General features: G+C 35.2%; 103 protein-coding genes, 1 tRNA gene, 3 pseudogenes and 2 riboswitches (1 of these 109 cut by a window edge). Of the genes and pseudogenes, 76 read left to right on the forward strand and 31 right to left on the reverse strand.

Features of this window, described 5'->3' with window-relative positions:
• Positions 1 to 205, forward strand: the final stretch of a protein-coding gene (locus BWGOE10_RS06100) for a DUF3908 family protein (protein ID WP_070141329.1). Its footprint begins 206 nt before the window's first position; only the last 205 of its 411 coding nucleotides appear in the window; the start codon falls outside the window, past its left edge; the stop codon is at positions 203 to 205.
• A 31-nt stretch (positions 206 to 236) separates the two neighbouring features.
• Here BWGOE10_RS06100 and BWGOE10_RS06105 read toward each other — a convergent pair.
• The 6 genes and pseudogenes from BWGOE10_RS06105 to odhA all read right to left on the reverse strand — a co-directional run bounded on the left by BWGOE10_RS06105 (position 237) and on the right by odhA (position 10750).
• Positions 237 to 828 (reverse strand): annotated as a pseudogene (locus BWGOE10_RS06105) (class I SAM-dependent methyltransferase).
• 92 nt (positions 829 to 920) lie between these two features.
• A complete protein-coding gene (locus BWGOE10_RS06110; RefSeq protein ID WP_070141330.1) occupies positions 921 to 2483 on the reverse strand; it encodes a SagB family peptide dehydrogenase in 1563 nt (520 codons plus the stop codon).
• 22 nt (positions 2484 to 2505) lie between these two features.
• Complete coding sequence (locus BWGOE10_RS06115) at positions 2506 to 4455, reverse strand: TOMM precursor leader peptide-binding protein (protein ID WP_070141331.1); 1950 nt, start codon at positions 4453 to 4455, stop codon at positions 2506 to 2508.
• Positions 4452 to 6371, reverse strand: a complete 1920-nt coding sequence (locus BWGOE10_RS06120) for a putative thiazole-containing bacteriocin maturation protein (RefSeq protein WP_070141332.1) — start codon at positions 6369 to 6371, stop codon at positions 4452 to 4454. The genes BWGOE10_RS06115 and BWGOE10_RS06120 overlap by 4 nt, the downstream gene beginning before the upstream one ends.
• A gap of 125 nt (positions 6372 to 6496) precedes the next feature.
• The gene (gene odhB, locus BWGOE10_RS06125) at positions 6497 to 7753 is read right to left on the reverse strand and encodes a 2-oxoglutarate dehydrogenase complex dihydrolipoyllysine-residue succinyltransferase (protein WP_070141333.1); all 1257 of its coding nucleotides are present in this window, start codon (positions 7751 to 7753) and stop codon (positions 6497 to 6499) included.
• A gap of 129 nt (positions 7754 to 7882) precedes the next feature.
• Positions 7883 to 10750: a 2-oxoglutarate dehydrogenase E1 component gene (gene odhA / locus BWGOE10_RS06130; protein WP_070141334.1), complete on the reverse strand. Its 2868-nt coding sequence runs from the start codon at positions 10748 to 10750 to the stop codon at positions 7883 to 7885.
• Between the two features lie 825 nt (positions 10751 to 11575).
• Here odhA and BWGOE10_RS06140 point away from each other — a divergent pair.
• The 6 genes from BWGOE10_RS06140 to BWGOE10_RS06165 all read left to right on the forward strand — a co-directional run bounded on the left by BWGOE10_RS06140 (position 11576) and on the right by BWGOE10_RS06165 (position 14363).
• Positions 11576 to 11767: a helix-turn-helix transcriptional regulator gene (locus tag BWGOE10_RS06140; protein WP_070141336.1), complete on the forward strand. Its 192-nt coding sequence runs from the start codon at positions 11576 to 11578 to the stop codon at positions 11765 to 11767.
• A 172-nt stretch (positions 11768 to 11939) separates the two neighbouring features.
• Positions 11940 to 12317: a permease gene (locus BWGOE10_RS06145; RefSeq protein WP_070141337.1), complete on the forward strand. Its 378-nt coding sequence runs from the start codon at positions 11940 to 11942 to the stop codon at positions 12315 to 12317.
• 28 nt (positions 12318 to 12345) lie between these two features.
• Complete coding sequence (locus BWGOE10_RS06150) at positions 12346 to 12528, forward strand: DUF3976 domain-containing protein (protein ID WP_002086895.1); 183 nt, start codon at positions 12346 to 12348, stop codon at positions 12526 to 12528.
• Between the two features lie 132 nt (positions 12529 to 12660).
• Positions 12661 to 13023, forward strand: a complete 363-nt coding sequence (locus tag BWGOE10_RS06155; protein WP_070141338.1) for a hypothetical protein — start codon at positions 12661 to 12663, stop codon at positions 13021 to 13023.
• 40 nt (positions 13024 to 13063) lie between these two features.
• Positions 13064 to 13609: a hypothetical protein gene (locus BWGOE10_RS06160; protein ID WP_070141339.1), complete on the forward strand. Its 546-nt coding sequence runs from the start codon at positions 13064 to 13066 to the stop codon at positions 13607 to 13609.
• Positions 13610 to 13766: 157 nt separating this feature from the next.
• On the forward strand, positions 13767 to 14363 hold the full coding sequence (locus tag BWGOE10_RS06165; protein ID WP_070141340.1) for a DUF4878 domain-containing protein: 597 nt from the start codon (positions 13767 to 13769) through the stop codon (positions 14361 to 14363).
• Between the two features lie 555 nt (positions 14364 to 14918).
• Here BWGOE10_RS06165 and BWGOE10_RS33280 read toward each other — a convergent pair.
• Positions 14919 to 16029 (reverse strand): annotated as a pseudogene (locus BWGOE10_RS33280) (hypothetical protein); the annotation flags it as partial.
• A 488-nt stretch (positions 16030 to 16517) separates the two neighbouring features.
• On the opposite strand from BWGOE10_RS33280, the gene BWGOE10_RS06180 reads away from it, so the two are divergent.
• Both BWGOE10_RS06180 and BWGOE10_RS06185 read left to right on the forward strand, forming a co-directional pair.
• Complete coding sequence (locus BWGOE10_RS06180; RefSeq protein ID WP_070141343.1) at positions 16518 to 17993, forward strand: hypothetical protein; 1476 nt, start codon at positions 16518 to 16520, stop codon at positions 17991 to 17993.
• 264 nt (positions 17994 to 18257) lie between these two features.
• A complete protein-coding gene (locus tag BWGOE10_RS06185) occupies positions 18258 to 19007 on the forward strand; it encodes a hypothetical protein (protein WP_070141344.1) in 750 nt (249 codons plus the stop codon).
• 181 nt (positions 19008 to 19188) lie between these two features.
• Here the strand turns inward: BWGOE10_RS06185 and BWGOE10_RS06190 are convergent, their stop codons facing one another.
• Positions 19189 to 20184: a helix-turn-helix domain-containing protein gene (locus BWGOE10_RS06190; protein WP_070141345.1), complete on the reverse strand. Its 996-nt coding sequence runs from the start codon at positions 20182 to 20184 to the stop codon at positions 19189 to 19191.
• A 357-nt stretch (positions 20185 to 20541) separates the two neighbouring features.
• Positions 20542 to 20804 (reverse strand): annotated as a pseudogene (locus BWGOE10_RS33285) (DDE-type integrase/transposase/recombinase); the annotation flags it as partial.
• A 393-nt stretch (positions 20805 to 21197) separates the two neighbouring features.
• On the opposite strand from BWGOE10_RS33285, the gene BWGOE10_RS06195 reads away from it, so the two are divergent.
• The 5 genes from BWGOE10_RS06195 to BWGOE10_RS06215 all read left to right on the forward strand — a co-directional run bounded on the left by BWGOE10_RS06195 (position 21198) and on the right by BWGOE10_RS06215 (position 25764).
• Positions 21198 to 21740 (forward strand): hypothetical protein, encoded by a 543-nt coding sequence (locus tag BWGOE10_RS06195; RefSeq protein WP_070141346.1) that lies wholly within the window; start codon positions 21198 to 21200, stop codon positions 21738 to 21740.
• A gap of 433 nt (positions 21741 to 22173) precedes the next feature.
• Positions 22174 to 23358, forward strand: coding sequence for a hypothetical protein (locus tag BWGOE10_RS06200; protein WP_070141347.1), 1185 nt, complete (start codon positions 22174 to 22176; stop codon positions 23356 to 23358).
• Position 23359: 1 nt separating this feature from the next.
• Entirely contained in the window at positions 23360 to 24433 is a 1074-nt protein-coding gene (locus tag BWGOE10_RS06205) for a hypothetical protein (RefSeq protein ID WP_070141348.1), read from the forward strand.
• Between the two features lie 466 nt (positions 24434 to 24899).
• Positions 24900 to 25406, forward strand: a complete 507-nt coding sequence (locus BWGOE10_RS06210; RefSeq protein ID WP_070141349.1) for a JAB domain-containing protein — start codon at positions 24900 to 24902, stop codon at positions 25404 to 25406.
• A gap of 52 nt (positions 25407 to 25458) precedes the next feature.
• Positions 25459 to 25764, forward strand: coding sequence for a DUF960 family protein (locus BWGOE10_RS06215; protein WP_070141350.1), 306 nt, complete (start codon positions 25459 to 25461; stop codon positions 25762 to 25764).
• A gap of 334 nt (positions 25765 to 26098) precedes the next feature.
• Here the strand turns inward: BWGOE10_RS06215 and BWGOE10_RS06220 are convergent, their stop codons facing one another.
• Both BWGOE10_RS06220 and BWGOE10_RS06225 read right to left on the reverse strand, forming a co-directional pair.
• A complete protein-coding gene (locus BWGOE10_RS06220; protein ID WP_070141351.1) occupies positions 26099 to 27154 on the reverse strand; it encodes a hypothetical protein in 1056 nt (351 codons plus the stop codon).
• Between the two features lie 366 nt (positions 27155 to 27520).
• Complete coding sequence (locus BWGOE10_RS06225; RefSeq protein ID WP_070141352.1) at positions 27521 to 29473, reverse strand: hypothetical protein; 1953 nt, start codon at positions 29471 to 29473, stop codon at positions 27521 to 27523.
• A gap of 273 nt (positions 29474 to 29746) precedes the next feature.
• Between BWGOE10_RS06225 and BWGOE10_RS33290 the strand changes: the two genes are divergently transcribed.
• The 11 genes from BWGOE10_RS33290 to brxL all read left to right on the forward strand — a co-directional run bounded on the left by BWGOE10_RS33290 (position 29747) and on the right by brxL (position 46039).
• The gene (locus BWGOE10_RS33290; protein WP_236735955.1) at positions 29747 to 29959 is read left to right on the forward strand and encodes a hypothetical protein; all 213 of its coding nucleotides are present in this window, start codon (positions 29747 to 29749) and stop codon (positions 29957 to 29959) included.
• A 149-nt stretch (positions 29960 to 30108) separates the two neighbouring features.
• Positions 30109 to 30567 carry a hypothetical protein gene (locus BWGOE10_RS06235; protein WP_070168295.1) on the forward strand — a complete coding sequence of 153 codons (459 nt, stop codon included), beginning with the start codon at positions 30109 to 30111 and terminating at the stop codon, positions 30565 to 30567.
• A 111-nt stretch (positions 30568 to 30678) separates the two neighbouring features.
• On the forward strand, positions 30679 to 30891 hold the full coding sequence (locus tag BWGOE10_RS06240; protein ID WP_070141354.1) for a helix-turn-helix domain-containing protein: 213 nt from the start codon (positions 30679 to 30681) through the stop codon (positions 30889 to 30891).
• A gap of 63 nt (positions 30892 to 30954) precedes the next feature.
• Complete coding sequence (locus tag BWGOE10_RS06245; RefSeq protein ID WP_070141355.1) at positions 30955 to 32115, forward strand: tyrosine-type recombinase/integrase; 1161 nt, start codon at positions 30955 to 30957, stop codon at positions 32113 to 32115.
• Between the two features lie 713 nt (positions 32116 to 32828).
• Positions 32829 to 33065: a TIGR04540 family protein gene (locus BWGOE10_RS06250; RefSeq protein ID WP_070141356.1), complete on the forward strand. Its 237-nt coding sequence runs from the start codon at positions 32829 to 32831 to the stop codon at positions 33063 to 33065.
• Positions 33066 to 33102: 37 nt separating this feature from the next.
• Positions 33103 to 33693, forward strand: a complete 591-nt coding sequence (locus tag BWGOE10_RS06255; RefSeq protein WP_236735956.1) for a DUF1819 family protein — start codon at positions 33103 to 33105, stop codon at positions 33691 to 33693.
• 11 nt (positions 33694 to 33704) lie between these two features.
• Positions 33705 to 34271 carry a DUF1788 domain-containing protein gene (locus BWGOE10_RS06260; protein ID WP_070141358.1) on the forward strand — a complete coding sequence of 189 codons (567 nt, stop codon included), beginning with the start codon at positions 33705 to 33707 and terminating at the stop codon, positions 34269 to 34271.
• An 18-nt stretch (positions 34272 to 34289) separates the two neighbouring features.
• Positions 34290 to 37859, forward strand: a complete 3570-nt coding sequence (gene brxC / locus BWGOE10_RS06265; protein ID WP_070141359.1) for a BREX system P-loop protein BrxC — start codon at positions 34290 to 34292, stop codon at positions 37857 to 37859.
• 14 nt (positions 37860 to 37873) lie between these two features.
• Positions 37874 to 41329: a BREX-1 system adenine-specific DNA-methyltransferase PglX gene (pglX, locus tag BWGOE10_RS06270; protein WP_070141360.1), complete on the forward strand. Its 3456-nt coding sequence runs from the start codon at positions 37874 to 37876 to the stop codon at positions 41327 to 41329.
• An 83-nt stretch (positions 41330 to 41412) separates the two neighbouring features.
• Entirely contained in the window at positions 41413 to 43965 is a 2553-nt protein-coding gene (pglZ, locus tag BWGOE10_RS06275; protein WP_321969980.1) for a BREX-1 system phosphatase PglZ type A, read from the forward strand.
• Positions 43966 to 43981: 16 nt separating this feature from the next.
• Positions 43982 to 46039 (forward strand): protease Lon-related BREX system protein BrxL, encoded by a 2058-nt coding sequence (gene brxL / locus BWGOE10_RS06280; RefSeq protein ID WP_070141362.1) that lies wholly within the window; start codon positions 43982 to 43984, stop codon positions 46037 to 46039.
• Positions 46040 to 46650: 611 nt separating this feature from the next.
• Here the strand turns inward: brxL and BWGOE10_RS06285 are convergent.
• Positions 46651 to 46723, reverse strand: a tRNA-Val gene (locus BWGOE10_RS06285).
• Positions 46724 to 46914: 191 nt separating this feature from the next.
• Complete coding sequence (locus BWGOE10_RS06290; protein ID WP_070141363.1) at positions 46915 to 47139, reverse strand: hypothetical protein; 225 nt, start codon at positions 47137 to 47139, stop codon at positions 46915 to 46917.
• A 283-nt stretch (positions 47140 to 47422) separates the two neighbouring features.
• Here BWGOE10_RS06290 and BWGOE10_RS06295 point away from each other — a divergent pair, with 283 nt between their 5' ends.
• From BWGOE10_RS06295 to calY, 6 genes are all read left to right on the forward strand, one after another.
• On the forward strand, positions 47423 to 47650 hold the full coding sequence (locus tag BWGOE10_RS06295) for a hypothetical protein (RefSeq protein WP_002064332.1): 228 nt from the start codon (positions 47423 to 47425) through the stop codon (positions 47648 to 47650).
• A gap of 155 nt (positions 47651 to 47805) precedes the next feature.
• Positions 47806 to 49092: a D-alanyl-D-alanine carboxypeptidase family protein gene (locus BWGOE10_RS06300; RefSeq protein ID WP_070141364.1), complete on the forward strand. Its 1287-nt coding sequence runs from the start codon at positions 47806 to 47808 to the stop codon at positions 49090 to 49092.
• A gap of 193 nt (positions 49093 to 49285) precedes the next feature.
• A complete protein-coding gene (gene sipW, locus BWGOE10_RS06305; RefSeq protein ID WP_070141365.1) occupies positions 49286 to 49855 on the forward strand; it encodes a signal peptidase I SipW in 570 nt (189 codons plus the stop codon).
• A 64-nt stretch (positions 49856 to 49919) separates the two neighbouring features.
• On the forward strand, positions 49920 to 50507 hold the full coding sequence (locus BWGOE10_RS06310) for a CalY family protein (RefSeq protein ID WP_000172851.1): 588 nt from the start codon (positions 49920 to 49922) through the stop codon (positions 50505 to 50507).
• Positions 50508 to 50642: 135 nt separating this feature from the next.
• Positions 50643 to 51479, forward strand: coding sequence for a DUF4047 domain-containing protein (locus BWGOE10_RS06315; RefSeq protein ID WP_070141366.1), 837 nt, complete (start codon positions 50643 to 50645; stop codon positions 51477 to 51479).
• Between the two features lie 403 nt (positions 51480 to 51882).
• Complete coding sequence (calY, locus tag BWGOE10_RS06320; protein ID WP_070141367.1) at positions 51883 to 52476, forward strand: biofilm matrix protein CalY; 594 nt, start codon at positions 51883 to 51885, stop codon at positions 52474 to 52476.
• Between the two features lie 81 nt (positions 52477 to 52557).
• Here the strand turns inward: calY and BWGOE10_RS06325 are convergent, their stop codons facing one another.
• Together BWGOE10_RS06325 and BWGOE10_RS06330 are read right to left on the reverse strand one after the other, a co-directional pair.
• Positions 52558 to 52881, reverse strand: coding sequence for a helix-turn-helix domain-containing protein (locus BWGOE10_RS06325; protein WP_002064339.1), 324 nt, complete (start codon positions 52879 to 52881; stop codon positions 52558 to 52560).
• Positions 52882 to 52961: 80 nt separating this feature from the next.
• A complete protein-coding gene (locus tag BWGOE10_RS06330) occupies positions 52962 to 53096 on the reverse strand; it encodes an anti-repressor SinI family protein (protein WP_002011474.1) in 135 nt (44 codons plus the stop codon).
• Between the two features lie 341 nt (positions 53097 to 53437).
• On the opposite strand from BWGOE10_RS06330, the gene inhA1 reads away from it, so the two are divergent.
• The 11 genes from inhA1 to BWGOE10_RS06385 all read left to right on the forward strand — a co-directional run bounded on the left by inhA1 (position 53438) and on the right by BWGOE10_RS06385 (position 66572).
• Positions 53438 to 55825 (forward strand): M6 family metalloprotease immune inhibitor InhA1, encoded by a 2388-nt coding sequence (gene inhA1, locus BWGOE10_RS06335; protein ID WP_070141368.1) that lies wholly within the window; start codon positions 53438 to 53440, stop codon positions 55823 to 55825.
• A 171-nt stretch (positions 55826 to 55996) separates the two neighbouring features.
• Positions 55997 to 57364 carry an aldehyde dehydrogenase gene (locus tag BWGOE10_RS06340; protein ID WP_070141369.1) on the forward strand — a complete coding sequence of 456 codons (1368 nt, stop codon included), beginning with the start codon at positions 55997 to 55999 and terminating at the stop codon, positions 57362 to 57364.
• A gap of 236 nt (positions 57365 to 57600) precedes the next feature.
• On the forward strand, positions 57601 to 58584 hold the full coding sequence (gene potA, locus BWGOE10_RS06345) for a spermidine/putrescine ABC transporter ATP-binding protein PotA (RefSeq protein ID WP_002117249.1): 984 nt from the start codon (positions 57601 to 57603) through the stop codon (positions 58582 to 58584).
• Positions 58581 to 59429 carry a spermidine/putrescine ABC transporter permease PotB gene (gene potB / locus BWGOE10_RS06350; RefSeq protein WP_002126118.1) on the forward strand — a complete coding sequence of 283 codons (849 nt, stop codon included), beginning with the start codon at positions 58581 to 58583 and terminating at the stop codon, positions 59427 to 59429. Before potA ends, potB begins: the two co-directional genes overlap by 4 nt.
• A gap of 6 nt (positions 59430 to 59435) precedes the next feature.
• Positions 59436 to 60236: a spermidine/putrescine ABC transporter permease PotC gene (gene potC / locus BWGOE10_RS06355; protein WP_002149696.1), complete on the forward strand. Its 801-nt coding sequence runs from the start codon at positions 59436 to 59438 to the stop codon at positions 60234 to 60236.
• A 38-nt stretch (positions 60237 to 60274) separates the two neighbouring features.
• Positions 60275 to 61324: a spermidine/putrescine ABC transporter substrate-binding protein PotD gene (gene potD, locus BWGOE10_RS06360; RefSeq protein WP_070141370.1), complete on the forward strand. Its 1050-nt coding sequence runs from the start codon at positions 60275 to 60277 to the stop codon at positions 61322 to 61324.
• Positions 61325 to 61383: 59 nt separating this feature from the next.
• Positions 61384 to 62031, forward strand: a complete 648-nt coding sequence (locus tag BWGOE10_RS06365) for a phosphatase PAP2 family protein (protein WP_070141371.1) — start codon at positions 61384 to 61386, stop codon at positions 62029 to 62031.
• A gap of 110 nt (positions 62032 to 62141) precedes the next feature.
• A complete protein-coding gene (locus BWGOE10_RS06370; RefSeq protein WP_070141372.1) occupies positions 62142 to 64334 on the forward strand; it encodes an MMPL family transporter in 2193 nt (730 codons plus the stop codon).
• 100 nt (positions 64335 to 64434) lie between these two features.
• Positions 64435 to 64851 (forward strand): histidinol dehydrogenase, encoded by a 417-nt coding sequence (locus BWGOE10_RS06375; protein WP_070141373.1) that lies wholly within the window; start codon positions 64435 to 64437, stop codon positions 64849 to 64851.
• 100 nt (positions 64852 to 64951) lie between these two features.
• A complete protein-coding gene (locus BWGOE10_RS06380; protein WP_070141374.1) occupies positions 64952 to 65875 on the forward strand; it encodes an RluA family pseudouridine synthase in 924 nt (307 codons plus the stop codon).
• 91 nt (positions 65876 to 65966) lie between these two features.
• Positions 65967 to 66572 carry a DUF1648 domain-containing protein gene (locus BWGOE10_RS06385; protein WP_070141375.1) on the forward strand — a complete coding sequence of 202 codons (606 nt, stop codon included), beginning with the start codon at positions 65967 to 65969 and terminating at the stop codon, positions 66570 to 66572.
• 35 nt (positions 66573 to 66607) lie between these two features.
• Here BWGOE10_RS06385 and BWGOE10_RS06390 read toward each other — a convergent pair whose 3' ends face one another.
• The 4 genes from BWGOE10_RS06390 to BWGOE10_RS06405 form a co-directional block, all read right to left on the reverse strand.
• Positions 66608 to 67438: a CAP domain-containing protein gene (locus tag BWGOE10_RS06390; RefSeq protein ID WP_070141376.1), complete on the reverse strand. Its 831-nt coding sequence runs from the start codon at positions 67436 to 67438 to the stop codon at positions 66608 to 66610.
• Positions 67439 to 67893: 455 nt separating this feature from the next.
• Complete coding sequence (locus tag BWGOE10_RS06395; protein WP_070141377.1) at positions 67894 to 69222, reverse strand: (Fe-S)-binding protein; 1329 nt, start codon at positions 69220 to 69222, stop codon at positions 67894 to 67896.
• Entirely contained in the window at positions 69219 to 70631 is a 1413-nt protein-coding gene (glcD, locus tag BWGOE10_RS06400) for a glycolate oxidase subunit GlcD (RefSeq protein ID WP_070141378.1), read from the reverse strand. The genes BWGOE10_RS06395 and glcD overlap by 4 nt, the downstream gene beginning before the upstream one ends.
• Positions 70632 to 70747: 116 nt before the next feature.
• On the reverse strand, positions 70748 to 71863 hold the full coding sequence (locus tag BWGOE10_RS06405) for a CdaR family transcriptional regulator (protein ID WP_070141379.1): 1116 nt from the start codon (positions 71861 to 71863) through the stop codon (positions 70748 to 70750).
• A gap of 136 nt (positions 71864 to 71999) precedes the next feature.
• On the opposite strand from BWGOE10_RS06405, the gene BWGOE10_RS06410 reads away from it, so the two are divergent.
• The 9 genes from BWGOE10_RS06410 (at position 72000) to BWGOE10_RS06450 (ending at position 80310) form a co-directional block, all read left to right on the forward strand.
• Entirely contained in the window at positions 72000 to 72971 is a 972-nt protein-coding gene (locus BWGOE10_RS06410; protein WP_070141380.1) for a YncE family protein, read from the forward strand.
• Positions 72968 to 73639 (forward strand): response regulator transcription factor, encoded by a 672-nt coding sequence (locus BWGOE10_RS06415; protein WP_070141381.1) that lies wholly within the window; start codon positions 72968 to 72970, stop codon positions 73637 to 73639. The genes BWGOE10_RS06410 and BWGOE10_RS06415 overlap by 4 nt, the downstream gene beginning before the upstream one ends.
• A 3-nt stretch (positions 73640 to 73642) precedes the next feature.
• The gene (locus tag BWGOE10_RS06420; RefSeq protein ID WP_070141382.1) at positions 73643 to 75043 is read left to right on the forward strand and encodes a sensor histidine kinase; all 1401 of its coding nucleotides are present in this window, start codon (positions 73643 to 73645) and stop codon (positions 75041 to 75043) included.
• 380 nt (positions 75044 to 75423) lie between these two features.
• Positions 75424 to 76113: a FadR/GntR family transcriptional regulator gene (locus BWGOE10_RS06425; RefSeq protein ID WP_256416076.1), complete on the forward strand. Its 690-nt coding sequence runs from the start codon at positions 75424 to 75426 to the stop codon at positions 76111 to 76113.
• A gap of 168 nt (positions 76114 to 76281) precedes the next feature.
• On the forward strand, positions 76282 to 77001 hold the full coding sequence (locus tag BWGOE10_RS06430) for a (Fe-S)-binding protein (protein ID WP_000869145.1): 720 nt from the start codon (positions 76282 to 76284) through the stop codon (positions 76999 to 77001).
• 16 nt (positions 77002 to 77017) lie between these two features.
• The gene (locus BWGOE10_RS06435; protein WP_070141383.1) at positions 77018 to 78439 is read left to right on the forward strand and encodes a LutB/LldF family L-lactate oxidation iron-sulfur protein; all 1422 of its coding nucleotides are present in this window, start codon (positions 77018 to 77020) and stop codon (positions 78437 to 78439) included.
• Positions 78439 to 79149, forward strand: coding sequence for a LutC/YkgG family protein (locus BWGOE10_RS06440; protein ID WP_016104238.1), 711 nt, complete (start codon positions 78439 to 78441; stop codon positions 79147 to 79149). The genes BWGOE10_RS06435 and BWGOE10_RS06440 overlap by 1 nt, the downstream gene beginning before the upstream one ends.
• 112 nt (positions 79150 to 79261) lie before the next feature.
• Positions 79262 to 79984, forward strand: coding sequence for a prepilin peptidase (locus BWGOE10_RS06445; protein ID WP_070141384.1), 723 nt, complete (start codon positions 79262 to 79264; stop codon positions 79982 to 79984).
• A gap of 14 nt (positions 79985 to 79998) precedes the next feature.
• Positions 79999 to 80310: a cyclic-phosphate processing receiver domain-containing protein gene (locus BWGOE10_RS06450; RefSeq protein ID WP_070141385.1), complete on the forward strand. Its 312-nt coding sequence runs from the start codon at positions 79999 to 80001 to the stop codon at positions 80308 to 80310.
• Positions 80311 to 80337: 27 nt separating this feature from the next.
• Here the strand turns inward: BWGOE10_RS06450 and BWGOE10_RS06455 are convergent, their stop codons facing one another.
• The 7 genes from BWGOE10_RS06455 to phaQ form a co-directional block, all read right to left on the reverse strand.
• The gene (locus tag BWGOE10_RS06455) at positions 80338 to 81189 is read right to left on the reverse strand and encodes a formate/nitrite transporter family protein (RefSeq protein WP_070141386.1); all 852 of its coding nucleotides are present in this window, start codon (positions 81187 to 81189) and stop codon (positions 80338 to 80340) included.
• 208 nt (positions 81190 to 81397) lie between these two features.
• Positions 81398 to 82192 carry a TerC family protein gene (locus BWGOE10_RS06460; protein WP_070141387.1) on the reverse strand — a complete coding sequence of 265 codons (795 nt, stop codon included), beginning with the start codon at positions 82190 to 82192 and terminating at the stop codon, positions 81398 to 81400.
• 79 nt (positions 82193 to 82271) lie between these two features.
• A riboswitch (yybP-ykoY riboswitch) is annotated at positions 82272 to 82444 on the reverse strand.
• Positions 82445 to 82482: 38 nt separating this feature from the next.
• On the reverse strand, positions 82483 to 83802 hold the full coding sequence (locus BWGOE10_RS06465; protein WP_070141388.1) for a TrkH family potassium uptake protein: 1320 nt from the start codon (positions 83800 to 83802) through the stop codon (positions 82483 to 82485).
• Between the two features lie 113 nt (positions 83803 to 83915).
• The gene (locus BWGOE10_RS06470) at positions 83916 to 84101 is read right to left on the reverse strand and encodes an alpha/beta-type small acid-soluble spore protein (protein WP_000241212.1); all 186 of its coding nucleotides are present in this window, start codon (positions 84099 to 84101) and stop codon (positions 83916 to 83918) included.
• Between the two features lie 142 nt (positions 84102 to 84243).
• Positions 84244 to 84687, reverse strand: coding sequence for a MaoC family dehydratase (locus BWGOE10_RS06475; RefSeq protein WP_001067911.1), 444 nt, complete (start codon positions 84685 to 84687; stop codon positions 84244 to 84246).
• A gap of 101 nt (positions 84688 to 84788) precedes the next feature.
• Positions 84789 to 85313, reverse strand: coding sequence for a polyhydroxyalkanoic acid inclusion protein PhaP (gene phaP / locus BWGOE10_RS06480; RefSeq protein WP_002149654.1), 525 nt, complete (start codon positions 85311 to 85313; stop codon positions 84789 to 84791).
• A gap of 42 nt (positions 85314 to 85355) precedes the next feature.
• Positions 85356 to 85808, reverse strand: coding sequence for a poly-beta-hydroxybutyrate-responsive repressor (phaQ, locus tag BWGOE10_RS06485; protein WP_000903018.1), 453 nt, complete (start codon positions 85806 to 85808; stop codon positions 85356 to 85358).
• Between the two features lie 198 nt (positions 85809 to 86006).
• Here phaQ and phaR point away from each other — a divergent pair, with 198 nt between their 5' ends.
• From phaR to BWGOE10_RS06510, 5 genes are all read left to right on the forward strand, one after another.
• Complete coding sequence (gene phaR / locus BWGOE10_RS06490) at positions 86007 to 86489, forward strand: polyhydroxyalkanoic acid synthase subunit PhaR (RefSeq protein ID WP_000566956.1); 483 nt, start codon at positions 86007 to 86009, stop codon at positions 86487 to 86489.
• Between the two features lie 152 nt (positions 86490 to 86641).
• Positions 86642 to 87385, forward strand: a complete 744-nt coding sequence (locus BWGOE10_RS06495; protein WP_000250406.1) for an acetoacetyl-CoA reductase — start codon at positions 86642 to 86644, stop codon at positions 87383 to 87385.
• A gap of 83 nt (positions 87386 to 87468) precedes the next feature.
• Complete coding sequence (gene phaC, locus BWGOE10_RS06500; protein WP_000206840.1) at positions 87469 to 88554, forward strand: class III poly(R)-hydroxyalkanoic acid synthase subunit PhaC; 1086 nt, start codon at positions 87469 to 87471, stop codon at positions 88552 to 88554.
• 94 nt (positions 88555 to 88648) lie between these two features.
• A complete protein-coding gene (locus tag BWGOE10_RS06505; RefSeq protein ID WP_070141389.1) occupies positions 88649 to 89842 on the forward strand; it encodes an NAD(P)/FAD-dependent oxidoreductase in 1194 nt (397 codons plus the stop codon).
• A 23-nt stretch (positions 89843 to 89865) separates the two neighbouring features.
• Positions 89866 to 91215: a TrkH family potassium uptake protein gene (locus BWGOE10_RS06510; RefSeq protein WP_070141390.1), complete on the forward strand. Its 1350-nt coding sequence runs from the start codon at positions 89866 to 89868 to the stop codon at positions 91213 to 91215.
• A 39-nt stretch (positions 91216 to 91254) separates the two neighbouring features.
• Here BWGOE10_RS06510 and BWGOE10_RS06515 read toward each other — a convergent pair whose 3' ends face one another.
• Positions 91255 to 91638, reverse strand: coding sequence for a DUF3905 domain-containing protein (locus tag BWGOE10_RS06515; protein ID WP_070141391.1), 384 nt, complete (start codon positions 91636 to 91638; stop codon positions 91255 to 91257).
• Positions 91639 to 91735: 97 nt separating this feature from the next.
• On the opposite strand from BWGOE10_RS06515, the gene BWGOE10_RS32775 reads away from it, so the two are divergent.
• The 11 genes from BWGOE10_RS32775 (at position 91736) to cbpA (ending at position 104430) form a co-directional block, all read left to right on the forward strand.
• A complete protein-coding gene (locus BWGOE10_RS32775) occupies positions 91736 to 91891 on the forward strand; it encodes a hypothetical protein (protein WP_171903095.1) in 156 nt (51 codons plus the stop codon).
• Between the two features lie 228 nt (positions 91892 to 92119).
• Positions 92120 to 93196, forward strand: a complete 1077-nt coding sequence (locus BWGOE10_RS06520; RefSeq protein WP_070141392.1) for a putative 2-aminoethylphosphonate ABC transporter substrate-binding protein — start codon at positions 92120 to 92122, stop codon at positions 93194 to 93196.
• A 19-nt stretch (positions 93197 to 93215) separates the two neighbouring features.
• Entirely contained in the window at positions 93216 to 94217 is a 1002-nt protein-coding gene (locus tag BWGOE10_RS06525) for a putative 2-aminoethylphosphonate ABC transporter ATP-binding protein (protein ID WP_070141393.1), read from the forward strand.
• Positions 94218 to 95975, forward strand: coding sequence for a putative 2-aminoethylphosphonate ABC transporter permease subunit (locus tag BWGOE10_RS06530; RefSeq protein ID WP_070141394.1), 1758 nt, complete (start codon positions 94218 to 94220; stop codon positions 95973 to 95975). It begins immediately after the preceding gene.
• Positions 95976 to 96150: 175 nt separating this feature from the next.
• Positions 96151 to 96945, forward strand: a complete 795-nt coding sequence (gene phnX, locus BWGOE10_RS06535; RefSeq protein WP_070141395.1) for a phosphonoacetaldehyde hydrolase — start codon at positions 96151 to 96153, stop codon at positions 96943 to 96945.
• Between the two features lie 15 nt (positions 96946 to 96960).
• Entirely contained in the window at positions 96961 to 98058 is a 1098-nt protein-coding gene (phnW, locus tag BWGOE10_RS06540; RefSeq protein WP_070141396.1) for a 2-aminoethylphosphonate--pyruvate transaminase, read from the forward strand.
• A complete protein-coding gene (locus tag BWGOE10_RS06545) occupies positions 98055 to 99239 on the forward strand; it encodes a saccharopine dehydrogenase family protein (RefSeq protein WP_070141397.1) in 1185 nt (394 codons plus the stop codon). The genes phnW and BWGOE10_RS06545 overlap by 4 nt, the downstream gene beginning before the upstream one ends.
• A 40-nt stretch (positions 99240 to 99279) precedes the next feature.
• A complete protein-coding gene (locus BWGOE10_RS06550; RefSeq protein ID WP_070141398.1) occupies positions 99280 to 100062 on the forward strand; it encodes a DeoR/GlpR family DNA-binding transcription regulator in 783 nt (260 codons plus the stop codon).
• A gap of 438 nt (positions 100063 to 100500) precedes the next feature.
• A complete protein-coding gene (locus BWGOE10_RS06555; protein ID WP_070141399.1) occupies positions 100501 to 102801 on the forward strand; it encodes an NEAT domain-containing leucine-rich repeat protein in 2301 nt (766 codons plus the stop codon).
• Positions 102802 to 103051: 250 nt separating this feature from the next.
• Complete coding sequence (locus tag BWGOE10_RS06560; RefSeq protein WP_070141400.1) at positions 103052 to 103681, forward strand: class II aldolase/adducin family protein; 630 nt, start codon at positions 103052 to 103054, stop codon at positions 103679 to 103681.
• A gap of 125 nt (positions 103682 to 103806) precedes the next feature.
• Positions 103807 to 104430 (forward strand): cyclic di-AMP binding protein CbpA, encoded by a 624-nt coding sequence (gene cbpA / locus BWGOE10_RS06565; RefSeq protein WP_002140932.1) that lies wholly within the window; start codon positions 103807 to 103809, stop codon positions 104428 to 104430.
• 67 nt (positions 104431 to 104497) lie between these two features.
• Here the strand turns inward: cbpA and BWGOE10_RS06570 are convergent, their stop codons facing one another.
• Positions 104498 to 105268 carry a divergent polysaccharide deacetylase family protein gene (locus BWGOE10_RS06570; protein WP_070141401.1) on the reverse strand — a complete coding sequence of 257 codons (771 nt, stop codon included), beginning with the start codon at positions 105266 to 105268 and terminating at the stop codon, positions 104498 to 104500.
• A gap of 490 nt (positions 105269 to 105758) precedes the next feature.
• On the opposite strand from BWGOE10_RS06570, the gene BWGOE10_RS06575 reads away from it, so the two are divergent.
• Positions 105759 to 106040: an aspartyl-phosphate phosphatase Spo0E family protein gene (locus tag BWGOE10_RS06575; RefSeq protein WP_002149628.1), complete on the forward strand. Its 282-nt coding sequence runs from the start codon at positions 105759 to 105761 to the stop codon at positions 106038 to 106040.
• Between the two features lie 29 nt (positions 106041 to 106069).
• Here the strand turns inward: BWGOE10_RS06575 and BWGOE10_RS06580 are convergent, their stop codons facing one another.
• Positions 106070 to 107566 carry a DUF3149 domain-containing protein gene (locus BWGOE10_RS06580; protein ID WP_070141402.1) on the reverse strand — a complete coding sequence of 499 codons (1497 nt, stop codon included), beginning with the start codon at positions 107564 to 107566 and terminating at the stop codon, positions 106070 to 106072.
• A gap of 194 nt (positions 107567 to 107760) precedes the next feature.
• On the opposite strand from BWGOE10_RS06580, the gene BWGOE10_RS06585 reads away from it, so the two are divergent.
• The 4 genes from BWGOE10_RS06585 to BWGOE10_RS33295 all read left to right on the forward strand — a co-directional run bounded on the left by BWGOE10_RS06585 (position 107761) and on the right by BWGOE10_RS33295 (position 111020).
• Positions 107761 to 108207, forward strand: coding sequence for a MarR family winged helix-turn-helix transcriptional regulator (locus BWGOE10_RS06585; protein ID WP_000203343.1), 447 nt, complete (start codon positions 107761 to 107763; stop codon positions 108205 to 108207).
• Between the two features lie 159 nt (positions 108208 to 108366).
• Entirely contained in the window at positions 108367 to 110061 is a 1695-nt protein-coding gene (locus tag BWGOE10_RS06590) for a M3 family oligoendopeptidase (protein WP_070141403.1), read from the forward strand.
• A 140-nt stretch (positions 110062 to 110201) separates the two neighbouring features.
• Positions 110202 to 110735: a DinB family protein gene (locus BWGOE10_RS06595; RefSeq protein ID WP_002030551.1), complete on the forward strand. Its 534-nt coding sequence runs from the start codon at positions 110202 to 110204 to the stop codon at positions 110733 to 110735.
• A 168-nt stretch (positions 110736 to 110903) separates the two neighbouring features.
• Positions 110904 to 111020 carry a DUF6254 family protein gene (locus BWGOE10_RS33295; protein ID WP_002170983.1) on the forward strand — a complete coding sequence of 39 codons (117 nt, stop codon included), beginning with the start codon at positions 110904 to 110906 and terminating at the stop codon, positions 111018 to 111020.
• A 9-nt stretch (positions 111021 to 111029) separates the two neighbouring features.
• Here BWGOE10_RS33295 and BWGOE10_RS06600 read toward each other — a convergent pair whose 3' ends face one another.
• Positions 111030 to 112238, reverse strand: a complete 1209-nt coding sequence (locus BWGOE10_RS06600) for an ATP-binding protein (RefSeq protein ID WP_070141404.1) — start codon at positions 112236 to 112238, stop codon at positions 111030 to 111032.
• Positions 112239 to 112446: 208 nt separating this feature from the next.
• A riboswitch (PreQ1 riboswitch) is annotated at positions 112447 to 112490 on the forward strand.
• 93 nt (positions 112491 to 112583) lie between these two features.
• On the opposite strand from BWGOE10_RS06600, the gene queC reads away from it, so the two are divergent.
• Genes queC through queF form a run of 4 tightly spaced genes read left to right on the forward strand, consistent with a single transcriptional unit; the run spans position 112584 to position 114962 of the window.
• Entirely contained in the window at positions 112584 to 113246 is a 663-nt protein-coding gene (gene queC, locus BWGOE10_RS06605) for a 7-cyano-7-deazaguanine synthase QueC (protein ID WP_002117350.1), read from the forward strand.
• Positions 113246 to 113737 (forward strand): 6-carboxytetrahydropterin synthase QueD, encoded by a 492-nt coding sequence (gene queD, locus BWGOE10_RS06610; protein WP_002011526.1) that lies wholly within the window; start codon positions 113246 to 113248, stop codon positions 113735 to 113737. The genes queC and queD overlap by 1 nt, the downstream gene beginning before the upstream one ends.
• Positions 113730 to 114446: a 7-carboxy-7-deazaguanine synthase QueE gene (gene queE / locus BWGOE10_RS06615; protein ID WP_070141405.1), complete on the forward strand. Its 717-nt coding sequence runs from the start codon at positions 113730 to 113732 to the stop codon at positions 114444 to 114446. The genes queD and queE overlap by 8 nt, the downstream gene beginning before the upstream one ends.
• Before the next feature lie 18 nt (positions 114447 to 114464).
• On the forward strand, positions 114465 to 114962 hold the full coding sequence (queF, locus tag BWGOE10_RS06620) for a preQ(1) synthase (RefSeq protein ID WP_000918895.1): 498 nt from the start codon (positions 114465 to 114467) through the stop codon (positions 114960 to 114962).
• 55 nt (positions 114963 to 115017) lie between these two features.
• Here the strand turns inward: queF and BWGOE10_RS06625 are convergent, their stop codons facing one another.
• On the reverse strand, positions 115018 to 115203 hold the full coding sequence (locus BWGOE10_RS06625) for a YkvS family protein (RefSeq protein ID WP_001165081.1): 186 nt from the start codon (positions 115201 to 115203) through the stop codon (positions 115018 to 115020).
• Between the last annotated feature and the right edge of the window lie 140 nt (positions 115204 to 115343).

A 115343-nucleotide genomic window follows, 5' to 3' on the forward strand; every position in this document is an offset into this window, starting at 1 on the left:
AGAGAAGGAAGAATATATTGAGATTGAAAAATTAAAGTATGATGATATTACAAATAGCAACTTAAAAACAAATGATAAAAATACAACGTTAGAATTAAAGTTTGCTAACGGGAAATCTATCGGTTTAGATAGTCTGAATGATAACTACGGTACGAAAAACTGGTTATTTGCAAGACAAATTAAGAGCATCTTTAAATTAATCTAGTAAAAAAGCAGACCTTGAAAGGTCTGCTTTTTTACTTATTTCCTATTACGCAAAGGCACCCTCTTTCTTCGTAACATTTCACATTTGTAAATCCCGTCTTATAAAAAAGGTTTACTAATTCTTCGGTCGTCTTAAATTTATCCATATGATATTGAATTTTGAAAGTTTCAGCGACTAGTAAAAAGGATCTGTTCGGTTTTAAGATGCGAAATACTTCTTTCATATCGTGTTCAAAATCGGGCCAAAAGTAATGAGTTTGAAAAGGCAGTAATGAGATCGAAGAAGTTCGTATTGTATGGAATAGAGGAGACGCTTGCTTGATGAATGATTACTTTTTCTGTTTCTACATCCTTCGTATTGGTTTTCTTGGAGTTTTCAACAGCCTGCGCTGAATAGTCAATGCCGTATATTTTTCCCTGGGGAGTTACTCTTGAAAGGCTATGTATTGTTTTCCCACCTCCGCAACCGATATCTAAAATAACTGCATCTTCACGTATATGTATTTTTTGTAAAGCCCAATTTGTTAGTCTCGTATGCGCAGCATTCATAATGCAAAGCATAGAGGAACCAATTGTCCCGCGAGGATTTTTCGCTTGCTCGATTAATCTTTGTAAAATACTCAATTCAAACTCTCCTTTTATATAAGAATATGTATTTATTTCGCTTTCAATAATTTAACTCCTTTAAAAAAAGCACGCCATTAATCGGCGTGCTTCTAATTATGCAAGGCTCCTTTTAGCCAATTCCGCGCTCGATACGCTCCAACCGGGATTTGAATGAGTGAAGTTTCATTTCCGGCATCAATCCCGTACAATTGATCGCATGAATTTGTATCAAAACTAAGTAAAGGATGACCACCCATTCCCATAGTGGTCGCAGTAGAAACGAGTTTATGAACGAGTATACCAGCTTCCATTTGGTGAATGCGATATCCTCTATAGCCTAATTTATTTTTATAGTAATCTTTCTTTCCGACTACATGTAAGCAAAGCGGTACTTGAAAAAGGTTTACGTTATCCATCGTCATACTGGATTGCAGAGAATAACGAAGGTCTCCGTGCCGAAGTGGCTGTATGGAATGTGTCCTACTGTTATAAGTGTAAGCGCCGTTTTCTATGTCTTTTACGTTATAAAAACATCCATATAGTGAGACTCGTGCGTTTTCATTTAAATATTTGCCATCAAGGTCGTTGTAATAAGGGAAGGAGAGGCTCGCTTCTTGGAGTAGAGTAGCGAGCTCGGCTGTATCCCATTTTGTTAAAGTAAAATCAGCATCAGGTGAATATCGTTTTTTACAAAGTTGTAAGAAATCATATGATAAACGTTCCACTTTAGGTAGCTGTACAGCATGTGGACTATATTGTTGCCGTTCTCCACAGGTAAATGTTTGGAAGTGTTCTGTCGATTCAATCATAGATGCCGCGTTTATTTTTGTTATCATCGGATAGTCATCTACATGTTTTGAGCGAACGAAATGCTCATGTGTTAACAGCGGGATTTGTTGCAACAAGTCATGAGAAGTAACAGTTGTATTTTCGTGATGATTATCGTGAAACCAATCTGTAGTCGGTTCTGTACTTAAAGGAATAACAGCATACACACTTTCTTCACCTTCTGACAGTCCAAGTAAATGATTCATTGCCCGGTCTAGAAACTGAAAATATACACCATTTGTATAACCGAATTGTTTTGCGCATTCAAGCAATTGTCCGATGAGAACACCACTATCTAATCCTTGCAGACGATACGAAAAGTTATTGTATTTAAAGAAGTTTTTCCAAAACATAGTGGATACGAATGCAGCGCCAAAACAAGAATGTATGTTGCAACGATTGCCGAGTGCTTTTGTAAGGTAAGAATCAAAATTTCCTTCGCGAAGTAAGATAAGACGGTGGTGCGCGGCGTCGTAATGGTAAATGCCGTCTGGATAATGCTCAATTTTTAAATACATATATAATTCATTTGGATATAAAGCACCCCCAGAAGGGACGAATCTTCGAAATAGAGTCGTTGTTTTATTATTTTCTAGGTTAGTAGTAGGCTGACATAATTGTGTTAAACCAAATGAGTACCAAAGATAATGACCGAGTTCCTCTAAGTTAGGTTTAGTAGAAGAATTCCGCAAAGTTAAAGGGATTTCTAAAGAGAGAGGGATGACTGGTAAATTTCGATATAATTTATAAGGAAGTGGTGCGTCTTCCCAATCAATCTCTTTATCGGACGACATAATTTCATTAATAGAAAAATGGAGATGATGTAAAAAATTATCCAGTTGCATCAAATTTCCCCCTCGCTATGAATTATGGAAAAGGATGCGGATGTGGATTTAAACTTTCATTCGTTAAAGGCTCAGCCCTATATCCAAGTGTCATCGGTACGGTATATACTCTATCAAGTCCTGTAACCCGAGTGAGATGGTGACCGAACGTCATCGGTAACATGCCTGGGATTATTACTTTTACACAATGTAAGTCATTCTTTTCTATAAGGGGGACCGTTTGATCTACAACAATTACTTCAAGTCCAGATTGATGTAACCTGTTTAAAAGTTGATGAAGATCAGATGTTAAATCCATATCAAATGATTGTAATGCCTTCATTTCTTGGAACGTTTGCACCGGAGCATCTTCACGTAAAAGGAAGTGAAGACGTTCTTCCGCTTCTTTTAATCCGTACAGCATACTATGATCTTCCATTTGCGTAACGAGGTAAGGATCTTGTAAACAGTTTTCATATTTCTCTCTTTTTCGCTTGAGCTCATCGTCTGTTATAAGTAACATGCCTGCTATTTCGTGAATTGCACTCTTTAGAGCTCGGATCGGGTCTAAATGAGAGCCTCCTGCACAAACAACGTTCATTCCATTTTCACGCGTATTTTTTGCGATGACCCATAGGCTCGGGATGCCGTGTTCCATCGTCGCGTTAAAAGCATGTAATTCATATCCGGTAATCGTGTGTAACCGCTGGATCATTAGTTGTAATTCCGTATCATTTGCTGAACTAAGATCAAGGCGGGGAAGAGGTAATTCGGCATACCAAGTGAGCAAAAAGGCGTCACGCTCTACAATTTCTAAAATGCCGTGAAAAATTGCTTCTTCTAAACTACCACCAATTGCACATCCATTTGATGTTTCATACACGAAGGCATCTCGTTGACCAAGGCTATAATAAGCGATTGATTCTGGAACTAAAAGTGGCTGGCTTTGTGATAAAGAGTATCCCCATACCCAGTTTTGCTCATAATCAGGATCGAACGGCTTAAATGGAAAAGTATCACGATTGTAATGTTCAGTTGTATGTACGCCGAGTGTGAGGGGATTCAGTGCAATATGCTCTAGTTCATGAAAACTACCATGCACATTTGACTTTTTCCCGCGAGGCGACATACCGCAATATCGTTCTAATCCTTCTAAAATAGCGGTTGCTTCACTAAGTGGGAATGAATGAGTTCGGCCCGCGACACCTTCATTTCCGAACAGTAACGGCATGTTTATAATGACATCAGCAAACGGTAATAGAGAATGCTGCATTTTACCGTTCAGAATACCAGTCCGGTAATCTAAATAGTCTCTCGTTAAAAATGTGTTTAGCTCATGAATGGAACGACAGCGATACGTTTCAGTACTCGTTTTCAAACTTGGTTGTAAAGAAATTTGCGCTGCATCTGCTGTATCGTCAGACAAATTGCTGCATACCGGACAGAGAGGGTCTGGAAGAAACGAATGCCGAGTACATTGTAACGTTTGTAAGTCCAGTAAAATGAGTTCATTGTCTATAGAAGAATGTTTGTTAGTTAATATTTTCTCTGTTTCAGCATGAATGAGCTGGCACATTTGTAACATTCCATTTTGGGTGGCGCGTACATCACGCCTCGTCACGTTCTCTGATTTTAATGCATATTTCCGTTGTAGTTCCCACATTTCTTTTTGATCAAATCCAGCTATAAACCGGCGTCCATCAGCGCAGTGGGAACATCCAGTTGTAAGAGGCTTCACGAAAGGACCGATAATACCTTCACCAAACGAAGTAAACGCGCGAAGCCACGGAATATTATTTGAGCGAAAGATAAGCTCAGCATCATGATGTACGGAAGAAGGAGACCCGTCGTGTAAGACGAGAGCAAGATGAATGTTTTCAGGGAGAATTTCTGTAATTGTATGCTGGCGGATGAGTGAATATTGCTTACACAATTGCTCATGTACATAGTCTGTGAGTAGGCCATCTCCTATAAGTAGTATGTTTTGAGTCATTGGTCATCCTCCTTTGCAATTAATACCCCATATACACCGTCTAAGTTGTCTCTTAAAAATGACTCAATAGCTAAATCAAAAACGAATGGATACAAGTTGTTTTCCGTTAAATTTTGCAAGGCAACTTGTAAAGACTGTACGCCTGGAACTTCTTCCTCTTCTTGTATTGCTACTCTAACAGAATCCGTACTATATAAAACAATGGATGATTCCGGTAACATATTAGCTTTATAAGGAATCTCTTCATTTTGAATATGAAGGAGTGCTTGTTGCAGAGCATTTCGTAACGCGAGTGTTATATTAATATTTGCCGCACCATACCATCTATCATTTATACCGATCCAAACGACAGGAAAGCCAAGTAACTCCTCACTCATTCCTACTTTAGGTATTTCATGAATTGTAGAGAGAGCATCGTAGTAAAACCTACAATGTTTATCATGAATTTCGGTTAAATCCAGCTCTGTAACCTCTTCTAGCATATGTGATTGGCGTTCACATAACTTATTATTTAAATGTTTTTGTAGTGCTCGGTATACACCTTCTGTCATCGTTTCCCCAGCACCAATACCGATATCAGTATGTTCGGGGATAAGACGATGAATCATTTCAGCTACATATGTTTCAACTCCTGTTAAACCAGCTTCGCGGCGTGCTTCATTATGAGTTAATCCACCGCAAGTTATAGTAGGAAGGGGAGAGGTAGGTCCGTCTGATAATGGATTTGCAACTTGAATATAGCACTGTGATAAAGGCAATTGGTGTAAATCTTGTTCATCCCACATGTGGAATATGCCAGCTTCTTTAGAAGTTAACGTATCAAAAAAACGAAAAAGTTCAGTTGAAGTATATTGTCCGGAACGATGGGCAAGGTTTTCTTGAAGATTTTGCACCGTATCAATTGTAAAGATTTCATCGGTTGCGAGAAGATGTTTTATGAAAGGGTGCCACTTTCCTTCAAGTGTTTCCAAGTTTAATAAATAGAATTGAGGATTATACTGCCTGTGTGAACCTTCAGCGACATGTTTAAATAACTCAAAAACGATAACATTTGCTAACATTGCAGATGCAATTGGTGAGAAAGGTTCAGGTGGATTTTCACTTTGTAAAGTAGTTTCGTGTAGACGATGCCAAGCTGATTCCCAGCATTCTTCACGGTCTGCGGTTACGACGGGTCCAGCTAAACCAATTCTTGATAAGCAAATAGCTGGTATGAAATTTTTCCTAAACTCTCTACAAATAGTATGGATTGCTCTTAAACTTTCAATATCTCCATTTTGGGAAACGTATAAAATCCAGTCGAAAGGCTCGAATACTTCATGCAAAGGGCGATCAATTGTACTATCTATTTCTTGAATAAGTACATTGTCATCATTTGCATATGCACGTTCGCTTAATTCATGAATTCGATCGTAGTTTGTTTCAGCACGATCTGTAACAAGATAATGAAATGTAGGTAAACCAGATTCTAATAAAGAAGAAACTAGGGAAGTAAGCATATCGCCAGAACCAATTATAAGCACATTTGCTGCGCGGTACGTTTCGAATTTTAAAGCGCCTGAATGGGAATCAGCTTCTAAAAACTCAATTTGCGAAGCATATCTGTCGAGTAATGCACTGTTTAATTCGTGGGGAGCATCTTGGCTTACATCACGAACGAAACCATTTTCATATAAAATCTCTCCAATTTCAAATACACGATTTTGATAGGGGAGAGGGAGACCATCGGTTATTTCTGTCAAAGAATGATTACCGTTAAACATAGGCATTAATTTCTCAATCCAGTCATAAATCCCATCACCATCCATACGGAATGAACTGGAGTTATTTCGAAAGTAAACACCCCCGTTTGAATCGGGGAGGAAGAAAGTATCCTTATTTGCTTTAAGTTTTGCATGAACTGGAAGGTTATTCATGTTTATCCCCCTTACGTTTTCGGCATACATTATTAGTCTATGTATTGTGATTTGTCCCGTATGAACACAATAAAAAAAAGCTGTAGAATGATTCATTCTACAGCTTTTAATAGATTAATAATCTATCAACCTTCTAATAATAATGATTTTGGATCTTCAAGCATATCTTTAACAGCAACAAGGAAGCTAACTGCTTCTTTACCATCAACAATACGGTGATCGTAAGATAGTGCAAGGTACATCATTGGACGGTTTTCCATACGCTCTGCATCAATTGCAACTGGACGTACTTGGATTTTATGCATCCCTAGAATACCTACTTGTGGACTATTTAGGATTGGTGTCGACATTAGAGAACCGAACACGCCACCATTTGTAATCGTAAATGTACCACCTTGTAGCTCTTTTAATGAAAGTTTATTATCGCGTGCTTTCAGACCTAAATTACGAATCTCGCTTTCAATTTCAGCGAAGTTCAATTGGTTAGCATCGCGTACAACTGGAACAACTAATCCATCTGGAGCTGCTACTGCAATACCGATATCATAGAATTTTTTAATGATAAGCTCATCGCCTTGAATTTCAGCATTTAATAATGGGAATTGTTTTAATGCTGCAACAACTGCTTTTGTGAAGAATGACATAAAGCCAAGACGTACATCATGTTTTTTCTCGAAAGCATCTTTGCGTTCTTTACGTAATTCCATGATTGCACTCATATCAACTTCGTTAAATGTAGTTAACATTGCAGATGTTTGTTGAACTTCTACAAGACGTTTTGCAATTGTTTGACGGCGGCGGGACATTTTCACACGCTCAACTGGTTTTTCAAATTCAGTTTTTGCAACTGGAGCCGGACTTTGTTTTGGAGCAGCTGGTGCTTCTTTTGGCGCTGCAGCATGAGCTTGTACGTCATGTGGTCTCACACGTCCAAGTGGATCTGTGCTACGTACGTCGTTTAAGTCGATTCCTAATTCACGAGCCATTTTGCGAGCAGCTGGTGATGCGATAGGACGATTTGTATTTGGTAAACCTTGCAACGCTTTATTTTGTTCAACACTTGGAGCTGCTGCTTTCGGTGCTTCAGTAGTTTCTTGTTTTGGTTGCTCATTAGCCGGAGCAGGTGTACTTACTGCAACTGCTGCGCCGTTTGCATCTAAAATTGCGATAGTAGCGCCAACTTCAACTGTATCTCCAGGTTCGCCTAGTAACTTCGATACAATACCTGAATCCTCTGCGATGATTTCTACATTGACTTTGTCAGTCTCAAGCTCAACAACGCTGCCACCTTTCTCAACTTTGTCGCCTACGTTGATAAGCCATTGTGAAATAGTTCCTTCTGAAATAGATTCTGCAAGCTCAGGTACTTTAATTTCGATCATTTTAAATGTCCTCCCCTTATTTGCCTAACGGTGTGTTTTGTCTTCTTTAATCTTCGGTAATCTCCATTTGTTAGCCCGGCTGTGACAGACTATCTGCCACAGCTGAGCCTGAAAAACTCATTGTTACTTTCAGTTGCTGAAAACTTCAATTTCTTGTTTATCTTGACGGAAGTTGTACTTCACATCTAAAGCGTGTGCAACGATTAATTCTTGCTCAGCTTTGTGAGCGAATGGATCGCCACCAGATGGGCTAGAACGATCCGGGCGTCCAATGTAACCTGTTTTCACTTTATCCCCAGCTAGTTCGAACAGAATTGGAGCCATGTAATGCCATGCGCCCATATTACGAGGTTCTTCTTGAACCCAAATGATTTCTTCTAAGTTTTTAAAACGTTTAATAATAGATTGAACTTTTTCAGCAGGGAATGGGTACAACTGCTCGATACGAACCATATGAACTTCATCTAGGCTGTACTCATGCTTACCACTCTCGATTTCTGCTGCTAAGTCAATTGCCATTTTACCTGTACTTAAAACAAGACGTTTTACTTTGTTTGGTTTCGCACCAAGGTTTCCTTGTTCTAAAGCAGGTTGGAAACGTCCTTCGCTTAACTGACTAGCAGTTGAAAGCGTAAGTGGGTGACGTAATAAACTCTTCGGCGTCATAAGTACTAATGGTCGAACAGCTTCTGTTCCTAAGATAGATGCTTGACGACGCAAGATATGGAAGTATTGTGCCGCGCTCGTTAAGTTTGCAACCGTCCAGTTGTTCTCAGCAGCTAACTGTAAGAAACGCTCTGGACGTGCACTAGAGTGTTCTGGTCCTTGACCTTCATAACCGTGTGGTAATAGAAGAACTAAACCAGATTTTTGACCCCATTTTGCTCTTCCTGCTGAAACATATTGATCAAATAATGCTTGCGCAGTATTTGAGAAGTCACCGTATTGAGCTTCCCACATCACAAGAGTTTCTGGAGCAAATACGTTATAACCATATTCGTAACCAACAACAGCAGCTTCTGATAACGGACTGTTATGAACAGAGAATGATGCATTAATGTTTGGTAAACGGTGTAATGGTGAATATGTTTCATTTGTATCAGTATCGTGTAATACGATATGACGGTGCGCGAATGTACCACGCTGTGAATCTTGGCCAGTTAAACGAATTGGCGTACCTTCTTGTAAAATAGAAGCGAATGCTAATGACTCAGCAAGTGCCCATTCAATTTTACCGTTCTCTTCAAGAGCATCTTTACGACGTTCAAGAATTTTCTTCACTTTCGGATATACGTTAAAGCCTTCAGGCCAAGATAATAGTCCTTCATTAATTGCACGAAGTGAGTCAATTGAAACACCAGTGTCAATCGGTTGAATTCCTTTTGCAACAACCTCTGGGACTTTAACGTGAATTGTTGCAGCACTCGTATCAGCTGGTGGCACTTGCGCGTATTCAGCCTTTAATTCCTCTTGTATAAACTGAGTAATTGTTTCAACCTCATCTGCATTCAGAACGCCAGCAGATTGTAATTGATCTGCATAAATTGCTCTTACAGTTGGGTGATTTTTAATTTTTTTGTACACTTGTGGTTGCGTAACTGCTGGATCATCCATTTCGTTATGACCATATCGGCGGTAACCGATTAAATCGATTAAGAAGTCCTTTTTGAACAGCGTACGATATTGGATCGCAAGGTTTGCAGCAGCAAGACAAGCTTCCGGATCATCAGCGTTCACGTGAACAATCGGAATATCGAAACCTTTTGCAAGGTCACTTGAATATTTAGTAGAACGAGAATCATAGCTATCAGTAGTAAAGCCGACTGCATTATTTGCGATAACATGAATAGTTCCGCCAGTTTGGTATGCATTCAATCTACTTAAGTTGAGTGTTTCAGACACAACACCTTGACCAGGGAATGCAGCATCACCATGAACTAAAATTACGAATGATTTTGTAGTATCTTGTTCTGGAAGACCAGATTTTTTACGATTCTCTTGAGCTGCACGTGCGAAACCTTCAACAACAGGGTTAACGAACTCAAGATGACTCGGGTTATTTGCTAATGTAACACGAGTGCTAACTTCTTCATTACCAACGACTTGTTCTCTACCTAAATGGTATTTCACGTCGCCAGTCCAGCCAGCATTTGCCTTTACGCCTTCTATTTTTGCATGTTTGAACTCAGCAAACATGTGACCATATGGCTTTTCTAGTACATGAGCGAGTACGCTTAGACGACCACGGTGAGCCATACCAATCATGACATCTTCAACGCCGCCTTTAGCACCTTCTGAAACAATTTCATCTAGTACAGGTACAAGCATATCAACGCCCTCTATTGAGAAACGTTTTTGACCAACGAATGTTTTATGCAAGAATTGCTCGAAACCTTCAACAGCAGTTAAACGTTTTAAAAGAGCAGTTCGTTTTTTATTTGATAATGGTTGACGCAATGAATTTGATTCCACCATTTGATGCAACCACACGCGTTCTTCACTATCTTGTATATGTGAGAATTCATAAGCTAAAGATTTTGTATAAACGTCTTTCAATCTATGAATTACATCAAGTGCAGTGTGAATACCCTCTGGTGCATCTTGCCATACTGTTTTAGCTGGAATCGCTTTCAAATCAGCATCGCTCAGTTCGTTCATTGTTTTCTCGATAAGTGATTGGCCATTTGCAGCATCTTCCATCGGATTGATGTGAGCTAACGTATGCCCGAAAGAACGAATCTGTTCAACAAGTTGAACGACTTTAAGAATCTTTTCAATGTTCCCTGTGTTTTGAGGAGAAAAATGTGTTGCTGTGTTGTCCCCTGTTACGACATCATCTTGAAACGAAGGAGCTCCAAAAATTTCAAAAAGCTCTTGTAATTCCGGATCAACAGAACCTGCTCCAGTTACGTAAAGATCATACTGTTCAATAACATAACCAAGGTTCGGACCATGGAACTTGGCCCAAGGGTTTGTCGTTGTATTCTTCCTCGTCATTTGTTTAAACCTCCTAATGCATATAATCCTTTTTCCATACAAAAAGGTGCATTTTGCTCTTTTTCAATAATTGATGAACTAATAATTAATGTAATTGTTTTCTTTACTCTTATGTTATTACAATAATTTACATAATACCAAACACTATTACTTATCTGTTTTGTAAAAAAACATTCACAATAACTTATCACCCAAGTTAATCTTTCATGTTATAAAGTAATTTTACAGAAAAATGGGGTGGATATATTTGGTATACCTACACTAACAACTATAATTGTTGCATTTAAATATAGGTATAATGGTTAGAATGTTTTGATAAAATGAAGTTCGAATTATGTATATTGAAATAATAAGCGCTTTCATTGATATTATACAACAATATAACGGAATATAGTATAAAAAATAAAAAATTATGAATTTAGAGTAAACTTTATTTCGGTAGTGTTAAATATTGAAAGGAAAACGAAGGATTTCTACAAAAAAAGTGGCTAAACATAAAAAATGCTTCATAAACCGTTAGTTTCTATAAATATGGCGAAAAACACCGTAAAAACAATAGCGCATTTCACCCAATAAGGAGAAGAATGAAATATTTTAAAAGGATAAAACAAATATGGAGATATTAAATTTTCACAAAAGCGGGGAGGGGATATAGTAACGGATATATACATTGTTCCATGTTTCATTCCAAAACAGACGTGCTGAATTTGAAAAGTTTCTTCTATATAAATAGAATTAAAAATGATCAAAATATATGTAAAGGAACCTTGACGTAAAGTTTCCTTTACATATATACTCGATATAAGGGAGGAGGGAGAAATTCCCTTGGAAAATAAAATGGTCGAATACCGAAAAAAATTTGGACTATCTCAAGAAAAATTGGCTGAGAAACTTGGGGTTTCCAGACAAACCATCATTTCAATTGAAAAAGGGAAATATGATCCATCACTTCCATTAGCATTTGAAATAGCGAAAACATTTCAAACAACGATAGAACATGTATTTATCCCGCGTTAACGGGCAGTAAGACTCCCACCTCAAAATTCGGCTGAGGCAAAGAAGTTAGGCGGGAGATTAACTGCCCGTAAACGCCCGATTGGTTCAACTAATAATCAGTGGGGGATGAACAAAACCCCCACTGATTAAAGTTGCACTTTATTTATGAAGGAAAAGAAGAGGGGGAGAAAGGATGAATTATTCACAAAAGTACTTTGTAATTATGGGAATTATTTTTTTTATTATGAGTGGAACTATGATATTAGCAGGTGTAATGACGCATTCCGCGCCGCCAATTCCAACTTATACCGTGCTTGCAATGATGATTATGTGTTTCTGCCTAAGTTACTTACACCCGCAATTTAAAGAAAAAGATGAGCGAATGAAACTCATTCGTTATAAAGGAATGTTCTTCAGCTTTTTTGCGCTAACGGCATATTATCTTCTTTTCTCTATTGGCTTAAATTTAAAAGTAATTACACTATCTGCGGTTGAACTATTGAACATATTAATGGCATTAACGATGAGTACAGTCTTTATCTCGTTTGTTGTTTTGTCGAAAAGATATTAAGATGTAAGAGAGAAAGGAAGATTAATATATGCAAATGATGTATGCTTTTGGCATGGGGCTTGTTTTATTTTTAGCGGTATTCTTATTTATTCGTAAAGACGTTCAGGGCGGAACGTTAACGAAACGAGGATTTTATAAAATGATCGGCTGTTTAGTTGTTATGTTTATAGCGATTATCGTAATGATCGTTTTAATAAATCAGTCACTATAGAACTTAAAAACGGAACCTTACTTATGTAAGGTTTTTCTTTTTTTAAAAAACTAAAAATTACCATAAAATCCATTTACTATCTATACCTTATATTATATAATCCAATGAAATGATAGATAAGGAGAATAGTATATGAATAAAAAAGCTATCTTCTTTATAGCGATATGCCTACTACTTATAGCTAGTATTACTTATATAATATGTAACAAACGAGAACATGTACCACCTATATTAGTATGGGAGAGCCAGGAATACTACATTACGAATGAACCTGCCAAAGCAGAAGAAGTCGGACAAAAACTTGGCGAAGTAACAAAGAAAATTGAAACAAGCAAACAGCCTACTAAAGATAGTGAATCCAACATATTACAAGAAAAAACAGAAGTATTTGAAATGATTTTAGAAGAAGAGGATGAAAGGCCGCCCATACTCGTAAAAGAACCAAATAGTGAAGAATATAGAGTAGCAAGGCCGATGTTAAAGCAAGTATTATAATAATGAAGAAACAAATTTTTAATAGAGAGTAGTGAGCGGTATGAGATGGAAAGCAGGAACTTTTGAAAAAATAGAAACGAATGACTCATCTATTGAGCAATTTATACATACATTCAAAGAACAAAACCTAAATGGTGGACCAGTTATAAGTTGTTTTAAAGTACATAACGAAAATTTTTTCAAAGAAATACCGCGTGGAGAAGATGGACACAAGCATTTTTTCAGAAGAATCTTTAACTCTTTAGATATAATCAATAACTTAGAAGAGTTAAAAATACATACATCAGAAAAATATAAGTGTCGTTTTAAAGAGCGTCAGGCAGTTATGCTTGATGGTAGTATTGCCGCTCAAATTTTGTGGGGCGGAGCATATGTAGAATTTCAAGAACGACCGGTTGTCGCCAAGCAATTAGCGGTTAATGTATGTCAATACATGTTCCAAGATCGATATGAGGATATTAAAGCATTCGAAAGCTACCGTCCTTGGACAGATTGGTTTTACGGTATTGCATGGGATGCTACTTGGATGGTGTTAGATAGTAAGGATCATAAACTGTGGTTCATTTGTGTTACAGGTACAGATTGATGAAGAAAGCTTTGTAGAAATACTACAAGGCTTTTTCGTTTTCCTATAAGGAATAGAAAACAAATCATATAAATGCTATACTAAAAAATGTTTGTAATGTCAGTTTCATACTATTATATAGTGATGACTTACTAGAAAAGATAAGAGGAGAATGAACGTGAAAAAGATAAAGAAATTATTGCTGTTAATGATGGTAGTAGGATTAACAGTCGGTGTTTTAGCAGGATGCGCAAATCCGAAAGATACTGTAGAAGAATTTTTAACAGCGATGCAAAAAGGTGATGTAGAAAAGGCTCGTACATTTGTTGTAAGTGACAAAGAGTTCGGTAAACTAAATGAAAAAACAGACGATGCTGAAGCAAAAGCAATGCTAAGTGCAATTATGAAGAACTTTAAATTTGAAAAGCTAGAAGAAGTATCGAAAAAGGATGACAAAGCAGAAGTGAAAGTAAAAGTTACATCTGCCGATCTATCTGTTGCCGTAACAAAAGCAATGGGAGAAGTTATGCCAATGGCTTTCGCTAGTGCCTTTAGTGAAGACAAAGAGCAATCTGAAAAGGCAATAGAAAAAACGATGACATCAGCGATCATCAAACACTTATCAGATAAAGACGCAATAATGGCAACTCGCGAAGTTACATTGAACTTAAAGAAAGACAAAGATGGCGACTACAAAATCGTTGCCGATGACAACCTACAAGAATTGTTATTTGCTAATGCGAAGTCTTTGGAGAAGATGTTTGGTGGGAAGTGATTGACTGGCAAGATTTTTAGTTTTTATAAGAAGTAACTTGGATAAAAAGAGACACCATATCACCTAATAGGTTGATATGGTGTTTTTTTATGACCCCGGAGAGGCTCGAACTCACGACCTCCACCCTGTCAAGATAAGAAACGTATATTTTACGTTTCGGAAATATCGAGCGGAAAGGTAGTTGTATCAAGGGTCTATAGGATATTCTATATTTTCTTATGCAAATCCTGTAACGTAGAAAAATGAAATTTCTTGACCAGAATCTTGACCAGTTTTTATTCAGTTTCTTTAAAGTTTAAAGAGAGAATTGTTAAGATGTGATGAGCTATATCATGAATATATACAGAGTATGGAACAATAAATCGCATGTTTTTTTATCTGAAATAAAGGGATTAGACTAATTGTGTCTAGGATTACGAAGGAGTTTAAAATTAGTGATAATATATTGGGGATTTGAAGCGTTAAAATCTTATATGCTTATTTTTAGATTACATAAATAATTGTCAAGGACATACAAGAGTTTAAAAATAATGTGTATATATAAATGTAAGCCTATTTTCTAAATAACGTTTCTTCCTGGTATTTTAGATAGTTCGGTGGTAGGATTTTTCTGTAACAGGTACAGTAAACTTCTGCTTTAGCGGCGCACGAATGTTTCTAAACATCCTCTTTATATTTCGAATTGAATACATCGAGTAATGTAATCCAAAATTGAAGACAGCTTGTTCTCTTTCACTGTTTTTTTCTTTTGGTATATGCTGCGCAATAAAAGGGTAGACACCATCCTTAGCTGCTGTATCAAGAATTTGATATTGTGATGTTTGATTTAATAATTTTTTCAGTGTTATATACAAGCTTAGTTGGATATTCCTTGTTACGGTCCACCATGTCACGTAAGCTACGGGTGACGCTACGAATTTGACGATGGTATGTATGTTTTAGTACGTGAATAAATTTATTCGTGTTAGAAGCAAACTTACCAATATTCATCTCTTCCAGCACGGATTTGATGCGGGTATTTTTTATGTAAGAAGCGATATATACCGCCAAAGTTTGTTTCCTCGCTGCAACAGATAGCTTAAAGAAAGCTTTCATAAATACGACTGGACTAATATAAGCATAAGAATTTGCCTTTTCAGTTTCTTCGTTTATAAAATGAGTCAACTTGACCGTATAACGACTATCTACTCCATTTTCAATTGAGATAATGTTGTGTAGGTTTAATTTTTTTAAGCAATATAGAACTGAGAGTGCTGTATGCAAATTCTTCTGTATATTGCTTGTAATCTTCCCACATCATATGTACGGTTACATAGGGAATTACACCATTTATGTAAGGTTCCTTATGAAGCTAGAAGAAGAATTCTAAATCTGCATTAGTAATCTCATATAATTTATGTTTTCCTCACATTGTTTCAGAGATAGCAGACACCGTGCGACGTGAAAAAGATGGTTTCGCTTGTTTGACAAATCCATCAACATACGCAATATAATCTTCGTATGTCATATGTTCCAGAGTGTTTTCGAGATATGTATCTTTATAGCTGTAGTATTTCTCTTCAAATGTTTCAACAAATTTTTCCCGAAATTTTAGCGTAACTAAAACAGTGTTCGTAAATTCTCCTTTGAGACTACGTTGATTGCGAATAATAAATGATTTCCCCATCTTTTTTACCTCCGTTCTGAAAATTCAGAAATATATGCCGAAATACTATGAAATATACCAATTTTAATTATAGCAAAACAAATTTTATAAAAATGTCTCCTTTAAGAGAGTCCGAGAAAAGTGGAAACACTTTATAAGCCTTAGATCTGCAAAGCTTCAAAAAAAGTTATTAAAAAATTTATGTGCATTTTTTGTGAAAAGATGTTTCCTTTTTTATCGTTAAAGGGAACACGGAATCAGATTGAAACTTTGATATAAACATGTTTATCACTCTATTTTCTTTAGTTACGCGTGCGATTTGGGAAAAGTGTTTCCTCTTTTTTTATTATACGCGCAACTTGGGAAATATGCTTCCTTACGGAATTGGATGGAACTATACGAATTGAATCTATAAAGTTAGCAAGGTATGATTAAATATGTAGGTAATAATATAAAGAAATAACTTTTAAATGTTTATATATAGTGTACATGAGAAGGGTGAATTGATAATGAATCAAAGGACAGAACTAGCTATTAATAGATTAATAGATGAGGGTTTGTTTTTTAGAGTAAATAAAAATAAACTTGCACGCCACTTTTTAAATTATGTTCTTAAAATTAATGTATTTAAATTAAAAGTAGAAGAAGTCTATAGAAAAGTTTGTGAGGAGTATGGATACGCATTAGAAGCTTTACCAAATGAAGAGGAAGCATTCTATCAATTTGTAGCCAATAATATAATGGAAATTAAAGAAGATAAAGAGCCTTATCAATCCTTTAACCATGAAATTTTTCTTGTTATGGAGGACTTAAGGAAAATAAACTCTATGATACAAGAATATGAATCAAAACAGAGGGTTGAAGTTATTGATAGATATGAAAAGAAAAAATATCAATATTTAGTTGATAAGCTTAATAAGGCAAAAGATGAAATCTGTGAATATATGACAGGAAAAATAAATTCACGCGTATATAAAGAAATCAGAGATTGGGATAAGACGATTAGCTTTGCAGATTATGTAAATGTAAATCAAATATTAGATTCCCCGTATCCTTTTAGAAATAAGAAAGAAGAGTACGAAATGTCAGTATTTGATGGATTGAACTATAAATTTAAATATATGACGTTGAAGGAATATAAAGAATTGAAACTTCTTCATAGTAATAACATAATTGAATTTAATGCACGTGTAGATAGATATATAAGTACGTATGAAATTGGAAATAAAATTTTATCGCTTATAGAGGAAAATCATGTTCTTAGTAAGAGGGTAATGCTTAAACAAGCAATAGAAATTTATAAAGAAGGAAGAATGGAATTATTCTGCCAAATTACACCTCTTCAAATTGAGGGGATAATATATGATTATTGTATTGAGTTAGGAGTATCACCGTCAGATATAGAACGTGTTTCTTTGGGTAAAAAGGTAGAAGAGATAGTAACGAAGGATAGAAACTTCAAATGTCATGAATACTTTAAGTATGATTTTATTGAATTAAGGAATACAGCTGCACATGGGAGACTACATGATGATGTTAATTATAAAGATACGGCTAATATGTTAATTTTAGATTTAATGTATTTATGTGAGTTTGTTAATAGTTCTAATGCAACAGTGGTTAACAAGATGAGAAATTTATCAAAGCGTTTTGAAGAAATGAAACGGGAAAAACCTGTAGGTTGGGAATGGTCTGTAGATTTTATAGTATTAGAATTTATAAATGAATACAGAGAAAAATCACTCCCACCTTTTTATGATACAACAAACGAAATAATAGAAATAGATAGATATGCTCATAGTGAGAGTTTTTTAGACCGTATAAAACTTAACTTATTGTGCCCGGCAATATTATCACCGGAACAGATAGAAGATATCAAAAAATTTCTAGTTTATTTAAAGAAGTCAAAGAAGTCAACAGAACAACTTGAAGCGGAATGTATCTGTTTATTAAAACGTTTATCGGAAATTAAAAATGAACAATAATAAATGAGTAATAAGTTTACACGCCATATTAGGTGAAGTGGAGGGGGGATCTTTTTTTTAGCATTACAATATATTGTATAATCACACATAAGAACGTTGCATATAAAATAAAGATGCCTAAAAAATGTAGTTGTGTTATATTCCATTAAAAGTATATAATCGATATTTTTCAATAATTATTGGGACTAGATATCTGAATTTAGGTTGCGTGAATCTCTAATTAAGATGGTTTAAGACCAAATAAAAGGTTAGGAGAAGATTGATTTGTTAAAGAACTTAAACACTCGGTTTTTATTTTGGTTTTTCTTTATAATTAGTTGTATTTTAATCATAATGGTTAAATTTACACCCTTAAAGGACATACATACATCACAGATAAGTTTTTTATCCTGGTTTCACTACGGATATGAGTTAGGAGAAACGGTTTTTGGACTTAGTATTAGCTATATAATTAGCTGCATTTTCTACTTTATAGTTGTCTATTTACCAGAGCAAAAAAAACGCCTTCGTGCAATGAAAATAATTGAAAATAGAATAGATATGGTCTTAGGGTTTATGGGAATAACTATCTATTATTATTTTTATAAGAATGGTATTGCTGAATCTAATGATGAGAGATTACAAGAGTTGGTTGAAAAAATACAAACTATAGACAATGATAATAATATGGATTTTGATTATCAATACATTGAAAAACCAACAGGTAATACAGTAAGAATTAACACCGGATACCATACTGAAATCTCTTCATTATCAGATTATAGAAGTAGGATTCAGCAAACAATTAATGAGATTTTCAAAGTACCTGTAATAATTAACGTTGATCACGAATTAATAGTAGTTCTCGAGGAGATTAATAATTGTATGTTATTTAAACTAGTTTCTGCGGTGGAAAAATATCCTGCAGGTAGAACGCCGGAATTTGGAAAAGATTTATTTAAATATTATCTTTTGTACAAGAAGCTAGGCAAATACATTGAACCAACGAAATATAGTTTTGAGCAAACTCCGTAGAGTATCATAAAAGGATTAATACGAATCCGTATGAAATCTTAAATAAGCAGAGCCCCGTTTTAAATATCAAAACGGGGCTCTGCTTGTTTAAGGTTAAAAATAAATAATTTTATTATAGATTTTGCACACTTATGTTACAAATTATAAACTTTCTTTTTGCATGTTGTGGACTTAAACAAGATTAAGAGAATAATAATGCTTGTTTGATTTCATCAAATTTGATTATCACTTCATCTTTCACGGGCTGGCACCTCTCAGCAAAAAGTTCATATGAGAACGAAAAAATTAAATCATCCGTTACAGTTTCATCTCCATAAAGGTGCTGCTCTTTAATTTTAGTTGTAACATAAAGAGGGTATACAGATTTATAAGATCCTGGATGGACTACATCATTTATGCCGCCGGCAAACATATAGCCATTTTTTTGTATGTCGATTTTAGTTTGATATATTAAAGGTAGTCCTTGTGTATTCGCGCGTTCTAGCAGTCGGAGATTTTCCCCTGCTTTAATACGAATTGCAGGATATGTAGCAACATATCGTCCGATATTACGGATACCAACAACAATGGAACATTCAAACTCACTATCAGGGCCTGTACCAATAATTGCACCGCTTTGTATTTCATAGTGAACCTCTAAAACCGGTTTTTGTCGTCTACCAAAAGCTTCTGAGATATGATGATGTGTCATTTGTGTAAAACTGTCCCCTATTCGCATATAATATTTATTTTCTCCGAGTAATGCTTGGTGGGGAGGTAAGTCACTAGCAGGGACATATGTTACGACAAATCCATCATCGGTACCAGGTATAGGAATAAACATATTCTCAATATCAGGTAGTAAAGGGATTAGAGCATTTGAAAGGAGACTATTTAATGTTGTTTGAAATATTTTTGCATTTATAATAGGGGTTTCGCCTTTAGCAGCATCCAATCCATCTTTGTTTTTGCTTGCGTCAACTCCCCAAATAATGACGCCTCCAGAGGTGTTAGCAAATCCTGATAATGCTTTTACATAGTTCCTTTTATCATCTTTAGAAATTGTGTCACCAGCAGGGTCACTTTTCAACTTGAAATCTAGGAAATCTGATTCTTCTTGTTGTTCGTTAATCATACGTTGAATTTCTGTATATCTTGATTTTTTTAATCTTTCGAAAATTAACTCGGCATTATTCATTTGGAACGCTCCCTTTTCAAAGTATGTAATAGATATAAGAGAATTAAAACTATTAAGTTTATTTTTACATAAAAATAGGAATATTGTCGATAGAATAAATATATTTATATATAGAGGTAATATATAGTAATGGAATAAAATGATCTTGCACGCATAATCCTAATGGTTTAATAGGTTCCGTTGTAAAGTTTCTTAACACATAAAAAGGTGAAGGAATTCTGTTGGATTTTACGAAGCCGTTAATAATTTTTGTAATTCGTTATATGTCGAAAAGACGCAGTCTGATTGAAGACTTCGTCTTTGTTTATGTAGGATATGAACCGTTTCGATTCCTTTTATTGTACGTGAAGCATGGCGAAGTGTTTGTCCCTCTTTATCAATTGATCGATATAAATAGCACCATTTCTCTTTGATTTTTATATAGGTTTCATCCATTTTCTCAGATAGTTGTGATCTTTTGATTTTCTTCTTCCAAATTTGATAGATAAGATTTCCATATTCATGAACTCAGCGCATAATGGTTGTTGGATGAACCGAGATGCAACGTTCCTTCAGAATTTCAGATACATCACGATAACTTAAAGAAAAACGACAACAGTAGCCACGGCTACTAATATAATATCTTTCTCGAATTATTTTCCTTTAAAATATCTCATCTGTTATGCTCCTCATTTGCTTTTTTCAGAGTTTATCCTAGTTTAGAAAACTTTGCAACAGAACCTGCTACTTCTTGTCATAGAATTTTAGTTAATGATCTAAAAATTAAAAATGTACAGTATGTAAATAAAATGTAAGTTTCACTGCCTCCATAAATTTTGAAAATAGAGGTTTTTTTTTAGTAGATTAATCTGTGACGGTGAATCTTATCATAGGTCAGCACAAATTTTCTATATGGGAAAAGATAAGAACCACTTAGTGTTCTTGACGTAATCCATACTTTAAAAAGTAATTAAATGGAAAATTTGGTAAGGATTTGTGTCGTTATGTTTAAAAAGTTTAAGGTGGGGGAAATTATGGAGGCTAAAGTTATTGTGTCTATCATTGCTCTTATTGTTTCACTTGTATCGTTGTATATATCATTGAGACAAAAGAAATATGAAACCGAAAGAATTATTAGAGAGAAGCTTACAGATACCTTCAATGAAATTACTGAATTGGATGTTGATTTTATTAAACTTGAAGTGAATATAAACAAAAATGTAAATTTGACAAGGGTATTTAATCAAAAAAGGAGTTTCCTTGCAAATCAAGCGCTATATTTTTTACCTAAAATTGAAACATTAGTATCAGATATGGAGTTTGCTTTGTTAGCAAAGACATTAGAACGAACCGGGGATCTTGAAAATGCTGACTACTATTGGCGGAAGAGTATGGAAAGATCATCTAGTAAATGTACTGAAATATATAATATGCGTGGATATGCAAGATTTCTTTTCACGACTACTAATATCGATCAAGGTAGAAAAATGTATCAAGAAGCTATTGATTTGGGTACAAAGGAAAATGATAGAGGTTTGTATGACATGGCCGAAACATACATATTATGGAGGCCATAGAGTGGGAATATGGCTTCCTTGACAGAGCAGAGGAGTATTTGAGTTTATCAGATAGAATGATCAGTAAGATTGAGAATGCGTATCAAAAACAGAGGATACTAGATTATTTAAATGATGTTAAAAAAATTTGCAATCTGCAAGGGATATCATAAAATTTACACAAATTATCATTATGAATGTAATGAAAAATATCGTTAAAGCATGGGATTACTGTCCCATGCTTTCTATGTTGATGTATATCTTATATTCAAAATCAATTTTGTGCTTTAATGATGTAGGGTAAACCTTATCATAAGTAAGTGAGGTTTAAGTATTTGTCAAGGAAACAGTCAAACTAAGAGATTAGTTTGACTGTTTTTTATTAGGGATTTAAAATGTTATAATTATCCTTAGATGAATAAAATAGATTATTTTAAAAAGGAGAGCTTATAAAGTGGAAATTAAATCTCGTATTACTGATTCTCGTATTAGTGCAGAAAATATATTTATTGAAATGACTTATGAAGAATATCTAAAAATTGCTAGTAAAATTATTGAAAATAATCCTTTGCAAAGACGTCGAGTAAAATCATCTAATACAGTATATTCTTTACTAAAAAATGATTTAAAAAGTGGATGTTTGATGCCACCTATGGTACTGGGTCTTAGCAATGGAAGAGATAATGAATATGCAACTATGAGTGATGATGAATTAATAAAATATATAAATGATAATAAAGAAAGATTGATAATTTTAGATGGATTACAGAGAACGCACACACTAAAAGACGTTGAAATAGAGTATGAAAGTACGGATAGTAAAGAAGCTATTAACGCATTTTACTCAAATAAATTAAGACTTGAGTTATATCTAGGAATTAACAAATTCGGTATTTTATATAGAATGTTAACACTAAACACAGGACAAACACCTATGTCTATACGTCACCAAATAGAAATGCTATACCAAGATTATCTACAATTTGACATTGAGGGAATTAAAATTCTAAGAGAGGTTGATGAAAATAATAATAATGAATTAGGAACGTATAATTTTAAAAGTGTTATTGAAGGGTTTAATTCATATCTTGAAAGAGACCCATTACCAATGGATAGATTCGATGTATTAAATAATGTAAAGAGTTTAGAAAAATTATCTATTGAAGATCAAAAACAAGATTTATTTATGCAGTATTTAATAACCTTTAATTTATTCATAAAACATGTTGTAGATTATAGTGCTGATTGGCAATTGGATACAGAATACGAAGAAGAAATGAAATTAAGTTCGAGAGCATTTGCAGTCTCGGCATTAAAACTATTTAATAAATCTCAAGCATTTACTGGCTTTGGTGCAGCAATAGGCAAATTAAGAGATCTCGATTTAATTAGTGGATTTGAAGAAGTAAATAAGATAATACCTAATTTAACATCTGATGAAAACCAAGAAGATTGGATAATCGATTTTATTATTAATTTGGACGAAATTAAAAGAAAATCCAAAAAGATTGGTAATTCACAACGTGAGTATTTTTATTGGTTTTTTAGAGCTTTATTTAATAAAGATTCAGATGCATATTTAAATCTAAGTCAAGCTGTAGAAGATGGATATAAAAAATATCGTAGGGAATCAGAATAAAATGAGCATAATTATTAAAAATGATACATTGGAATTTCGTTTAAATTTTTCTGAATTCGATAGTGCGAATATGCAATTTATATTTAAGGATTCTGAAGATATTATAAAAGCACTATTTGAATATAATTTAAATATTAATGAAATGAACGATACAAGCAATTATGAAATTCACTTACTATATAACAAAAATTTTGCTGAGAATAACATTTTTCAAGTATTTGATGATGAAATTAGATTGGGTTGGATCTTTCCATTGCAAGCTATAGTATCTAAAAATCATGATTATGCGGAGAATAAGCATTTTTTAAATTATGCATATGTAGCCTTTCTAAAATTATTAAGTGAGTCTGAAAAATTGGGATTAAATAATTTAAATTACAGAGAAGATTGTAACTATAAATTAGAAGATTTATTTGATATTGAAAGTACTCATGTTTTTATTACTAGTAACTCTAATACTCAGCAGATAAGTGGTTATGATTATCGAAAGTATATTCCATCATTATATGATATAGGGTATTTACCTAAGTACGGTAATAATTCAAAAGAGATATGCGGTGACAAAAAATTAAGAGTAAATAAGTTATCTTCTGAATTAAGTAAAGAAGTATTTATCACTTATTTATTTAACGAGGTTTTAGTAGATACATCTCACCATTTAGTAAAATTTTATATGCTGTATCAAGTTATAGAATTATTAATTGAAAAAATTTTTAATAGTGAACTTACAATTATGTTAGATGGATTATCAAAAGATGAAAAAAATCTTTTTCAAGTTAAAGAAGATTTAGGAAAGCTCGCGAATGAGAGTGAAAGAATTCGAAAATTGTTTAACCAGTATAGTTCGCATCATGAATCTAGAAATGAATTAAAGAAATTATGTAATACATTATTAGAAAGTATTGGTAGAGATAAAAAAAATAGTCCAGAGAAAGCGTTATATAGTATTAGGAATCTTTATGTACATGATTACAGAAGTATACCAGTCGAACATGAATCTAAGATAGAACAAATTAATATTGTGTTTGAAAAAGTTGTAATTGAAACTATACATACGTTCAATTTAACTAATTAAAACCGTATTTACCAACATCATGTAGAACCGTATTCTAAATAACGATAAACCCAAGCCAAAATCCAGCTATATGATAAATCATCTAGCTAAATTAGTTTAGTTGTTTGCATTCAGCTTTTACTGTATTCCTGCTTTGTAATATACGTAGATTAGTGATTGATTGTACTTTCCAACCTTTTTACTTATATCATCGTTATTTACAGCTAATCTAGAATACTTAGTATCTATTTTGGGGTTATTAGGAATTAAAGCGATGATGCGTTGGGTTCATTAATATAGGCAGGAATTGTACAAAAAAATATATAAAAGAAAAAAATTTAAGTTTAAGATAACGGATTTTTATCTAGAAGATAACAAGTCTACAGTAAACTTCCATTTATTAAATATATATTATTTACATGAATACAAAAAGGGTTGCTTTTCAGATGAAGAGCAGCCCTTTTTCTTATGACTGGAGGAATAAAAAATGATATATCGTGAGAGTAGAACAGGAAAGCAAGGAGTACTAGAATCACCTGTTGGTATAAATCAACCAGCAAAACGAGTTGAAATCGTAAAACTAAAAATGGTAAAAGAGAGCAGTCTTCTTTACAAAGAAAGAAGAGTGAAATCTCCCGAAGATGCAAGTTTGTTATTTAAGCAATTTCTAGATGAGGCTGATCGAGAGTATTTTATTGTACTCTGTCTGGATATAAAAAATCAGCCTACTGCTATCAATGTTTGTCATATTGGTAGTTTGAATTCTAGTATTGTACATCCACGTGAAGTTCTGAAACCAGCAATAATTTCAAATGCAGCTTCAATTATTGTTGCGCATAACCACCCTAGCAATGATCCTACTCCAAGCAGAGAAGATCTTGAAGTTACAAAACGACTTATGGAAGCAGGAAAAGTTGTAGGTATAGATGTGTTAGACCATCTTATTGTTTGTGAGGAGAGTTTTATTTCACTTAAAGAAAAAGGTCATATGTAAGAAGAAATATAATTTGCCCATGTTATTTAAATAAAAGGGAGGTAGGACATATATGTTTGATGTAAATCAGAGCCGTTTTGCTACAAAAGCGGTACAGAATATAATTCCATTAGAATTGCAACAATTTTTATGGCTTATCATTGATTGTCGAAAAGCCGCTGGAGATCGACTGGACTACTTGCAAGTATTTGAGCTGCGATCAGATCATGAACATCAACTTGTCTGTAATACACAGGAGTCTCCACCTTTGCAATTAGAATACAAATTTAAGTTAAATTCTAAGGGGGTGATTAACTGTAATGTGTGGCTGGTAGACAATGGAGAATATGCAACTATGCTTTTACCATCAGATTATTGATAGGGTATAACATTGAAAGTAGAGGTGAAGAGGATGTGTTCTAAACCAAGTGAGGTTGCAATTGAAGTGATAAAAATTATTCTACACATAATTGGTACGAAAGATAAGTGAATATACATTTTACAAATGTGTTTTCTGTAATTACGAGTGAAAAACTAATTCTAACATTAGACTTTATTTTAAAAACATGAAAAATATAATAATGGAAAAGTAGACGATAACAGCACGAAAGAGTAAAAAATGAGCATTTAGAAAGAACTAAAATAACGATTGTTTTTCTAATAATTTTTATTTCCTTCGTGAATGATATCGTCTTTTTATTAGAGGGGAGTGATTAGATTGAAATACAAGATTCCTTTTCTTCATCTAAGCTCTCCTCGATTTTGTCATATAAGTTTTCTAAATAGGAAATCTCCCAATCTGACGGTAATGTAATTGGATTTATTCCTAACTTTCTCAAAAGGTTTATTCGGTTGCTAAATGTATCTGCTGCCTTATGAACATCTTTTCCTTGTATATAGTTATGTTTTGCCTTAACGATACTACCACATTTATTTATTAATCTTAATAGCATTTTTAATGACATTTGTATTTGTCCATCATCGACTTTTTGATTTACCAGTTCTATAGCATTTTCCAATGTGTAATAGTCACCTTTTCCTACAATTAGCTTATAAAACTTCATGATTTCCTTTTTGCAACGTTGCTGATTCAACACATCAATGACAAATTCATCGCTGTCTCTGACTTGGGTCTCGAAGCGTAAAATCCCCCTAGTCTCTGAAAAATCTAAAAAACTCTTATTTTTTTGCTGTTCTTTAAGTAGTAGAGTCTCGTATCTGTTATACCAGTTGACCGCTTTATATGCAGACATCAAGTACATATTTGTTTTAGAATTCCAATACTTTTGAGTATGTCTATTATCAAGGAAGTAATCGGGTATGTTCCCTTTTTTGAACAAGAACAAATATTTAGGGATTAAACTTTCATCAATAGTCAAATCTATTGCTGCTTCAATTCTCTTCGCTTTCCATTCAAAGAAATCGGGGACGTTTAATGATAATATGTCTTTAAGTACATAATTAAAATTAGTTTGAACGGTTTTAAATTCTGATAACTTTGTCACTCTATAATAACCGTTGGGATCGATCAATAATAGAGGGCGTAATCTAATTTCAATAGATCTGTATCCCCACTTATTACTCCTTAGTCGGATTTCCTGAAATCCATATCTGGATAGTGCGTTAGAAATGTAAGCACCTTTATCCCAAGAATCCTTACGAAGTTGGTGAGAGGTTTTATACTTTTTTAAATAAGCTTGCAATTGTTTAAAGATGTTATTATACTCGGATTTCGTCAGTTTATAACTTACATACATCATATCAATCATATAACAATACCTCACTCAATTTCCCCAATAACGCAGTATGCTGTATTGTACAGACATGGTAAGCGGAGGGGGTATATTATTTAAGTCAAAGTAATGTTATAGAGCAATTAAAAAAGTACAAAGACGGCTATTAATAGCTATCTTTGTACTTTTTGTGTAAAGTAAATAGTGTTTTTGACTGTTTCTATCATAGAATGATTTTATTTTTCCACTTATTACTGATGGATACGTGAGTACATGACTAGGTTGAAGATTGGGATATTCCTTAAGCTCATTGGCGTTGACAATAGCCATCCTATTTTAGAACTAACTCTCCATTAGATATTTTAAAAATATTCATAGGAAGGAGAATTAGTTACGCAAAGATCAACGTTTAAAGTTAAATTCTTCTCCATTGAGCATGAGGGTGAGTTCCTTTTTCTTTTTTCCTCTCTTATAATTTTGTCTATCATAAACTTCTGTATCGTCAGCGAAAGCGTCTAAATCCAATTTTGGGTTTAATTCTTGTACAATGTCCGTAATTTCAGGTATTTTATCTGCATAAAAATCGATTACCCTACTTTTGCCTTCTTTGTTATCAGAAATTATTTGATATGGTTTTGTTACATTGTTCGTATTTTGATATGTTTGAACCCTAATAAAACCAAGTGATGATAATAATTTTCCTAATGTTTTGCTTTGATGACTGAACATAGGGACGAAGTTCTCCTGCCTGCTTAAATATTCATCCATAAATTGTAGTACTGAAGCCCATTGAAGCTTTAAACTGTTTTTATTCAAGTCCAATATTCCATAGACGTTTTGATCGTTATTTAATTTTGATCCATAAATAAGATCCACTGTTTCAATAACTCTAATCTTTTTTTCTATCAGTAATTTTTTTAGCACATCTATAAATTGCTCAATAAGAGGAGGAAGGACAACCTTTTTTTGTTCCATTAATACTGTTATTAGTATTTCTCGAGTTTTGTTACAGTGTTCTATATACTGCTCTGGTGTAATAAACCCCATTTCCTTTCCATAAGTCATATAGAAATTAAAACCTATAATCATGTGCGTGATACTATCAAGTACTCGAGCGTGTACAGTTACATCTATTTCTTTCCTTAATTTAATAAAATCGTAATGATAATCGTCCAATAAATTGTTATTTAGCCTAGCCTCCAACCATCTTAAGTAATTCTTTATACTTGTTTGCAAGTAAAGACCATTTTTATATTCTATAAATTTTTCTACTCGTTCTTTTTCAAAATTATTTTCAGTGGAATTGAAAATATTATCCATTTTAACGCGTATGAGCCTTGCTGCGGTTGAATGATTCTTTTCATTCATATCTATAAACTTTTCACCAGTAAACAGTATCATCCCTTTGGGAAGCACTTCATTATCTAAGGAATTGGACTTATCACTTAGAGAGCGAATCATCTTTTCAACCTTTGCCATCGTATTGTTTTCATCATTTTTATTTTTGGATGTACCAAAATCATCCAAGATTAATACGCAATCTTTATAATCTAAACTAGCTTTTTTCATAGTATTTCTAAATGTATCAACACGTAACATATTTGTTTTATCGAATACTTTAGAAAACAACTCTGCTATACTTGTTTTCCCAGTTCCTGACCTACCGTAAATCCAAAGGGAAAAGTTAGGACTTAAATCTTTGGTCTTGGTTAAAGGTGTTGTAAGCAATGAAGTTAACAGGAAACATAAAAGTGAGTAAGTAAGTTTAGGGTCACATAGATCGAGCATTTCCAAAGTATGTTTGAATGCCTCTTCCTCGGAGAGATTCGGATTAGCTAACAGATCAAATCCTTGTACCGATGTTTTTGTTTGTAAATTATTTTCTAGTGTAGATGGATATGAACCGCTTGAATATAGGTATACCCATTTATTGTTATAGACGTTCCAACCAATTGAGTCGAATTCTATTGACTTATTTACTTCCTTTGAAAGGAGGTACACAAAGTCTAATATTAATTCGAAATTTTCTTGTATTTTGGGATATACCTTGCAGAAGGGATTCCAATTTTTTATCCATTTTTTGTTGTTTAGGTCTTTCGTCAAAACCTCAATTCTCGGGAGTCTTTCTCTTCCTTTTATAATGCCTTCAAAAATATACTTATACTCTTCGTAAGCACCATTCGATTCTTTATAAATAATCTGAGTTAAAATCGGTAAAAAATTGCAAACTTTATTTTGTTTTCCATTTTTGGTAAGGAGTAAATCACCTTCTTCGTTTATTCCGTATTCATTATCAGTAAGTATTTTTTGGAAGTAAATAGGAAGTTTTAAAAGTTCTAATTGATTTTTATTCATTAAATTTATCTCCATTCATAAAAAATATGTGAAAATATGAAGTTTTTAGACTTTATATTTCATATTTTCATTTATTTTGTTATATAAAATATAAAACAAAATAAAGAAGAAGGATACAACATAATAAAAAATAATTAACCATAAACAATAGAGTAATAGCAAATTAAAATATTTTAGCCGTACATTACAATGTTGGGATTTTAAGAAAGGGGGTAGGTGTAACATATGTTTTAAAATTATGATGATGTAGTTATTGTTGAAGAGAAAATAGAAATGTTAGATATAGAAAGAAACAAGGCTTACGAATTACTAGAGTATGTCCTTACTAAAGTGCAAATTCAGATAGAAGAATATAAGCAAAAAAATGAATATCTTTGGGTTAATAAACGTAGGGAAATAGTCGCTGTTTTAATTTCTTGTAAAACGAGGGAATATGGGATGGACGAAACAGACAAAATTGTTAAAACAAATAGTGTAACGTTATAGTGGACGAATAAAGGCTTACAAAGGCTAGAAAAAAATTCTTTGAAAGCTGCACAATAATGAGAGTGGTAAAGAGATGGTTTCTACGCTTTGTAGAAAGAACATCTCTTTTTTATTTGGAGCAAGTTATAGAATACGACGAGGTGATTAATTTGAATACGATTGATGTTTTATATATTAAAAATATGGTAGTTAAGCGAATAAATGTACTGTTAAAAGATGTGAAAAACAGTGATGAATTGAATAGGAAGTTATGTGATTATGTGATCGAGTTAGGAAGGGAATTTGGGTATGAAGGAGCAAGGATGAAATTAGAAAATTATGCTATGAACAAAAGTGGTTATATTGACGTGATATGGATGAATGAGTTGGGAGATATTGAGTGGGCAATATCAATTGATGGAGGTTTGCGTAAAAGATCAATTGCTAAATTGCAAGCAGTTCATACCGAAAATAAATTATGGTTATATTATGGAAATTCAAAAAAACTAAGAAAATTTATAGAGAAAAATGATCCGAATGGTGACATTAAGGTTATACATTTAGGTGATTTTAGAAAGAAAATAAGGAATAAATCTGCTTCCAAAAATATGTTGAATAAAGCTTTTTAATATCAAATAACGAAAGATAATTACATTTAATTTCCCATAAACATTTAAGTAAAGATAGATTTTCTAGATATATATTATAAATTTGAGTGCTAAGAAAAGAGGTGATTGGCGGTGTTTGAGAATTATGATGATGTTGTACACGTAGAAGATTTAATGGAAATGTTAGACATTGGGCGAAATAAAGCATACGAATTATTACAATCAGGAAAAGTTAAATCATTTAAAATTGGAAAATCGTATCGAATTCCTAAGGTGTGTATTCAACAATATGTGCTTTCTAAAGTGAACATGAAAATAGAAGAGTTCACGGGAAATAGTTATTAATCTTTCAAGCAGCGATGAAATTGTCGCTGCTTTTTTAATTGTACATTTAGGAGAGTGAAGATAATGGCAGGCAGAACAGTAAAGAAAGATCAAAATACAAAGACATGGTATTTTATTTTAACACATGGAAAAAAAGATGACGGCAAACCAAGACAATTTAAAAAGAGAGGATTTAAAACAAAACAAGACGCTCAGAAAGCGATGTTAGATTTAGAACAATCACTAACATTGGGAACATATATTCAGCCAAATAAAATTCTCTATAAAGAGTATTTGTTAGAGCGATTTTTAGAAGATAAAATGACAAAGGTAAAGAAGCAAACTCTAAATACATATAGATGGGTTGTTGAAAAACATATCATCCCAGCAATAGGAGATGTGGAACTAACAAAACTTGATCCGATGATTATACAAGGGCTATATAACAAGCTAACAAAAGAAAAAGCTTTGTCGGATGAAAATATTCAAAAGGTACATACATTAATTAATGATTCATTGAAAAAAGCTGAAAGATGGGGACTAATAGCTCGTAATCCTGCTGCTCTTGTAGATCGGCCAAAAGCAGTGAAGAAAGAATTAACGGTATGGAATGTAGAAGAGGTAAGGCAGTTCTTGAAGTATGCTAAAAAGAGTGGAAGATACTATATAGCATTTTTACTAGCTTTAACAACAGGAATGAGACAAGGAGAAATATTGGGGCTTCGTTGGAAAGATGTAGATTTTGAAAATGGGTGTGTGCGTATTACTCAAACGCTTAGTAGTGATGGGAAAGACTTGTTGCCTTATACAAAAACAAAATCAGGTTCACGAACAATTGATTTACCAGAAGAAACGGTTACAGCTTTAAAAAAGCATTGGCTATTTATAAGAGGAGAAAGAGAAAAAAATTGTTCTTATAAGAATTTAGATTTAGTAGTATGTACAGAATTTGGTACCCCTACTCATAAAAGTAATATTCGCAGGGTCTTTAAATCTATTATTAAAAAAGCGGTTATCCCTAAAATTCGATTTCACGATATGAGGCATACTCATGCGACATTGTTGTTGCTACAAGGAGTAAATCCTAAGATTGTATCGGAACGGTTGGGGCATGCTGATGTAAGAATAACGCTTGATACATATAGTCATCTACTGCCGAGTATGCAGAAAGATACAGCTTTAAAATTTGGTGAAATGTTGTTTGGTGATGATGGTAAGTATCGAGTAGAAATTAATTTAGATTAAATTTATAATTTTTCTTAAAGGAAGTACCGCTTTTAGATTCATTCTCTCTCGGCATGACTCTTGTATGTTCTTATATCTATAAGAAGCTAAAGATTTTCATGGATGTGGAAGATATATTAGTTTGGGATATAGAGAATAAGGTCTCTCATAGTTATTTGAGATAAAAGTACTGCTTTTAGTATCGGATTTTTAAGGAGATTGTAGACACAACTGTTTGTGATTTGATGTTAGTATATGACTGAACTATGGCCAATAAGTGAAATTTAAAGAAGCGTGTATCTAAACATACGGAAAAAAGAAAAATCCTTGATCTCAAGGTTTTTTCTTTTTTTGTATGCGGTGGATAGCAGTTATAATGTGACAAATCTCTACGCTAATAAGGTAACGGCATATATTTTATTTAGTATCATATGGATCTCGTAAGTTGCGAGTTAAATGAAAAACGCCTTGTTATATACCGTGATGGTATCATCTCGACTGTGGAGTTGTTAAGGCGCTAATTTTCTTAGATAGAAATGGAGCTACACTACATATCCTTTAGCGGAGAGAGGCGGTTAATCAGGGGAGGAAAGACTCTTTTTTATATGTTTTTTAGAGAATATAAGTTGTAAAGGTATATAATTTGCTGTTTATTTGTTGGGGCTTGTGTTGCCTTACCACTTGAGTAAGAGTAAAATAAGAAATAAGTAAAGATAGGATTCGAGGTGGTCTTTGTGGAGTTGAAATTGTTTTACCGTACACAGAGGGATTTAGCTACAGCGTTAAACAAATTAGTCGACGCGTATTGGCAAGAGCAAATTAAAGAGCAAGAGCTAATTGAGGGTGTTAAAAACATGCATGAAAACAACCAGGGTAAGCTTATGAAAAATAATCAATTCACGAAAGTCATTCAACAACAATGCGGAAAGAGACGATTAGTTGTAGTGGAGCGGATTTTGGAAATTGGATAGTTGCTTAGTTTTGTGTGAAAGGTCGGGTTGAATGAGAATGAAATTAGAGTATTCTTCAAGTTTGAACGGTGCTTCTTATTTGTTATTTGAGCTAAAACAGGTGGTTAAACTGAAACGATGTGGTCTCTCAATACAAGAAATAAGAAAAAAAGTCGTAGAAGAGAACGTTTTTCAATTTACGAATAAAGGAAGAATAAATCGAGCGTTACCTTCAGTTATGAGGAGAGCAGAGGTCATTGATCATGTCTTGGCCCAACTTATGACGGAAGGCTCTATAGAAATGAGTAAAGTAATCAATTTGTATGCCATCATGAAAACGGATTTGCTCTTTTATGAATTCATGGATGAAGTGGTAAGTGAAAAACTTCAAAATAATGATTCTGTAATTGAAAAGAAAGACATCAATCTGTTCTTTACTGTCAAGTCGGAACAAAGCGAAAAAGTCGCAAATTGGAGTGACATAAATATAGAGAAGTTAAAACGATCGTACATGCAGGTGCTGTTCGAAAGTGGTATGCTGAGAGATCGACGTAGTAAAGAAGTGAACCGTCTGATCATCGATGAACAGATAAAAGACCATCTTACATATATTGGTGATGTCAAATATGTTCGTGTTATGGGTGAATAAGGGGTGACAACGTGGTGAAGTTGAATGCAAGATTGGATCAAATCATACCAAAAATACAGGAAGAGAAATTTATTGATGGGCGTGGGCTTGGCAATGAGATTAGCTTTTATGTGTTCGATTACGAACCAGAAGGTGAACTCGTCGTTCGGGATTACATCCAGCACATAAAAAAAGAGTTCAGCTATGAAGGATCAAACAGACAGATCATTGAGTTCGATTTGTATAAGATGCTCTTAGAGATTGCGAAAGAACGAAAGATTTTTGATCGCATCTTTGACATGGAAGAAAGGCAAGGGAAGGATGCATTGTTCAGAGCGATGACGACATTTGCGAAACCTAACATCTTCTTGCAGAAAATCCAGGAACAGATAGGCGATCATAATGTTGTCTTCTTAACAGGAGTGGGGAAAGTGTATCCGTTTGTTCGCTCTCATAACATATTAAACAACTTACAGGAAGTGCTCGATAAAATACCTGTCATTATGTTCTTTCCAGGTAAGTACGATGGTCAGCTCTTACAGCTGTTTGGGAAATTCAAAGACGACAATTATTACAGAGCATTTCGCTTAGTCGATTAAAGGGATAGGGGAGTTCAGATGATTATTAAAGACATTTTTCAAAAAGATATTGAACGTGATATTCGTGGTGTTATTAAAGTTGCCCAAACTGATGAATCCAACATTTATCAAGAACTGGATGAATACGTTGTTACTCGTGAACTACATAAGCATTTATCAAAATTCTATGAGAACTATCAAAAAGGATTAAATGGTGCAACTGACAAAATGGGTGTGTGGATTTCGGGGTTCTTTGGCTCTGGTAAATCACACTTTTTAAAAATTCTCGCGTATTTGCTGGAGAACCAGAAGGTAAAAGGCAAACCAGCGATTAATTTCTTTGCGGATAAAGTGCAGGACCCAATTGTGTTAGCTAATATGCAACGGACAGCCGATGTGGAAACGGAAGTCATTCTCTTTAATATTGACTCTAAAGGTTCACTCGATAATAAATCAAAAGAAGATGCGATTCTGCGTGTCTTCATGAAGGTGTTTTATGAGCATCGTGGCTATTACGGGGATATTCCAGGCGTTGCTGAGATGGAGAAGTATTTGGACAAGCAGGGTGTATATGAAGCTTTTAAAATAGAATTCCATGCTTTAGCAGGCGAGTCATGGGAAGATCGTCGTAATAGCTTCTATTTTGATGCGGACTTTGTAATTGGTGCGTTGACAAAAGTCACCGATATGACGGAAGATTCTGCACGAAACTGGTTTGAAAACGGTGTGAACAACTTTGAAATTAGCATTGAAAAGTTCGCCAAAGATGTAAAAGAATATATTGATCAAAAAGGAAAGGATTTTCATCTTATCTTCTTGGTTGATGAGATTGGCCAGTATATTGGAGATAGCCGTAGTCTAATGCTGAACTTGCAGACGGTGGCAGAAGACCTTGGGACACATTGTCAGGGGAAAGTATGGATCATGGTCACATCGCAAGAGAGTATTGACAGCATCGTCAAAGTAAAGGGTGATGACTTCTCTCGTATTCAAGGACGTTTTGATACGAGACTATCTTTATCATCAATTTCGGTCGATGAAGTCATTAAGAAGCGGATTCTTCTGAAAAAAGACTTTGCCAACGATAAGTTGAAAGTAATGTTCCCTGAAAAAAGTGCCATCTTGAAAAACCTCATCAGTTTCCGAGAAAGTACAGCGGATTTGCGTGGCTATGACAATGAACAGGAGTTTGCGGATGTGTATCCATTCATCCCATACCAATTTAAGTTGTTGCAGAACGTGTTTGAACAAGTAAGGAAGCACGGTTCATCTGGTAAACACTTATCAGAAGGAGAGCGTTCTATGTTATCTGCCTTCAAAGAAGCAGGGCTTCGCTACAAGGATGCTGAAGAAGGGGCACTTATTCCGTTTCATGCTTTTTATGACACAATTAAAGAGTTTCTCAATCCTTCGATTTCAAGGGTCATTGAAGGGGCATACGAAAACCCTGTGTTAAAAGATGATAACTTTAACATCGACTTGTTGAAAGTGTTATTTATGATCAAGTACATTAAAGAACTGCCAGCGAATATCGACAATATCGCAACGCTAATGGTGACACATATTGATGAAGATAAGCTTGAACTAAAAGCAAAAATTAAAGAATCCCTAAGAAAACTCATTTCGCAAACGTTGATTCAAAAAAATGGCGATTACTACTTGTTCTTGACGGATGATGAGCAGGACATTAACCGAGAGATTAAAACATTAAGCATCGAGGAAGACCTGGTCAAGCGTGAGCTAGCGACATATATTTTTCAGGATCTTTACGATGAAAAACGATTCCGTTATTCTAGTGAATATTCATTTTCTTACAATCAAAAAATGGATGAGAAAAACTATGGAAACCAGACATCAAGTATTGGGATGCAAATTCTGTCACCGCTATCTGACTATTATCAGAAGTCTGAGCAAGAACTGATGATGATGACATCAGGAAGTGGAGAAATGATCATCAAGCTTGCTGGTAATGAGTCATATGTAGAGGAAATAGAAGAAGCACTTCGAATCGAGGAATTCCGTAAGAAAAAGAATGTCACTCAGCTGCCAGAAAGCATCCAAAACATCTTGAACAACAAGCAGGCGGAAGTACGAGAACGTAGACGCCGAGTACGTGAACTGTTGGAAGAGGCAATTAAGGATGGGGCGTTCTATGTCAATGGCGACAACGTAGACATTAAAGGCCCTTCTGTTCGGGAGAAAATCAATGCAGCATTTAAGTTATTGGTCGATAATGTTTATACGAAACTCGGCTATGTAAAAGAGCATATGGAAAATGAGCGGGGTTTAATCTCGATTTTAGCTTCCAATGACGATCAAATTTCCTTTGACGACACTCTAAAAACGAATCCGAATGAACTCGCAAAAAGAGAAGTATCTGATTTTATCAGTTTGCAAGATGACCTTAAAAAGCAAGTGCGTGTCAAGATCTTATATGATCGCTTCCAGGACAAACCATATGGCTGGAAAACACTCGATATAGCGGTGTTAATTGCTCAACTGTTGAAGGAGCAACGTATCCGTATTCGTTATAACGCCGAATACTTGGAGTCAGAAGAAAATACCAATACACTTGTTACGGTCTTTACCAAAACAGCTGAAGCTGATAAAGCGATTATAGTCAAACGGGTTAAAGTAGATGAAGCTCTAATCCGCACAGCTAAACGGGTGTGTAAAGAAGTTTTTAATAAGACAGATTTAGCTGATGATGAGGATGGGTTGGTAAAAGATATTCGTACGCTCATTGACCAGCAAATAGCTGAAATTAATGCATTAAAAGCACGTTACGAAGACAGACAATACCCAGGGATGAGCTTACTGAATAAAGGATCGGAGTACTTTGAGCAGTTTCACAAAGGGCTGGATAATGCTTCTTTCTTTACGAAGCTGAAAGAGCTGGAAGATGACCTGGCCTACTGGGAAGAAGATGTAGTATATGTGAAAGGTTTCTTCAGCACAAACCAGAAGGGAATTTTTGACCAAGGTTTGAAGGGGCTGAAAAAGTATGAAGAAAACAAGGCATACTTGTCAGGAGAAGAAGTGGAAGGGGTTATGGATAAGCTCCGTTCGATTCTACAAGATCCAATTCCATACAAAAAGATAAAAGACATCCCTGAGCTGATTTATGCGATGGAAGAGCATATTGACGCTGTACTTACAGAGAAAAAAGCAAATGCAAAAGAAAAGTTAAAAGTAGATTATGACTACTTATCATTACAGGCCAAGCAATATGGCGTGTCTAATGAAACGAAACAGAGTGTTGATATTTATTACAACGAACTTAACGAAAATCTTGATTCTTTTACGGATATTTTTAAAGTCGATGCGACCATTTCCCAAAGTACGAGCTTCAAAGAAAGAATGGAAAAAAGCATTCATCAGGAAATCATCGAGTGGCAACGTAAAAAAGCTGAGGAACAGAAAATGATAGGCACAGGTGTAGTTGAGCGCCCTGAGCCAACTGTCCAAAAAGAAACGGTGAAAGTGTTCAATCTTGTTAGAGTCACAACACTAACGACGGAGGAAGACGTGGATCAGTATATCAATACCCTTTCCGATAAATTGAAGAAGATCATTAAATCGAATAAACAAATTGAGTTTATTGACTAAGAGGTGAAAACGTTATGAATAAAACAGCATTGAGAAACTTTGCAACAAGCGCCAGGAAAGAGTTGTTAAAAAAAGTTGAAGCAAGGGCATTGAAGCTTGGAATTACAGCTGATTCTATCAAAAAAGCAGACCTTGAAAGTTCGGATGCCATCTTTATTGATGGCAAACAGCTTTCAAGGGAAAAACGTATTCAGCGGAATAAACTGATTGACCGAATTAAACAAATCGGTTTCAACCAAGTGATAGAAGAAGTAGCGTATACATGGTTCAACCGTTTTACCGCCCTCCGTTTTATGGAAGTGAATGACTATCTTCCAACGAAAGTGAGAGTACTTTCTTCAATTCATGCGGTCAGTGTCGAGCCGGATATGATGAAAGAAGCTTTGTCGCTCGATTTGGACTTGGACAAAGAGCATATCTATGAGCTAAAAATGAACAACAATACAGAGGAGCTATTCAAATATCTCATTATCAAACATTGTAATGACTTAAATCGATATATGCCTTTTATGTTTGAAACAATTGACCACTATACGGAAATCCTGTTTCCAGAAGGGCTATTAGCAACGGATTCATTCATTCGTCAAATGACAAATACAGAAGTCATTCCAGAAGATCATTGGGAAAGGGTTGAAATTATCGGATGGCTCTATCAATATTACATTGCTGAAGAAAAAGATCGTGTAATCAAGGCGAAGAAGAAATATAAAACGGAAGAGATACCTTTCGCCACTCAGCTTTTCACTCCTGAGTGGATTGTTCGCTACATGGTGCAAAATGTATTAGGGCGTTACTGGATTGAATCACATCTAGAACATCGAGACTTGATCAGAAATTGGGAGTTTTATCTGGAAAACCCGAATCCTGAACCTGGCTTTGAAGAGAAGTTGGCTCCGTACATCAATAAGGAGCTAAAAGTAGAAGACATTAAATGTTTTGATCCTGCCATGGGTAGTGGACATATTCTTGTTTATATGTTTGATGTACTCTACGAAATCTACATTAAATGTGGCTATATGGAACGAGAAATTCCGAGACTCATTATTGAAAACAATTTGTACGGACTGGACATTGATGACCGTGCCTATCAGCTTGCAAGTTTTTCAGTTGTCATGAAAGCGTTAGAATACAATAAACGCTTTTTTAGAAGTATCGAAAGAGACGGTTTGGCACTTCACTTGGCATCCATTCAAGAAACAAATGGATTAACAGATGAAGATATTGTATATATGGCAGGAGCAAATGTCGGAGAGAATCTCGACAAGATGAAAGCATTCCTTGAGCAGTTTAAAGACGCTAAGACAATTGGTTCTTTAATAAAATTGGAGCTTTTCGACAAAGAGTTTATCAAGAAGAGAATACAAGAAATTAAGGATACCCCTTTTGAAGATTTATTCGAATTTGAAATGAGGGATAGAACGCTTGAATTGTTACAAAAAAGCTTGCACCAAGCTACAATCATGGAGCAAAAATACGATATATTCATTACGAATCCGCCCTATGTAGGGAATAAGTATTTAACTACCGAGGCGTCAAGCTACTTGACGAAGCATTATCCAGATGTCAAATCGGATCTATTTTCAGCATTCATTGAATATAGCTTTTATGCAACAAAACAAAATGGTCAGATGGGCTTCATGACTCCGTTTGTGTGGATGTTTATTTCTTCATATGAAAAACTAAGACAAAATATAATTAGCAGTCGTAATATTAGCAGTTTGATTCAATTAGAGTATTCAGGGTTTGATGAAGCCACAGTGCCAATTTGTACATTTACTTTACGAAATTATTACAGTGAAATAACTGGCGAGTATATTAAACTCTCTGACTTTAGAGGAGCAAGAAATCAGCCTAGCAAAACGCTAGAGGCTGTTTGTGATCCAAATGTTTATTATCGGTATACTTTTAGCCAATCTACTTTCAGTGACATTCCGGGAAAACCGATTGCATATTGGATAAGTGATAATTTCGCAAAAGTATTTAGTTGTAACAAAAAGATAGGTGATATAGCAGTAACTAAGCAAGGTTCTACATTGGGGAATAATAAAGCTTTTTTAAGGTTGTGGCACGAAGTTGATTTGAATAAAAAAAGTAAATGGTTCCCTTGCTTAAAAGGGGGACCATATAGAAAGTGGTATGGAAATCACGACTATGTTATCAATTGGGAAAACAACGGTGAGGCTATAAAGAAGACAGGCAGGGCAACAATCAGGAGTGAGAAATTACTTTTCAATGAAGGAATCAATTGGTCAAATATAACCAGTGGGAGTTCATCATTCAGAATAATGGAGGAGGGTTACTTTTTTGAAAGTACATCAAGTGTTTGCTTTCCAGAAGAAAGAACTTTATATGTTTTAGGAATGTTAAATACAAAGATTTCAGAAATAATAACCAAAATATTGAATCCCACACTACACCTACAGTCTGGAAATGTAGCAGATATGCCATTCTTTTTTGCCGGAAAATTAGTTGAAGACGTTGAAAAAATTGTAAAAGAAAATATAAAAATATCAAAGCAGGAATGGGATTACTATGAAACATCATGGAATTATAAATCTCATCCATTCTTATTATTTAGATCACATACCGTTGAGAAAAGTTATGAATTATGGGCCAAAAATGCAGAAGAAAATTTTTATATAATAAAACAAAATGAGGAAAAGTTAAATAAAGATTTTATCTCTCTTGTTAATTTAGAAGAGGAATTCACCCCAGAAATTGAGGACAAAGATGTAACAATACGAAAGGCTAACCTGGAGCAAGATATGAAGAGTTTTATCTCCCATGCTATTGGATGTTTATTTGGCCGCTATTCTTTAGACGAAGATGGGCTTATTTATGCAGGGGGAGAGTTTGATCCTTCTCGTTATAAAAAATACCCAGCGGATAAGGATAATATCCTCCCAATCTTGCCAGGTGCTTATTTCGATGATGACATCGTTTCAAGGTTTATCGATTTTGTTAGAGAAACATACGGGGAAGAATCGCTTGCGGAGAATCTAAACTTTGTGGTAGATGCCCTTGGTCGAAAAAAAGGTGAAACGGCAAGGGAAACGCTTCGACGTTATTTCTTGAATGATTTTTACAAAGAGCATGTGCAGACATATAAGAAACGACCAATTTATTGGCTGTTTACGTCAGGAAAAGAGAAAGCGTTCAACTGTTTAATCTACATGCATCGCTATGATAAGACCACACTATCTCGAATTCGTACTGATTATTTACATGAGTCCCAGATTCGGCTTGATGCAGAGAAAAAGGATTTGCTTAATATCATTGAAGGAGATTCTACAGCGAAAGAAATCAGCAATGCTAAGAAAGAGTTGAAGGCAATCAACAAGAAGATTGATGAGCTAAAAGCGTATGATGAGCTTTTACATCATATGGCAGATATGCAGATTGAAATTGACCTCGATGACGGGGTGAATGTGAATTATGAAAAATTCAAAGGGCTTGTTGCCAAAATGTAATAAAGTCATACGGGGATACACCAGCGATGGCTGGTGTGTCTTTGTTCTATAATGGGTGTAGAGAGTAGGTAGAAGCAATGAACATGGGTCAGATTGTGTCTGCATTATCGGACATTTTTAATGAACCTTTAAAAGACGGAGAACAGCGGAAAATTGTGTTCTGGTTAGACAAGGATAACGAATTTACGGAAGAAATCGGGCAGTTGACGCTGGATGGAGTAATAGTTCATGTATTAACGGATCGTAATCAGTTTTACACGAAGTATTTGGTGGAGGAAGAAAACCCGACTTCTTCCTATTTGATTTATACAAGCATAGAATTAGGTGTGGAAGACAATTGGCTTGCGGATACGGTGTTATACTCGAAAACGTTTTATGCAGATCGGGTATCACTCATTTTGAGTGATCTACATATTGATCCATCATTGCGTGGAGTTATTAAAAAATACGAGCGATTTTTTAATAACAAGGAACGATTCAGGAAGTTTCAGGCATACGAAATTGATTTGTACTCAGAAGAAGTGATAGAGCTTGCGATCATGAGTGTATTATGTAACGTGAAGACCCCTGATTTTGAAGCTGTGTTAAAAGTAATATTAATGGATATGCTGGATGACAATGAGAACAAATATTTATCGCTTATTGGAAGGTTCTTTGATTCTAATGTGTTCTGGACATACGTGGGGAACCACTATGGATATGAGCGAGAAGAAAAGACGCTAAAAACCTTGTTCATTCATTTGACAGTGACAGCATTCAGCCACTCAGTGAATGAGGAATATTTAACCGATGTAAAGAGCTTTATCGCTGAGCGAAACAAAACGAATGCTCTAGTATTCATCGACCATTGGATGCATCATAAGACAGATTGCGTTGTGTTTGATGAGTATGCGGAAATAGTAGAACAGGAAATCCAATTTTCGCGAATCGTTAAATCTATTCCAGTGGAAGAATTCAAGCAGGCGGATACATTCCCGTATTTAGATCGAGCAATCATTATTTACATTGCTAATAGCCTTGTGACCAATCTTGAAGATTACGAGGAATACACGAAGCTCATTAAGTTGAGACGAGTGAAGCATTACTATGAAAAGTATGCGTCGGTTTATGAAGCTCTTTACTATACGGTGAAAATGCATGAATTTTACAAAAAATACCATCAAGGTATTCCGCAAGGGCGAGCAATTGACCTGTATCAATCGTATGTCAAAGAGTACTACTGCATGGATACATACTATCGCAAGTTCTATGTAGCCTATGACGAAGAAAGTAACCATGAGCTGTTGAAAAAGCTGAAGACTCTCGTTGAAAACTTGTATACGAACTGGTATATGGGTGAGTTAAGTTCTCACTGGTCTCAGGCGGTAAATGTGGAAATGACGCAGGAGTGGTCGCTTCCTGGTGTGCGGAATCAACAGGCCTTCTATTCTTCTGTCATTGCCCCAAAAATCCGCAACGGTGATCGAGTGTTTGTCATTGTATCTGATGCGATGCGTTATGAAATTGGCGTAGAGCTTGCGGAACGGCTGAATGCGGAAACTATAGGTGTGTGTGACGTACAAACGTTACTTGGCGTTGTGCCGTCTGTCACGAAGTTGGGCATGGCATCGCTCCTCCCACACAAAGACATTGACTTCGATGCAAACGGTCGTGTGCTTGTTGATGGGAAAGATTCAGCGGGACTTGAAAACCGCAAAAAGATTATTGAATTAGAAGTGGAAGACAGCTTTGCTATTCATTTCCAGGACGTGCTGACGATGAATAAAGCGGGTAGACGGGAGACATTTAAAGGAAAAAAACTGATTTATTTCTACCATGATACAATTGATGCAATGGGGGATAAAGCATCAACAGAAGTATACACATTTAATGCAGTGGAAACAGCGTTGAACCAGTTATATGAATTGGTAAAAATCATTAGGGACGATCTAAGCGGAACGAACATTTATATTACAGCCGATCATGGTTTCCTTTACCAGCGGGATGCGTTGGAAGAAAGTGATAAGATTGAAAAAGAGCTAATGGATACGATTGAAGTAAAGCGTCGTTATATGCTGTCAAAAGAACATCGTAAAGTATCAGGACAACTAGCGATTGATTTATCAACCGTTGTGAAAAACGAACAGCAATTGACGGCGTATGTACCGAATGCAACGATCCGTTACCGAATGCAAGGATCAGGAGTGAATTTTGTCCATGGCGGTGCGAGCTTGCAAGAAATTGCTGTTCCGTTGCTGTCATTTAAAAACAAACGAGCAGGACAAAAGGGATCACAAGCAATTCAAAAAGTAGATATTAAACTTACAAATACGACACGCAAAATCACGAACAGTATTTTCCACTTGGAGTTCTTTCAGACGGAAAAAGTCGAAGATAAGGTCATTCCTCGCACGGTTGTTATTTACATGACAGATTCAGAAGGAAATGTGCTGTCTAATGAGGAAACCATTATCGGAGATCGTCTATTTGATAATCCAGCTGACCGTACATTTAAACTTCGGTTTGTGCTGAAAAGCATTTCATATGATCGCAATAAGGAATATTATTTGTTGGTAAAAGATATAGAAACTGGCGTTGTCGTCGAAAAAGTGCTGTTTTCGATCAACTTAGGAATTGTGAGTGACTTTGATTTTTGAGTGAGGAGGGATGTAAATGGAAGAGAGTATAAATGAGGTATCAACATTAGATATTGATAAAAAACTGAATGATGTTTTCGCTGGTCGTGTCGTTCGAAAAGACTTAACAAAGTTGATAAAAGAAGGAGCGAACGTTCCCATCTATGTGCTTGAATACCTGCTTGGCATGTATGCAGCTACAGATGATGAGGAAAGTATTCAGGAAGGCGTGGAGCGTGTTAAGAAGATCCTTTTCGATAACTTTGTCCGACCAGATGAGGCGGAAAAAATTAAATCACGCATTCGTGAACTTGGGCAATATTCGATTATTGATAAAGTGACCGTTGCGTTGAATCCGAAGATTGACACATATGAAGCAGAGTTTTCCAACCTGGGATTAAAGGGTGTACCGATTCCTTCGAATTTCGTTAAAGAGTTTGACAAGCTTTTGGTTGGTGGCATTTGGTGTATGGTCAAGATTGATTATTTTTATGATGAAGAAGTAAAAAACACGAATCCATTTAGTGTAAGTAGTTTAAGGCCGATTCAAATGCCAAATATGGATATTAATGAAGTGTTTGAAGGGCGAAAGAGCTTTACGAAAGATGAATGGATTGATATTCTAATTCGTTCGACGGGAATGGAGCCGACGCAATTGGAAGAGAGAGTAAAGTGGCATCTTTTGTTGCGGCTCGTTCCACTCGTTGAAAATAACTATAATATGTGCGAACTCGGTCCCCGTGGAACAGGAAAGTCGCATGTATACAAAGAGATTTCGCCCAATTCAATATTAGTGTCAGGCGGACAATCCACCGTTGCTAATCTTTTCTATAACATGTCTTCGAGGAAAATCGGGCTTGTTGGTCTGTGGGACTGCGTAGCCTTTGATGAAGTGGCTGGCATCCGTTTTAAAGATAAGGATGGTATCCAAATCATGAAAGATTATATGGCATCAGGATCGTTTGCGAGGGGAAAAGAAGAAAAAAATGCTTCTGCTTCCATGGTGTTTGTGGGGAATATCAACCAGAGCGTGGATACACTTATTAAAACATCTCATTTGTTCGCGCCATTCCCTGAAGAGATGGCGAATGATACGGCATTCTTTGATAGGATGCACTATTATCTTCCTGGGTGGGAAATCCCAAAAATGAGACCTAACTTCTTTACCGATAAGTATGGATTTATCGTTGATTATATCGCCGAATTTTTTAGGGAAATGCGTAAGCGTTCATTTGCTGATTCCGTAGATCGTTACTTCAAACTGGGCAATAACCTAAATCAACGGGATACGGTAGCTGTTCGTAAAACGGTGTCGGGAATGGTTAAACTCATATACCCGCATGGCATTTATACGAAAGAAGATATAATGGAAATCTTGCACTATGCATTGGAAGGTCGCCGTCGTGTAAAAGAACAGCTTAAAAAGATCGGAGGCATGGAGTTTTATGATGTCATGTTCTCCTATTTAGATAAAGAGTCGATGGAAGAGGAGTATATCTCTGTTCTAGAACAAGGAGGCGGAAAACTCATCCCAGAGGGCATGGGAAAGCCGGGGCATGTCTATGTAGTGGGGCATGGTAATTCGGGTATGATTGGTGTATACAAGCTTGAAAACCAGGTGGTTAGTGGCACAGGGAAATTTGATAAGTCGGGTGTCGGCTCGCATCGAGGAGCAAAGGAAAGCCTGGACACGGCCTTCCGTTACTTCACCGCCAACAGCAAAAGTATCAGCAACACAATCAGCACGAAGACGAAAGATTACCTAATGCATATTAGTGATTTGCAAGGGATTGGATTGACAGATGAACTGGCAATTGCAGAGCTAATTGGGTTGTGCTCAGGAGCATTGGATAAACCAGTTCAGGAAAGTACCGTCGTCATTGGCAACATGACAGTCGGTGGCACGATTGCAAAAGTAGAGGAGTTTGCGAATATTTTGCAGGTGTGTGTTGATGCAGGAGCGAAGAAAGTGTTGATTCCAGCATCATCAGTAATGGACCTCCAGACAGTTCCACCTGATTTGTTGGTAAAAGTGCAACCAGTGTTTTATTCAGACTCGACAGACGCGGTGTTTAAGGCACTGGGAGTAAGTTAATCAAGTTTAAAATAAAAAGATAAAGAAAATGAAAAGGAATCAGTTTTTACTGATTTTTTTATACTATTTTTAAGAGGAAATACAAAAAAATATAGCATGGAGAAGGTATAATGCAAATTCACTCAAGAGAGTATTCAATTCTTACACTATAGGAAGTTTTGAAAAAGAAAGAGATTGTACATAAATCGGACGATTTTGTTATTAGAAAAGTGCAGTATAGAGAGTATCAAAATTAAAATATTATCTTAGCTGACAGTCATTTAGGTGATGCAATTAGGAAGGGTGAGAGGCAAGTAATCGACTGGAAATATCGGATGGAAGCGAGTTATGCAATAATCTAAATACGAGTCTCTTGATTAAGAACCTACAGACTTTTATTGAATCGGTAATGAAAATCACTAACCGTGAATTGATATAGTTACTTATCGATGGAATTTATTAATATATGTTTAAAATGTATCTATTCGAAATCCACACAAAAAAGCAATTATTGACCCAAAGAAACAGTTATTGACCAAATCTTGACCAAGAAGCAAAGAATTTACCTTTTAAAAAAAGACAAAGGTCTGCTACATAAAGAAAACCCCTTGACTATCAAGGGGTTTCTTATATGATCCCGACTGGCCTCGAACCAGCGACCTCCACCCTGTCAAGGTGGCGCTCTCCCTGCTGAGCTACGGGATCTTCAATAAATGCTTATGTAACAGCATCTTTAATCATTATGCTAAAGCAATTATATATAATTAACTGAAATTTTACAATATTTTCGTAGTAATCTTTTAAAGGTAAAGTATTTGGAATCACGCTAGTAGTGTATTAAGGAATATATAAGAAGAGCATTTAATTGAAAGTGGATTTTGAATAAACCGGTTATATTATGATTTCCGATACCAATCCAAAGGACCTTCATCACTCAAATCAACTAGAAAAGGGAATAAGAAGTGTAAAGGTAAGCTTATAAGTTCTGGCATGGCATTCAATGTTTTCTTTGATATATATTGTCTTCCGAAGCAATACGGACAATCTTTTTCAAACGTTATGAGTATTGACCATATATCTTTTACTTTCCACTTCGTTTTACAATATGTACAACGCGCCATGGAGTTCCTCCTCATATTAAGGTATTTTCTAATATATTCGATTTCATTGTACTAAAGTCAAGTGTGTTTGGTGTGATATAATGTAAGTTGGTTTGTTTTTTTATATGGATGTATTCCGTAATTTATGACTAAATGAATGTAGTGTGAGGGTTATATAATAAGAAATTTTCATTTTTAATATGCAAATTGGCCAATATATCCTTTTTACAATTTTCAAGAAATCATGTATAAAAGAAGTACAAGATATTTATAAATATTCAGGAGTAGAGGGAGAATAATTGTAATGGTAAGAAAAACGTTCAAGATGCGTGTGTCTAGAAATAGAACGATTTCGATTGATGGTTCGATTCTTGATGTGGATGTGACGCATGATGAGTTTTTGCAAGAGTTCGTTGAGTGGGTCGATTCTAAAGGGTGGTCATTTATGGGGATGACGGATGAGATTACGGCCGAGGAAGCTGGACAAAAGTTAATAGATTCGTTGATTGATGAGAAGGATAAGAAAGAGTAATTCCTTCTTATTTTTTATTGTATATTTATGTTATTTATCGTAAAAGTATGATATAGTAAAAAACAGTAAATATTCTTCCAATTTAATACAAATTACATATAGATTGGTAGAGTTATTTTATAGAGTGTGAAAGTAAAGTGAAAAGGGAGAGTCATATGGTTAATTTTAAGAAAATTTCGGCTTTTATTATGGTTATTTGTTTATTTTTTTTGACACCTATGACGTTATATGCTGAGACGAATGTTGGAGTGAATCCAGAGCAAGTGGCACCGCCGCCTGCGGAAGGGCCAAATGTATTTAGTCAGTTTGCGACTACAATTGATGCGAAAACAGGAGATGTCCTATATGACAAAAATGCACATCACCGTGCGTTTCCTGCTAGTATGACGAAAGTGTTAACGGCGATTTTACTGATGGAGCATACGAAGCCAGAGGATCAATTTACGTTTTCACAATTAGCATTAGATCAAGAGAAGAGTAATTATCAAATTGAGTTTCAACCTGGTGAGACTATTAATAGAAATACTGCACTTATGATTTTAATGGTGCTGAGTGCGAATGATGTGTCGTATGCGATTGCGGAGCGTATTGGAGGAAGTGTTGAAAATTTCGCCAATATGATGAATGAAAAGGCGAAGCAATTAGGGGCTAAAGATAGTCATTTTGTAACGCCAAATGGATTGCATGATCCAAATCATTATACGACGCCATATGATATGGCCATGATTACGAGAGGTGTGCAAAAGTATCCTGAAATTTTACAAGCGATGAATACGAAAAGAACGACGGTTACGACATCTACGCAAACAGTGTCTATTTTTAATAAGTCTACTTATTTTGAAAATCCATATAGCATTGGTGGTAAGACAGGATTTACGAATGAAGCGCGCAATACGCTCGTTTTATTAAATGAGAAGGATGGAAATCGCATTATAAATGTAGTAATGGCTTCTCAAAGACCTGAAATTTATGAGGACTTAAAGCAGATGGCGGAATATTCTTTTGGGCAATTTACGAAGCAAACTGTACTCGATAAACACAGTTGGCATCAAAAGACAACGTATTTAAATAAAGAGGTTGATTCTGAGCTGGAAAAAAGTGCAGAGCTTATGCTTAAGAAAGATGAAGGGAAAAATGTAAAAACGGCTTTTCGGGTGAATCCAGTGAATAAAGAATCTTTGTACCAAAAAGGAATTCATCGCGGTGAGGTAGTTGGTGCGGTAGATATCATGAAGAATAATCAAACAATTGCGACTATCAATGTTCTTTCAAAGGAAGACGTTACTTTTGCGATGCCTAAGAAAGATACGGTTGGGCCTGAAGTAAAGGAATCAAATGTGAAAGTGATCAGTGTTGGGATAGGTGCGATTGTATTATTTGGAGCCATTTTATATGTAGTGTTGCGTCGGAATAGACAAGGAATAAAATCAGAGGAAAAGTAAAAAAAGCATGAGGACTGTGGAGAAATTTCGTCACAGTCTTTTTTATGCTTAAAAATAATTTAACTAATAATTGTAAATTTTCTCATTGCATTTTAAATATGTTCGTTATATTATTTAGTTGTGTTCTTGTTAAAGAACAAGGGGAATATTGCATACTTCAAATAATATAAAACAACGGAGAGGGAGAGAGACGATGAAATTCGTTTGGAAGATTATTAGCAACGTTATCTCATTTGTTTTATTTGCATTGATGGTTTTTTTAGCTTTTGTGGTTATTTCGTCAAAAGCGAGTGGCGGGGATCCGACTGTTATGGGATATCAATTTAAGAGCGTTCTTTCAGGGTCGATGGAACCAACATTTTTAACAGGATCAATCATTGCCATAGAGCCTACGAAAGATGGATCTAAATATCAAAAAGGTGACGTTATTACGTTTAAAGAGAAAGATAACAAAATTATCACTCACCGTATTATCGGTGTGAAAGATACAAATGGAAAAGTAATGTATGAAACAAAAGGTGATAACAACAACGGGCCAGATTTAGCACCAGTACTTGCAGAGAATGTAATCGGAAAGTATGCAGATATTACAGTTCCATACGTTGGTTATGGACTGAATTATGCGAGTTCAAAAGCGGGAGCAGCATTACTTCTTATTATTCCAGGAGTCTTTTTACTTGGTTATTCCGCAATTTCTATTTTTGGCGCTATTCGTAGCATTGACGGAGAAAAGAAAGATAAAAAAGTAGAACAATCCGTCTAGTTCGTTTGGTTATACTTTCCGTTTAGGAAGTTAACAAATATATATATATTAAGGGGATATGGACATGACTTTAAAGAAAAAGTTAGGAATGGGTATCACATCAGCAGTACTAGGAGCAGCATTAGTTGGTGGAGGAACATTTGCGTTTTTCAGTGATAAAGAAGTGTCAAACAATACATTTGCTGCTGGTACACTTGATTTAGCATTAAATCCATCAACAGTTGTTAATGTATCGAATTTAAAACCTGGCGATACAATTGAAAAAGAATTTAAACTAGAAAATAAAGGCTCTTTAGATATTAAAAAGGTTCTACTGAAAACAGATTATAATGTAGAAGATGTAAAGAAAGATAATAAAGATGATTTTGGTAAACATATTAAAGTAACATTCTTAAAAAATGTAGATAAGCATGAGACAATTGTGAAACAAACTACATTAGATAAATTGAAGGGTGACACACTTACAGCCGTAGATAATGATTTAGCTGCTTGGTTCTGGGATGAAAAAGGTATTTCTGCAGGTAAATCTGATAAATTTAAAGTGAAATTTGAGTTCGTTGATAATGGAAAAGATCAAAATCAATTCCAAGGCGATAAGTTACAATTAAATTGGACGTTTGATGCACAACAAACAGCAGGTGAAGAAAGATAATAATAAAAAAGGGCTATCACATGGATAGCCCTTTTTCTATTTTTCTAGTATATGTCTATCAATTTTAATAGTTCTTTACTATAATATAGATAATGTTCTGTATAAAGAACGAAATGTTCGATGGGAGAGATTAAGATGCTGAAAAGACCGCGTAATTTAAAAAAGATGCTTATATTGCCGTGTGTGTGCTCTATTACGTTTTATTTAGGATCTCAAGTTATGACGCATACAGAAGCGGCATTCATTCATGAAACGAAAGTAGAAGCGACGCTTTCTACAGCAATTATATTTCCGAAAACAGTTACTACATTAAAAGAGCAAGCTGAGCAACATAAACAGTTTATTGAGCATGAGTATGGAACAATGAAGGGGAAATTGAAAGCAACTTCTATTGAAGAAATTGAACAGGCAATTTCTATATGGCAACAAGGACGTGAGAAAATTGTTTCTGAGAAAGAAGCCCTGCAAAATGTATATACTGAAATAGAAGCTCCTTACAACCAAATACAGGAAGAATTAAAAGTAACTAAAGATGAGTCGATTCAAAAAGTAGCCTTATATGTGAATGAAGGCTTTCAGATTATAAAAGAGAAGCGAGATTATATTGAGAAAGAAGTTAGTTTGAAAGCTATTGATGAGCAAATTCAGGCTCTTCAGCAACAATTAAACGTTGCGATTGAGGCGGAAGGACACAAGAAAGCAGAAGAACAGAAGAAAGTAGAAGAACAGAAGAAAGCAGAAGAACAGAAGAAAGTAGAAGAACAGAAGAAAGCAGAAGAACAGAAGAAAGCAGAAGAACAGAAGAAAGCAGAAGAACAGAAGAAAGCAGAAGAACAAAAGAAAGTAGAAGAACAGAAGAAAGCAGAAGAACAAAAGAAAGTAGAAGAACAGAAGAAAGCAGAAGAACAAAAGAAAGTAGAAGAACAGAAGAAAGTAGATGAGCAGAAGAAAGCAGAGGAACAGAAGAAATAGAAACAGATAAAAGCGGGGTAACTGCTTTAGTGAAACAGCTGGAAAACAAGAATGTGGTGCAAGAGATAACGAGCGAATAAACAAAACTATTAATGTTTATATGAGTGTGAGGGAACGTTAGCCCTCACCTCTTTGTCTTTCTTTTTTCTTATAGTATGAAATACATTTGAGTGTGAAGAAAGTTATAAATAAAGTATCATGTAGTATTTTCTGAAAAATCAAAACAATATTGAGAAATAAAAATAATCAAAAAATATATTGTACTTATATATATTTGTTCGTTATAATGAACTTAAGGTTTTTAAAAAAGAACAAATATTAGCTTAGCTAATATAGTTTTAGTTACACCTCTTATTTTGAAATAAGAGATAAAAATACAAAAAACAGCTAGGGGGAATTGATTGTGAGTCTGAAAAAGAAATTAGGTATGGGAGTTGCATCAGCAGCATTGGGGTTATCTTTAATTGGTGGAGGAACATTTGCATTCTTTAGTGATAAAGAAGTATCGAACAATACATTTGCAGCTGGGACGTTAGATCTTACATTAAACCCTAAAACGCTTGTAGATATTAAAGATTTAAAACCAGGGGATTCTGTTAAGAAAGAGTTCTTATTAAAGAACGACGGTACGTTGGCGATTAAAGACGTTAAATTAGCGACAAAGTATACTGTGAAAGATGCAAAAGGTGATAATGCTGGTGAAGACTTCGGTAAGCACATTAAAGTGAAATTCCTTTGGAACTGGGATAAACAAAGTGAGCCTGTATATGAAACAACTTTAGCAGATTTACAAAATGTGGATCCAGATGTTTTAGCTAAAGACATCTTTGCTCCAGAGTGGGCAGAGAATGGTGGTCTAGCACCAAATTCAGAAGACTATTTATGGGTACAGTTTGAATTCGTAGATGATGGTAAAGATCAAAACAAATTCCAAGGCGATTCATTGAACTTAGAATGGACATTCAATGCTAACCAAACAGATGGCGAAGAAAGATAATAAATAAAAAAAGCGGGGATTCCCCGCTTTTTTTTATAGAGAAAAAAAGAAGTGCCCGTTTTAAGCACTCTTTTATATGTATTATTGTTGATTTTTCTTCCATTGTGTAAATTCGAGAAATTCACGAAACTGTTCTTTTGAGACACCAGAGCTCATCGCATCTTTAACGAGTTGTGTCCATTCGGAGTCTAGATGACTTTCCGTTGTTGTTTCATCGTGAAGTAAAGTATCAACTGGAATTTGTAGAACAGCTGAAATTTTTTCAAGAAACTGAATGGAAGGGTTTTTTTGTAAATTCCGTTCTATAGAACTAATGTAAGATTTAGCTACACCAGCTTTTTCGGCGAGTTCTGTTAGTGAAATGCCTTTTTGTAAACGAAGGCGTTTTATACGTTCTCCTATCATATTTGCGCACCTTTCTATCAATATGTAGTCGTCTTATGATGTGATTATTATAACATAAACTTCGTTAAAAAGAACGAGGCCTATTGAGCCTGGCTCGTATGCTTCATACGTTGGAAAAAGTGTTCAATATCTTGCAGGGCAATGCCAGCATCTAGAGCTTCAAGTATTAAATCAATCCATTCTTGATCTAGTGAGTCAGCCTTATCTTTGTACAAATGTAATTCCTCCCTAATTATTGGTCATAATTGCTGCTACATAGTAGACGATAATTAACCGAATTTTATATTTTATGTGTCAAATTATCGAATATTGTGTAGATGAAACAAAGATAAAATCCCCATTAAATTCCCTCTATGGCGATTATAAAGTTTTTGACAAATATTTTCAATATTTTCTGAAAACATTGTTGAATTGTGATATATTCGTATACTAACTATGAAATTTTTACAAATATATTAAAAAAATTACATAATATAACTAAATATTGAAAATATATTGAATTTTTAATAATATAAAATATGTAATACATATTTTATATTAGGGGAGGAAATAAGGGATGAAAAAGAAACCATTTAAAGTGTTATCATCAATTGCTTTGACAGCTGTTCTAGGCTTGTCACTTGGTGCTGGAAGTCAGCCTACATATGCTGAAACGCCGGAGAACAAGACAGCTACAAGCCCAGTTGATGATCACTTAATCCCAGAAGAGCGATTAGCAAATGCGCTAAAAAAACGTGGGGTAATTGATTCATCTGCTTCAGAGACAGAAACAAAGAAAGCTGTTGAGAAGTATGTAGAGAAGAAAAAGGGAGAAAATCCTGGAAAAGAAGCGACAAATGGGGACCCACTTACGAAAGAAGCATCTGACTTTTTAAAGAAAGTGAAAGATGCAAAAACAGATACGAAAGAAAAATCAGAGCAACCAGCAAACGGGACTGCAACAGGAACAGGTCCAGTTAGAGGTGGCTTAAATGGGAAAGTGCCAACTTCACCTGCTAAGCAAAAAGAATATAACGGTGAAGTTCGTAAAGATAAAGTACTTGTTTTGCTTGTAGAGTACGCTGATTTCAAACATAACAATATTGATAAAGAGCCTGGTTACATGTACTCCAACGATTTTAATAAAGAGCATTATGAAAAAATGTTATTCGGTAACGAGCCGTTTACACTAGATGATGGAAGTAAAATTGAAACGTTTAAACAATATTATGAAGAGCAATCTGGTGGTAGCTACACAGTGGATGGAACAGTTACAAAATGGTTAACGGTTCCTGGTAAAGCAGCTGATTATGGTGCTGATGCTGGTACAGGTCATGATAATAAAGGACCAAAAGGACCACGTGATCTAGTAAAAGATGCATTAAAAGCGGCTGTAGATAGCGGGCTTGATTTATCACAGTTTGATCAGTTTGATCAATACGATGTAAATGGTGATGGGAAACAAAATCAACCGGACGGTTTAATCGATCACTTAATGATTATTCATGCGGGTGTTGGACAAGAAGCAGGTGGCGGTAAATTAGGTGATGATGCAATTTGGTCACATCGCTGGACAGTTGGACCAAAACCATTCGCAATTGAAGGGACACAAGCGAAAGTTCCATATTGGGGCGGAAATATGGCAGCATTCGACTACACAATTGAACCAGAAGATGGCGCGGTTGGTGTATTCGCACATGAATATGGCCATGATTTAGGTCTTCCAGATGAGTATGATACACAATATAGCGGTCAGGGTGAGCCGGTTGAAGCTTGGTCTATTATGAGTGGCGGTAGCTGGGCTGGTAAAATTGCAGGAACAACACCTACAAGTCTTTCACCACAAAATAAAGAGTTTTTCCAAAAAACAATCGGTGGTAACTGGGCGAATATCGTAGAAGTAGATTACGAGAAATTAAATAAAGGTATCGGTCTAGCAACATACTTAGACCAAAGTGTTACGAAGTCAGATCGTCCAGGTCTGATTCGTGTTAACTTACCAGATAAAGAGGTAAAAGGAATTCAGCCTGCATTTGGTAAACAGTATTACTACAGCACAAAAGGTGATGACCTTCATACAACGATGGAAACGCCACTATTTGATTTAACGAAAGCAACGACTGCAAAATTCGATTATAAGTCATTGTATGAAATCGAAGCAGAGTACGATTTCCTTGAAGTACACGCTGTAACAGAAGATGGACAAAAAACGTTGATTGAAAGAATTGGTGAGAAAGCAAATAGTGGAAATGCAGCTACGACAAATGGAAAATGGGTTGATAAATCATATGATTTAAGTCAATTCAAAGGTAAGAAAGTGAAACTAGTATTTGAATATATTACAGACGGTGGATTGGCGTTAAATGGATTTACACTTGATAATGCGTCACTAACTGTAGATGGAAATGTTGCATTCTCTGATGATGCAGAAGGTACACCACAATTCAAATTGGACGGTTTCGTTGCATCTAACGGAATGGATAAGAAAAAGCATAACTACTATGTAGAGTGGAGAAACTATGCGGGTTCAGATAACGCATTGAAATTTGCTCGCGGTCCAGTATATAACACTGGTATGGTTGTATGGTATGCGGATTCAGCTTACACAGATAACTGGGTTGGCATACATCCAGGACATGGTTTCCTTGGTGTAGTTGACTCTCATCCAGAAGCAATTGCAGGAACTTTAAATGGCAAACCAACATTTAAAAGCAGTACGCGATTCCAAATTGCTGATTCGGCGTTCTCATTCGACAAAACGCCAGCTTGGAAAGTGGTATCTCCAACGCGTGGAACATTCGTATACGATGGATTACCAGGAGTACCGAAGTTTGATGACTCTAAAAAGTATATTAATGAGCAAATTCCAGATGCAGGACGTATTTTACCGAAGCTTGGTCTGAAGTTTGAAGTAGTAGGACAAGCTGATGATAATTCTGCAGGTGCTGTTCGTTTATACCGTTAATACAGTAAAACTACCGTGAGATTTTCTTTCGGTAGTTTTTTTGTGAGCAATGAATTTTATATAAAGGGAAAAGTTATATATAATGTAACTTTAAGAATAGAAATTTGTTACATATGAAGTCTATATAAATAATGAAAGAATTGGATAAAAATAGTGGGAGAAGGTGAGTGAATGAGTATTTCCTCTATTGTAAATAAACAAAAGGAATATTTTTATAAAGGACATACGAGAAATGTAGAAACAAGAAAGAATAATTTGCAGAAGCTGTATGAAGGAATTCAGCGTTTTGAGGATGAGATTTTTCAAGCGTTGAAATTAGATTTGAATAAATCAGTTCACGAATCATTTACAACAGAAATTGGATATGTACTAAAAGAGATTTCTTTTCAACTGAAGCATATTTCATCTTGGAGTAAACCAAAGCGTGTTCGCACAGCTCTTACTCATTTTGGATCGAAGGGGAAAGTAGTGCCAGAACCGTATGGTGTGACGCTTATTATCGCACCGTGGAACTATCCGTTTCAATTAGCAATTGCACCACTCGTAGGAGCATTGGCAACTGGCAATACAGTCGTTTTAAAGCCGTCAGAGTTAACGCCAAACGTTTCAAAAGTGCTTAGGAGAATGTTGGGTGAATTATTCCCAGAAGAGCTTGTATCGGTAGTAGAAGGCGGTGTTGAGGAAAGCACTGCACTTTTAAAGGAACCGTTTGACTATATTTTCTTTACAGGTAGTGTTGGTGTTGGAAAAGTTGTGATGGAAGCAGCAGCGAAAAAATTAACGCCTCTTACGTTAGAACTTGGCGGGAAAAGTCCATGTATTGTACATAAAGATGCAAAAATAGATGTAACCGCAAGACGTATCGTTTGGGGCAAGTTTTTGAATGCTGGGCAGACGTGTGTAGCGCCTGATTATATGTACGTTCATTCTTCAGTGAAAGAGCAGTTAATCGAGGCGTTGCGACATGAAATCGCAGAGCAATATGGAAAAGATGCTTTGCAAAATGACAATTATGTGCGAATTGTGAGTGAGCGTCATTTTGAACGTTTATGTACATTTTTGCAAGATGGTAAACCTGTGATTGGCGGGGATTATAAGAAAGAAACATTGCAAATTGAGCCGACAGTGTTAACGAATGTTACATGGGAAAGTGCTGTTATGGAAGATGAAATTTTTGGACCGATTTTACCAATTATAGAATATGACAAAATAGAAGAGGTAATTGAAACGATTCAGCAACATCCAAAGCCATTAGCGCTATATGTATTTTCTGAAGATAGAAAAGTGCAGGAGAAAGTGACGAGTAATATTTCATATGGCGGAGGATGTATAAATGATGTCGTATATCACCTTGCAACGCCATATTTACCTTTTGGTGGCGTTGGAAGTAGTGGATTAGGTAGTTATCATGGGGAAGAAAGTTTTCGGACTTTTTCACATTATAAAAGCATTTTAGCCCAATCTACGGCATTCGATATGAAAATTCGTTACTCTTCTACAAAAAGTGCTTTAAAATTCATACGAAAGTTGTTAAAATGATGATGGTGTTTATCAGTAGGCCTAGCCGTATGATAATAGCCCCTTCGCAATGGAAGGGGTTTTTCTGTTCGACATATGTATCATGCGAAAATGAATCAAACATACTACATAAAGAATAGAAGAGAACGCTGCTAAACAACCATTTTTGTTTGGATTGAAACAAAAAATAGTCTATAGAACATAAATATTTATTCATGAATATAAAAATTAAAATTTAAGGTAGATAGGACGGGAAAATGAAAAAGATTATTAAAGTTGAAGCAGTAGAAAAACATTTTGGAAATCAAGTGATTATCCCCCCTCTTTCTTTAGATATTAAAGAAGGAGAATTTTTAACGATTTTAGGACCGAGTGGTTGCGGGAAAACGACTTTACTTCGTATGATCGCAGGATTTGAAACGCCAACTAAAGGGAATCTTTTATTAGATGATGAAAAGATTAACGATTTGCCGCCATACAAGCGTCATATGAATTTAGTGTTCCAACATTACGCACTATTCCCACATATGAATGTTGAAAAAAATATTTGTTTCGGTATGAAAATGCAAAAAGTATCAGCAGCAGAACAGAAAGAACGTGCGGAAGAGGCAATGCGTTTAACACAGTTACTTGAGTTCCGTAATCGTAAACCTTCGAAGCTTTCTGGTGGACAGCAGCAGCGTGTAGCAATTGCAAGAGCAATTGTAAACAACCCACGTGTATTACTATTAGATGAGCCACTTGGAGCGCTTGACTTTAAGTTAAGAAAAGATTTGCAACGTGAATTGAAAAACTTACAACGTAATTTAGGAATTACGTTCATATATGTAACGCACGATCAAGAAGAAGCGATGAGTATGAGTGATCGTATTGTCGTTATGAATAAAGGGCATATCGAACAAGTCGGCACGCCTAAAGAAATTTACAATCAACCGAAAACATTGTTTGTTGCGACGTTCATCGGTGAAAATAATATCGTGAAAAATGGGGAAAACTATGTAGCAGTTCGCCCTGAAAATGTAAAAGTTCGCTCGGTTGAAGAGCCAATTTTAAAAGAATACCACCTTGGGCATATTGAAGATATTGAATTTGTTGGAAATATGGAAAAGCTATATGTACGTGAGGAGAAAACAGCGGAATTACTAATGGCATACCAAACTGCTGAAGAAGCAACGCAGTGGAGCATTGGGGATAATGTATATGTAGGCTGGGAGCAAGAGGACGAGGTGACCTTAAATTGAAGAAAGGGAAATTACTCGCATTACCTACAGTCGTATGGCTGTTACTCTTCTTCCTAATTCCACTTCTGTTCGTATTAGCATTTGCCTTCATGCAGCGCGGAGCATACGGGACAGTGGAAATGAAATTTACATTAGATAACATAGCGCGTGTGTTTGATCCATTATATATGGGGACGTTATGGGAAACAGTGAAGATAGCTGTTATTACTACAGTACTATGTTTATTAATCGGTTATCCATTTGCCTATACAATTACAATTGTTGATCGTAAATATCGTTCTATCCTTCTATTATTGGCAACGATTCCGTTCTGGATTAACTTTCTTGTTCGTTCATACGCATGGATTGTTATTTTACGTTCACAAGGACTTGTAAACACATTGCTATTGAAACTAGGTATCATTAGTGAACCTTTAAATCTGCTATATAATACACCTTCTGTAATACTCGGAATGGTATATTCTTTATTACCATTTATGATTTTACCAGTGTATGCAGCAATTGAGCAGCTTGATAAGCGTAAGCTAGAGGCAGCTTATGATTTAGGAGCAACACCAGTAAAGGCATTTTGGAATGTAACAGTACCGATGACGATGTCAGGGATTACAACTGGTTCTATTTTAGTATTCGTTTCTTCTATCGGAATGTTTGTTGTATCAGACGTTATGGGTGGATCGAAAGTAGCATTAATCGGAAACGTAATTCAAAACCAATTCTTAGGCTCACGTGACTGGCCGTTTGGTTCCGCGTTATCTATGATTGTTGTTCTATTCTCTGTTCTGTTAATTTACTTATATTATCGTGCAACGAAAGTATATAAATATGATGGAAACGGAGGGGAATAGGCAAAAATGAAGAAGTTTTTAGTTTCTTATTCTTGGTTAATCTTATTGTTTTTGTATTTTCCAATGATGGTTTTAATGGTATATTCCTTCAACGATTCTCGCATTAATGCGGAATGGGAGGGCTTTACACTCCATTGGTATACAGATTTATTTCAAAAACAAGATGTTATTGATGCGTTTGTAAATAGTATTACGATTGCTCTTATAACGACAATTGTGACGACAGTTCTTGGTGTGATTTTTGCTATTGCATTACACCGTTACAAATATCGTTTTGAAGGTGCCATTAACGGTCTTGTATATTTACCAATTTTAATTCCTGATATTTTAATGGGATTATCTTTACTTATCCTATTTAGTCAATTAGGTATGGAACTTGGAAAAACAACAATTATTATTGCACACATTACATTCAGTATTTCATTTGTTGTTGTTATTTTAGCGGCACGTCTTTCTGGAATGGGACGTGATTTAGAAGAGGCTGCAAACGATTTAGGAGCAACGCCGTGGCAAACGTTTCGTTATGTAACGTTTCCGGCAATTGCACCAGGAGTTATTTCAGCCGCATTATTAACATTTACATTATCGATTGATGATTTTGTAATTAGTTTCTTCGTATCAGGACCAGGATCAACAACATTGCCATTATACATTTATAGTATGGTTAAGCGCGGAGTATCACCTGAAATTAATGCTCTTTCTACAATATTAATTGTTGTAATTGTAGGATTAATGGTGCTATCGGAAATCTTCCGTAATAAAGGTGCAGACGGTGAAGAGAACTCTGGAGGACACCTTCCTTTATAATACGAATGATATAGAAAGAACGAGGAGGTAATAAACCGATGAAATTAGTGAAGAGATTAGCTGGTATAGCAATTAGCTTCGGTCTTGCTGCAGGTGTACTTGCTGGTTGTGGTGAGAAAAAAGAAGAATTAAACATTTATAGCTGGGCTGACAATTTTGATGAGCAAGTTTTAAGAGATTTTGAAAAGAAATATAACGTGAAAATTAACTATGATAAATATGCAAGTAATGAAGAAATGCTTGCGAAATTACAAGCTGGTGGCGCAACATATGATTTGATTCAGCCGTCTGATTACATGGTGAAAACGATGGCGAAGATGGACTTGTTAGAGCCTTTAGATAAGAAGAACATCCCGAATATCGAGAATCTTGTTTCTAATTTCAAAACACCTGCGTTTGATCCAGAGAATAAGTATTCTCTAGTATATACTTGGGGTGTAACAGGAATTGCATACAATAAAAAATATGTGAAGGAAACACCTACAAGCTGGAATGATTTATGGAACGAGAAATATAAAGGACATGTTACTTTATTAAACGATTCTCGTGAAGTATTAGGAATGGGACTTAAGAAAAATGGTTTCTCTAATAGCACGAAAGAGGATGCACAGTTAAAGACAGCATCAAATGATTTACAGAAGCTACTTCCAAACTTATTAGCATTCGATACAGATAACATTAAACAAAAATTCATTACAGAAGATGCTTGGATCGGGACAGTTTGGTCTGGAGACGCAGCATTCATCGCGAAAGACAATAAAGATGTAGGATACGTTGTACCAAAAGAAGGCGGCACAATTTGGGCTGATACATTAGCAATTCCAAAAGGTGCGAAACATAAAGAACTTGCAGAGAAGTTTATGAATTACTTATTAGATGAAAAAGTAAGTGTGAAAAACTATGAGTCAATTGGTTACAGTAATCCAAATGAAAAAGCTCATCCTCTTCATAGTAAAGAATATCGTGATAATCACATGATCTTCTTAACAAAAGAAGAATTAGATCGTACAGAGTGGCTTGTTGATGTAGACGATAAGTTAAAAGACTACGATCGCTACTGGACAGAGCTGAAAACAAAAGGTAAATAAGTAAGAAAATGCGGTTTCTAAAGTAGAAATCGCATTTTTTCATAGTAGGAGGAAATCGATTGAAGAAAAAGTTACATCAGTATGAGTTAATGTGTATCATTTTATTGTTTGTTCTATTTAGCATCATCGCTTGGAGGGTACATGTAGGTGGTGTTACAATGATGGATACATACGTACGTGATATGGTAAAAGGAGTACAAACGGAAAGCTCACTTACATTCTTCTCATACTTTACAAAGCTAGGATCTGCAATTGGAGTTATAACGACACTAATTATAAGCTTGCTCGTTTTTTGGAAAAAACGTTATTATGCTGCTATGATTGTGTATCCAATGGCTATATTAACGACACACCTTGTTAATAAGGGAATAAAAGAAATTGCAAAAAGAGACCGCCCATCATTAAATGAGGCACTTGACGCACTTGGGTATAGCTTCCCAAGTGGACATGCAATGCTATCTATCATAACATTCGGTTTTCTTGCCTATATCATTGCTGCGAACTTGAGAAGTATAGCTGGAAAATGTGGTATTACGATTGCGATGGGCATATTAATTATATTGATTGGACTCAGTAGAGTTATTTTAAATGTTCATTATCCAACCGATATTTTAGCAGGTTACTGCGCAGGTGGCATTTTGTTAATCATCGCAATTTATTGTCATCGTTTACTTACCGAGAGATTGGGACTTAATAACGAGAGATAGAAAAACGTCTAGAAAAACTAGTATTATAGTTTTTTTAGACGTTTTTTGTTTATGGGGAGATGTGATACAGTATAAATGATAAGTGAATTATATAAAGTAGGTGAAAATGTGTGAAGACAAATGTACATAAAATTGATAAGTGGGGGAAGTTAGGAACTTTTTTGTATCAATTTCGTTATACAGTAATTGTAGCATTACTACTACTTGCGATAGCGCTCGGTATTTTTGCTCCAAAACTTCCAGGAGTATTGGGCGGTGATGGTTTCCAAACAGAAGGGGATTATCAAAAGACGAAAGAAATTTTAGATAAAGATTTTAAGCAGTCTCAAGATACACTTTTACTCGTTTTTGAGAAGGAAAAGAATACTTCGCATGAGGATTTCCAAAAGAGTATAGAGGGGATAATAAATCAAATTGAAGAGAAGGAAACATACGAATCTTTCCATCATCCAATGCAAAATAAAGAGATGTTACAAGATGATATCGGTTATGCGACGATTTTATTTTCCGGGAAAACAAATAAAGAACGAATGGAAAAGACATTACAATTTGCCGGGAAAATCGAGAAGGAAAGTAATAGCGTATTAAAAGTAACACCGACAGGATATCCGAAAATTAATCAAGAGATTAATGAAAGAACGCAAAATGATTTAAAAGTAGCAGAGATGATTGGATTACCTATTGCTTTTCTCGTACTATTATTCTCATTTGGTAGTCTGATTGCGTCTATTTTACCGATTGTAAATGGCGCGCTTAGTGTCATTAGTACGATGGGGATTTTATATTTTATAGGTAGTGATAAAGAGCTATCTATTTTCGTGTTAAATGTTGCGCCGATGATTGGGCTCGCATTATCAATTGATTTCGCACTGTTATTTGTAAATCGTTTTCGAGAGGAAGTTGCGAGGAGAACAGTGAAAGAAGCGATAGCGATTACGTATCAAACGGCAGGGCGTGCTATCGTATTTTCAGGGTTATGTGTATTCGTCGGTTTATCAGGCTTATTTTTCTTTAAGATAGATTATATTCAGTCTGTTGCTATTAGCGGGATGATTGTCGTTATTATGAGCATTTTGTTTTCGCTCACACTTCTTCCGGCGCTATTATCTTTAATTGGTAAAAGGATATTAAAAAAGAATCAGGCGGCGCCTACGCCATCAAATGTGTGGCGTAAATTTGCACAGTTTGTAATGAAACATCCAATCGTCATGATTATTGTTGTTACAACATTTATTGTTATTTGTTTATTACCGCTACGTACAGCTAACTTGCAGTTTCCTGGTGTTGAAGCGTTACCTGAAAAGAGTGATACGAGAGTTGCATTTGAGAAGTATGAAGAAGCCTTTAATAAAACTGTCCAAACACACGCTGATGTTACATTAGTAGTAGAGACGAAGAAAGATATAACAGAAAAAGAAAGTTTACAAAAGATAGAAGCTGTTGTTCAAAAGTTAAAAGATGATAAGCAAGTATATAAGGTGAAAAGTGTATATGACGGGCTAAATGGAATGAAAGCAGATCAAGTTGCTGGAATATTGCAGTCGCCAGAAGCTGCGAAAATAGCTCCTGTATTTGAAGCGTATACGAAAGGGAATAAAACAACAATGGAAGTCTTTTTGGATACGAAGCCAAGTACAGAAACTGCAAAACAATGGGTTCGAGATTTCAAAAAGAATTATAAAGAAAATGATGTTACTTATTATTTGGGCGGTATGACAACGTTCCAGCAAGAGTTAGAAGATGAAATTAAAGATAAAGTTGCAATTGGTATGTCTGTTATATTTGGATCAACCTTTGTCATTTTATTATTCGCATTCCGCTCTATACTCATTCCAATTAAAGCTATTATTATGAACGTACTTAGTTTAAGCGCAACAATTGGAATCGTTATTTGGTTATTTGAAGGTGGTCATTTCGGATTAGAAGAGAGTTCAGTTTTATTTGTATTACCAATCTTTATTTTCGGCCTCGTATTTGGGCTTAGCATGGATTATGAAGTATTTCTTATTTCACGTATTCATGAGCTATACGAGGAAACAGGGGATAACGATCAAGCAACGTTAGAAGGGCTTGTTTCGACAAGTAGAATTATTACGTCCGCCGCTTTAATTATGATTGTTGTTACCGGTGCGTTCGCTTTTACTGATATTTTACCAGTAAAGCAGATGGGGCTTGGGGTTGCATTAGCCATATTTCTTGATGCAACAATTATCCGTCTTATGCTCGTACCAAGTTTAATGAAATTGTTTGGGGATTGGAACTGGTGGCTACCATTTCGAAAGAAAAGAGAAAAATCATCATAAAAAATACTCATCTATAAGATGAGTATTTTTTATGAATAGCAGGGCCTATATTTTGCGCATAGTATGTGATAAGAACATTACATACAAGTAGGTGAAGGCAATGTTTCGTTATTTTAAGTTTAAGCTAAATGATACAGTACAGTTTGCTGAAAACGATGGGCATATGTATCGCATTGTCGGTTATCGGTTGGAAAAAGGGTTTTATCCAAAAGATGAATGGACTCATATTATTTATGAACTGCTTAGAGAGTTTGACGGGTATACGATGGATGCGGAAGAAGAGGAAATTGTAAAAGTTATTCAAGTAGAGGATGAGTATTACAAAATACAAGAAGTATCGGGGTATCGATATCCAGTAAAAATGAAGCAAAAGCAGCAAGTTATGAAAAGAGAGAAAATAGACGACTTATTAGATACGTACAACGACTATAAACGATTGGCGGATTTCTTTAAAGATTTATTGTATGAACAAAAAGCTGAAGAAGTGTTGCAGGAGATGAAAAGACTTAGAGCGTGAGGGGACAGTCGATTATAAGATTGTCCTCTATTTTTGACGGTGCATCAAAGTATGTTTTCCGTTACAATGAGAGAATCAATAGAAATAAGGTGATTATAGTATGGAAACAAAGAAAAAGGGCGAATGGTGCGAAATTACGGTTCCAGCGACGTGGAATGGTATAAGTATTGAGTCGTTGTTAAAAGTAGAATGGGAAGTACCAAAAAAGTTATTACATCAGCTTCGTATGGAAAAAGGTGTTACGGTTAACGGAGAACAGAGAAGATGGAATGAACTTTTAAAAGAAGGAGATAAGTTACAAGTTCATATGTTTATGGAGGAGGAGTACGGCGTAGAGCCGGAATATGGTGAATTAAATGTAGTGTTTGAAGACGATCACGTACTCATTGTAAATAAGCAGGGGCAAATGGATACACATCCTTCTGAAAAAAATGGGACGGGAACACTTGCAAATCTTGTTGCTTTTCATTTTCAAATGCAAGGTTTAGAGACGAAGGTTCGGCATATCCATAGGTTAGATAAAGATACGACAGGTGGTGTTGTATTCGCAAAACATAGAATTGCGGGTGCAATTATGGATCGTTTATTAATGGAACGGAAAATTAAAAGAACGTATACAGCACTTGTTGAAGGAAAAGTAAAAAAGAAGCAGGGGACAATTGATGCAGCTATCGGAAGAGATCGACATCATGCTACAAGGCGCCGCGTTTCTCCAAAGGGAGACCAGGCTATAACGTATTATAAAGTAGAGAAATATTTTAAAAAACAAAATGCGACGCTTGTAACGTTACAGTTAGAAACCGGTAGAACGCATCAAATTCGCGTTCATATGAGCTATAATGGAAATCCCTTAGTTGGGGATGTATTATATGGTGGGCAGACAAAATATATGTCCGGGCAAGCGTTACATGCGATGAAGATTAATTTTTTGCATCCGATTACGAAAGAAGAGATCGTGGTTGATGTACCTTTCCCTACAAATTTAAACGATACAATGAAAAAATTTGAAAGAGAAAATGGGTAAAGTGTAAGTTTAAAGTTGAAAAAGGTAGATTTTTGCAGGGATTTCTCTAAAAGAGGCGAAGCCGTTAAGAGAAAAGAGAGGTGAGAATTACTTGGTCAAATATAAATATATGCTAGGGATATTTTTCGCTTGTCTTTTACTTACTCTATGTATTTATCCATATTTACCAACTCGTATGGCAGTGCATTGGAACGAGAATGGTGGAGCGAACGAGTTTATGAGTAAACAAGGTGTCGTATTATTTATCCCTGTCCTTATTATTATTTTACATGGATTAGTATATGTTATTTCACATAATATATATAAGTTTAATGAAGGAGAGCATTTCACTATAAGTGGATTTATAAAGAGTATTACTTTATTTATGATGTTTGTCCATATACTAATTCTCTTTATTAATTTGGGAAGTATTATATCCTTTCAGACAGGACTAACGATTGGAATTAGTATGTTTCTTTTTATGTTTAGTAAAGTGTTTAAAAAGGTGAAGGATAGAGAGAAAGAAACGATCAAATTACAAAAAATCCGTTTAGTTAGTAGGCGAATCTTTCAAGTGATGGCATGCAGCATATTATTTTCATTGCCTTTGAGCCTAAAGTGGGGATTTTATTTGTTAATTAGTGTAATAAGCTGCGGGTCTATTTTGTTTATGTTCTACATTTTATACGCATACATATTAGAAAGCTATGAAACATAAAAAAAGAGTCTTCTCCTAGAAGACTCTTTTTCTATTTACTTCGTAATAAATTGTTGTGTCCAGTAGTTGCCGCTTTCTACATAGCCAACACCGATATGAGTGAAGCCACTATTTAAGATGTTTGCACGGTGTCCAGCACTGTTCATCCAAGCTTGTACAACTTCTTCTGGAGTACGTTGTCCTTGGGCGATGTTTTCACCTGCAGATTTATAAGAAATACCAAATTTCTTCATCATGTCAAACGGAGACCCGTATGTAGGGCTGTTATGATCAAAGTAGTTGTTTTTTTGCATATCTTCAGACTTAATGCGTGCTACTTTGCTTAATTCAGTATCGATTTGTAATGCTGATAAGCCTTGTTTTGTACGCTCTGCGTTTGTTAATTCAACAACACGTTGTTCGAATTCGCTTAAAGATTTTGCTTCTTCAGCAGGCTTTTGCTCAGCAGGTTTTTGTGTTTCAGTTTGAGTATTGTTATTTTCAGCAGGTTTTTGAGCTTCTGGTTTTTGAACTTCTTCAGCAGGCTTTTGTTCAGCTGGTTTTTGAGTTTCCTCAGCAGGCTTTTGAGCTTCTGGCTTAGCTGTTGGTTGTTCAGTTACAACATTTTCAGTAGGCTGTTGACCAGGAATGAAGCAATCTTGTTGGAATTGACCTTGATTCCATTGTGCTAATGATTCAACTCCCATAGATTGTAAGAATGCTTGTAATTCTTGTTGGCTCATTTGTTGCATCATCACTTTTGAATGCTGAATATTTTGAACCTTTATGTTAGATGGTTGTACTGTTGCAGCTTGTGCATCTAAAGATGATACTCCTAAAGTAAGAGCTGTTGCAGCAGCTACAGATAATAAAACACGCTTTTTCATGATGTGTGTCCCCCTATATAAAGTTTTAATTTGTTTTCACACGATTTGTTTTTGACAGCCTGTCTGACTGACAAATCCATCGTAGCATACAATTTGCGAGAAAAAAGATGGAAAAAAATTCATAGACTTTAAATTTACCTAATTTATCCTAAGAGGAGGAAAGGGAAGAAATAAGAGAAACATAGAGTATAAAAGGAATTTTTAGTATTTTTATACTTGGTTTTAAGAGAGGGTTTTTGGATAAAGTTACCTAAATGGAAAATAAAGAATCCTATTGTATCAATGGTTTGAGCGTTTTTTTGAGGAATATAATGGATTGTTTTTTACAAAACTGTAATGTTTCTGTTGTTCTTTTTTATAATAAAGTAACATATTTTTAATGTTGTAGCAGACAAAAAAGCGGCTATCTCTTTACATAGACGAAGGAGATAGCCGTTTTCCTATTATTACGTATGTTACGAGTTGGTTTCAATTGCTTCTAATAATAAATCTACAATGTGAATTCCTCTCATTTTATGAGAAAGATCTTCTCGTTCAATACCTAGTTTCATTTGTAATAGACATCCAGGATTCGCAGTAACAATTGTCGCAGCATCTGTTTCATGCACACGTTCCATTTTATAATCTAGAAATTCCATTGATAACTCCGAATGGACAATATTATAAATACCAGCAGAACCACAGCAACGGTCCGCATCTTTCATTTCGCGATATGTTGCACCTTGGATGGCCTCTAGTAACATACGAGGCTCAGAAGATGTTCGCATAACATTACGTAAATGACAAGAGTCTTGATACGTAATAATTTGTGGCGTGAGTCGTAAATCAGTTCGTTTATGGAAATTTAATTCTACTAGTATAGCAGTAATATCTTTAATTTTAGAAACAAACTGCTTTGCTCGCTTTGCCCACTTAGGATCATCTTTTAATAAATAATCATAATCTACGAGATAAGCTCCGCAACCACCTGCATTCGTAATAATATAGTCGATGTTTAAATCTTCGAATGCTTTTATATTTCGTTTTGCTAATTCTTTTGCTCCACTCTTTTCACCAGCATGCCCATGTAATGCCCCGCAGCAACTTTGTGTTTTCGGAATAACGATATCACAACCAGCTAACTGAAGAAGTTTCATCGTTGCGTTATTTGTTTCTAAAAACATCGTATCCATTAAACAACCTGTGAAGAATGCAACTTGTTTCTTCTTTTCCACCTCGGCAGGTAAAAATTCAGGACGATCTTTCATTGCTTTCATTTTAGGGGCTTTTGGCAAAACGAGATCCATCGTTGCAAGTGTTTCAGGGAATAACTTCATAATACCTGTTTTATGTGTTAGCGTTTGTAAACCAGAACGCTGGTAAAATCCGATTAGTCCTGTTAATGTTCTCATTCGGTTTTGATGCGGGAATAGTCCTTCAAAAACGACTTTACGAACAGCTCTCACGGGCATTGAGAACTTTTTATTTTGATTAATAATATCACGAGCTTCTTCTAATAAATGTCCATAATTCACACCAGACGGACAAACAGTTTCACAAGCACGGCAGCCAAGGCAAACATTTAATGTATCTTCAACTTCTTCATCCGGCTCAATTAAACCATCAACGACCGCTTTCATTAAGGCGATACGTCCGCGTGGGGAATGTGATTCTTTATACCCAGATTGAATGTAAGTAGGGCAAGTTGGTAAACAAAAGCCGCATCGCATACAGTTTAGTAGTTCATCTTCACTTAATCGTTCTTTAAATTCCTTTTGAATGTTTTCTTTATTTAATGTGGTCATCGCTCAACCACCACTCTTTTACGAGAGTCTTTCGCGAACATCTTTCCAGGATTCATAATGTTGTTTGGATCGAAGGCTTGTTTAATCCCTTGCATAGCAGCAATACCTTCTTTACCTAATTTCATTTCTAAATACGGAGCTTTCATTGCGCCAACACCATGTTCACCAGTAATCGTACCACCAAGCTCAATCGCTTTCGCAAATATTTCAGCAAAAGCTTGTTCAGCACGATGCATTTCTTCTTCATTACGGGCATCTGTCATACAAGTTGGGTGCAAATTGCCATCACCAGCATGACCAAAAGTACAAATAGGAATATTATATTTCTTTGCAATTGCATTAATTGCTTCAACCATTGGAGCGATTTGTGAACGTGGTACAGTTGCATCTTCTAATATTGTTGTCGGTTTTAGTCTTGCAAGTGCTGATAGTGCACTACGGCGTGCTGTACGAAGCGCATCTGCTTCGGCTTCATCTTTTGCAACGCGAACATCGACCGCATTCATAGCACGGCAAACGTTAGCCATTTTTTCGATATCTCGATTGACAACCTCAGGCGGGCCATCTTGTTCAATTAATAAAATTGCTTTGACGTCAGTTGGTAAACCGATTTGTGCAAACTCTTCTACAACTTCAATTGTTGGTTGGTCTAAAAACTCAAGTGTCGTCGGAATAATTTTATTTGCAATAATAGAAGAAACAGCTCGAGCAGCTTCGTTAATATCTTCATATAGCGCAAGCATCGTTTTCTTTGTTTCAGGCATAGGGACAAGTTTTAATATAGCTTCCGTAACAACACCAAGTGTTCCTTCAGAACCAATAAATAAACGAGTTAAATCATAACCAGCTACATCTTTTGCTAATTTACCACCAGTGCGAATGATATCGCCGTTCGGTAAGACAATTTCAAGCCCCATTACATAATCACGTGTTACGCCATATTTTAAACCACGTAATCCGCCGGAGTTTTCATTAATGTTACCGCCGATTGTAGAAATTTTCATAGAGCTTGGATCTGGTGGATAAAATAAACCTTTTTCTTCTACTGCTTTAATAATATCAAGTGTAATAACACCAGCTTGTACAGTAATTGTTAAATTCTCTTCGTCAATTTCTAAAATGTTGTTCATATGGCGGAAAATAAGAACGATACCGCCTTCAAATGGACATGTTCCTGCGCAAAGATTTGTTCCAGATCCGCGAACATACACAGGGATTTTGTGAGTGTTACATACTTTTAACACCTCAGCTACTTCATTAGTATTACGAGGAGCAATGACTGCATCAGGCATTGCTTGGAAGTTTGGAGTGGCATCATAACTATAAGTTAAACGCCCCATATTGGATGTATCTACATTATCTTCGCCAACAATGGATACGAATGAATCAATAATTTGCTTTTCTAACATTAGAAATCCCCCTCAAACTGTTAACGTGTTTAGTCATAATAAAAACGTTGTAACAGTGCTTTCATTATAATGATAAAAAAGTTGGGGGATTCTTTCTATGTGTAATCATCTGAAGATTAATTTGTTTTATCGTTCTTTTTTGTATGATTATCTAATAAGAGGAGTGCGAAGTATAAAACATTTAAATCTTTGAATTGTTTCGGATCAAGTCCTGTATGTTCTTCAATCTTTTTTAGTCTGTAATGCAATGTGTTAATGTGTATATGTAATTGCATAGCTGTCTGTTTATAAGATTGGTTATAATCGATAAATAAGCGTAAAGTGTGCATAAGCTCAGGAGATGATACTAAGTTTTCGATGGTGCGCTCTAAAAACTGTTCACGAGTTTCCATAGAAATATCTTGTAAGCACATTTCTAAACGTAAATCTTCATTAAATACAATGTTTTTCGTTTCAAGTGATACAGAAAGAGCGCGTAATGCTTGTTCATACGATATGTTCATATTACTTGGAGTAACGGTTTGTCCAATCCCGATGTATAAAGGGATAGAAAATAAAGTTTCACAGTCTTGTTTTAACCGTTTTAGAAATTGGTAAGTTTGCTCTTTGGAGCTCATCGCTGTAAATAAAATAAATCGATCATTTCCCCAGCGAACAAATAGATGTTCCTTTGTTAATGTATTGCGTATATGTTGCCAAATTTTACGCTGAAGCATCGTGTCATTTTGATCGATAGAGAACAAAATAAGTTGTTTCTTCTTATGTAAATCAATGCCAAGCGTTTTTGCACGATCGAGAAAACTTGGAGACCAGTCTGTATTTTGAAGCCAATCAAAGACAAATGCTTCATAAGAACGGTGCTCAAGTTCTAGTTGTTCTAAAAAGTAGTTTTCATGAATTAATAATTCGGTCATCTTACGTAATATTTCTCCGTATTGTGAAATATTTTCAGGTTCTCCTGTAATTCCAATCACGCCGATTACTTCGTCATGGAATAGTAAAGGAAGATTCATCCCAGCTTTTACACCCTGCAGTCGTCGTTCATCATCTTTTGTAATAATGACAGTTTTCTTTTGTTTCGCACAGCGGAGTGCACTTTCATGAAAGTGACCGATTCTTTCCGCATCTGTACTTGCGATAATAACGCCTTGTATATTAATAATAATAATGTTTTCAGTAATTAATCTGCGTACTTCACGTACAATTTTATTCGCTAAATCAGGAAAAAGCATAATTTGCACACCTCAAATTCTATTTGTTGTACATTATATATGTAAGTTGAATAAGAAAGGAAGATTTCACACTTTCCACACATTTATTTGTTATTTTACAATTATAACGAAATCATCCGAAGATGGAGGGAATCTTTTGAGAAAGTATGTTCTTCTTCTCTGTTTTTTATTTCTATTAGTAGGGTGTCAAGGAAGTTCATATACACCGATTGCTAAAGATAAAAGTGTTATTATAACAACGAATATAAAAGAAGGTAGTATTAGTTTTATTGATAAAAAAGCTAAAAAGTTAATCGCGACATGGGAACTCAATGAACCGATGGCAGGAATTGCACTACTTCCAAATAACGAGGAAATACTTGTATACGGCAAGCAGTTAGAATATATGTATGTATATTCACTAGCAGAAGGAAAGCAAGTGGAAAAATATAAAACCGGAAAAGGCATTGTAAATGTGGTCGTATCAGAAGATAAAAAACAATTATTTGCTGCTGATCAAAATACTCAAAAGGTAAGGTTCTTTACGATAAAAGGAAAAGAGACAGGGAGTGTTTCAACAGGAAAAGGACCGATAACGATGGTAGAGCTTCATAACCAGTTATCTGTACTAAACTTTTATGATACGAAACTAACGACCATTGATACAAAGAAAAAAGAAGTGATACAGTCCTTTATGATTCCGCCAGCATCAACAGGAGCGACGGTTAGCGCTGATGGGAAAGAAATATGGATTGGTGGACATGGTGATGGAAGTCAAGTGAATGAGAAAGTATTAGTGTATTCTTTACAGAGCGGAGAGATGATGCGTTCTTTACATGCTCCGTTTATGCCTGTGAATATAACAAAGGATGATAAGTATGTATATGCGCTAAGTCACGGTTCGAATACGCTTAGAAAATTTGATGCAAGTACGTATAAAGAGGTAGGGGTTGCAGAAGTAGGATCGAACCCATTTGCATTTTTAAAAAGCGGAGCAGAAGGATACGTAGCTAGTTATGATAGCGATGAAGTATGCGTAATGGATATGAAGAATATGAAAATAAAACAAACAATTAAAGTTGGCAAAGGACCGTTTCAACTCATAGAGAGAGAAGGGGAAGGACAATGAGTAAATATAACGTGCTAGTCGTAGATGACGAAAGTGATATGAGGCAACTTGTCGGAATGTACTTAGATAACTTCGGATACGAGTGGGGAGAAGCTGAAAATGGAAAAGAGGCACTTCGAAAATTAGAGACGGATCATTACGATTTCGTTGTACTAGATATTATGATGCCAGAGATGGATGGGCTTTCAGTTTGTAAAGAGATTCGAAAAACGTCGGATGTACCTATTATATTTTTAACAGCAAAAGGTGAAGAGTGGAATAGGGTGAACGGCTTACGTATGGGAGCAGATGATTATATTGTAAAACCATTTAGTCCTGGGGAACTAATTGCTCGTATGGAAGCTGTTTTAAGACGATATACAAAGCAAGAACAGCAAGAAGAGATTCAATTTGGACCGATTCTTATTAATGAAAAAAGTAGGAGGATCGAGACGAATGGTGAGACGATTCCTCTTACGGTAAAAGAGTTCGATTTACTATATTTTCTTTGCCAACATAATGGACAAGTATTTAGCCGGGAACAATTGCTTGAAAAGGTGTGGGGATATGATTATGCAGGAAGTACAAGAACGGTAGATACGCATGTGAAAACGATGCGTCTAAAGCTCGGAGAAAGTGGAAACTACATTCAAACCGTTTGGGGTGTAGGTTATAAATTTGAGGTGTAACGTATGTTTACGATGGTACAAAAGCTTTGGCTTACAGTAGTATGTGCAGTATGTGTAACAGTTTCCTTTCTTTATTTTGTATCTTTATACTCATATGAAAAGTTATACGTTGATAATTTAAAAGATTCATTAGTAATGGAAGGGAAACGTCTTGCCACGCAATATGATAAGAGCGAAGGAGTAGCCACTTTTGAAGAGAAAGTAAGGGCATATGATCAAATATCTAGTTCAGATGTCCTTTTCGTATACAATCCGCGTGATTTAAGCGCATGTTTGCCTTTTGATGTTCACCATCATTCTCTTATAAGTGAAGGGGATAGACAGGCGCTATTAAATGGGGAAACTGTGACAAAGATAGGGTATGAAGAACATTTTGATCGTAATATTATGGGTGTTGTCATCCCTGTTTTAGATAATAAAAAATTAGTTGGTATTGTATACTCTTATATTCCTTTAAAAAGTATAAAAGACTTAATATTTGATATGGGTCTTATTTTAGCGCCGTTAGCACTTGCAATGATTTTAATTACAATATGGATTGGTAGAAAAATTATTATTGCTATTACGAGACCGCTTTCGCAAATGGAACGAGTTGCAAATCATTTGGCCACTGGAGATTTCTCAGAGCGGATTACAATTTCTTCAGAAGATGAAATAGGACGATTGGGAAAAGCTTTTAATAAAATGGCAAATTCTTTAGAAACAGAAGATGTAAAGCGTAAGGAATTTTTAGCTAATGTTTCACATGAACTTAGAACACCGCTTAGTTATATTAAAGGATATAGTGAAGCTATTTTAGACGGTGTAGCGAAAGGGCCGCAGCAGGAAAAAGTAACGCAACTCATCCATAAAGAAGCAGGTCGTATGCAGCGCCTCGTTCATGATTTATTAGATTTAGCGCAGCTAGAAGGTGAACACTTTCCTCTAAAGAAACAACCTATCGTTTTTTCACAGCTTATTGAAGATGTACTAGATACATACGAATTACAGTTTATAGAAAAAAAACTTCGTATTTCAACGGATTTAAATCCTGAAATTATCGTAATGATTGATGAGGATCGTATGCAACAAGTACTTCATAATGTGTTAGATAATGCGATACGTTATACAAATCAAAACGGGGATATCATAATAACATTAAAGCAAATCGATGATTATTGTGAATTGCACATAAAAGATACAGGAATAGGTATTGATAGAGAGCATTTAGAAAATCTCGGGGAACGCTTTTACCGAGTAGATAAAGCGAGAAGTCGTCAACACGGTGGAACAGGTTTAGGCCTTGCGATTGTAAGGCAAATTGTTCATATACATGATGGTGAGTGGAGAATAGAAAGTGAAAAAGGTAAGGGAACGACAGTTATTATTAAATTAAAAGCACAAGATGAGGAGAGCATATTCTAACTTTTGGAATATGCTCTTTATCCCGCTATTTGTGGGCAGTAAGACTCCCACCTCAAAATTCGGCGAATGCGAGGAAGTTAGGTGGGAGATAAGTCCCTAAATGCCCGATTGGTGTGGGCTAATAATCAGCGGGGGATGGACAAAAGCCCCACTGATTAAAGATTCACTTTATATTGAAGGTAAATAGTTACGCGTAAATGTATTAATTAATATCCAACAAATATCAAAAGTTTGACTATTTCATGAACAAAACATTTGTACTTCTTACTAATTCGTTCTAAAATGGTTATGGATGCTAAGTTCTTATAAAACGTTACAATTGTTGTTTGGAAGATACTGAGGTGATTTAACTGGAGTACAAATCTATTAAACCGAAAAAAATTTACGAAGAAGTATCTGAAGCTATTTTAACAATGATTAAAAATGGTACGTTAAAACCTGGTGACAAACTACTTCCTGTTCATCAATTAGCTGAGCAGTTTCAAGTTGGCAGATCTGCAGTTCGTGAAGCGCTAAGTGCGCTAAGAGCAATGGGCTTAATTGAAATGAAACAAGGAGAAGGTACATATGTAAGGAATTTCGATCCTTCTTCATTAACGAAATCACTAAATAACAAGTTATTAATGAAGAAAGAGGATATTTTGAATTTATTAGAAGTACGGAAGGTGCTCGAAGTGGGGGCAGTTCGAGCGGCAGCGGCAAAACGTACGGAAGCTAATTTGCAAAATATGAAGCATTGGTTAGATGAAATGGCAAAGAGCATTGGAGATGAGAAGGCTGGCGAAAAAGCAGACTTTCAGTTCCATATGGGAATTGCAGAATCTTCGCATAATAACATCTTGCTTGAGCTCATGAATCATGTTTCAGAGATGATTGCTGAAACGATTGGTGAATCAAGACGCATTATTTTATATGGTGAACAAACAACATCAGAACGACTTTTAGAAGAGCATCAATCTATATATAATGCGGTGTTAAAGCAAGATGTGGAATTAGCGCAGCAAGCGATGCTAAATCATTTAACAAATGTAGAACATATTGTCACAGGTAAAAGCGATATAAATTCGTAATTTAATCTTTTAAAATTCTAATTTTCTGATAAAATAGAGAGAGATTAAGTAAACGTTTTCTTTGGAAGAGGGAGAGGATAGGCCATGGTTGAGCCTACTTCTTCTAATCTTAGTCATCTGATGACCATACGATTGTTGGCGAAGTTGTAATGAGGGGGAATTATAGTTATGAAAGTTACTTTATTTGTTACTTGTTTAGTCGATATGTTTGAAACAAACGTCGGCAAAGCAACAGTTGAAGTATTGGAGCGTTTAGGTTGTGAAATTGAATTTCCAGAAGCACAAGTTTGTTGTGGTCAGCCTGCTTATAATAGCGGCCATGTAGAAGCTGCAAAAGAAGCGATGAAACATATGATTGAAACTTTCGAAGATGCAGAATATATCGTTACGCCATCTGGCTCTTGTGCGACAATGTTTCATGAGTATCCGCATGTTTTTAAAGATGATCCGAAGTGGGCTAAACGTGCACAAAAGGTTGCTGATAAAACATATGAATTTACACAATTTATTGTAGATGTTTTAAAAGTTACAGATGTTGGTGCAAGTTTACCAGGGATAGCTACTATTCATAAATCTTGTCATATGACACGCCTGCTTGGAGTAAAAGAGGCACCAGGAATTTTATTATCAAACGTAAAAGGATTAACTGTGAGAGAACTACCAAACGTGCAAAATTGTTGTGGGTTTGGGGGAACGTTTTCAGTTAAGATGACTCCAATTTCTGAGCAAATGGTAGATGAAAAAGTAGATAGTGTAATGGAAACAGGTGCGGATTATTTAATCGGTGCAGATTGTGGGTGTTTGTTAAACATTGGCGGACGTATTGAGCGTTTAGGAAAAGAAGTAAAAGTAATGCATATTGCTGAGGTCTTGAATAGTCGCTCATGAAGGGGGAACATAAGCTATGTCTATGAAAATCAGTGAGAAAAAATTTAATGATCGCGTTGGCGATGGAATTCAAGATTCGTTTATGCGCGGAGCAGTATCTTCTGCACAAACACGTTTATATACAAATCGATTAAAAGCAGCTGAAGAGTTGGGAAACTGGGAAGAGTGGCGTGAACTAGGTGAACAAATTCGTCAACATACGTTAGAAAATCTTGATTATTATTTAATGCAGTTAAGTGAAAATGTATCAAAAAGAGGCGGTCACGTTTACTTTGCGAAAACGAAAGAGGATGCAGCAAAGTATATTCAAGACGTTGCAAAAAAGAAACAAGCGAAGAAAGTCGTAAAATCAAAATCAATGGTAACTGAAGAAATTAGTATGAATCATGCCCTTGAAGAGATTGGGTGTGAAGTGTTAGAGAGTGACTTAGGAGAGTATATCTTGCAAGTAGATAACGATCCACCATCACATATTATTGCGCCTGCACTTCATAAAAACAGAACGCAAATTCGCGATGTATTTAAAGAAAAACTTGGATATGAAAATTCTGATGATCCATACGAAATGACAAAGTTTGTTCGTAAACAACTTCGTGAAAAATTTATGGATGCAGAAATTGGTGTGACAGGTTGTAACTTCGCTGTTGCAAATACTGGCTCTCTTTGTTTAGTAACGAACGAAGGTAATGCCGATCTTGTTATGTCGATTCCGAAAACTCAAATTGCAGTAATGGGTATGGAACGTATGGTGCCGACAATGGAAGAATTAGATGTTTTAGTTGGTTTACTATGTCGTAGTGCAGTAGGTCAAAAATTAACAAGTTATGTAACAGTAGCAGGACCAATTCAAGAGGAAGAGGTAGATGGACCAGAAGAGTTTCATTTAGTCGTTGTTGATAATGGCCGCTCTCAAATTCTTGGATCAGAATTCCGTTCAGTATTGCAATGTATTCGTTGTGCTGCTTGTGTTAACGTATGTCCTGTATATCGTCACGTTGGTGGACATTCGTATGGATCTATTTATTCAGGACCAATTGGTGCAGTGTTAACACCACTTTTAGGTGGGTATGACGATTACAAAGAGCTTCCGTATGCATCTAGTTTATGCGGAGCATGTACAGAAGCTTGTCCAGTAAAGATTCCATTGCATGATTTATTATTAAAGCATCGCCAAGTTATCGTTGAGCAAGAAGGACGTGCCCCACTTGCAGAAAAATTAGCAATGAAAATGTTTAGTATGGGTGCTTCTTCAGCAGCTTTATATAAAATGGGATCAAAAATGGCACCGGCAGCAATGAGTCCATTTACATCTGGTAACCGTGTATCAAAAGGTGTTGGCCCACTTAAAAATTGGACGGATATTCGTGAATTCCCGGCTCCAAGTAAAGAACGATTCCGTGATTGGTATAAAGATCATAAGAAAGGCGGGGACAAATAATGACAGGATTAATTCAAAACCGTGAGTCCTTTCTAGATAATATCGCAAAAGAACTTGGGCGCGCGCGTAAAACAGAAGGCGTAGAACGTCCAGCATGGAAAAGTAATGTGAATGTAGAAACGTTAAAAGATTATTCACAAGAAGAATTGTTAGAAGTATTTAAAAATCAATGTACAAACATTCATACAACTGTTGTGGAAACGACAAACGACCGCTTACGTGAAGATATTCAAAAAGTAATCGTTGAAAACGGCGGAGGACCTATTATATTATCAGCAGATGAACGTTTTGATTCATATGGATTGACTTCTTTATTTAAAGAAGAGCTTCCGAAGCAAAATGTTGAAGTAAATGTATGGGATCCTGAGAAAAAAGAAGAGAATATGCGTATAGCAGAAAAAGCGAATATCGGAATTGCATTTAGTGATTATACATTAGCTGAATCTGGTACGATTGTTGTACAAAGTCATAAAGGACAAGGTCGTTCTTTACACTTTTTACCGACTGTATATTTTGCTATTATTCCACGTGAAACACTTGTACCTCGCATTACACAAGCAGTTCAACATATGAACTCTCGTGTGGAAAAAGGTGAAGCAGTCGCATCTTGTATTAACTTTATAACAGGACCAAGTAACTCTGCAGATATTGAAATGAATCTTGTTGTCGGAGTACACGGACCATTAAAAGCAGTATATTTCATCGTATAAAATAGGGGAAAGCAGGCCGGAAAACGGCCTGCTTTTTTAATAGAATAAAGATAATATGAAGTAGAAGTTCTCTCCTTTTTTTGCTATGTTCTTTTGGAAAGGAGAGGAAGGGATGTTCACTTATTTATATGCATTGTTAATGGGTATGGTGTTTGGTTCTTTTTTTATGGTGATTGCGATGAGAGTTCCAGTAGGGGAATCTATTATTACACCGCGTTCGTACTGTCATTACTGCAAGTATACGTTACAGCCGAAAGAACTTATTCCAATCATTTCATTTTGTATACAAAAAGGGCGTTGTACAAGTTGTAAAAGAAAAATCTCAAGTTTGTACATAGTATTTGAATTAGTTACAGGTAGTTTATTTTTTCTTACTGTATATGTAATTGGAATAGAACGAGAGCTCATCATCATTTTATCGCTCTTTTCTTTACTTCTTATTATCTCAGTTACAGATTTAGTATATATGCTAATACCTAATCGTATTTTAATTTGGTTTGCGCTTTTGCTTATTTTAGAATGTATTTTTGTACCGTTAGTTACTTGGATAGATAGTTTAGCTGGTAGTGGAACTATGTTCATTTTGTTATATTGCATGCAAAGGATTTATCCAGATGGTCTTGGCGGAGGTGATGTAAAATTACTTTCGTTACTTGGATTTATAGTGGGAGTGAAAGGGGTTTTTATAACTTTATTTTTAGCATCTTGCTTTAGCCTTTGTTTTTTCGGAATAGGTATAGCGTTAAAACGTATAAAAATAAAAACTCCAATTCCGTTTGGACCTTTTATTAGCCTTGGGGCAATATGTTATGTGTTGGTCACATATGCAAAATAGAGAGGAGATAGAAAATGAATGTATATATGGATGATCAAAGAGGTTGTCCGTATGGATATGTTTTGGCAACTACAGTAGAATCTGCATTACAATTTGTTCGGAGTAATAAGGTAAACATCCTCTCTCTTGATTTTAACATGGGATGGAGGCAAAAGAATGGATTAGATTTTGTAGAAGCCTTTTGTACAGAAGGTCTATATGTTAATGAAATTCACCTTCATACAAATGATGTCATCGGTATGCATCAGATGAAACAGAGAATTGAGAAGGGGAAAGTGCAAGGAGAAATTGATCCTCATATTGTCGTTAAATATATAGGGAGCTAAAAACTCCAAAGTGAAACTTTGGAGTTTTTAATGTTTCATATGTGCTTGTAAAGGAATGATTTCTTCTTGTTGAGCTGCAACTAATTCAGTTTCCTCTTGTTTAACATCAGGTGCTTTCTTTGTTAAGTAATGATATACCATACCGACAAATACGGATCCGCCAATAATGTTACCGATTGTAACTGGAATTAAGTTATGAATAGCCCCAGCGAAAGTAATTGTATCAGGATGTGGTGAAACTAAAGATAAGGCAAACAATGATAAGTTTGCAATGCTATGCTCATAGCCAGATAAGAAGAATGTGAAAACGAGCATCATCATCATTAGTATTTTGGCTGTATCACCTTTTACTTGAGAAGGTAAGAAGCAGGCAAGACATACGAGCCAGTTACATAAAATCGCTTTAAAGAATAATTGCATTGTAGGTGTATTCATCTTTCCGTCAACGACTTTATTCATTAAATGCCCGTGATCAATTGCTTCGAAAATTCCAGTTGCGTAAAATAGTAAGGCAAAGAATAAAGCACCAGCTAAGTTCCCTGCATAACAAGCAACCCAGTTACGAAGTGTATCAGAAATAGTTGTTTCTTTTCTTAAAGTTGCCACTGTGAAGTACATTGTATTGCCAGTAAATAATTCAGCGCCGCCATATATAATAAGTACGAGAGCAATTCCGAAAAACATGGAGGAAGCTAAATATGTTGCTGGTGAATCTGCAATATGAAAAAAGTTACCTAATTTAAAACACAGTACAATAATAAAACCGATATAAATGCCCGCAAGTGCAGCACGAATGAAATATTGCATTGGATTTATATCTAGCATTTGCTTTTTGCTCTTAGCCAGTTTTACAACGTAATCTAATCCTTGTTCTAGCATGAGTAATACGCTCCTTTAGTACATCGTCTATAAATACTCCTTATATGAATAAGGTACATGGATTTGTTCATAGTTTCAATAAGTTTGTGCAATGTTTCACAAAAAGGACATACATCCATGAAGGAAGCGTTTACAAAAGGTAGTATAATGGAATTTTTTCTAAAAATAGAGAGGGGATTGAAACGAGAAAAAAGAAAAAGCGCTGTACTTACAGCGCTTTTTCGTCTAAATTCTTTTCTACTTTTACTTCTACTTCTTTCGAGAAGAACCAACCGCCAACTGCGATTCCGATTAATACAATCCAGAATGTAAGCTTCCATGGAGTAGATTCTGGGAATGAATGCGGAAGGACATTTAAAGCAGGGTGTGCTAGCGTATAAACTGCTAATTTCACACCAACCCAACCTACAATTAAAAATGCTGCAGTTTCAAGTCCTGGTTTACGTTTTAATATTTGTACGAATGCAGTTGCTGCAAATCGCATTATAACTAATCCGATAAGTCCACCTGTAAAGATAACGATAAATTGACCTGTATCAAGACTACCAATCGTACCTAATCCTGTTTTCGGTAAAGTTACTGCTAATGCAACAGCAGCTAAAATTGAATCAACAGCGAAGGCGATATCGGCAACTTCGACTTTAAATACAGTCCACCAAAAGTTCTCTTGTTTTTTCTTTGCTTCTTTTTCTTCTGTTTCTTCATGTGAATTCTTTTTAACATACGTTTTAAATAAGTGATTCCCCGCGATAAACATAAGATAAATGGCACCAATTGCTTGCACTTGCCATACATCGACTAGGAACGAAATCATAAATAGTGATCCGAAGCGGAAAACGAACGCTCCTGCTAATCCATAAAATAGTGCTTTCTTTCGTTTTTCTTCTGGTAAATGTTTTACCATGATTGCGAGAACGAGAGCGTTATCAGCCGCTAAAATCCCCTCTAGTGCAATTAGGATGAGTAATACCCAACCATACTCCAATAATAATGATACATCCATGTACATTCTCCTCTCATTTCTATAAAGACTAAACAAGTGAAGAAGTTCCCCACTGCTTAGTTTCTCCATACTCCTGCGCATCAACGGTGGAAGAAATTTGAAAACAAAAAAGACCTCTGCCGTTGATAGGCAAAGGTCTTGCTAGACATATGTAATGAAAATGCCAACAAAGCCGGAAGAACTAAGTTCTACGTAATGACGACTTTGTTTCCAAGAAATAGTTCTTGGACGCTACTCCCCTTTGGAGATATGCTATTGTATTCTCATTATATGGATAATTTATACGGTTGTCAACCTGTTAAAATATCTTCGTTTGGATATTTTATTTTTCTTTGTTTTTTACGTGCAAATGAAAAGGCTAATGTTAAAGGCCCCATCTTTCCAAAAAACATCATAAAGATAATAATTGTTTTGCCGATGATTGTTAAGTGTGGCGTCAAATTCATGCTAAGGCCGACAGTTCCAAATGCTGAAAATACTTCAAAAGCACTCATTAATAAAGGAACTCGCTCAGTGATGCTTAAAATTAAAATGGAAAGAAAAATAAACGAAATTGAAATAATAGTAATCGTTAATGATTTGACAATGAGTGTATCTTTAATAGATTTTTTAAACACTACTATATCATCTTGTTCTTGTAAAAATTTAAATACGCCTAAAAACATAATTAAAAAAGTTGTTAACTTAATCCCACCACCAGTAGAAGCACTACCAGCACCGATAAACATAAGAAGCATCATTAATAAAAGAGAAGGTTTTGATAATGCAGAGATATCAACAGTATTAAACCCGGCAGTGCGCGTCGAAATCGCTTGAAAATAAGCAGCCATACCTTCTTCAAATGGTGTAAAATCTCTCATAGAAATTGAATTATGAAACTCGAATATGAAAATAAAAACTGTAGCAATAATATTGACGATAAGAGTAGAAGAGAGCATAAGTTTTGAGTGCAAAGTAAGGTTTTTAAAGTTTTTCTTTCTTTTTATATCTACGATAACCGTAAAACCAATCCCACCTAAAATAATGAGGGAAGAAATAACGAGATTGACGAGAATGCTATGGGAGTGCGACATTAAATTATCGCTCCACACAGAAAACCCAGCATTGTTAAAGGCTGAGATAGAATGAAAAAAGCTGTAATATATCCCTTTGGCAATCCCGTATTTTGGTACCCATTCAAAGGAGAGAAATAAAGTGGCAATACATTCTACAGTAAAAGAAAATAAAAATAATGCTTTTGCAAGACGAATGATTCCGCCGACATTTGTTTGGTTTAATGCTTGTTGTAATAAAATTCTGTTTTGAAGACCAATTTTTCTGCCGAGCATAATTGCGATTAAAACAGCAAAGCTCATAATGCCAAGCCCGCCAACTTGTATAAGTGTTAAAATGACACATTGGCCAAATAAGGTAAATACTTTACCAGTGTCCACAACACCAAGCCCTGTAACCGTACAAGCAGAAACCGTTGTAAATAAGGCATCGAGCCATGAAATAGACGTTGTTGTAGCAATTGGCAATTTCAATAGGCATGTACCGATAATTGATAACATAATAAAAGACAAAGTAAGAACACGGGGAGGACTCATGCTAATGTTAATCCGTTTCATTTTACATATCGTTCCTTTCGATTTGCTCTTACTAGTATGTGAAGAAGCACTATTATGTATGTTAAAAAAGAAAGAGGCAGAGAATATCTGCCTCTAAGCCATAGGTTATATAGTTATCCGCGTAATTGTTGTTGAGCTAAAGCAACAAGACGTTTCGTTACTTCACCGCCAACTGATCCGTTAGAACGAGATGCTGTATTAGATCCTAAGCTTACACCGAATTCTTGTGCGATTTCATATTTGAATTGTTCAAGTGCTTGCTCTGCACCCGGAACTAGTAATTTGTTTGTTTTCACCATGTTGATACACATCCTTAAAGAGTAATCCAGTTTAGCTAAGTGCTATCTGGTAACGTTATTTTATGTGTAAACGACGTACTCATACACGGAAGTAAACGGTGTGATTAGAAGTTCTTGGATAGAAAAAAGAGTAGCAAATTTGCTACTCTTTTTTCAGTATTGTCGCTGTACCTTCCACGACAATATCATCAGATTGATTATATATGTTCGTTTGCAGTGTAATAATTTTTTTATCGTCCCGTTTTTTAATAACTTCTGCCACAACGCGAAGTGTATCACCGATTTTGACAGGAGCACGGAATGAAACGTTTTGTGATAAATAAATCGTATTTTTGCCGGGGAGTTTCGTTCCAAGAATGGTAGAAATAAAACTTGAAACGAGCATGCCATGGGCAATACGTTCTTTGAACATTGTCGTTTTTGCGAAAGAGTCTAGAATGTGAATAGGATTTACATCTCCAGTCAATTTTGCAAAATTGATAACGTCCTCATCCGTAATTTTTTTTGTAAGTGATGCTTGATCACCGACTTGAATCTCATCGTAACGAAGCTCTGGAACAGTTTGTGCTTCTTGAAATGGATTCATTTTGTCCTCCTTCTTTTCCATATCGAAAAATGTAAGCCATCTTGATGTAGTAGGAGGAAGAAAGAGTTTTGTTTGTGCTGCAGTTAGTTGCCACATTTTTCTTACTTGATGGAAGTAAATAGATTTTTTGAGTTTGCCTCGAACTGCTTTGCGAGTTCTAGTTGTTTGGACTTGAACTCTCCCAAAAAAACTTCTAACTGTTTTTGAACCTCTTCACGTTGCGACTGTTGTTGTTCGATAAAGTGTTTTGTTGTTTCTTCAAATTGGCCGCTAGTTTGAGTAAGAATAGACAAAGATGTTTTCGTAGGCGAAACAGTAAGTTGGTGCATTTGATTAGAAAGCTCATTCCACTTTTCTTGCCATTCGTTAATTTGATCATTTAAGGAGTTTCCAGTTAATTGCTTCACATAGTCTGTATATTGGTTATTGAACTGAGCAGTGAATTGGTGTAGTTCTTTTTCTAGTTCATCTACTCCTGATGTTAATTTATGCAAAGCGTCTTGTTGTTGTTTTAACGTTTCTAAAGTAAGTTGCTCTAATTGTTTCCCAGCTGAAGAGAAGAGGGAAAGAGATTGAGACCAGTTTTTCCAAAATGCATCGACTAATTCGTATGGCTTAGTTTCCATTGTTTGACCTCCAAATGTTTTTTTGCATATTGTGAACGCAGATTACTCTGCTGTACCACCAGGTGAAGATGAAGAATCCTTTTCATCCTTTTCTGGAGAAGTAGAAAATGGAAAGAATGCATTGGTGTATAACGTGAAAAACGTCCGCAACATATTTTGATAATGTTCAAAAGAAGTCGCACATGTTGTTAAATATTGCTCTCCATATTCTGTTAAAGAATAAATTCGTTTCGCTGGCCCGCCTTCGCTTGTATCCCAAGTAGAAGAAATAAGATTTTCTTTTTCTAATTTGCGTAGTGTCCTATACACATTACCTTGGTCAACAGAAGAAAAGCCGATGTCCATTAGCATTTGAATAAGTTTGTAACCATGAAGACTCCAGTCTTTTAGACAGAGAAGTAAGAAAGGAACTAAGAAGTTTTTTGGCATGGAGTTTGGTTGTTTCGCTTGGTTTTTTTCCAAACTTTCTGGGTGTTCTGGTTCATTATGTAGCATGATTGTGCATCACCTCATGAATCAGTTAGATGGAATTTTTTGCTTATAAGTGCAATTTACACCTATCTGTTTTTAATGTCAATACATTTGTTAGAAAATAAAGAAAAATAAAATATATACTTGAAGTTTTATTCGGAATATTAGAAAATAGTGAATAGGTTGAATTGTTTCAAAAACGAAAAAGGGAGTGTAGGCGAAGTGATTGATCAAAAATTCGATCCATTGCAAGCATGGAAAAATGCTTATGAACAAACCGAAACATTTTGGGGAAAAGCGCTCAATGAAACAATTAAAACAGAAGAATATTCTGCTTGGATGGGCAGCGTTCTAGATTTGAATTTGTTTTATCAAAAAGCATTAAATGATACGACAAAAAATTATTTAGAGCAGGTGAATGTGCCGACGAGAGAGGATATCGCTAGAGTAGCTACGCTTGTTATTAACTTAGAAAATAAAGTTGATAACATCGAGGAAATTCTAGAAGAGAAAGTGGATTCATTAGGACAAGCTCCTACATTAAAGCGTGATGTTACGAAAGTAAAACAAGATATGCGCACGTTAGAAACGAAAGTTGATCAAATTTTAGAATTGCTAGAAAAGCAAAATGCAGTACTAGCTAAACTACAAGTACCTGTAAAAGAAGAAGTAAAGCCTGTAAATAAGCCAGAAAATAAAAAATGATAATCGCGTTTGTTTATAACGTGTAAAAGAGAGAGGGAGAATCTCTTTTCATGTATAAACAACGAAACATAATTAATATATGGACTCAATTAGTATGAGTACCAAAATGATTCATAACAATCGTTCACAAATTCATTTAAGGGGGAAAAGAAATGGTTCAATTAAATGGCAAAGTAGCAATCGTAACAGGTGGGGCAAAAGGAATTGGAAAAGCAATTACAGTAGCATTAGCAGAAGAGGGAGCAAAAGTTGTTATTAACTATAACAGCAGTAAAGAAGCAGCTGAAAACTTAGTAAATGAATTAGGAAAAGAAGGACATGACGTTTATGCAGTTCAAGCGGATGTTTCTAAAGTAGAAGATGCAAACAGACTTGTAGAAGAAGCTGTGAATCATTTTGGTAAAGTTGATATTCTTGTTAATAATGCTGGTATTACAAGAGATCGTACATTCAAAAAATTAAATCGTGAAGATTGGGAGCGCGTAATTGACGTGAACTTAAGCAGTGTATTTAATACGACAAGCGCGGTACTTCCATACATATCGGAAGCGGAAGAAGGAAGAATCATTAGTATTTCTTCTATTATTGGCCAAGCTGGTGGATTTGGACAAACAAACTACTCAGCAGCAAAAGCAGGTATGCTAGGATTTACAAAATCATTAGCGTTAGAACTTGCAAGAACAAATGTAACTGTAAACGCAATTTGCCCAGGATTTATTGATACTGAAATGGTAGCAGAAGTACCAGAAGAAGTGCGTCAAAAAATCGTTGCGAAAATCCCGAAAAAACGTTTTGGTCAAGCTGATGAAATTGCAAAAGGTGTAGTATATCTATGCCGTGACGGTGCGTATATCACAGGTCAGCAATTAAACATTAACGGCGGATTATACATGTAATGAAGTAAGAAAAAAGTGCATATCCATAGCAGGAATGCACTTCTTTTTTTAGAAAGAAATTGACCAAAAAGGAGATAGAAAAAATGACTACATTCGTAACGGAATGGGAAAAGCAATTGGAGTTGTACCCAGAAGAATATCGTAAAGCATATCGCCGTGTGAAAAGAGCGAGCGAAGTTTTATTACGCGAGCCAGAACCACAAGTTGGTTTAACACCGAAAGAGGTTATTTGGACGAAGAATAAAACGAAGCTTTATCGTTACATTCCAAAACAAGAAAAAACACAGAGAGTTCCAATCTTATTAATATACGCTCTTATTAATAAACCGTATATTATGGATTTAACTCCAGGTAATAGTTTAGTGGAATATTTAGTAGATCGTGGTTTTGATGTGTATATGCTTGATTGGGGCACATTTGGTTTAGAAGATAGTCATTTGAAATTTGATGATTTCGTGTTCGATTATATTGCAAAAGCAGTGAAAAAGGTAATGAGAACTGCAAAATCGGACGAGATTTCTTTACTTGGTTATTGCATGGGTGGAACGTTAACATCTATTTATGCAGCGCTTCATCCGGACATGCCAATTCGTAACTTGATTTTTATGACAAGTCCTTTTGATTTCTCTGAAACAGGATTATACGGTCCTTTATTAGATGAGAAATATTTCAATTTAGATAAAGCGGTTGATACATTCGGAAATATTCCGCCAGAAATGATTGATTTCGGAAATAAGATGTTAAAACCAATTACAAACTTTGTCGGCCCATATGTTGCTTTAGTCGATCGTTCAGAAAATGAGCGCTTCGTCGAAAGTTGGAAATTAGTTCAAAAGTGGGTAGGCGATGGTATTCCGTTCCCAGGTGAATCTTATAGACAATGGATTCGTGATTTTTATCAAAATAATAAATTAGTGAAGGGTGAACTCGTTATTCGCGGACAAAAGGTAGACCTTGCAAATATTAAGGCGAATGTCTTAAATATTTCTGCGAAACGTGATCACATTGCTCTGCCATGTCAAGTAGAGGCTTTACTTGATCATATTTCTAGCACGGATAAACAGTATGTATGTTTACCGACAGGACATATGTCTATTGTGTATGGTGGAACGGCTGTAAAGCAAACATATCCGACGGTTGGAAATTGGCTTGAAGAGCGTTCTAATTAAAGAGAAGAAATCCAACTAGCTTATGTTAGTTGGATTTTTTTATGGAAAATGACGAAACATAGGAAGGAGAAAATTACATGGTAGGAGTATAATTATGAAGCTTATGACTGGTAAGTTGTTTTGGAGTGCTGGAGTTTCTGTGCCTTGTTATCCAACGTTAGAAAATGATATGATATGTGATGTACTAGTAATTGGAAGTGGAGAAGCAGGTGCTCATATAGCGTATTCGTTAGCTAAAATTGGAATGCGTGTTATGCTCATTGAAAAAAGAGCAATTGCATGTGGTAGCACAGCTGCAAATACAGGATTATTACAATTTGTTAATGATAAATCGTTAACCTCTCTTATTCATACATTTGGTGAAGAGAAAGGGGTACGAGCATATAGGCTTTGTTATGAAGCGCTGCAAACAATGGAGAAGGTTGTGCCAACTCTCGATATTGATCCCCATTTTATTCCGCGAAATAGTTTGTATTATGCAAGTAGAGATGAGGATATTTCATTTTTACAAGAAGAATATAATACGTTACGCCATTATGGATTTCCGGTTGAATATTTTACAGGGTCTGATATTAAGAAACGTTATTCATTTGCAAAACAAGCAGCGTTATATACAAGCGGTGATGCAGAAGTGAATCCGTATTTATTAGCGCATAGTCTTTTGCATAAAGCGAAACAAATGGGCGCTACTATATATGAACATACAGAGGCATTACATATTAAACAAATCCAAAATGATTTAATTTGTTACACGAATACAGGAAATAAAATCGTAGCAAAGAATGTTATTATGGCGACAGGTTATGAAGCAATTTTTGGAAAGAAAGAAAAAAATACAACAGTAGAAACGTCTTATGCCGTTGTGACAAATAAGATAGATCATTTTGAAGGCTGGCATGAGCAATCATTAATTTGGGAAACAGCACGTCCATATTTGTATTTTCGAACGTATCAAAACCGCATTATTGTAGGCGGATTAGATGAGGCGCTGAAAATTCAAAAAATCGGCGATACGAAATTATTGCATAAGCGTGATCTCCTTATTAACATTGTAAAAGAGATGTTCCCGCAGTATAAAAATATACAGGCAGAGTACTATTGGGCAGCTGCATTTGGTGGCAGTCATGACGGTCTTCCTATTTTAAAAGAAGATAAAAAAATACATAATTTATATTACGCATTGCCGTATGGGGGAAATGGAACTGTATACGGAATGGTATTTGCGAAACTATTTCAGCAGTTATTTACAAATGAAGAAAGTGATGATTTTTCTTTATTTAATCGATAGAAAAAAGGTAGCGAAGTGATGGAATGAGAGATATAAAAAAGTTTTTACAAAAGTTACGTCCCGTGCAACTTATCGTTGTATTTTATTTACTAGCGGTAGTTGTATCGGTAATTTTACTTAGTTTACCGTTTGTTACGAAGCCTGGCGTGAAATGGACATTTATCGATGCGCTTTTTACATCAGTTAGTGCCGTAAGTGTTACAGGACTTTCTGTTGTTACGATTTCAGATACATTTACTACGGCAGGAATTATTGTTTTAGCTCTGATTTTACAATTAGGTGGATTAGGAATTATGGCACTTGGTACATTCGTTTGGATTATAACGGGTAAAAAGATTGGTTTGCAGCGAAGAAGGTTAATTATGGCAGACCATAACCAAGGGAATTTATCGGGCCTTGTAGAATTGATGCGTTCTATTTTAATTGTAATTATTTCGATAGAACTCATTGGAGCAATACTGTTAGGTACAAGATTTTTACTATATTTCCCGACTTGGCAAGAAGCTTATTTTCACGGTTTCTTTGCCGCTGTGAGCGCAACAACGAACGGAGGATTTGATTTAACAGGACAATCACTTATTCCGTACAAAAAAGATTATATTGTTCAAATAATCCATATGTTGCTTATTATTTTAGGAGCTATCGGTTTCCCAGTGTTAATGGAAGTAAAACAATTCCTTAGTAAAAGGCGACAACAACTATTTCGCTTTTCATTATTTACAAAATTGACGACAACGACATTTTTTGCGCTTGTTTTCGTTGGAACAATTATGATTTTTCTATTAGAACGAAATCATTTTTTAGTAGGAAAGTCATGGCATGAAACTGTATTTTATACATTATTCCAGTCTGTGACGACGCGAAGTGGTGGACTTGCTACAATGGACATACGTGAATTATCACAACCAACGCTTTTATTTATGAGTATATTAATGTTCATTGGAGCATCTCCAAGTTCAGTTGGGGGCGGAATACGTACAACAACATTTGCAGTTAGTATATTATCGTTATATACATTTGCAAGAGGCGGGAGAACAGTCCGTGTTTTCAAACGTCAGCTACATGAAGAGGACGTGTTGAAAGCATCTGTTGTTATGACAATGGGGATTTTATTATGTGCCTCAGCGCTATTTATTTTATCCATTACGGAAAATGTGCCACTTATGAGTTTAATAGTTGAAGTTTGTTCTGCTTTCGGGACGACAGGACTATCAACAGGTATTACTCCAGAGTTAACAACTGTTGGTAAACTTGTACTCATTGTACTTATGTTTATCGGACGCGTCGGTATTTTAACATTTATATTAGCTAGTGGTGGAAGAGAACAACCACCTCGTTATAAATATCCGAAAGAGCGAATTATTATTGGATAGTATGAAACCATTCTACCTGCGTTAGGTAGAATGGTTTTTTTAATCGTTAATTCCAAATTGAGGATGCATAAAAGCATCATTTTTGTTATCAGCTTCGTTTTTTAGTAGTTCTTGATTTTCTTCTGAAATCCACCCAATATCATTTGTAGGATGAATCCATTCTTCCCCAGCCATAGTGGCAGGGTCTACCTCATCACTCCAATTATTAAGAGGACTATTAGTGGAATCGTATTTACTGTCTCCAATTACAACATCGTATTGATTAATAAAAGGTTGTTGCATTTGTTTTCCTGTTCCTTTAAAAGAGGGAAAGTTCATTTGATGAGGGAGCGTTTCGTCTAAAATTGGCGATTGGATCGTTTCTTTCTCCTTCAAAGTAATCGCTCCTTTTTGTAATGGCTTGTTCGTATGTAGTATTTCCATATATAAGCTCTTATGTACTTGTTAACACTTCCCAGTAATAATTACTGTAAGTTGTTTCAAACTAGAATAGAAAGTTATTTAGTGAGAGCAGGTGAGTATGTTGGTAAAAAGAAAAGTAAAACAAAATGCAGCAATTAATAATAATAAAACTCCGAAAGAAAGCTTACCAGATGTAGAATTCGCATTAGAGTATGAAGGAGAAAATAGTGCGAAGTACGCAAATCGTAATTCAAAAAAAGGTAAACAAAAATGAGGCGTTTTTTACAAACGCCTCATTTTTTTGTGGGATTATAAAGCTTTTTTTAATTATTTGTAAATTTCACGTTTGATATTAGCAGAAAAATGCGAAAAAACATAGAAGTAGCAACGTATTACACAAAAACAAACAACAAACAAAAGATTAATGTTGGTTTAATACTGCTTTTACACTAGTTGTTTATATTAGAGTTGTACATAAGATTTGTAAAAGGAGAGAGAAACAGTGAAAAAAACAATCTTTAAAGCTGTAGCAACTGGAATGGTATTTTCGTTATTAATGGGGTGTGGTGCAAAGAAAGAAGAAAGTGCTGGAGCAAAAGTAAAAGATGATAAATTATCTGGATCATTAACTGTTTACACAGCGATTGAAGAAGAGCTTGTACCGATTTATCTTGATTCTTTTAAACAGAAGTACCCAGACGTGAAGTTGAACATTGTTCGTGATTCAACAGGAGTTATTACAGCGAAATTGCTAGCTGAAGGGAAAAATACACAAGCAGATGTTGTATGGGGAACTGCAGCGTCTAGTCTATTAGCTTTAGATAAAAAAGATATGTTAAAAGGATACTCTCCAAAAGGAGCGGATCGCGTTCTTCCGCAATTTAAAGACGATAAGCAACCTGAAAAATGGGTAGGTAATACGGCATTTATGACGGGGATTGCTGTAAATAAAGAAGAATTGAAGAAGAAAAATTTACCGATGCCAGAATCATATGAAGATTTAACGAAACCAGAATATAAAGGAACGCTAGTTATGCCGCATCCGGCTTCTTCTGGAACAGGATTTTTAACAGTTTCTGCATGGCTACAAATTATGGGAGAAGATAAGGGCTGGGATTACATGAAGAAACTTCATGATAATATGGCATCTTATACTCATTCAGGTTCAAAACCAGCGAAATTAGCAGGCGCGGGTGAATATCCAGTTGGTGTATCAATGGTTTATAGTGCTTTGAAAGAGAAACAAAAAGGTGCACCAGTTGAAGTTGTACTGCCGAAAGAAGGATTAGGCTGGGAAGTAGAAGCGAATGCACTTATTAAAAAAGATAATGCTAAAAATGATAAATTAGCGCAAGCATTTTTAGATTGGGCAATTACAGATGATGTAATGAAGTTATACTTCGAGAAAAATGGATTTGCGACAATTAAAAATGATTATAAACTTCCAGATGGATTCCCTACAGACGTAACAGAAAAGCTATACAAAAAGAATGACTTTAAATGGGCAGCAGAAAATCGCGACAAAATTTTAGAAAAATGGGAAAAAGAGTTTGGCCAAAAAGCAGAACCGAAAAAGTAAGTGAGTGGGAGAGAGAAAAATGAGCGAATATTTATCAATTCAACACATTCAAAAACAGTTTGATGCATTTACAGCGTTAAAAGATATTTCTTTTACTGTGAAAAAAAATGAGTTTGTATGTTTATTAGGCCCAAGTGGTTGTGGGAAAACAACATTGCTTCGAATTTTAGCAGGGCTAGAAGAGGCAACAACAGGTAGTATAGCTGTGGATGGAAAAGATATTACAGCATTACCTCCTGGAAAGAGAAACTTTGGAATGGTGTTTCAATCGTATGCATTATTTCCGAATTTAACAGCACTTGAAAACATTGCATATGGCTTAAAGACAAAAAAATATGGAAAAGCAGAAGTAAAAGAGAAAGCGCTATTGGCGTTAGAACTTGTTGATTTACTGAATGTAAAAGATAAATATCCTGCTCAAATGTCTGGTGGACAGCAGCAGCGAGTAGCACTTGCACGTGCGCTCGCTCTGTCTCCCGATATTTTGTTACTTGATGAGCCGTTATCTGCTTTAGATGCAAAAGTGCGTGAAAAGTTGCGTAGAGAAATGCGTGATTTGCAAGAAAAAGTGGGAGTAACAACTATTATGGTAACGCATGATCAAGAAGAGGCATTAACGATGGCTGATAAAATTGTTGTAATGAATCATGCGGAAATTATGCAGATTGGAACACCAGAGGAGATTTATCAAAGACCAGCCAATCCGTTTGTGGCAGATTTTATTGGTTCTATTAATTTCTTTTCGAAAAATAACGAAGAACATGCAATTCGTCCTGAACATGTAACTATTGTACAAAATAATGGTATTAAAACAGTTGTAGAAAGCATGGAATTTCGCGGATCTGTATACCGGACGGAAGTGCGGATCATAGAAGAGAAAACACACCTTTATAATGAGAAAATTGTAGTGGATATATTGGCATCAGAAGTAGAGGAAACTGCTATTAGAAAAGGAAAGCCAATTCAAATCTCTTTCTCAGAAAATCATATGTTGTCATATGGAAAGAAGGGCATTGTATAGATGGAGATGTTAGAAAACTTTAAGGCAGAAAGTACGAAAAAAAAGATTAAGAGACGTATCGGTAAAGAAGAGTGGATACAAAGACTATTAATTATTGGTATGCTTCTTTCATTTTTTATCATGCTTGTATTGCCTTTATTACAACTGTTTACACAAGCCTTTTATGATAAAGATGGAGCTTTTGTTGGTGTTGCGAATTTCAGTAAATATTTCACAACACCAACGCTAGTTCAATCACTACAAAATACGATATGGATTTCGGGCGCTACAACAATTATTTCGGTTACACTCGCTTTCGCTTACGCATATGCGATCGCTCGTACAAATGTTTTTGGAAAGCGCATATTTCAATACATAGCATTATTACCATTATTCGCACCAACGATGATGCACGGTATTGCGCTTACATATTTATTTGGTAATCAAGGGTTAATAACGAAAGGGATGTTTGGTTTATTTGAAGGAATACAAATACCGTTATACGGACCAGTAGGAATTGTAATGGCTGAAGTTATGTATACATTTCCGCAAGCATTTCTTATTTTATTAATTGCTTTCCAAGGTTCTGATTATCGTTTATATGAAGCTTCTAATATGTTAGGTGCAAATAAAGTGAAACAGTTTCTTACGGTTACTTTACCTAGTGTGAAATACGGATTAATTAGTGCGATGTTCGTTGTATTTACACTTAGTTTCACTGATTTTGGGGCACCTAAAATTGTTGGTGGACAATATAACGTACTTGCTACTGACGTATATAAGCAAGTAATTGGACAGCAAAATATGTCCATGGGCGCAACTGTAGGAATGATTTTATTAATCCCAGCTATTTTCGCATTTGCAGTTGATCGTATTACGCAAAGAAAACAGGCGAATCTCTTATCTTCAAAAGCAGTGCCTTACAGAATAATAAATAATAAGAAAAGAGATGTTATTTCATTCGTATATTGTAGCGTAGTTACGTTTATGATCATTCTTTTATTTGTGGCAGTTGGTATTGCTGCAAGTGTGAAAGTATGGCCATATAATATGAGTTTTACACTTGAGCATTTTAATTTTTCAAGTTTGACAGGAGACGGAATTGAAGCATTTAAAAATAGTGTAATTGTCTCAGCTATTACGGCAGTTATCGGGGCGATTTTAACATTTGTGTTCGCTTATGCGATTGAAAAAATAGAACAGCTACAGTTTTTCAGAAAAGCAGGTTACTTTTTCTCTATTGTACCGTTAGCGATTCCTGGATTAGTACTTGGATTAGGATATGTCTTTTTCTTCAGTCAACCAACAATTCAAATTCTAGGACTTTCAGTAACAAATCCGTTTCATTCCTTATATGGCACAATTGCTGTTTTAGTATTAGTAAATATCATTCATTTTTACTCTGTAACGTTTGTTACCGCAACGACTGCTTTAAAGAAACTAGACCGAGAGTTTGAACTTGTTTCACAGTCGATGAGCGTACCGTTTTATAAAACTTTCTTTCGAGTAACAGTGCCGATGTGTTTACCAGCTATTTTAGAAATGGTTATGTACTATTTCGTAAATTCAATGGTAACTGTCTCGGCAGTAGTGTTCTTATATGCGGCGGATTTTAAACTAGCTGCTGTATCAATTGTAAATATGGATGATGCAGGAAATGTAGCACCAGCAGCTGCAATGAGTGTACTTATTGTTGTTACAAATATTGTAGTGAGAGTTGTATATGAATGGGGAACGAAAGCACTTCGTAACCGAACGTCACAATGGCAAAAAAGATAAAGTGAACCTTTAATCAGTGGGGGTTTTGTTCATCCCCCACTGATTAATAGTTGAACCAATCGGGCGTTTACGGGCAGTTGATCTCCCACATAACTTCTTTGCACCAGCCGAATTTTGAGGGAGGAGTCTTACTGCCCGGCGAATAGCGGGATAAGTAAGAAGGGTGATGGATAGAATGAAAATTGAAGCAGTTATTTTTGATTGGGCAGGTACAACAATTGATTACGGTTGTTTTGCACCACTGGAAGTATTCATGAAAATTTTTCATAAACGTGGTGTTGAAATTACAGCAGAAGAAGCACGTAAGCCAATGGGATTATTAAAAATAGATCATGTAAGAGCACTAATAGAAATGCCTCGTATTGCGAATGAGTGGAAGCGTATTTTCGGACAATTACCAACAGAAGCAGACATTCATGAGATGTATAAAGAGTTTGAAGAAATTCTCTTTGCTATTTTGCCAAACTATGCCACGCCAATTGATGGGATAAGAGAAGTAATTGCTTCATTACGTAAAAGAGGCATTAAAATTGGCTCAACAACTGGCTATACGAGAGAAATGATGGACATTGTTGCAAAAGAAGCAAAATTACAAGGGTATAAACCTGATTTTCTTGTGACGCCAGATGATGTTCCAGCAGGCCGTCCGTATCCGTGGATGTGTTATAAAAATGCGATGGAACTTGGTGTATATCCAATGAATCATATGATAAAAGTTGGAGACACCGTGTCAGATATGAAAGAGGGCAGAAATGCTGGAATGTGGACAGTTGGTGTAATCCTCGGTAGTAGTGAGCTCGGTTTAACGGAAGAGGAAGTTGAGAATATGGATCCGTTAGAGCTTCGTGAAAAAATAGAAGTAGTTCGTAATCGTTTCATTGAAAATGGGGCTCATTTTACAATTGAAACGATGCAGGAGCTCGAAAACGTAATTGAACATATCGAGAAACAAGAACTTATTATTTCATAAAGGAGGCATAGGGTCATGAATGAAAATCACTATTTATTATTAACGCCAGGACCATTAACGACAACAAAAACTGTAAAAGAAGTTATGTTATACGATTGGTGTACGTGGGATGTTGCATATAACACGATGGTGCAAGATGTAAGAAATAGGCTTGTATCGTTAGCGACAAAGGAAGAAGAAAAGTACACAACAGTTTTAATGCAGGGAAGCGGTACGTTTTCGGTTGAAGCAGTAATTGGTTCTGTTATTCCTAGAGACGGAAAGCTGCTAGTTTGTACAAATGGTGCGTACGGTAAGCGGATTGTACAAATGGCAGAGATGTTACATATAGATGTGGTGGTCAGTCAAACAGAAGAGTGGGAACCTACTAATATTGCAGAAGTAGAACAGTTATTGCAACAAGATAAAGAGATTACGCATATTGTAGTTGTTCATTGTGAAACAACTACAGGTATTATTAATCCAATTGTAGACGTATGTAAATTGGGAAAACAATACGGAAAAGTTACACTGGTTGACGCGATGAGTAGTTTCGGTGGTATTGAAATAGATATCGCTGAGTTGCAAATTGACTTTCTAATTAGTAGTGCGAATAAATGTATTCAAGGTGTTCCAGGATTCGGTTTTGTCATCGCAAATCGTGATGAACTATTGAAATGTAAAGGGCAAGCTCGTTCTTTATCATTAGATTTATATGATCAGTGGGAAACGATGGAAGAGCAAAATGGGAAATGGCGCTTTACTTCACCAACCCATATTGTACGTGCCTTCTATCAGGCATTGCTTGAATTAGAAGAAGAAGGCGGGGTAAGAGCCCGTTACAATCGATATTATAACAATCAAAAACTATTAGTGAACAAAATGAAAGAAATTGGATTTAAACCATTAGTAGATGAAAAATATCAATCTCCTATTATTACATCTTTCATCTACCCAGGTGAAGGATTCGAATTTCAACAGTTGTATAACGAATTAAAGCGATATGGATTTGTTATTTATCCAGGTAAAATTTCGAAAGTAGATACGTTCCGCATTGGAAATATCGGTGATGTACATGAAGAAGATATTAATCGCTTAGTTGATAGTATTGCTAAAGGGGTTGTTATAGGGTGAAAGTATTTTGCTTAGGTGGAGCAGGTAAAATTTGTCGTGAAGCAATTTTAGATTTAGTTCAATTTTCATCTTTTGAGACGATTACGGTAGCCGATTTTAATGAAGAGGAAGGCCGAAAAGTAGTAGAGTGGTTAAATGATCCTCGTGTTGATTTTGTGAAAGTCGATGTGACAAATCATGAGGATACGGTCGCAAAAATGAAGGGCTATGACATTGTAATGGATGGCACGACGATAAAGTTAAATGGCTTGTCAACTCGCTGTATCGCAGATGCCGGCTGTCACGGTGTGAACTTGAATGGATTTGGTGAAGAAAATAAATCCCATTCTATATTTGTTCAAAACGGAAAAACATGTTTACCTGGATTTGGTATGACGCCAGGTGTAACGCAAATGATGGCTATGCATGCAGCAAATCAGCTAGATACTGTAGAGTCAGTTCGAGTAAGCCATGGTTCATATCGTCCGATTGCTTTTTCTGCATCAATTACAGAAACAACGACATATGAATATGATCCACATTTGCCATCGCGTACAGTGTATGAAGATGGTGAATTTAAGCAAGTACCTCCGTTTGCGCGCCCGAGAGAAATTGAATTACCAGCGCCTTACGGAAAAACAATGCAGTATATCATCCCGCATTCAGAAACGATTACGTTAGCGAAGGCACTGGAGGATAAAGGTGTTGGGCTGATAGAAACAAGAGGAACTTGGCCAGAGCAAAATATGCAGCTCGTTCGTGCTTTATATGATTATGGTATATTGCGTAATGATCAAATTGAAATAAACGGTAAAGAAATTGGTATTATGGATTGTATTTCGAAGTATCTATTAAAATCGAAAGAAGGACAAGCAACAGAGCTTTATGGTTATGCACTTCATATAGAAGTAGTAGGTATGAAAAATAATCAAAAACAGCGACATGTATTATACCATACACATCCGTTATCTGACGGTTCTGTAGTAGGTTGGGAGAAATTAAGAGCCTATACAAGAAATGTTGGTATCCCATTTGGAATCGCAACAGAGTTAATTGCAAAAGGAGTAGTTAATAAAGTCGGTGTTATTACTCCTGAAGAAGCTTTCGAAAATCCACAAATAATTTTTGATGAACTAGAAAAGCGCGGTATTCATATTCATGAAGAGATTTTTACTGAAAAAGAAAATTATAACTTTGTATAAGAAAAGAAGTTCATGAGGTAGATATAAATGGGGTGAAACTATGTCTGTAGTAGGAGAAGAAAGAAAGCGGACAATTCTTGAAAAGGTAGAGTTTAAAGGGAAAGTAAAAGTTTCAGAATTAGCGAGAGAGTTCGCAGTATCAACAGAGACGATTCGTCGGTATTTAGAAGAATTAGATCGTGAAAAAAAATTGAAGAAAGTGTATGGTGGAGCTGTTCAACTTCCGGGAGCTGGGATAGAGGCACCGATGTTAGAACGAGAGATGCTACATATAGAAGAGAAAAAAAGGATTGGCTATAAAGCAGCAACGTTTGTGGAAGATGGAGATGTTATTGCGATTGATGATGGAAGTACACCACTTCAAATGGTGCCATATCTTGTTCATCGTAAAAATTTAACGATTGTTACGAGCTCTTTTCCAGTAGCGACACAATTAATATCTTCTATTAATAAAAAGATGTTTCACGGTGAGGTTTTATTTATTGGTGGAAAAGTATCTCCAAAACATTCACGTGTGTCGGGGTCTATTTCGCAGCAAGTAATTCATCAATTTCATTTTCATAAAGCATTCGTTTCGATTGATGGATTGTTGCCTAGCTTTGGGGTTTCCAGCTTTGAATTAGAAAAAGCGAAACTGTCAGAAGCGATGATTAAATTATCGGAGAAAACGTATATTTTATGTGATCATACAAAGGTAGGCGTAAAAGGGAACTACCGAATAGCAGGATTTTCTCGTATTCAACATGTTATTTGTGATAAGAAAATGCCATATAGTTTTGAAGAAGAAGTTAAAAAGAATAATATTCAATGGACAGTTTGCTAAATGAATTGAATACATCTAAACTCCCACCTAATTTTTAGGTGGGAGTTTTACTATCAGCAAGTAACAAAATAAAAGATTTGTATTTATGCAAAAAGTGGACACATTTTCTCATCTCGTTCATATAATTTACCAATACAAAAAAAGTTGGTCGAAGGAAAGAAGGAGAAGTATGTCAGAACGGATATATAATAAACTTGTATTGTATGCAAACATTTTGCAAAAAATTGGTGTTATTAATGAAAAAGAAAAAAGTGAAATCCTTCATACGATAGGTAAAAAAGCCCTTTGAGTAAAGGGTTTTTTATTTTTTAACTATGGAAATATAAACTTAATGTAATATTCTCATCGACAATGATAATGAGATTCATTATCATTTATTATGTTAGTGATTGATAGAAATTATCAATTAAAATATATATAAGACAAGGGGATATTATTTTGAAAAAAAGTTATATTAAAGCTCTAGTAGTAGCAACAACATTAGCAATTCCATTTGCTGCATACTCTACTCCAGCATTAGCAGCACTAAAAGCTGAAGCAAATCAGTCGGTGATAGCAGCTAGTGAACGTACATATGATACTGAGATTAAAATATATAAGGACCAAAAAGACGAGCCATCTATGGTTTCTCAATATATAAAAGATCCTAAAGTAGCGATTGCAGACGGGAAAAAAATTGTTACTGTAACAATACAAGATAGCGATTATTTTCAATATCTTAGAATAGAAGATAAAAACCAACCAGGTGTATTTCATGATGTGAAAGTTTTGTCAGAAGATAAGAGGAAGAATGGGACGAAAGTAGTTCAATTTGAAATTGGCGAGTTTGAGAAGAAGCACAATATGCAAATGCATATACTTATTCCGGCTATTGGATACGATCACAAATATCAAGTTCAATTTGAAATTAAAGATCCAACTGTAGGTGACAAAGAAACAGAGAAACCAGATGATAACTCTAATTCAGGCAATACGGAAACGGATAATCCAGTTGATAATCAAAATATGATAACAGATAATAAATTAAGAGAACTTGTTAATAAAAAAGTATTTAATAGAAAAGATTTAAATACACCAATTACGAAAGAAGAGTTATTACAAGTAAAGGACTTGTTTTTAAATACGAATGAGATTCTTGATTATAGTGCATTAAAATATATGCCAAATTTAAAATCTTTAACAGTTGCGAATGCGAAGATAACAGATCCGTCGTTCTTTGCGAACTTAAAGCAATTAAATCATTTAGCTTTGCGTGGTAATGAATTTTCAGATGTAACGCCACTTGTTAAGATGGATAATTTAGAATCTCTTGATTTAAGTAATAATAAAATTACAAACGTTGCACCATTAGTTGAAATGAAAAATGTAAAAAGTTTATATCTATCAGGAAACCAAATAGAAGATGTAACAGCATTATCTAAAATGGAACAACTAGATTACTTGAATTTAGCAAATAATAAAATTACGAATGTTGCTCCATTAAGCGCGTTGAAAAATGTAACATACTTAACTTTAGCAGGTAATCAAGTTGAAGATATTAAACCGTTATATTCATTACCTTTAAAGGACTTAGTATTAACGCGTAATAAAGTTAAAGATTTATCGGGTATTGATCAAATGAATCAATTAAATAAATTATTTATCGGGAAAAATCAAATTGAAGATGTGACACCACTTGCTAAAATGACTCAGCTTACAGAATTAGATTTACCTAATAATGAGTTAAAGGATATTACTCCATTATCTAATCTAGTAAACTTACAAAAGCTTGATTTAGAAGCAAATTATATTTCAGACTTATCGCCAGTTAGTAATTTGAATAAGTTAGTATATTTAAGTTTTGTTGCAAATGAAATCCGCGATGTTAGACCAGTAATAGAACTAAGTAAGAAAGCTTATATTAATGTTCAAAACCAAAAAGTCTTTTTAAAGGATACAGAAGTAAATAAAGAAGTAAAAGTACCTATATACGAAAAAGACGGCGAGGTATCTACAAAAATCCGTCTGAAGAGTGATGGTGGTACGTATAGTAATGGTGTAGTGAAATGGAGTACACCAGGTGAGAAAGTATATGAATTTGGAGTGAAAGATCCATTTGCGGATACAGGAATCTTCTTTACAGGATCTGTAATTCAAAATGTAGTAGAAAGTAAAGGGGATAACACTTCTAAAGAAGACAATACTTCTAAAGAAGATGAAAAAGTAGAAGTAGTAGAATTTAAAGATGTACCAAAAGGACATTGGTCAGAAAAGGCGATTAATTATTTAGCAAAAGAAAATATTTTTAAAGGATATGGAAATGGACAATTTGGATTTGGAGATAATATTACTCGTGGACAAGTTGCGTCTTTAGTACAAAGGTACTTGAAATTAGAAAATAAAGTAGAGCAGAAAGAGATGTTTACTGATACGAAAGGGCATATGTTTGAGCAAGATATTGCTACAGTTGCACAAGCTAGAATTATGCAAGGAGATGGTACAGGGAAGTTTCGCCCTGAAGGAGTATTAACTAGGTATGAGATGTCAGTAGTATTACAAAAAGTATTTCAGTTAAAGGAAAATGAAAATAATGTGGGGAACTTTACAGACGTACCAACAGGTCATTGGGCAGAAGGATATGTGAAAGCTTTAGTGGATAATAATATATCAAAAGGTGACGGGAATGGGAATTTTTTAGGGGATGCTTTCGTAACACGTGAGCAATATGCACAATTTCTGTATAAGGCAATAAAAAAATAATAAATGAGAAAAATACGTTATTCTTTAATAAGAAGAATAACGTATTTTTTATATGTACAAAATCAAGTACTAAATAGACAGGAGTGCTTACATCTGATAGGCCTATTTTTCCGATAGGTGCTGAAACCATATTGACAAAAAGGAATTCTCGTGTGATAATTCAATTAAATTTTTAGAATAATCAAAAAATAATTCCTTTTATATAGAAAGGATTTGAACATTATATTAATATTACGACGGGGGTGACGAAATGTTATTTTTTCTGAAGAAATGGAACGAATTAAAAGATGTGAAAGCAGAATTGGCACTTCGCGATTGGTTTTATGGTACAAAAATTAGTTTATCGATGTGTACGTCAAAAGAGCCATTAACATTTTTAGTGAATGTAGAGGGAAGAGATAAAGGGGTATTTTCTGAAGAAGATTTTATTGTCGTAAATTGCATGTGTGAGCCAGTATTTGAAAACGAAGAAAGACCAGCTGCAGAGTCATTTATGCATGCGGATATTTATAAAAAAAGTAGTGCAGAATGCATTTTACAAGTACAGACTGTAGATAGTCATTTAATGTCAGAGCTATATGGGAAAGAAGGAGAAGTAACATTCGAAAAACGCAGTGTGGAACGTGTTTTTGGAAAAGAAGGTATTACAGAAATGACAATTCCAATTGTAGAAGATGAAAAGAAATTCGCTAATTTATTAGAAAATAATGTTCCGAATTTTATTGAAGGTGGAGGAGTAGTCCTTGTTCATAATTACGGAATGATCGTGTGGGGGAAAACCCCAGAAGAAGCAAAAAAATGGTTGGAAGGTATAGAGTATTTAATGAACTATCACGTAAAGCTTTTAATGATAAAAGGGGCAAAAAGTTCTGTTATATAAAGACGTATTCACAGAGATTAAAATCCCATAAAAATGAAAGCGTTTTAAAAGTAAATTTCACTCATAAAATATAGGTCTCCTTATTATATATAGATTACATGTTGACATGTAAGGAGGAACATATTTTGCGAGTTAAATATCATTTTCTGCCAAAACAGCAGGTGACATTTTGCAAAACGAATGATTCTGGTGAAAAGGCGTTACAAATTATGAATGAAACGGGATTTCGCGCAATCCCTGTATTAGCAGAAAATGAGAAGGAATTCACGGGGATTATTTATAAAGTAGATCTTTTAGAAAAGAAGTGTAATAGCAGATTAGAGGATGTAAGTACAGAAGATGTGCTGGAAAATCCAAATTCGTTTATTTTTGAAAAGGACTCTTTTTTTAGAGCTTTTTATGTTATTCGTCGTCTTCCGTTTTTAGCGGTTTTAAATGAGTATAATGAATTTGTCGGCATTTTAACACATTCTAATGTATTTGATGTTATTGAGGATTCGTTCGGTATGCGGACGGGTGGTTATATATTAACAATTGCAACACAAGATTGTAAGGGAACAATTAAAGAGCTTGGGACGTTATTAAAAGCATATAATATCGGTGGACTGTTTACGCTTGATAACGGTGATCAATATATTCGCCGTGTTATCGTAAATATATCGGATGAGTTAAATGAAAAAAAATTAAAGCAATTAATTGAAAAGATAGAGAAAAAGGGATTCAGAGTGAGTCATGTAGATTATATTTAAGTTGAAAAGGAAAGGTACCTATCTGCTATATGTAGATAGGTACCTTTTTTAGTGCGAGAAATGAATCTTATTTTGAAACAGAAGGTGGAGACAATGCTAAATCAGATAAAAAAATAAAGTCTGCATGCTCACGAATTTTAGGAATAGAAGTTTCTATAACACGTGATGTAATTTCACCTGGAGCCCCAACATGTCCGATAGCTACCATAATGGGTTTGTCTTGGATTTTTTTAATGAGTAATTGTGCTTGTTTTGAAATGTGATTTACCGTATATACATCATCAAAAAATAATTGGTTTTCGATAATAGGCACGCCTAATTCTTTACCGATTTTTGGGACAACACTATTAGGGTTTGTTTTACTATCTAAATAAAATAAACCGTGTTTTTTACAGGCAGAAAGTATAAGACGTACAATCCTTTCATCAGCGGTTACTTTTGATCCCATATGATTGTTCATTCCTATTGCATGAGGTATTTCTTGAATTGCTTGTTCAAGTCGGTTGTTTATTTCTTCATCGCTTAAATCTGTTGTAATCGCTTTTGGTCCAAGCCACTCTTTTTTTCCTCTAATTGGTTCCATTGGCATATGTATAATGACTTCATGCCCTTTTTTATGAGCAGCTATTGCATCTTGTTTAGTAGAAGGAAGAAATGGCATAACAGCAACAGTGAGAGGAATAGGAAGTGATAACATCTTATCTGTGCCTTTCATATTATTGCCGAAATCATCGATGACAATAGCAACTTTATTCGTATGAGCGTTTGCTTGAATAGGAAAGAGGAAGAAGGGTATGAACAGGGTGAAGATGAGAAACGTAATAGTATATTTGCGCATATAAATATTTCCTTTCTATTTTATCCCGCTATTTGCGGGCAGTAAGACTCCCACCTCAAAATTCGGTTGGAATAAAGAAGTTAGGTGGGAGATCCACTGCCCGTAAACGCCCGATTGGTGAAGGCTAATAATTAGTGGGGGATGGACAAAACCCCCACTGATTAAAGTTTCACTTTATCAATCATCATTATGTTTTGCGTTTTTACATAAATTAAACAAAAAATGTCGAAGAAAAGTACATTAAAAATAGAGAACCCACTGTTTACTGAGTATTTACAAAAAAGAAGATGAAAAAAATGTCTATTATTGCGAATGTATTTACAAAGATAGAATAATTTGTAATAATTCTCAAAGTGAGGGTAAAGATTTGTAAATTTCAGGGGGAAAATGTTAAATTTTCTGATTCTTCAAATTCAAATAGGATTAAGTGTTTAAAGGGCTAAAGTAGAAGAGACGTTGAGAGTATGGAAGAAAAATAAGGGGGATATGGATGTTTACTGTAAAAAGGAAGTACACATTAGAAAAGCTTTCGCATGATATTCATATGAAACGTGAAGAAATGATTCATTTAGGATTAACAAGTGGGTTAAATAGTATGGAGACAATTCAAGTTAGTCAAGAATTGGACAAGCTTATCGTACAGTATCAGCGTTACAAAGAAAAACAAACACCGAAATGGTTTTCAATTATAAAGGTTCCTATTTTTCAAATTGGGTATGAAGGGAAATCGAGCAATTTTTGGAGAATGTTTGTGGCTGGTTTTATGAAATAAGTATAATTACCCTTTTAGGATAAGGATAATTATACTATGTGTAGTGGAATCTCTATATGAACTGTCGTTCCTTCGTTTTCTTTACTATCAATAAATATATGCCCGTTGTACATCTCTACAATTCGTTTACATATAACAAGCCCAAGACCTGTTCCAGTATCTTTATTAGTAAAGAACGGATGAAAGAGGTGTTTTTGAATATGTTTTGGAATCCCTTTTCCAGTATCAATAATTTGCAATTGTGCGTATTTTTCGTTGTTTGTTACTACAATGGTTAATGTATCACCAGAAGCCATAGCTTCAATTGCATTTTTTGTAATGTTTAAAACCACTTGTTTCATATGGTCTTTTGAGCAACGGATATGAACAGGGTGGTCTGGCAAATGTAAATGAAATACAATGTTATGTAGATTCGCTTCAGATTGGATAATTAATGCTACCTCATTAAGAATCTTTCTTACATCATATGTTTGTTCAATGATGGCAGTTGGCTTTCCAAGAATAAGAAATTCGCTTACAATTTCATTAATCCGTTCTATTTCTTGTTCGATTATGGAAAAGTAGAACTGATCCTGTTCATCTTTATATTTCTCTTTTAACAGAGCGACGAGGCCTTTAATTCCAGTAAGAGGGTTACGGATTTCATGAGCTGTACTAGCAGCAAAAGTTCCAACCAATTCAATTTTTTGTAGTTCATTTTGTTGTCTTTCTAGTTTTGTTTGACGTTTTAATAACATATATTGAGCAAGTAAAAATAAAATAGACATTAAAAATAAAGTAGCTATACACTCTATTGAAACTAACTGGTATAAAGTTTGTTGATGAATAGGTAACGGAGAAACAGAGACTTTCCAATTCAATCTTTGGAGTGGGGTAGTAAGCATGTTAGAATGCCCATCGCTTGTTTCGTTATTATCATCGGTTAGAAAAACTACATCATGTTTATCAGTCACTTCGAAATGATATTGTGGTTTAATAGCATTTAAAGAGGCTGAAATGTAGTCAAAGCGTAAACTTGCTAATAATAAGCCTGAGAGTTCCTTTTGTCTATTAAATATTGGAGAGGCAATCATAATAGCTTGATGTCCAAGAACGCGATCTGTAATAACTGATGATACCGTTGTTTCCTTAGATTGCAATGCATCTTGGATGTATTGGCGGTCAGAAACGTCAATAGGCGGTGAATCGCCTTGGGATGCGATTGTAATCATCCCATCTGTCGTAGCGTAATATAGACCAGAAAAACGTTCATCATTTCCATCGGTATCATGTACAATCTGTTTAATCCCATTGATGTTTCCAGTTTCGGTCCCTACGACTTTTGCGAGCATTTCTAAGGCAGATATAGCTTCACCAAGGTGATGGTCTAAATAGTCTCTATATAAAAAGAGAACAGTGTGAGCAGATAGTTTGTTTGCCTGTTTCATTTGATAAGTGTGATACGAAAAAAATGTGGCACCAATCCCTATCGTTGGCAGTATAACAAGCAGTATGTAAAAAACTATGCTTTGTAATTTGACTTTCAAATTTGGTACTCCTTCTTTTTTTATTATCATTATATATAAACTATGTTAAAATTGTCATGTTTTTATTCAAGAATCAATTGCATTACATTAGGGAATGGAAAAGGGATGAGTGAATATTCATTCGGAAATTGTAATGAAGTGCTACATTGCTTTCCTTTTTGTTGCGGAGAATTTAAGTGAAGGGTTGAAATGGTATGACATCAAATAATGAGCGAGAAGACATTTCTCAATCTTTAAAAGTATTTATTGCATTATCCCGTGTACATCGTTCTGTTATGGATACTACAAATAAATCCATACAAAGTAACGGATTAAATCCAACTGAGTTTGCTGTATTAGAACTACTATATCATAAAGGAGGCCAACCACTTCAGCAAATTGGTGAGCGTATTTTAATAGCTAGTGGTAGCATTACATATGTTGTAGATAAGCTAGAAAAAAAAGGGCTTGTAAAGCGAATTCCATGTCCAAATGATAGACGTGTTATTTATGCACAATTAACGGAGTCTGGTGAGAGCTTTATTGCTTCTATTTTTCCAGGTCATGAGCAAGTTATACATCAGTCTTTTGAAATGTTAACGAAGGATGAGAAGGATGAATTACTTGATCTATTGAAAAAAATTGGAAAGTATGAAAAATGATGATGTGTTCCAAAGGAGCTTTGGATAAAGAAATCCAAGGCTTTTTTTGTGCATGTATTCATGACAGCATCTACCGTATTTTGCTGAAGAATAAGAGGAGATTTGTAAGCAAGCATTGAATTATAGTAATGATGCATATAATGGAGAGGGGGTTCGTTCATGTCATTTAAAGACTATGAATATAAACGGCCAAATATTGGAGAATTAAAAGAGAAGTTTACTGTTGCTTTAGAAAAGTTCGATAAGACAAAAACGGTTGAAGAACAAAAACAAGTAATTAATTCAATTAATGAAATTCGTAATGATTTTGGTACAATGGGGAACCTTTGTTACATTCGCCATTCTGTTGATACGACAGATGTTTTTTATAAAGAAGAGCAAGATTTCTTTGATGAATACTCTCCAGTTGTACAAGGCTATGGAACGAAATATTATAAGGCGTTAATTAATTCTCCATTCCGTGAAGAATTAGAAGCGTATTATGGAAAGCAATTATTTGCTCTAGCTGAATGTGATTTAAAAACATATTCAGATGAAGTAGTGAAAGACTTGCAATTAGAGAATAAATTGTCTTCACAATATACGCAGTTGTTAGCATCTGCAAAAATTGACTTTGCAGGAGAAGAAAGAACGCTATCACAACTTATTCCGTTTATGCAAGGAAAAGAAAGAAGCGAACGAAAAGCAGCAAGTGAAGCATACTACGGATTTTTAGCTGAGAATGAGGAAGAGTTAGATCGTATTTATGATGAGCTTGTTAAAGTGAGAACGAAAATTGCAAAAACACTTGGTTTTAAAAACTTTGTTGAATTAGGATATGCAAGAATGTATCGTACAGATTATAATGCTGAAATGGTTGCGAACTATCGTCAGCAAGTATTAGATTATATCGTTCCGGTTGCAACAGAGTTAAGAAATAGACAAAAAGCACGCATTGGTGTAGAAAAGCTCGCTTATTATGATGAAAACTTTGAGTTTGCTACAGGTAATCCAACTCCAAAAGGTGATGCAGATTGGATTATTAATCACGGGAAAACGATGTATAAAGAATTATCAGCTGAAACAGATGAATTTTTTAATTTCATGCTAGATAATGATTTATTAGATTTAGTTGCGAAAAAAGGAAAAGCTGGTGGTGGATATTGTACATATATCGAGAATTATAAAGCGCCATTCATCTTCTCAAACTTTAATGGAACGTCTGGTGACATTGATGTATTAACACATGAAGCTGGTCATGCTTTCCAAGTATACGAAAGTCGTAAGTATGAAATTCCAGAATATAATTGGCCAACATATGAAGCGTGTGAAATCCATTCGATGAGTATGGAATTCTTTACATGGCCATGGATGAAGTTATTCTTTGAAGAAGATGCGGAAAAATATTATTTCTCACACTTAAGTTCAGCACTTCTATTTTTACCGTACGGTGTATCTGTAGACGAATATCAACATTATGTATATGAGAATCCAGAAGCATCGCCAGCAGAACGTAAGTCAGCATGGCGTAACATAGAGAAGAAGTATTTACCACATCGTGATTATGAAGATAATGATTATTTAGAGCGTGGTGGTTTCTGGCAACGTCAAGGCCATATTTATAGCTCACCGTTCTATTATATTGACTACACGCTAGCTCAAATTTGTGCACTACAATTTTGGAAACGTGCAAGAGATAATAGACAAGAGGCTTGGGAAGATTATGTGAATCTTTGTCAACAAGGTGGAAGTAAATCATTCTTAGAATTAGTTGAAGTTGCAAATTTAACATCACCATTTGCTGAAGGTTGTGTGGAAAGTGTAATTACAGAAATTGAGGCGTGGTTACGCGCAGTAGACGACACAAAATTGTAAAAAAACATGCACTTTTTTCACATGTTTAACATCGACATAATGGAAAAATGATGAGATAATAAAAGAAAATTCAGAATTGTCAAAGAGGTGTTTCTAATAAGGAGCACCTTTTTTCACCAACAAAAAGGGGGGAAAGCACTATGCTTCAATCTAATATGGATGTTAGTTTAGAAACTTTAGTCCACTCATTACAGTCTACACGAAGCACGCTGTTATCAGAAATTGAAATGTTAAATGATACGGAGGTGAATGTAAAGCCACGCCGTGATAAATGGAGTATTATTCAAATTTTGCATCATTTGCATTTAGTTGAACAGTCTGTCACATCTGCCCTTGTATATGCTTTGCAGAAAAAAGAAAGAAAACTTGCTCCATTTAAAGACCTCCAACTTACGCTTGATCGCACACATAAACGGGAAGCTCCTCAACAAATGAAACCAACAGAAACATTAATGAAAAAACTGCAAGGAATTCAATTACTAGAACATTCACGACAAGAATTATTACATGCACTTCATAGTGTGATAGATGAAAAAGAATTATTTGAAAATGGATTAAAACATCCTATTTTTAATGATTTGAATTTATATCAATGGGTTCAATTTCTAGATTTACACGAACAAAGACATCTTACACAGCTAAAAGAAGCGAAACATGCAATTTTACAGCGATAAAGTGAGGGGCATATCCCTGATTATTAGTACGCACCAATCAGGCTGCCCTCAAATAGCGGGAAAAAAGAAAAGAAGCGGGGAACCGCTTCTTTTCTTTTTTTACTCATGTATAGTTTTATTTCTCATTTTGGAATACTACATGAGGAAGAGAAAAAGGAGTTGAAAAGTATGTCAAGGAAAAAGAGAGAAGAAGAGCGCGCTTGGAAAGCTCGGAAAGAAAATCAAAAGCCACATGGAAAGGTGAAAGCTTTTGCAGAATTAGTTGAAGGAACAGAAAAAACGTGATGAACTTCATCACGTTTTTTGTATGATTGGGAAAGTTAATAAAAATGTTGTACCTGTTCCTTTTTCACTAATAATATCAACCTTTCCATTCATTGCTTGAATAACACTGAAGACGACCATCATCCCAAGTCCGGTCCCTTTTTCTTTCGTCGAGTAGAAAGGTGACCCGAGCCGTTTTACTTGTTCTTGATCCATACCAATACCTGTATCTTTTATATATAATTGTATATGTTTATGGTCTGGGACTAATGTAAGAATAAGGTCACCACCGTTAGGCATAGCCTCAATACAGTTTTTTAAAATATTTAATAAGCATTGGTTCAGCTTTTGCTTTTCACCAGCTATAAAGAAAGATGTGCTTTGTTTTATGTAATGTATACGAACATTTGTTAAATTGGCGAGAGGTGTAATTAAAGATAACGCATGAAGTAATTCTTCCTCTACTTGTAATTGTTGTTCTTTTTCAATACTCGGTTTGGCAAAAGTTAAGTAGTCTGTAAGAACATGATTTGCTTGTTCGATACCATTAATGGCTATGTCGATATATAATTTTCGTTCTTTCTCAGAACATGTATCTGACTGTAAAAGTTGTAAAAACCCTTTCGTTGCAGTTAAAGGATTACGAATTTCATGAGAGATAGAAGCTGCCATTTCACCGATTAAATGAAATTTTTCAGCATTTATAAGTTCATTTTGGAGACGAACTTGCGTTTGTAATATGTGTAGCAAATATAAAATAAGGATCGTACCAAGGATCGTACATAGTTCGTACACGATAATATGCGGTATATAATCTGCCGTATTTGTCACCTCTGAAAGGAAAAATGGTATCCAGCCAAATCCAAATATGAGACTGTAAAAGATAGCGAGTGCTATTTTTATACGATTAGAACCTCGGTTGAACAGTTTGTATGTTAATAGTAGAACAATGAATAGTAGAACCGAAGCGATAAAGGATGGGAAAACACCTATTCCTCCTAATAAAAAGCGGTATATGTTTAATACAGCTAAGATGGAAGCACCGGCAATAGGACCTCCTGTTAATGTACCGACGATTAATACGATATGACGCATATCAAATTGAAATCCATAATTTGTTTTTGCTGCGAAAGTGATACATAGTATGGTAGCGAGGCAACATAATACAATAAATATAGCTGAATTTAATTTAGGAGAGCGTTTCCCTTTGTGATTCCAAAATAAATGATATACAAGCATTGTAACAAGGATGGATAATATATTTAAAAAGAGATAAATAATAAAGAGTTTCAGTGGGATGCCTCCTCTCTTCTCACATTAAATTAATCATACTATAAAATGAAAGAAATGAAATATTAAATAGCGGAAAAAATCAGAAATTTTTTCTGGTAGTATACAATATGTTACAATAATCTTTGTCAATGAAAGAAGAAATTCCGTGCACTGCATGGGAGAGGTTCGCGAACTCCCTCTATAAAAAACTATGGAAACAACAATATCCTTAGGTATTGTTTTGTTTTTTTATTGTGACAGTTCAAGAACGTTCTTTCTTCTTATTCGTAGTAGAGAAGGAGAATGAGTGAAATGAAAAAAGAAAAAGCAGTTGTTGTTTTTAGTGGTGGACAAGATAGTACAACATGTTTATTTTGGGCAATACAACAGTTTGCAGAAGTGGAAGCTGTAACGTTTAATTACAATCAACGTCATAAGTTAGAAATTGATTGTGCAGCGGAAATTGCGAAAGAGTTAGGAATTAAACATACGGTACTAGATATGAGTTTATTAAATCAACTTGCTCCAAATGCGTTAACGAGAACGGATATGGAGATTACACATGAAGAAGGTGAATTGCCATCAACATTTGTAGATGGACGAAATTTACTATTTTTATCATTTGCGGCTGTATTAGCAAAACAAGTTGGAGCACGTCATATTGTAACGGGTGTATGTGAAACTGATTTCAGTGGTTATCCAGATTGTCGTGACGTGTTTGTGAAATCATTAAACGTTACATTAAATTTATCTATGGATTATCCGTTTGTTATTCATACACCACTTATGTGGATTGATAAAGCAGAGACATGGAAATTATCTGATGAACTTGGAGCATTTGAGTTTGTTAGAGAAAAAACATTAACATGTTATAACGGAATCATTGGTGATGGTTGCGGTGAATGTCCAGCATGTCAACTTCGTAAAGCAGGATTAGATACGTATCTACAAGAACGCGAAGGAGCGAGCAACTAATGGATAACTTTTTTGGATTTCGCATCGTAGAAAATTTGCAAAAAATGGACAAGGATATTCAGCGTGAACAACTCAAATATCATAATAAAAGAGTAATGGTCAGCAAGGAATTTACATTTGATGCAGCGCACCATTTACACTGCTATGAAGGGAAATGTAAAAATTTACATGGACACACATATAAAGTCGTATTTGGAATTAGCGGATATGTAAATGAAATAGGCCTTGCAATTGACTTTGGAGATATAAAAGAAATTTGGAAAAATGAAATAGAAATTTATTTAGATCATCGTTATTTAAACGAAACATTGCCAGAAATGAATACGACTGCTGAAAATATGGTCGTTTGGATTTATGAAAAGATGGCAGAAGCATTAACGAAAGATAATCGTGCGAACGAATACAAGGGAGCTCGTGTTGAATTTGTTCGTCTTTTTGAGACACCGACTAGTTATGCGGAAGTAAGACGGGAGTGGATGCTCGATGAGTAAAATCCCCGTCTTAGAAATATTTGGTCCGACCATTCAAGGAGAAGGGATGGTTGTAGGACAAAAGACAATGTTTATTCGTACAGCGGGCTGTGATTATAGCTGTGCTTGGTGTGATTCTGCTTTTACATGGGATGGATCGGCCAAAGATCAAATTAAACAAATGACACCGGAAGACATTTGGAATGAGCTTGTAGAAATTGGTGGAGAAAATTTTTCTCATGTTACGATTTCAGGTGGAAATCCTGTATTGCTGAAAAATATGCAATTTCTTCTTTCTATATTAAAGGAGAATGGAATGCGAACAGCGGTAGAAACGCAAGGAAGTAAATGGCAAGATTGGTTGCTTCAAATTGATGAGGTAACGATTTCTCCAAAACCACCAAGTTCGGCCATGAAAACAGATTTTCAGATGTTAGATTCTGTTATTCATAAACTAGCAGGGAAAGATTTTAGTTTAAAAGTAGTAGTATTCGATGATCAAGATTTTGAATATGCAGTTAAGATGCATGAGCGTTATCCGAATGTACCATTTTTCTTACAAGTAGGGAATGATGATACGAAAACAGTGGATGATGCGGTGCTTATAAAAAAACTATTAGAAAAATATGAGTGGCTTATTGAAAAAGCTGTGAATTGTAAAGAAATGAATGATGCAAAAGTATTGCCTCAGCTTCATGCGTTAGTATGGGGAAATAAACGAGGGGTATAATGAGAAGGGATGTTTAAAATGGCAGGAAGATTAGATGAAGATTTAAAAGATGTAACATTATTAGGAAATCAAAATACAAAATATTTATTTGAATATAGCCCGGAAATTTTAGAGGTATTTGATAATAACCATCCAAACCGTGATTACTTTGTAAAATTCAATTGTCCTGAATTTACAAGTTTATGTCCGAAAACAGGACAACCAGATTTTGCAACAATTTATATTAGCTACATTCCAGAACAAAGAATGGTAGAGAGTAAATCTTTAAAGCTATATTTATTTAGCTTCCGAAATCATGGTGACTTCCACGAAGATTGCATGAACGTTATTATGAATGATTTAATTAAATTAATGGATCCACGCTACATTGAGGTATGGGGGAAATTTACACCACGTGGTGGTATTTCAATCGATCCATACTGCAACTACGGTCGCCCAGGAACGAAGTATGAACAAATGGCAGACTACCGCATGATGAACCATGATCTATATCCAGAAACAATTGATAATCGTTAATATATAATAGAAAGAAAGGATCTGTATAACATACAGATCCTTTCTTTCTATTATATTATGCATTTTGATTGATGACAGTATAGTTTTTATGACTTACAACTGTAAGAGGTTCCATATCTAGTTCTCTAAAATTCTCCATAATTGTTATATCAACAATAACAGAGTTTTGATTTACTTTTTGAACACGGCCTTGCATGCCACCTTTAAATTCGATAATATCTCCAGTTTCTGCGATCTGCATAAGCAACTCTCCTTGTTACAGTTTTCACCAAAAAAGAATAATTTGGGATTTTTTTATTTCCTCCTATTTTGAACTATATTTATTACTTTGTAAATGTTTCCAAAGCAAAAAATCGAAAAAAATTCACTTTTTGTAAGAAA

Origin of the sequence: Bacillus mycoides (genome assembly GCF_001757995.1) — a bacterium.
GTDB classification, from domain to species: Bacteria; Bacillota; Bacilli; order Bacillales; family Bacillaceae_G; genus Bacillus_A; species Bacillus_A mycoides_B.

Excerpts from the sequence above, each read along its gene's own strand:
- BWGOE10_RS06440 (WP_016104238.1), top strand. The coding sequence starts at position 78,439 with ATGACAGGATTAATTCAAAACCGTGAGTCCTTTCTAGATAATATCGCA.
- BWGOE10_RS06190 (WP_070141345.1), bottom strand. The coding sequence starts at position 20,184 with ATGAATAATGCCGAGTTAATTTTCGAAAGATTAAAAAAATCAAGATAT.
- queD (WP_002011526.1), top strand. The coding sequence starts at position 113,246 with ATGGATAACTTTTTTGGATTTCGCATCGTAGAAAATTTGCAAAAAATG.
- BWGOE10_RS06600 (WP_070141404.1), bottom strand. The coding sequence starts at position 112,238 with ATGCTTGTATATCATTTATTTTGGAATCACAAAGGGAAACGCTCTCCT.
- BWGOE10_RS06505 (WP_070141389.1), top strand. The coding sequence starts at position 88,649 with ATGAAGCTTATGACTGGTAAGTTGTTTTGGAGTGCTGGAGTTTCTGTG.
- BWGOE10_RS32775 (WP_171903095.1), top strand. The coding sequence starts at position 91,736 with ATGTTGGTAAAAAGAAAAGTAAAACAAAATGCAGCAATTAATAATAAT.
- BWGOE10_RS06155 (WP_070141338.1), top strand. The coding sequence starts at position 12,661 with ATGAATAAAAAAGCTATCTTCTTTATAGCGATATGCCTACTACTTATA.
- BWGOE10_RS06255 (WP_236735956.1), top strand. The coding sequence starts at position 33,103 with ATGAAATTAGAGTATTCTTCAAGTTTGAACGGTGCTTCTTATTTGTTA.
- BWGOE10_RS06475 (WP_001067911.1), bottom strand. The coding sequence starts at position 84,687 with ATGAATCCATTTCAAGAAGCACAAACTGTTCCAGAGCTTCGTTACGAT.
- BWGOE10_RS06245 (WP_070141355.1), top strand. The coding sequence starts at position 30,955 with ATGGCAGGCAGAACAGTAAAGAAAGATCAAAATACAAAGACATGGTAT.
- BWGOE10_RS06120 (WP_070141332.1), bottom strand. The coding sequence starts at position 6,371 with ATGAATAACCTTCCAGTTCATGCAAAACTTAAAGCAAATAAGGATACT.
- BWGOE10_RS06595 (WP_002030551.1), top strand. The coding sequence starts at position 110,202 with ATGCTTCAATCTAATATGGATGTTAGTTTAGAAACTTTAGTCCACTCA.
- phaP (WP_002149654.1), bottom strand. The coding sequence starts at position 85,313 with ATGGAAACTAAGCCATACGAATTAGTCGATGCATTTTGGAAAAACTGG.
- phaQ (WP_000903018.1), bottom strand. The coding sequence starts at position 85,808 with ATGCTACATAATGAACCAGAACACCCAGAAAGTTTGGAAAAAAACCAA.
- brxC (WP_070141359.1), top strand. The coding sequence starts at position 34,290 with ATGATTATTAAAGACATTTTTCAAAAAGATATTGAACGTGATATTCGT.
- BWGOE10_RS06435 (WP_070141383.1), top strand. The coding sequence starts at position 77,018 with ATGTCTATGAAAATCAGTGAGAAAAAATTTAATGATCGCGTTGGCGAT.
- BWGOE10_RS06525 (WP_070141393.1), top strand. The coding sequence starts at position 93,216 with ATGAGCGAATATTTATCAATTCAACACATTCAAAAACAGTTTGATGCA.
- phaC (WP_000206840.1), top strand. The coding sequence starts at position 87,469 with ATGACTACATTCGTAACGGAATGGGAAAAGCAATTGGAGTTGTACCCA.
- BWGOE10_RS33295 (WP_002170983.1), top strand. The coding sequence starts at position 110,904 with ATGTCAAGGAAAAAGAGAGAAGAAGAGCGCGCTTGGAAAGCTCGGAAA.
- BWGOE10_RS06560 (WP_070141400.1), top strand. The coding sequence starts at position 103,052 with ATGTTATTTTTTCTGAAGAAATGGAACGAATTAAAAGATGTGAAAGCA.
- BWGOE10_RS06375 (WP_070141373.1), top strand. The coding sequence starts at position 64,435 with ATGTTTCGTTATTTTAAGTTTAAGCTAAATGATACAGTACAGTTTGCT.
- BWGOE10_RS06210 (WP_070141349.1), top strand. The coding sequence starts at position 24,900 with ATGATATATCGTGAGAGTAGAACAGGAAAGCAAGGAGTACTAGAATCA.
- BWGOE10_RS06315 (WP_070141366.1), top strand. The coding sequence starts at position 50,643 with ATGCTGAAAAGACCGCGTAATTTAAAAAAGATGCTTATATTGCCGTGT.
- BWGOE10_RS06225 (WP_070141352.1), bottom strand. The coding sequence starts at position 29,473 with ATGAATAAAAATCAATTAGAACTTTTAAAACTTCCTATTTACTTCCAA.
- BWGOE10_RS06115 (WP_070141331.1), bottom strand. The coding sequence starts at position 4,455 with ATGACTCAAAACATACTACTTATAGGAGATGGCCTACTCACAGACTAT.
- BWGOE10_RS06430 (WP_000869145.1), top strand. The coding sequence starts at position 76,282 with ATGAAAGTTACTTTATTTGTTACTTGTTTAGTCGATATGTTTGAAACA.
- BWGOE10_RS06295 (WP_002064332.1), top strand. The coding sequence starts at position 47,423 with ATGGTAAGAAAAACGTTCAAGATGCGTGTGTCTAGAAATAGAACGATT.
- BWGOE10_RS06470 (WP_000241212.1), bottom strand. The coding sequence starts at position 84,101 with ATGGTGAAAACAAACAAATTACTAGTTCCGGGTGCAGAGCAAGCACTT.
- odhA (WP_070141334.1), bottom strand. The coding sequence starts at position 10,750 with ATGACGAGGAAGAATACAACGACAAACCCTTGGGCCAAGTTCCATGGT.
- BWGOE10_RS06205 (WP_070141348.1), top strand. The coding sequence starts at position 23,360 with ATGAGCATAATTATTAAAAATGATACATTGGAATTTCGTTTAAATTTT.
- BWGOE10_RS06180 (WP_070141343.1), top strand. The coding sequence starts at position 16,518 with ATGAATCAAAGGACAGAACTAGCTATTAATAGATTAATAGATGAGGGT.
- BWGOE10_RS06445 (WP_070141384.1), top strand. The coding sequence starts at position 79,262 with ATGTTCACTTATTTATATGCATTGTTAATGGGTATGGTGTTTGGTTCT.
- pglZ (WP_321969980.1), top strand. The coding sequence starts at position 41,413 with ATGGGTCAGATTGTGTCTGCATTATCGGACATTTTTAATGAACCTTTA.
- BWGOE10_RS06590 (WP_070141403.1), top strand. The coding sequence starts at position 108,367 with ATGTCATTTAAAGACTATGAATATAAACGGCCAAATATTGGAGAATTA.
- BWGOE10_RS06340 (WP_070141369.1), top strand. The coding sequence starts at position 55,997 with ATGAGTATTTCCTCTATTGTAAATAAACAAAAGGAATATTTTTATAAA.
- BWGOE10_RS06220 (WP_070141351.1), bottom strand. The coding sequence starts at position 27,154 with ATGATTGATATGATGTATGTAAGTTATAAACTGACGAAATCCGAGTAT.
- BWGOE10_RS06150 (WP_002086895.1), top strand. The coding sequence starts at position 12,346 with ATGCAAATGATGTATGCTTTTGGCATGGGGCTTGTTTTATTTTTAGCG.
- BWGOE10_RS06415 (WP_070141381.1), top strand. The coding sequence starts at position 72,968 with ATGAGTAAATATAACGTGCTAGTCGTAGATGACGAAAGTGATATGAGG.
- queF (WP_000918895.1), top strand. The coding sequence starts at position 114,465 with ATGGCAGGAAGATTAGATGAAGATTTAAAAGATGTAACATTATTAGGA.
- BWGOE10_RS06625 (WP_001165081.1), bottom strand. The coding sequence starts at position 115,203 with ATGCAGATCGCAGAAACTGGAGATATTATCGAATTTAAAGGTGGCATG.
- phnX (WP_070141395.1), top strand. The coding sequence starts at position 96,151 with ATGAAAATTGAAGCAGTTATTTTTGATTGGGCAGGTACAACAATTGAT.
- potA (WP_002117249.1), top strand. The coding sequence starts at position 57,601 with ATGAAAAAGATTATTAAAGTTGAAGCAGTAGAAAAACATTTTGGAAAT.
- BWGOE10_RS06215 (WP_070141350.1), top strand. The coding sequence starts at position 25,459 with ATGTTTGATGTAAATCAGAGCCGTTTTGCTACAAAAGCGGTACAGAAT.
- BWGOE10_RS06380 (WP_070141374.1), top strand. The coding sequence starts at position 64,952 with ATGGAAACAAAGAAAAAGGGCGAATGGTGCGAAATTACGGTTCCAGCG.
- BWGOE10_RS06530 (WP_070141394.1), top strand. The coding sequence starts at position 94,218 with ATGGAGATGTTAGAAAACTTTAAGGCAGAAAGTACGAAAAAAAAGATT.
- queE (WP_070141405.1), top strand. The coding sequence starts at position 113,730 with ATGAGTAAAATCCCCGTCTTAGAAATATTTGGTCCGACCATTCAAGGA.
- potC (WP_002149696.1), top strand. The coding sequence starts at position 59,436 with ATGAAGAAGTTTTTAGTTTCTTATTCTTGGTTAATCTTATTGTTTTTG.
- BWGOE10_RS06110 (WP_070141330.1), bottom strand. The coding sequence starts at position 2,483 with ATGCAACTGGATAATTTTTTACATCATCTCCATTTTTCTATTAATGAA.
- BWGOE10_RS06510 (WP_070141390.1), top strand. The coding sequence starts at position 89,866 with ATGAGAGATATAAAAAAGTTTTTACAAAAGTTACGTCCCGTGCAACTT.
- BWGOE10_RS06465 (WP_070141388.1), bottom strand. The coding sequence starts at position 83,802 with ATGAAACGGATTAACATTAGCATGAGTCCTCCCCGTGTTCTTACTTTG.
- BWGOE10_RS06195 (WP_070141346.1), top strand. The coding sequence starts at position 21,198 with ATGGAGGCTAAAGTTATTGTGTCTATCATTGCTCTTATTGTTTCACTT.
- BWGOE10_RS06395 (WP_070141377.1), bottom strand. The coding sequence starts at position 69,222 with ATGACCACATTAAATAAAGAAAACATTCAAAAGGAATTTAAAGAACGA.
- BWGOE10_RS06405 (WP_070141379.1), bottom strand. The coding sequence starts at position 71,863 with ATGCTTTTTCCTGATTTAGCGAATAAAATTGTACGTGAAGTACGCAGA.
- BWGOE10_RS06160 (WP_070141339.1), top strand. The coding sequence starts at position 13,064 with ATGAGATGGAAAGCAGGAACTTTTGAAAAAATAGAAACGAATGACTCA.
- phnW (WP_070141396.1), top strand. The coding sequence starts at position 96,961 with ATGAATGAAAATCACTATTTATTATTAACGCCAGGACCATTAACGACA.
- BWGOE10_RS06550 (WP_070141398.1), top strand. The coding sequence starts at position 99,280 with ATGTCTGTAGTAGGAGAAGAAAGAAAGCGGACAATTCTTGAAAAGGTA.
- BWGOE10_RS06570 (WP_070141401.1), bottom strand. The coding sequence starts at position 105,268 with ATGCGCAAATATACTATTACGTTTCTCATCTTCACCCTGTTCATACCC.
- BWGOE10_RS06495 (WP_000250406.1), top strand. The coding sequence starts at position 86,642 with ATGGTTCAATTAAATGGCAAAGTAGCAATCGTAACAGGTGGGGCAAAA.
- glcD (WP_070141378.1), bottom strand. The coding sequence starts at position 70,631 with ATGTTAGAAAAGCAAATTATTGATTCATTCGTATCCATTGTTGGCGAA.
- BWGOE10_RS06310 (WP_000172851.1), top strand. The coding sequence starts at position 49,920 with ATGACTTTAAAGAAAAAGTTAGGAATGGGTATCACATCAGCAGTACTA.
- BWGOE10_RS06455 (WP_070141386.1), bottom strand. The coding sequence starts at position 81,189 with ATGCTAGAACAAGGATTAGATTACGTTGTAAAACTGGCTAAGAGCAAA.
- inhA1 (WP_070141368.1), top strand. The coding sequence starts at position 53,438 with ATGAAAAAGAAACCATTTAAAGTGTTATCATCAATTGCTTTGACAGCT.
- potD (WP_070141370.1), top strand. The coding sequence starts at position 60,275 with ATGAAATTAGTGAAGAGATTAGCTGGTATAGCAATTAGCTTCGGTCTT.
- odhB (WP_070141333.1), bottom strand. The coding sequence starts at position 7,753 with ATGATCGAAATTAAAGTACCTGAGCTTGCAGAATCTATTTCAGAAGGA.
- BWGOE10_RS33290 (WP_236735955.1), top strand. The coding sequence starts at position 29,747 with ATGTTAGATATAGAAAGAAACAAGGCTTACGAATTACTAGAGTATGTC.
- BWGOE10_RS06300 (WP_070141364.1), top strand. The coding sequence starts at position 47,806 with ATGGTTAATTTTAAGAAAATTTCGGCTTTTATTATGGTTATTTGTTTA.
- BWGOE10_RS06390 (WP_070141376.1), bottom strand. The coding sequence starts at position 67,438 with ATGAAAAAGCGTGTTTTATTATCTGTAGCTGCTGCAACAGCTCTTACT.
- brxL (WP_070141362.1), top strand. The coding sequence starts at position 43,982 with ATGGAAGAGAGTATAAATGAGGTATCAACATTAGATATTGATAAAAAA.
- BWGOE10_RS06450 (WP_070141385.1), top strand. The coding sequence starts at position 79,999 with ATGAATGTATATATGGATGATCAAAGAGGTTGTCCGTATGGATATGTT.
- BWGOE10_RS06325 (WP_002064339.1), bottom strand. The coding sequence starts at position 52,881 with ATGATAGGAGAACGTATAAAACGCCTTCGTTTACAAAAAGGCATTTCA.
- BWGOE10_RS06585 (WP_000203343.1), top strand. The coding sequence starts at position 107,761 with ATGACATCAAATAATGAGCGAGAAGACATTTCTCAATCTTTAAAAGTA.
- BWGOE10_RS06515 (WP_070141391.1), bottom strand. The coding sequence starts at position 91,638 with ATGGAAATACTACATACGAACAAGCCATTACAAAAAGGAGCGATTACT.
- BWGOE10_RS06290 (WP_070141363.1), bottom strand. The coding sequence starts at position 47,139 with ATGGCGCGTTGTACATATTGTAAAACGAAGTGGAAAGTAAAAGATATA.
- pglX (WP_070141360.1), top strand. The coding sequence starts at position 37,874 with ATGAATAAAACAGCATTGAGAAACTTTGCAACAAGCGCCAGGAAAGAG.
- BWGOE10_RS06420 (WP_070141382.1), top strand. The coding sequence starts at position 73,643 with ATGTTTACGATGGTACAAAAGCTTTGGCTTACAGTAGTATGTGCAGTA.
- sipW (WP_070141365.1), top strand. The coding sequence starts at position 49,286 with ATGAAATTCGTTTGGAAGATTATTAGCAACGTTATCTCATTTGTTTTA.
- queC (WP_002117350.1), top strand. The coding sequence starts at position 112,584 with ATGAAAAAAGAAAAAGCAGTTGTTGTTTTTAGTGGTGGACAAGATAGT.
- BWGOE10_RS06145 (WP_070141337.1), top strand. The coding sequence starts at position 11,940 with ATGAATTATTCACAAAAGTACTTTGTAATTATGGGAATTATTTTTTTT.
- BWGOE10_RS06575 (WP_002149628.1), top strand. The coding sequence starts at position 105,759 with ATGTTTACTGTAAAAAGGAAGTACACATTAGAAAAGCTTTCGCATGAT.
- BWGOE10_RS06460 (WP_070141387.1), bottom strand. The coding sequence starts at position 82,192 with ATGGATGTATCATTATTATTGGAGTATGGTTGGGTATTACTCATCCTA.